Below are 115343 nucleotides of genomic sequence, written 5' to 3'. Positions count from 1 at the left end.
TTTACGGAAAGCTGTGTTGTAATCATGCTCAAGGATATATGTTAAATTTCCATTAGCATCCGCAGGGAAAAGATTCATTAATGAAGTATAGCCGTCTTCATTGGCTTTTGTTTTTTTCATTAATTCGTCACCTCCTTTTGGCCCGATTTTAATCATTGGAACCATGGTCCAGCTTGGTGTATCCGTATTGACGGATAAAAACCATTGATTAGCCGTCAGATATTTTCCGTCAGTTCCTTTGAACTCATCTTTTTTGTATAATTTTCTTAAAACATCTAAGGCTTCAGTATTGATAGGAACAATTCTTCCCTCAATATTCTGAACCAAAAGATAGCCGAATTTATCTGCGTGTTCTTTACTGATCTTATTTCTTGCAATGATCTCGTCTGCAGAAACCATTTTCATTTTTTTGAATGGCTGTGCACCTTGTGGCTGAACCGCTTCAGATGTAGGAGTGTGATTATGATTTTCTCCTTCTACGTGCATATGTTCTCTGCTTCCGTCTGTTGTACCGTGAGTTTCAATTTTCTGAGCATTGAAACCTAAGCTTAAAAATAACAACAATACCGCTGCAGTTCTTTTCTTATTAACATCCTTCAGCATCTTATTAAGTTTCCAGAAATGGGTTCCTTTCCAGAAGAAAATAAAGAACATACCTCCAAATAATAAAGCATAACCGATATAAGAGATCAGAGTTCCCCAATAATCGTGGTTTACAGAAAGTACAGTTCCCATTCTGTCCGGATCGAAACTTGACTGGAAAAAACGGTAACCTTTATGGTTAAGAACGTGGTTCATATATATTTTATAAGGAGTTTCTTTCCCTTCATCAATGATTTTTACATGACTTTCATATGCACTTGGAGATGAACTTCCAGGGTAAGTTTCCATTACGAAATCATCTAATTTCAGTGCAAAAGGTGTATTGTAGATCTTTGGTCCGAATCCAACCATGATGTTTAATCCATCCATTGTCACCTGTTTGTAAGCATTTGGATTTCCTTTTTCAACAGATAAATCTACTAATTGTTTTGTTTTAGGGCCCTGAAGTTCAACGGTAAGCATATCCGGAACATTCTGGTCCTTTTTTCTGTCTCCTTCAATAGCCATTAGTGTTCCTTTCTTCAATCCTTCAGGAACAACTAATTTTAATTCATTGATGGTGTATAAGCTTCTTAAAGCAAGAGGCTGAAACTGATCTTTTACAGTATTTCCTGTAGCTTTAGTCGCCATGGTCATATATGCTGCATCTACAGGAGTTTTAATGAATAATTGTCCATTTTCATTTTTAAATTCAACCGCTCCTTCAATAGGTCTGTTGAAAGTTACCAATGTTCCGTTGATTGATTTTGTTTCTCCCGGTTTGATGTAGATATTTTGTCTTCCGGTGTTCCCTGTTGAAACCAAATGTAGATATTCTGCTCCATTTGCATCAGCCAATAAACTGTCTTTCTTTCTCTGAACATACTTTTTTGCGATCACTTTCACTTCTTTTCCGTGAAAGTCATAAGTAGCTTCAAGATCTTTGTGCAGAGGAGACATTAAATAAGGAATATCCTGATAATTAAGAACGTCACCTTTTTCTTCAATCTGAATTTTAAGGAAGTTTTTGTCGGTCACAATTTCGTTGGAAGTTTCTCCTTCTCTGATGTGCATTGTTCCTTCAAAACTGATGTATCTTGTGATAGCCCCTCCGATAAAAATAAAGATGAAGGCTAAGTGAAAAACCAGTACCGGCCATTTCTCTTTTTTCCAAAGTCTGTATCTTCCGATATTTCCGATGAAGTTTAAAATAAGCAGAAGCATGATGAATTCAAACCATTTTGCTTCGTAGATGAGTGCTTTTGCTGTAGGTGTTCCATAGTCGTTTTCTAAGAACGTTGCATAAGCCATGGCAAATGCATAAACCAGCAGCAATACAGCCATTGTCCTGGTTGAAATAAGAATATCCTGGATCTTCTTCATGATGTTATATACTTGACATGCAAAAATAAGGATGATTAATGAAAAGGTTGATAAAAAAAACTGTCATTTGTCAGTTCAAAGCCCTTAAAACATTATTTTGACTCATTCTTAATAATATGAAAAACATTGAGAAAAATTTAAATATTAATATCCTATTGATAGTAATTAATAAAAGCTATGAGACTTATTGTAACTGTCTATATGTCTAAGAATAAAAACTATTCAAATTTCAATTAAAAAAGCACATCTTTTTAATAAAATACTATTAAATTAGAATCTAAAATTTAGAAATCAAAATTATCTTTTAATGTCTAAAAAACATTAAATTTGCCCACATTGATATTATGAATAAGACGCAAACAAAAACACAGGAATCGCCTGATAAAGGCAAAATATTATCGAAGCCGCGTATATTCTTCGGGCTTGTATTTATACTTTTCTCCATTATCCTTACGTTTTCGTTCATCTCCTATCTGATGAATTGGAAATCAGACCAGAGTCAGGCAGGAACCATGCTTGATAAAACCATAAAATCATCTAATCTTTTTGGAAAAGTTGGAGATTGGCTAGGCAATATTTTTATTTTTGAAAGTATCGGGATTGCTTCTTTTATCATCGCATTTCTGGTATTTGTTTTTGGAACTCTTATTTTGAAAAAGAATTATTTCAAGCCTTGGAAAACAATTGGACATTCTTTGTTTTTCATTTGCTGGCTTCCTATTTTCTTTGGCGCTGCATTTACAAAACATCAGGGAGGAGTATTAAGCGGAGTTTATGGATATCAGATCATGGATTCTTTGAATGCCCTTATTGGAGATGTTGGAATGTGGTTGGTACTGGCGGCAAGTATTGCTTTATATTTTATTTTGGAATTCAATCTGCGTCCGAGTGCTGTAAAAGCGAAATTGGATGAAATTAATGAAAATACTATCGGAAGAGTAAAATCTATGATGCCAAGTTCTGATGATAACTTTGAAGCGGATGAGGAATTGGAGGATGAAATTGAAGAAAATAATACGATCACCGTTACTGAAATGGTAAGTCCGAAACTTCCTGAAGAACCTGTAGATCTGGCAAAAGATTTTACAGAAATCCCTTCTTCTCCTGTTATTGAAACGATTTCTACTCCCAATAAAACTTCATTTGAAAATGATAAAGAAATTGCTCAGTCTATCAATTTAAATCTTAATACAAAGCCTTCAACTCCTGTTGCAAGTCCGTCGGAAGCTTTTGATATTACTCCTTCAAAACCTTTAGCTCAAAGTCATGAGAACATTAAATTTAATGTAGAAGTTGCTCCGGTTATTGATGTATTGGACGAGTCGGATAAAAAGTCGCAGGAACTTGTAGAAAAACATGGGCTATATGATCATAAACTGGATCTTGTTAATTTCCAGATGCCACCTGTAGATCTTTTAAAGGATTACGGAAATGAGGAGATTTCTATCAATAAGGAAGAATTAGAAGAAAACAAAAATAAAATTGTAGGCCTTCTTAAAAACTTTAATGTAGGAATTGCTGAAATTAAAGCTACGATTGGCCCTACAGTTACTTTATACGAAATTGTACCTGAAGCAGGGATCAGAGTTGCGGCTATTAAAAAACTTCAGGATGATATTGCATTGAACTTATCTGCTTTAGGAATCAGAATTATAGCTCCGATGCCGGGGAAAGGAACGATTGGAATTGAAGTTCCTAGAAAAAATCCTACGATGGTTTCCATGCGTTCGGTGATTGCTTCCCAGAAATTCCAGAATACGGATATGGATCTTCCTGTGGTTTTTGGGAAAACGATTTCTAATGAAATTTTCATGGCCGATTTATCTAAAATGCCCCACTTGCTAATGGCGGGTGCAACAGGTCAGGGAAAATCGGTAGGGATCAACGCTATTTTGACTTCCCTACTCTACAAAAAGCATCCAAGCGAATTGAAATTCGTCATGGTAGATCCTAAAAAAGTAGAACTTTCTTTATATTCAAAAATTGAAAGACATTATTTAGCTAAACTTCCGGATGCAGAAGAAGCTATCATTACAGATACCAATAAGGTAATTAATACCTTGAATTCTCTTTGTATAGAGATGGATACCAGATATGATCTTCTTAAAAATGCGTTCTGTAAAAACTTAAAAGAATATAATAAGAAATTCTCTGAAAGAAAGCTTAATCCGGAAAACGGACACCGATATTTACCGTATATTGTTTTGGTAGTAGATGAGTTTGCTGATTTGATTATGACTGCCGGAAAAGAAGTGGAATTGCCGATTGCGAGATTGGCACAGCTTGCAAGAGCGGTTGGTATTCACTTAATTGTTGCTACACAAAGACCTTCTGTAAACGTTATTACAGGGATGATTAAAGCTAACTTCCCTGCAAGAGCAGCATTCAGGGTAATTTCGAGTGTAGATTCCAGAACGATTCTGGATTCTCCGGGTGCAGACCAGCTGATTGGTAAAGGAGATATGCTTTATTTTAACGGAAATGAAATTTTAAGACTTCAGTGTGCTTTTGTAGATACTCCTGAAGTGGAAAGACTGGCAGAATTTATTGGAGAACAAAAAGGCTATGCTTCTGCGCTTATGCTTCCTGAATATGTTTCTGAAGATTCAACAAGTACAGTCGGAGCTTTTGATCCGAACGAAAAAGATGCTTTATTTGAAGAGGCTGCAAGAATTATCGTTTCTACGCAACAAGGTTCTACTTCTATGCTCCAAAGGCAGTTAAAATTAGGATATAACAGAGCTGGGAGAATTATGGACCAATTGGAGGCAAGCGGTATTGTTGGAGGGTTTAATGGGGCCAAAGCAAGAGAAGTAATCATCGGTGATCTTCATTCTTTGGAACAGTTTTTGGAAGACCTGCGTAAGTAAGGGGAAAAATAATTGTTTAACCTTTATAAGTCTAAAATATCTATATTATTAAATAAAAAAAATGAAAAATATTATTTCAAAAATTATACTGAGTGGTTTAGTTGTGGGAACAGTAGGATTGGCAAGTGCGCAAAAAATTGATGCAAAGGCTAAAAAAATACTCGATGATGTTACTGCGAATTATAATTCTAAGAAAAATTCTTATTTCAAATTCTCTTTTGGTAGCGGAGTAAATGGACAGATTTCCAAAACAGAACCGGGAATCTATTATGTGGCCGGAGATAAATATAAATTGAAAATCATGGAAACGGAACAGATTTTCGACGGAAATAAGATCTACAATATCAATACAGAAGATATGGAGGTTACTATTGCTAAGCCTAATGGTAGCAGTGCTATGTTCTCCCCTATTAATTATCTGACCACGTACAGAAAGGATTATAATGTAACCTATAATGGGAAAAAAACTGTAGACGGAGTAAGTGCTGATTTTATAAAACTGACTCCTGTAAAGAACAATGGACTGGAAGCGGTTTACATTTTCGTAAATTCTGCTAAGAAACAGATGTTAAAATTAGAACAGCACGGAAACAATAAAGATATTGCCATTATTTCGATCAAAGAATATAAAGAAAATCAAACTCTGGATCCTAACATGTTTGTTTTTGATAAAAATAAGTTCAAAAATTATATCATCACAGAATTATAATCTTAATATATAGAAAATATATAAAGTCGCAAAGAACAACTTTGTGGCTTTTTTTTTAATTTTGGCAAATGTTTAAAATATTAGACCGCTATATCATAAAAACCTTTTTTGGTCCCTTTTTCTTTATTTTCAGTGTATTGTTTTTCATATTCATTGTCAATATCATCTGGGTACAATTGGGGCAGTTTATGGGAAAAGGGCTTACAACTTTTCAAATTGTTAAGCTTCTGTTTTATCTTGGAGTAAGTGTTATCAGTATGGTATTACCGCTTACCATACTTTTGGCGAGTATCATGTCTTTTGGAGAATTTGGAGAACGTTATGAGCTTGCAGCGATGAAAGCAGCAGGAATTTCGTTAACCAGAGTAATGACACCGCTTTTAGGGGTTGCTACGGTACTCGCAATCATGCTCTATTTTTTTTCCAATGATATTATCCCCGATTTTCAGAGAAAGGCAAAAAATATGCTTTTCAATATTGCCCAGACTAAGCCGGCACTGAATTTCACTCCCGGTCAATTTATTGATCAGCTTCCGGGATACATGGTGAAGTTCGATAAAATTTACGGAGAAGACGGAAAAGATATAGAGGGCGTTTTTGTTCACAGAAAGGCAAGTACTTTCGAAAATCAACAGACAATTGTTGCTAAAAAAGGAAAATTTGTTACTCCTGCCAATAAAAACTTTCTGAAGCTTGAGTTGTATGATGGTTATGTAACTGAAGATAATTTTGCCGGTAAAGGAGAAAATGTAAGACTTAAACAGCCGGATCAGGTTATTAAGTTTGATACTTTGGTTTCTCATTTTGATGTCAGTGAGCTTATTAATAAAGCGATTGAGGAAGAACAGATCACGGATGACTACCGTTTTCAGACCTACAGTGAGCTTAATAAAACAATTCAGAAAAGTAAAAAAGATAATTCGTCTTATTTTAATACGGTGAATGGAGATGTTCTGAATCAGGTGAATTCTATGGTTACCTATATGGATAAAAGCAAGTCTAAGGTGGCCGCAAAACAACAGATCAAACTGGATACTGTAAAAAGTGAGAAAAAGCTGGAAATGATTTCTAATGCTTATAACAGAATGGATAACTTAAAAGCTACTTTGGAAACTAAAAACAGTGAAATAAACCCGAGTATCAAGTACTTTAGTAAAGTAGTTATGTATCAGCAGAGAATTGTAACCTACTCTTTTACGTGTGTCATATTCTTTTTGATTGGAGCAAGTTTAGGCTCTATTATCAGAAAAGGTGGAATGGGATTACCGGTAATTATAGCCATTGTTATTTTTATCATTTTCTATATCATTAATGTTGGAATGGAAAACTTAGCCTGGGCAGGAAAAATGAATCCTTATCTGGCTTCCTGGCTTCCCAATATGGTATTGTTTCCTTTTGGAGTCTGGATGACTTATAAAGCGCTTACCGATTCCCAGCTTTTTGATGCTGAAAAATATAAATCTCTTCTGAAACCTATTACGAAAAGATTCTCAAAAAGTAAAGAACACAAAAGATATCAATAGTTTAAAATCCGGGTTTTCCCGGATTTTTTGTTTGTGAACAATTGAATATATTTTAGATTTGTAAAAACTAAAACCAGCAGATGAATTACACAGGTAAAGTTTTACTTTTTATCGTTTTATTTTTTACTTCTATATATGTTTTTGCTCAACAAGAACATTCCCTAATTTTTGATTTTAAAAACCTGTATTGTGTTGATGAAACATATGATGAAAATTATGACGGAGCTCCGGGGTTATTTATCTTTATGGTTCTTATGTTTATTTTCATTCTGATTTGTGTTGGAATCGGAATTGTAATCGCTGTATTGCTGTTTTTGTTATTGTTTGGGATCATAGCAATAGGATTAGTCTCCAGTTCCATATTAGTTGGACTTTATAATAAATCATTTCTGAAAGGGTTTAGAATCCTCATTATTGGTGGATCTACTATTGACTGTGCTATTTTAGGAATTGGAAGTTTTATTATTTATAATAAAATTGTCCATTATTGGCCTTTACAGACATCAATTTTTGTGGGAACTCTTAGTGGTAGTATTGCAGGTTTCCTATTAGGAATTATTATTTTTTATGCAATTCGAAGGTTGACAGGATTCTTTTATTCTAAATTAAAAGCTACCAAACGAATTTGATTATAGCAAATCAGATATAAATAAAAAACCTGCTTAAAAGCAGGTTTTTTATTTATAAAGTAAATTTTAATGTCCGGATTTTGCATCTGCATCATGTTGAACATGACTTAAATATTTAGTACAGTACGCACCAAAGATTAAAATCACCAGATAACAGAATACAGGAATGATAAAAGAGTGCTGTACTCCAAAATGATCAGCAAGATATCCCTGGAAAATAGGAACAATCGCTCCGCCTAAAATTGCCATCACGACTAGCGAAGAACCCTGACTGGTATATTTTCCTAATCCTGAAATTGCCAGTGTATAGATATTCGAAAACATAATAGAGTTGAAAATACCAATTCCTAAAATGCTGTACATTGCCATTTCTCCGTGATTTACCATTGCAGAAATTAGCAGGATTACATTAATGGCTGCAAAGATCGATAGCGTTCTTGCCGGTGCTGCTTTTCCAATAAAGAAAGCAATAAAATTAAGAACGATGAATACTAAAAAGAAACTTATTTGTGCAAACGTTAAATTTACAATACTGAAAATAACAAGGAAAACCAACGTGGCTGCTGCCAACATGTAAATTGCTTTCTTTGCCTGACTAATGGATTGATTCAAAGAGATTGCTCCTAAGAATCGACCGATCATTGCTCCACCCCAATAAAGGGAAAGATAGTTTTTACTTACCACCTCATTAAGATTCATCACCTGAGGCTGTTCCAAAAAGCTGATAATAAAACTTCCTACGGCAACTTCCCCACCAACATAACAAAACATGGCAAACACTCCGAATTTCAGGTGAGTGAACTGGAAAGCTCCAAAACCTTTTTCAATTTCTTCCTCTGAAGTCTGAAAAGATGGAAGCTTCACTCTTGAAATCAATAAAGCCACCAAAAGTAAAATTGCTGCAAAAATTAAATAGGGAATTCTCGTTGCAACCGCACTGAAAGATCCGTCTGCAGCTGAGAAAAATTCAAAAATCAAATGTCCTCCCAAAACAGGGGCAATAGTGGTACCGAATGCATTGAAAGCCTGTGTCATATTCAGTCTGCTGGATGCAGATTCTTCTGAACCTAAAAGAGAAACGTAGGCGTTTGCCGTAATCTGCAAAACGGTGAATCCTAATCCTAATACGAACAATGCTCCTAAAAACAATCCGTAAGAAGAAAAAGTAGCTGCCGGATAAAATAAAATACATCCTAAAGCCGCCAGGAAAATACCAAAAAGAATTCCTTTTTTATATCCTACTTTATTGATGGGATCTCCGCTCGAGGTGGAGATCAGGAAATAAATTAATGAGCCTATAAAATAAGCTCCGAAGAAACAAAACTGTACCAACATAGATTCAAAAAAAGTCAGTTTGAAAAGCTGTTTCAGATAAGGAATCAGGATGTCATTCATACAAGTAATGAAACCCCACATAAAAAATAAAAGTGTAATGGTAATAAGAGGAACAGTGTAATTCCTGCTTTTGGTTTTTACTTCATTCGTCATAATCATTCATTTAAAATAAAAAGAGGCTAAAGGTAGTGCCTTTTTATTTGATTTTATGCTTTTAAATCCTAAACTTTTTATTAAATGTTTATGTAATTCGTGAGAAAAAAATAAATTTCACTAAACTATGAAGTAGAATTAGAATGATCTCGGAAATTAAATCTTAACTTTGTGCTTCAGATTATACCAGTATTTTAGTATGGACTCTAAACAACAATTTTTAGATAAGTCTTCAGAAGCAAAAGAAATATTCCTGCCCCATTTATCGACAGATCCCGTGATCTTCGGGTTCGATAATAATGAACTGAAAGTTCTGCTTCTTAAAATGAACTACAGAAAGCAGTGGATGCTTCCCGGAGGTTATATTCGTAAAGATGAAGATTTGGATGAAGGAATTGTAAGACTTTTGAAAGAAAGAGCTGGGGTAACGGTATCTTATCTTGAAGAATTTGGTGTTTTTGGAAAAAAAAACCGAAGCGAATTTTATTTTGAAGATTTTGATGAAACATTGTTTCAAAAGCAGAGATTCATTACCATTGGCTTTTATGCGCTTTATAATGCTACTGAGCTTCATCCTGTAGCTGATGAAATGAGTGAAACCTGTGAATGGATTTATCTAAGTGAGCTTCCCGGGATAGAATTGGCAATGGATCATCGTGAAATTATTGAAAAGGCTTTACTTACTTTAAGGGAAAAAATCTCTATTAAGCCTATCGGATATAATCTTCTACCCGAAAAATTTACTTTGCCTGAACTGCAAAAATTATATGAAGCTATCTTAGGAAAAGAACTGAACAGGGGAAATTTCTACCGAAAAATTAAAAATCTAGGCATCCTGAGAAAACTGGATGAACAGCGTCGTGGAGGAGCTTATAAATCTCCGGATTTGTATAGTTTTGATGCAGAAAATTATAAAAAAGCCTTAGAAAACGGACTTAATAGCTGGTAAACAGAACTTATATTTGGGAATAAACTAAAATTTAAGCGGTAAAACATTAAAAAACAATTAAAAATTTAATGTAATGGAGCATTTTTAGAAAGTTCTTTCTTAAATTTGTAGTAATACAAATTGAAACACAAATAGATGAAATTTTTACGTAGAATGTTCCCTTCTAAGTACGAAAACATTGTTACCCATGAAGATTTTTGGGATTGGTTTTTGGCTCACCATAAAACATTCTGGAAAGCAGTACACGACGGAGAAAAGCTGGAAGAAGTTTTTTTCGATACCATGATGTCGAAATTAAATCAGATTAAAGACGGTATTTATTTTCTTACAGGAATGTATGACGGCCAAACTGTAGAACTGATTTTAACTGCCGATACAAATATTAAAAATATCGTGTTTGTAGAAGATCTGATAAAATCGGCTCCTGATATTGCCAATTGGAAATTTACCGCTCTAAAACCTGAGGTTGATATTTCCAAGTTCCAGATAAAAATGGAAAATCATACTTTTACCACAGAGAATCTGTTTTTTTATGCAACTCAGGATGATAATTATCCCGACGAAATAGATCTTACGATAGTATACGATAAATTCAACGAGGCAGAAAAAAATATAATTATAAACGGGGTTTATATCTATCTTAATAATCTTTTGGGCGAATTATCTTCCGCAACCATGATTGATCATTTACAGATAAAAGGAAATGATCAGGAGAATGAAGAGCTTATTCCTATTGCCAAGCTGAAAGATTATCTTGTATGGAGAGAAAGTGAATTCGAACAAAAATACCAACATAAGAGGTATTCTGCTCAAAAAGATAGTTGGGGAAGTTTTGAAGCAGCTCTCAGTAATGGAAAACCTTATTTTGCGATTGCCAATACCACTGTTCTGGAATGGAATCACAAAGCCTCACATCCCTGGGTTTTAAAGATCGAAATCCGTTATGAAGGAAAAGAGAATAACGGGTTGCCAAATCCAGAAGATATGCATGCAATGAATGCTTTTGAAGAAGAGCTGAATAATGTTCTTATCGATACTGAAGGCTATTTAAATATAGGCAGAGAAACTGCAGATAATCTCAGAGAAATTTTCTTTGCGTGCAGAGAATTTAGAGATTCATCCAGGATTACCCACGAAATGATAACCAAATATTCAGATCAATTAAACATTGAATATCACATTTATAAAGATAAATACTGGCAGACTTTCGACAGGTTTAAATATAGCTAAAACAAAAAGAGGTTTTCAATTGAAAACCTCTTTTTGTTTTATATGTTTCATAAAAGTTATACTTTCATGATGTCTGCTTCTTTTACTTTCAAATGTTCATCACAAAGTTTAACATATTTGTCGGTAAGCACCTGAATTTCTGCTTCCACTCCTTTTACAACATCTTCAGAAACACCATCAAGCTTTTTAAGTTCCTTTAAACCGTCCTGTCTTGCATTTCTTATCACAATTTTAGTTTGTTCAGCTTCACTTTTAGCCTGTTTTGCCAAATCTCTTCTTCTTTCCTCTGTTAAAGGTGGTACATTAAGGATAATATTGATTCCGTTATTGGAAGGTGCAAAACCTAAATTTGAATTGATGATAGCTTTTTCAATATCATTAATTGCCTTTGCATCCCAAGGTTGAATAGAAATTGTCATCGCATCCGGAATAGAAACGTTTGCAACCTGGTTGATAGGAGTCATTGCTCCGTAATATTCTACCATTACATCCTGAACCATAGTTGTAGAAGCACGTCCTGCTCTAATTCTTTGAAACGCATGATCCAAATGCTTTACTGCTGCATCCATGTCCTGTTTTACAGATTCTAATATAAGATCTAATTCTTCCATTATATAATAAAAATTTGATAAATTACACATTATAATGAGGTTTAAGTTAAAAGAAATAAGTAAAAAGTTTAGTTACTTACAAACCTTATAACCTCTATTCTACTTGGCCTTTTCTACTTTTTACCTGGCTCTTTATTTACAAATCCACTAAAGTACCAACATTCTCTCCATCAACAATTCTTTCTAAATTACCATCTTTATTCATATCGAATACGATAATTGGCAATTTATTTTCGTGGCTTAAAGTAAATGCAGTCATGTCCATTACTTTAAGATTCTTAGCATAAACTTCGTCGAAAGATAATGAATTATATTTTACGGCGTTTTCATTTTTTTCAGGATCGCTGTCGTAAATTCCGTCCACTCTTGTTCCTTTTAAAATTACATCAGCACCAATTTCGATAGCTCTTAAAGTGGCTGCCGTGTCAGTAGTAAAATATGGGTTACCTGTTCCCGCCCCAAAAATAACTACTCTGCCTTTTTCAAGATGTCTTACCGCTCTTCTTTTGATGAAAGGTTCAGCTACTTTATCCATTTCTATAGCAGACTGAAGTCTTGTTTTAATTCCTGCATCCTCCAATGCACCTTGTAGAGCCATTCCGTTGATTACAGTTGCCAACATTCCCATATAGTCGCCCTGTACTCTATCCATTCCTTTCGCAGCTCCGGCTACTCCACGGAAAATATTTCCTCCTCCAATTACGATAGCGATTTCACACCCTTTATCCACCACTTTTTTGATCTCCGAAGCATACTCCTGCAGCCTTTCATTATCAATACCGTATTGTCTGTTTCCCATTAAGGCTTCACCGCTAAGTTTTAGAAGGATTCTTTTATATTTCATCTTTTATTTTTAAGAGTTTATTTTAGAACCAAATTCTTTTAAATTTGATGGTGCAAATATAATCATTAAAAATATTGCAAAAAGAAAAATATTTAGGTGTAAATAATGTTCTAAATATTTTGATACGTACGAAAAAGAATTATTTTTGCATTAATTATAAATTGAATTGAAGAAAATTATCATTTTTTCATTATTTCTGTCAGGAATTGTTTCTTATGCACAAACAGGAACAAATGTTTATCCATTCTTAAATATTCCTGTATCTGCCAGACAAGCAGCTTTGGGAGGAGATGCAATTACGATAAGAGATTATGATGTTTCCTTTGCAATAGCAAATCCGGCATTACTCAATAAAGATTCAGATCAACAACTTTCCGTGAACGGAGCAGCTTATCTTGCTGATTCAAAATATGGAACCATTGCCTACGCCAAAGATTTTGAGAATGGTCATATGGCTACTATCAATGCCCGTTATATGAGTTATGGCAATATTCCCAGAACAGATGAAAGCGGTTTTGAAAATGGTGAGTTTTCAGCTTCAGATATAGCAATTGGAGCAGGATATGCTTATCAGTTTGAAGAAGACTGGACGATTGGAGGTGGGCTAAATTTTATCACTTCAAAAATTGATAATTATACCTCTTCTGCCATTTCAGGAACGGCAGGAATTACGTATCACAATAAAAAAAGCAAAGAAACCGTATCTGCGGTGGCGAGAAATTTCGGATATCAGTTCAAATCATTTAATGGAACAAGAGAAAATCTCCCTTTCAGAATAGATTTAGGATATACAAGGATTTTAAAAACGATTCCTTTAGCAGTTACGATTACGGCTCATGACATCCAGCAGTTTGATATCTCTTCTCAATATAATGTAGACGGCCAGGAAGTAAATATCGGAAGAAAGATTGCCGATCACTTTTCTATCGGAGCTGAACTTTTCCCGGAAAAAAGCTTCAATATAAGATTAGGATATAATGTAAAAAGAGGGAACGAATTGGCCGTTGCTGATCAGAGAAACTTTTCCGGTCTTTCAGGTGGTTTCGGAATTAAGCTTTCAAGATTCAGGATTGATTACGCTCATGTGAGATACCACAACTCATCTAATGTCAATCAGATAGGAATTTCTGTAGACCTTACAAGCCATGCCGGATACTAATCCAAACTAAAGACTATAACGTTAAATAATATAAAACCTTAAGAAATTTCTTAAGGTTTCTTCCTTTTTTAAGAAAATTTCTTGAAATTTGCGGTATGAAAAAACCTGTAATCGCAATTGATGGGTACTCATCTACCGGAAAAAGTTCAATATCTAAAGTTATAGCTGAACGACTTGGACTGATTCACTTAGATACGGGAGCTCTTTACAGAGGAGTGACCTGGTTTGCTCTTCAGAATTGCCTTAATGAAGATGGAACAATCAATTTGAACGAGCTCTTTTCTTCGTTTGATCAGATTGAATTGGAATTTAAAAATGTAGGAACTGAACTTGTTCTTTTTCTTAATCATATTGATATTTCCAAACCGATTAGAACCAATGAAGTCTCAGATAATGTAAGCTTGGTGGCAAAACAGAAAGAAGTCAGAGATTTTCTGTTACAATCTCAACGTTCTTTAGCTGAAAAAGGGGGAATTATTATGGACGGAAGAGATATAGGAACGGTGGTTCTTCCCAATGCGGATTACAAATTTTTTCTTACAGCAAGTATAGAAGAAAGAACTAAAAGAAGATATCAGGAACTGATAGGTTTAGGAATACAGGCTGAAGAGCAGCAGGTAAAAGACAACCTGATTGAACGTGACAGAATAGACAGTGAAAGAGAAATTGCGCCATTAAGGCAGGCCGATGATGCCATTGTCATAGACAACAGTCTTCTTACTAAAGAACAGACCATAGAAAGTATACTGGCTTATATTCAGAAGATTTAACAATTTTTAATAGCCTATTTCCTTCCTTTGGTATGTTAATTGTAATTATTTTTATCGTAAAAACTAATTTATTAACTATTAAAAAAACAAGAAATGTCTAGAAAAGGAAACAATACAGCTGGAATTTTAGCAGGACTTCTTGCAGGAGCTGCTGCAGGAGTTATTTTAGGAATGCTTTATGCTCCGGAAGAAGGTAAAGAAACAAGAAAGAAGATTAAAAATAAAGCAAATGATCTGAAAGATCAGGCTAAAAATAAGTACGGAGAAGTTTCTGAAAAGGTAAAAGATCAGTATAGCAGTATCTCGTCTACTTTTAAAGAAACAGCAAATAGTGTGGCTCATACTGTAAAGGATGGCTATGATAAATATAAAGATCAGATAGTTGCTAAAACTACAGATGTGGTAAAAGATGTAGAAGCGGAATTGAATGATCTGAAATCATAAATAATTTATTTTTTGAGTAAATTATAAGAAGGAACTTTGTGAACTAAAGTTCCTTTTTTTGTAACTTTAAACAAAAACAATGATAGAAACTATTAAAGAATATGCATCGAAAAGGATAGATCTGCTGAAACTGGAAGCTACGGAGAAGTCTTCACTTTCTGCGGGTATTATTACTTATCTTGTCATCATGCTGGTTGCTTTTGCATTTTTCATTATTCTTTTTAATTTTGGAATAGCATTTCTTATAGGAAAAGCACTGGACAATACTTCTTACGGTTTTTTAATTGTTGCTGCATTTTATTTTGTTATTATGATCTTCATTGCAGTTTTCAAACAAAAAATAGTATATTCTGTAGCAGATAAGGTAATAAAATTTTTAAATCATTAGACCATGAGTGCAAAATATGAGAGCATACAGGAGTTAAGAATCAAGAAAAAATTATTAAAAAACGAAATTAATGATTTGGAAGGACTATTAACTTTTAAAAATACAAAAGAAAGTTTAAGTGCATTTACGAACGGACTTACGGATCAGTATCTGCAGGAGAAAGTAGATGAAGATGGAGATGAGAAAATCGTTTTAAGAAAAGATGTAATTGCCAAGCAACTTGCTACTGAAGTGAAAGATGTATTTATGAATAAGAATACAGCTTTAGGAATTGCTACTTCTGCATTTAAGGGAAATGCTTTGGATAGTGTGGTAAAACTGGGAGTAACCGCTCTTGTAGGAAACTACGCAAAAAAGAATATGGGAAGTTCCAATTGGAAGAAAAAATTAATAGGTGCGGCTTTAATCTATATTGCTCCTATTGCATTAAAAATGGTAAGAAAAAAACTGGAAGAATACCAGAAAAATAAAAGTGTTTCAAGTCTGGAACAGTTGATTTAAAAAAGAGGTCAGAAATGCTATTTTCTGACCTCTTTTTTATTTTGAGAATAATTGACCTAAAATAATTCCTGCAGCCATAGAGACATTCAGACTTTCCGTAGACTGAGATTTTCCGAATCTTGGAATAGTGATGTTTTTTTGAAGTAATTTTTCGGTTTCCGGGCGCATCCCGTTTCCTTCATTTCCTAAAATTAAATTTAAATGTTCAGGTTTTTCAAAAGTATAAAGGTTCTCTCCTATCATATCTGTTCCTACGTTGATGTTTTTGGTATTGGAAAGGTATGGTGTAAGAGCGGTATAAACAACATTCACTCTCGTAAATGAGCCCATTGTAGCCTGGATTACTTTAGGATTATAAAAATCTACCGTATCCTCACTGCAAATGATCTGTTCTATCCCAAACCAATCTGCTAAACGGATAATGGTTCCTAAATTGCCTGGATCCTGAATACCATCTAAAACCAGCTGAATTTTTTTGTCTTCTATTTCAGTTTGCTCTTCATTCAGATAACAAACAGCTACAGAATCTTTAGGATTCATAAGAAAACTTATTTTTTTCAATTCATTTTCAGAGATATGAGTAACAGGGACATTGCTGTGGTCTAATTTTTGCGGATCGGTAGAGAATATTTCTTTAATTTTAAAGTTGGAATTGAAGAGTTCTCGAATGGTTTTATTACCTTCAACCAAAAACAAATTGTATTTTTGTCTGAACTTCTTTTTATCTAAAGACTGTAAAATTTTTATTGTATGAGCTGTAAGCATTTTATGAATTCTCCTCAAAAATATTATAAAATTATATCATTTGCAACATTTGTGGGGTTGCTTTATGCTTGTAGTACCACCAAAAAAGTTCCGGATGGAGAATATTTGCTTACTAAAAATTCATTTGAGTTTGAAGACGAAAAACAACCTTTTGATAGTGAATTAAAAGGATATGTGCAGCAAAAGCCTAATAAAAAGCAGTTTCTTTTCATGCCGCTGAGTTTATGGCTGTATAATGCTGCTGATCCAAAATATGACGAGTTTTTTAATGAATACATGAGTTATCCCAATGAAATGAGAAATCAAAAACTCAGAGATTCTCTTTTCTTGAAATATGATATGAAAAGCAGTGTCGGGAAAAGCTTATTTTGGGATAGATTATATCATAAATGGGGATCTGCGCCTGTAATTTTAGATCCTACAAAAACGGAAAAAGGAGCGGAATCCATTGAAAACAGAATGGGATACAGAGGATATTGGGATGCAAAAGTGAACTTTAAAAATGTAACTGACTCCACTTCCAAAAAGGCTCAGACAATCTATTATATTAAGCATAATGATCCTACATTCATTAAAGAATATTACTATAACATTCCTGATCCGGGAATAAAAGCAAATTATCAGCTGAATGTAAATAAAAGCCTTATCAGATCAGGGCAAATTCTTGACCAGACCATATTGGAAAAGGAAGTCAATAGGATTAATGATCTAATGAGAAGTCAGGGATATTATAAATTTAATGTTTCGGGAGAGGAAGTCAGCTTTGTAGCAGACTCTTTGAAGAGCACTAAAAATGTACCTTTAACCTTGGAAATTCATAAAGATTCTGCAAACACACCTTATAAAATTGCAACTATAGGAAATGTAGATGTAGCTATCGTAGACAGAATGAGCGATTTTCCCAAGAACACAAAAAAAGACAGTTTACGGAGAATAAGATTTCATAAAATAAATGATCAATATAAAACCCCTGCATTATGGAGATCAATTATTGTAGCCCCGAAGTCTATTTATGATCAGAAACAGCTTGATGTTACAAAAAGGAATATCCTGTCAATGAACAACTTCAGTATTCTGAAAGCAAAGGACTCCTTAAGACGTGGTGGCGGAACTGCTCCGAATGATAGTATAGTTGATGTTCTGTATGTTTTAAAACCACTTGACAAATATGATATAAAAGTAGCTACAGACGTTAATTATTCACCGATTTTGAATTTTGGGGTTGCTCCATCTGTAGATTTAACAACCCGGAATGTTTTTGGAGGAGCAGAAAACTTATCGACCAGTGTGGCAGGAACTTTCGGTTCTGTTAAAAACCCTAAAAATTTAGATAAGAGAATTTTAGCTTATGAATTGACAGCCCAGGTTGCTCTTAATTTCCCCAGATTATTACTTCCTTTCAATTATTACAAGCTGATTCCTAAACGTTACACTCCTACTACTTCTATTCTTTTAGGATCATCTATTCAGAATAATATTGGATTGGGTAGAATCAACTTTAATACAGGGCTTAATTATGCAGCCAATGTGAATGACAGGGTTACCCATAAACTGACATTATTTAATCTGCAATTGAGTTTAACCAAGAATAAAAGTGCTTATTACGATTACTTCGTAAATGATGCCATAATCAGAGACGAAGTATTTAAGGATTACTTTTTATTTGACCCCGATACTAAACAAAAGTATGATAATGGCTTACTTTCAGGGGATGAAGTTTCGGGAATGATCATTAATAATAACGACTATAAAAACAGTCTTGGTGCAGAGCAGGCAAATAATCTGAACAGCTTCCATCAGTCTTTGATCAATAAAGACAGACAGACACAGGATGTGATCATTTCTTCAATGATTTATAATTTTATTTATAATGAAATTGCAAAAAAAGACTATGAGAATCCATTCTATTTTAATGGGAAGGTAGAATTGGCAGGTAACATTCCTAGTATTTTTAACCAGAAAAGAGAAGAAAGTGTTGTGGCATCCAACCCTCAACGCACCATATTTGGAGTACCTTATTCTCAATTTGTAAAATTTGATTTTGATATAAGAAAATATTTCAAGTTTGGAGAGCAAACATTGGTACTAAGACAATTTGTAGGGATAGGAATTCCTTATGGAAACTCTTCTTCAATGCCGGTGATTCGTTCATATATTAACGGAGGTCCGAATGATATCAGAGCCTGGACTGTTTTCGGAGGTTTAGGACCTGCAGATTCTCAGGTGGATGAAAAAGTACGTACTTACGTTATGGATAACCTGAAGCTGACTACCAATATAGAATACCGGATTCCTTTTAATGACATGTATGAAGGAGCTGTTTTTACCGATATCGGTAATATCTGGAGCCTAAGAGATAACGGATTTAATGATCAGTTTAAGTTCAATAAATTTTTGGGACAGGTGGGTGTAGGTAGCGGTGTCGGGATAAGGCTAAATATTGCTTATATCAAACTTAGATTTGACTTTGCCTACAAAATTTATGATCCGAATAAACCTCAGGGAGAAAAATGGAGATTTAAGGAATTTAACCCTTTGAAGCCTACATTTAATATTGGTTTCGGGTATCCTTTCTAATCCGGAGAGATTCCTAAAATATAATATACTACAGCAGCCGTTCGAGCGAAAACCTCTCTGAACTGGTTTCTGTAGTAGCTTTCCGGCTTATTTACATCCTGAGCATCAAATCCCAGTGCATTCATATTATTATTTCTTGCAAAAAATAAAGCACGAAGGTTATGAAAGCCCTGTGACACAATGATTACATGTTTGCCTTTATAAACATTTTTACAGCGTAAAATACTTTTGTAAGTGTTGAATCCTTTAGGGTCTTCGAGAATAATTTCTTCAGGAACCCCCTCTTCGTATACCAGATAATTTTTCATAGCACCAGGTTCATTGTATCCTTTACTTTTTTCCCCACTTACGATTATTTTCTTTATTTTACCGTGATGGTAAAGCAGAGCCGCTGCATCCATTCTTTTCGTAAAATACGGATTGGAAACTCCTGATCTCATCTTAGGTGAAGTTCCCAATACCAGAGCGATTTCCCTTGGTGGTATTTTGGAAATTTTGGTGTACGTTCTTCCGTTGGTAAGAGCAAAAACCCAGGCATTCGCTAAAATAATCAATAAAACACCAAGTTCTATTGACGCAACAAAAAGTTTATATATGTTTTTTAAAATTCTCAACTAAAATCAAAGTTAAGCTTTATTTTTTTACTTTTAGCAATAGACATACAGGCTAAAATATGCCCTTTTTCTTCTTCCTTTTCCGTTAAATATTCGTTCTCAAGCAGTTCAACCTCTCCTTCTTCCAAAATACATTCGCAGCTTCCACAGATTCCCGATTTACAGGAATAAGGTACAGGGAATTTCTGAATAAGCAACTGCTGCAGAATCTTTTCTTTATTGGTCGGAAGTTCAGTTTCATATTTTTGTCCTAATATTTTGAATTCCATTTCTACATTTTCGATAAGCGGAAACTCTTTTTCTACAGGATAAATATCGTCATTAAACTCTTCGAAAAGTTCAAAATGAATATTTTTTTTCGGAATTCCGTGATGATAACAGGCATTGGCTAAGGTTTTAATCATCTCTCCCTTTCCACAGATCAAAACATCATCTACGGCATCCCAAATCGTTGATTCTTCATCTGTATCATCCAAATGTAGAATTTGATTAATAATTAAGGCTAATTTCTTTTCATCCAGTCTTCCATAAAAGAAGCTATTAGAAGTTTTTTCCTGTGAGAAAAAATAGAAAATCTGTAGCCTGTCACCACAAGTTCTGGCCAGACTGTCCAATTGTTCCCTGTAAATTAAATCTTCCGAACTTTTATTTCCAAAAAATAAAAATAACCTTGTTCTGGGCTCATTATGAAGAATATTCTTGAAATGACTTAAAATTGGGGTAATCCCTATTCCGGCAGCAAAACCGACAATTGTTCTGAACTCACTGGGTTTAGAAACCAATGTAAATCTTCCACTTGGTTCGCTTACCAGCAATTCATCACCTGCATTATAGTTTTGGAATAATTGAGAAGTTGCCCCATTGGGAGAATTTACTTTTATTCCTAAAGATATTTTTTCCTCATAAGGTGCAGAAGTCATTGAATAATCATTAATAACATCCTCGCCATGAGACTGAAATTTTAAGCTCACAAACTGACCTGCTTCAAACTTAAAATTTGCTTTTAAATTCTCGGGAATTTCAAACTCCAGAGAGAAAGTATTTTTGGTAAGTTCTACCTTTTTCGCTATTTTTAACCAATGAAACTGCGTCAGTTTCCCCTTATAGATTTGTTGTTCCATACTTCAATATCAAAAATAGATAAAAAATAATTTATGAAGAAGATAATTTTATCCACGCTTGTTGTATTTGCTTTGGCAAGCTGCAAAAAGGAAAGTCAGAAAAATGATGAAACTGCTATGGTAACAGATTCTATTTCAGCTCCAGAATCAGCTTCTGCTGTTGCTCCATTGAAAATGCTTACACTGGATAAAGTTTCAGAATATTTAAACAAAAAAAATGATACATTATATGTAACCAATTTTTTTGCCACTTGGTGCGGACCTTGTGTGAAAGAAATACCACATTTTAAAAATAAGATCGACGAATTAAAAGGAAAACCAATAAAAATTACCTTTATAAGCTTAGACCAGAAAGAAGCATGGAATACAGAAGTTCCCCGTTTTGTAGCTGAACAAGGAATTCAGGATCATACAGTGATTGTGGATGGACAGCTTATGGATGGAAATTTCTTCAAAAATAATTTCAAGCAGTGGACTGGAAATGCTATCCCTTTTACATTCATGAGAAAAGGTGATAAAACTGATGAAACATTAGGAATGATCAGTGAAGAACAATTAAATGAAAAGATCAATTCTTTATTAAAATAAAACTTTAGACTTTTATAATGTCCAATAAGTTTAAAATCCTGTGTTTAATTTTAATAGTCGCAATTGTATTAACCGCGATAATTAATCTCAACACAGGATTTTTAAGTTTACATCTTCAGGATTTTTTTCAGGATTCGGCCAATAGCCAAATTGCAGAAATTCGAATCAATCGGGTATTGGTAATGCTTTTGGCTGGAATTTCAATTCCTACTTCAGGTTTTCTTATGCAGGAATACTTTCAGAACCCTTTAGCAGGACCGGATATTTTGGGAATCACTTCTGTTGCGAGTTTATCCGTTGCTTTTTACATCTTCTTTTCGCATGATATTCTTATTCCTGAATTTTTGCAAAACAGTTTTTTAAGCTTGGCTGCAATTGGAGGAAGTTTATTATTGATGCTGATCTTATTATCAATGTCTAATAAATTTCAGGATAAATCATATCTCATTATATTTGGGTTTCTGATTTCGGCTTTTGCAGGAGCGATAGTTTCTCTGCTTCAGTTTTATGCTGAAAATCAAAGTTTAAAAAACTATATTTTATGGTCTTTCGGAGCTAATAATATGGTTACAAGAAATCAGATCTATGTGTTATCTGTTTTAGTATTGTTTGGCTTATTTGTATGTTTTAAAAGCATAAAACCCTTAATTGGGAATTCATTAGGCAGTTCATATGCACAAAGTTTAGGAGTCAATTTGAATCAGTTGAAAATATTCATCATTGTTGCTTCTTCATTGCTTTCGGCATCAGTCACAGCTTTTTTAGGTCCTATTTTATTTATAGGAATTATTGTTCCCCATTTTTGTAGATTAATTTATAATCCTGCTAAACTTTGGCAACAATGGATTTTAAATATGTTTTTAGGAATGCTGATTATGTTGTTCTTTTCGATTATTGCAGAAAAAACACAGATTCCTTTAAATGTAATAAGCTCCGTTTTCGGAATTCCTGTAATTTTGATGATGCTTTTGAAGCAGGATAAAATATAAAATCTAGGAAATGAGGTTTAAAGTCACACAGAAACAATTAATTATTGCAAACATAATTTTGTTTGTGCTTAGTTTCTGTTTTCTTGAATTTTCGAAGCTTTTTAGAATGAACGAAGATAAACATTGGGTTTATTCATGGGGGCATAACTGGTGGTTTTTGGTGGGGATTCCTTCAGCTTTTTTTGGATCCTTGATTTTAGGTGTTTTTAGTTTATTAGAAGTCAAAAAAAATAAATTTTTAAACTTCATTTTTAGTTTAATACCTCTTATTTTATTTATTATTCTTTTTTATATCTAAAAAATATGCACCTACAAATCAATCAAGCAAATATAGGCTACAACAAAACCTTAATTTCAAATGCAAACGCTCATTTGAGTTTGGGAGAAGTATGTTTATTGATTGGTAATAATGGTGTAGGAAAAACTACTTTAATCAAATCTATTTTACATCAGATTTCACTTTTAAACGGAGAGATTTCTATCAATAATAAAAATGTAAAAAGTCTTTCTGTTAAAGAAATTGCTGAAAATATAGCAGTTGTTTTTTCGAAGTCTATTGTTCCACAGAATTATACGGTTGAAGATTTGATCTCTTTAGGAAAATATATTTATTATCCGTTTTATTTTGAGCTCAGTAAAAAAGACCGGGAAGAAGTTTTCCATATTATCGAAAAGCTTGATCTGGTACAGTATAAAAACACTTTACTTAAGAACCTTTCAGACGGTAATCTTCAGAAAGCTTTTATTGGAAGAGCTTTAACGCAGAATTCTTCGGTCATTATTCTGGATGAGCCTACAACACATTTAGACGAAAAAAATAAGATTATTATTCTCAAAACGCTTCGGAAATTAGCCCAGGAACAGAATAAATTAATTCTCTTCTCTTCTCACGATTGGCGTTTGGCGAAGGAGTTTGCAGACAAAATCTGGTATGTTAAAGATCATCATTTATATTCAGGAATTGTTGAAGATATTTTGCTGCAACATGAAGAATTGACGAATGCTTCCCTATTTCAAATTAACGATCAGTTTGTAGCTCCGAAAATCATTGCTCCTGATTTTTATAAAGAAATGTTGTATTCTTTACTTCAAAAAAACTTTCAAAAAGATCTTTCGGCTCTGAATTTTGAATTTCAAAACAACTTTTGGTTGATTTCTGGTAACTCATTACAATGTCAATGCGAATCTTTCCAGGAAATCGTTAATTTCGTGAAAACCATTTACTAATCTCCCTTTTTCTTTATAAAATCCATATGTTATGCATGCATAGTATTATGCTTGTCATACAATTTAACCCTTTTATTTTCAGTGTATTAACAAATTTTAACGTTAATAAATATTATGCATGCATAATATTTGCTAAATTTGGGTAAAACCATTACAAAAAAATATTGATGGATAATAAGGATAAAATAGAAAATGTAGACTTAATTTTAAAACAGACTTGGTTAGCTGTTTCTAAAATGTACACAGAATTGGCCCAGGAGCATGATTCTACGGCTGTACAAGCCCTTACTCTTCTTAAAATAGATCCTAAAGAAGGAACAAGAAGCACGAATCTGGGGCCTAAAATGGCTATTGAACCCACTTCTCTTACAAGAATTATCAAACTTTTGGAAGACAACGGATATATCTATAAGGAAAAAACAACTACTGATAAGCGTGAAGTTATTATTAAACTTACAGATAAAGGTCTTAATTCCAGAAATATATCTAAAGAGGTTGTTGTAAACTTTAATAAAAGAGTAATGGAAAAGATTTCGCCGGAAAAAATGGAAACATTTAAAGAAGTAATGTGTGAAATCATGAAAATAGCCACGGACTTAAACAACAGGAAATAAATTTTACGTCATGTCATTCAGATGAAGGAAGAATTTTTCAGAATGCCAAAAGAATTAAAACAATTACAAATAATAAATCAAATGAAAAGAAGAATCAAACACGTTACAGTTCTTGGTTCAGGAATTATGGGAAGCGGTATTGCGGCGCACTTCGCCAATATTGGCGTAGAAGTTTCGCTCCTGGATATCGTTCCTTTTGAACTCACTGAAGCAGAACAGAAAAAAGGTTTGACCAAAGAGGATAAAGCGGTAAGGAACAGAATCGCTTCTGAAAACTTTGAAAAACTGAAAAAAGCCAGTCCGGCTCTACTCTATTCACCCAAATTTGCGGATAGAATAAAGGTTGGAAACTTTGATGACGATTTACCAAAAATAAAAAATACAGACTGGATTATTGAAGTTGTGGTTGAAAGACTTGACATCAAAAAGTCCGTTTACGAAAAAATCGAACAGTTCAGAAAACCGGGAACATTGATTTCTTCCAATACATCAGGAATTCCTATTCATCTTTTGACGGAAGGAAGAAGCGATGATTTTAAACACTATTTTGCAGGAACACACTTCTTTAATCCTGTAAGATATCTTCCTCTTTTAGAGATTATCCCAACTAACGATACGCTTCCGGAAGTTATAGACTTCTATATGAATTACGGAGCAAAATTCTTAGGAAAAACAACCGTTTTGGCAAAAGATACTCCTGCATTTATCGCTAACAGAATCGGAGTTTTCTCCATGATGGATTTGCTTCATAACGTTCAGAAATTAGGTTTGACGGTTTCTGAGGTTGATAAATTGACAGGTCCTGTTATCGGTCGTCCAAAATCTGCAACATTCAGAACTGCTGATGTTGTTGGTCTGGATACTTTGGTGATGGTGGCAAACGGCGTTCGCCAAAGTGGTGCCGAAGCAAATGATTTCAATGATGTTTTTGCGCTTCCTGACTATATCCAAAAGATGGTTGATAATAAATGGTTAGGTTCAAAAACAGAGCAAGGTTTCTACAAAAAAGTGAAAAATTCGGAAGGAAAATCTGAAATTCATGGGCTGAATCTTGATACTTTAGAATACGAACTTCAGGGAAAATCTTCTTTCCCAACTTTAGAATTAACTAAAAATATCGACAAACCAATTGACAGATTTAAAGTATTGATTGGCGGAAAAGATAAGGCCGGAGAACTGTACAGAAAATCTTTGGGAGCATTATTCGCTTATGTTTCTCATAAAGTTCCTGAAATTTCTGATGAAGTTTACAAAATCGACGATGCCATGAGAGCTGGTTTCGGTTGGGAAAACGGCCCGTTTGAAATTTGGGATGCTGTTGGAGTTCAAAAAGGTATTGAATTAGCAACAGAAGCAGGTTACCAGGTGTCAGACTGGGTGAAAAATGTAGAGACTTTCTATAAAGTTAATGAGGAAGGACAAAGCATTTATGTTGATAAAAATTCAGGAGAATACAATACAATTCCTGGACAGGATGCTTTCATTATTTTAGATAATATCAGAAAAAATAAAACGCTTTGGAGTAATTCAGGGGCTGCAATCGAAGATTTAGGCGACGGAATTATCAACTTTGAGATTCGTTCTAAAATGAATTCTTTGGGAGGCGAAGTGTTGGATGGCTTGAACAGAGCGATTGATTTGGCTGAAAAAGAATATGACGGTTTAGTGATTGGAAATCAGGGAACAAATTTCTCTGTGGGAGCCAATTTAGCAATGATTTTAATGATGGCTATCGAACAGGATTGGGATGATTTGAATATGGCAATCGCCTATTTCCAAAAATCAATGATGAGAGTTCGCTACTCTTCTATTCCGGTTGTTGTTGCGCCTCATGGAATGACACTTGGTGGCGGATGCGAAATGACGATGCACGCCGACAGAGTGGTTGCAGCAGCAGAAACTTACATCGGATTGGTAGAAACTGGAGTTGGAGTAATTCCTGGCGGTGGTGGAACGAAAGAATTGACGTTAAGAACTTCAAGAGAATTCCACAGCGATGACGTGAAAAATAACAGACTTCGTGAAGCTTTCATGAATATTGCTATGGGTAAAGTGGCAACATCCGCTTATGAAGCTTATGATATGGGAATTCTTGAAAAAGGAAAAGATATCGTTTCTGTAAGCAAGAACAGACAGATTGCTGAAGCTAAAAAAGTAGCAAAATTATTGGCTGAACAAGGTTATACTCAACCTATCGAGCAGAAAGTAAAAGTTTTGGGTAAAGATGCATTAGGAATGTTCTATGTTGGAACCGACCAGATGTTAACGGGAAACTATATTTCTGAACATGATAAGAAAATTGCAGACAAATTAGCTAATGTAATGGTGGGAGGAAATCTTTCTGAACCAACCGTTGTTACTGAACAATATTTATTGAATTTAGAAAGAGAAACTTTCTTACAGCTTTGTGGGGAAAGAAAGACGTTGGAGAGAATTCAGTACATGTTACAGAATGGTAAACCGCTTAGAAATTAATTTGTATAATGTCGGAAGTAAAATGTAAAAAGTATTGGCATGCACAATTTTAGAGAGTTGGAAGTTTGGAAAAAATCAATTTTGCTTTGTAAGCACTATTATATTATTTCTAAAAATTTCCCTAAAGATGAATTGTTTGGATTGACATCACAGTCAAGAAGAAGTCTTTATTCTATTCCGTCTAATATTGCTGAGGGCGCAGGAAGAGATACCAATCCTCAATTTTGCCAATTCCTAAATATAGCATTAGGTTCTTCTTTTGAATTTGAAACTCAAATTATAATTGCTAATGATTTGGAATTCATTAAAAAAGATGATTTTGATTTACTAATATCCGAAATCAGACATATTCAAAATATGATAATTAAATTAAAGCAAAATTATTCTAAATAATATAAACTGTACATTTTACATTGTACATAATACATTTTACAAAAATGAAAACAGCATATATAGTAAAGGGTTTCAGAACTGCCGTTGGAAAAGCTCCAAAAGGAAGTTTAAGATTTACAAGACCCGATGTAATGGCGGCAACCGTGATTGAAAGATTAATGGCTGAACTTCCGCAATTGGATAAAAACAGAATTGACGACCTTATCGTAGGAAACGCAATGCCGGAAGCCGAACAAGGCTTAAATGTAGCACGTTTGATTTCCCTGATGGGTTTAAATACAGATAAAGTTCCCGGAGTTACGGTAAACAGATACTGTGCATCAGGAAGTGAGGCGCTTGCGATCGCTTCTGCAAAAATTCAGGCAGGAATGGCGGACTGTATTATTGCTGGAGGTACGGAATCCATGTCTTACATTCCGATGGGTGGTTACAAACCGGTTCCTGAAACAGATATTGCCAAAACAAACCCTGATTATTATTGGGGAATGGGTTATACCGCGGAAGAAGTTGCCAAACAATACAAAATTACAAGGGAAGAACAAGATCAGTTTGCTTTTGAATCTCACATGAAAGCTTTAAAAGCGAATCAGGAAGGTAGATTTGCGAGCCAGATTGTTCCGATTCCTGTTGAATATAACTTCCTGGATGAAAATCAGAAAATGCAGACGAAAAAGTTTGATTTCTCTGTTGATGAAGGTCCGAGAGCAGATACTTCTTTGGCTGGTTTATCTAAATTAAGACCGGTTTTCGCAAATGGAGGAAGTGTAACTGCCGGAAATTCATCGCAAATGAGTGACGGAGCAGCTTTTGTGATGGTAATGAGCGAAGAAATGGTAAAAGAATTAGGTCTTGAACCAGAAGCAAGATTAGTTGCTTACGCAGCTGCAGGACTTGAACCAAGAATCATGGGAATGGGACCGATTTATGCGATTCCAAAAGCATTGAAACAGGCTGGTTTAGAACTAAAAGATATTGAGCTGATAGAATTAAATGAAGCCTTTGCCTCTCAATCGGTTGCTATTAAAAAAGAATTAGGTTTAAACCCGGATATTCTAAATGTAAACGGAGGTGCAATCGCTTTGGGGCACCCGCTTGGATGTACCGGAACAAAATTAACCGTTCAGCTTCTTGACGAAATGAGAAAACGCGGAAACAAATACGGAATGGTTTCTATGTGTGTCGGAACAGGACAGGGAGCGGCTTCAATTTTTGAATTACTATAACAAAAAAAATACAAAATATAATGACTACACTTAATAAAACACTGAAAGGAGGTGAGTTTTTAATAAAAGAAATTCAGGCTAATGACATCTTCTCTTTGGAAGAACTTTCTGAAGAACAAAAAATGCTTCGTGATTCGGCGAAAGAATTTATAGACAGAGAGGTGGTACCTCAAAAAGAGCGTTTCGAGAAAAAAGATTATGCATTTACGGAAGAAACAATGCGCAAACTTGGAGAAATGGGACTTTTGGGAATTGCTGTTCCTGAAAATTACGGAGGTCTTGGAATGGGATTCGTGACAACGATGCTAGCTTGCGACTATATTTCCGGTGTTACAGGATCATTGGCAACAGCTTATGGGGCGCATACAGGAATCGGTACTTTGCCGATCGTTCTTTACGGAACGGAAGCTCAAAAACAAAAATATCTTCCGGACCTGGCAACAGGAACAAAATTCGGAGCGTATTGCTTGACTGAACCGGATGCAGGTTCTGATGCGAACTCAGGAAAAACCAGAGCAAAATTGTCTGAAGACGGGAAGCATTATATCATCAACGGGCAGAAAATGTGGATTTCCAATGCAGGATTTGCAGATACATTCACTTTATTTGCAAAAATTGATGACGATAAAAACATCACAGGTTTTGTAATCAACCGTTCGGAACTGGAAAATCCTGGAAGCTTGACTTTTGGTGAGGAAGAACACAAACTAGGTATTCGTGCCTCTTCAACCCGCCAGGTTTTCTTCAACGATATGAAAATCCCTGTTGAAAACCTTTTAGGAGAAAGAAATAACGGATTTAAAATTGCTTTAAATGCATTGAACGTTGGTCGTATCAAATTGGCAGCGGCTTGTCTGGATGCTCAGAGAAGAATTTTAAACCACTCTATTCAATATTCCAACGAGAGAAAACAGTTTGGGGTTTCTATCTCGACTTTCGGAGCGATCAGAAAGAAAATTGCTGAAATGGCGACCGGAGTTTTCGTAAGTGAGGCTGGTTCTTACAGAGCAGCAAAAAATATTGAAGACAAAATCGAAGAACTGGTTGCTGGAGGGCTTGATCATCAGGCAGCAGAATTAAAAGGTGTTGAAGAATTTGCTGTTGAATGTTCAATTCTTAAAGTTTTCGTTTCAGATTTGGCTCAGCATACAGCTGATGAAGGAATTCAGGTATACGGAGGAATGGGATTCTCTGAAGATACGCCAATGGAAGCGGCTTGGAGAGATTCAAGGATTTCAAGAATTTATGAAGGAACTAACGAAATCAACAGATTATTAGCAGTTGGAATGTTGATCAAGAGAGCGATGAAGGGAGAGTTAGACTTATTATCTCCGGCAATGGCCATCAGCAAAGAACTGATGGGAATTCCGTCATTTGAAGTTCCTGATTATTCTGCATTCATGAGTGAAGAAAAAGCAATCATTGCCAATCTTAAGAAGGTGTTCTTAATGGTTTCAGGAGCTGCTCTTCAAAAATATATGATGGATATTGAAAAACAGCAACATTTATTGTTGAATGCTTCTGAAATCCTTAACCAGATCTACATGGCGGAGTCTGCAGTATTGAGAGCTGAAAAACACTTCTCTCCTGATTCTGTGGAAGCTGCAATGGCTCAATTGAACCTTTATAAAGCAGTTGAAAAAATCATCGTAGCGGCAAAAGAAGGAATTATCTCTTTTGCGGAAGGCGACGAGCAGAGAATGATGCTTTCAGGATTGAGAAGATTCACGAAGTATACAAATCATCCGAATGTAGTGGCATTAACAGAAAAAATAGCTGCTCATTATATTGAGAAAGGAGCTTACTAGTCTTTAATATATAAATTTGATTTCTTAAACGTCCCAGAAATGGGACGTTTTCTATTGTTAAAAATTAGTTCTTGAATGTAATAAATGGATTGTGTGAGTTGTCATATATAAAAACTGCTGAATTATAAAAAATATAATTCAAAAACTTATTTAAAACATAACTCATGAAATTATTGTTGATTCCCATTATATTTATTTCTGTTTCGTCATCAGCTCAGAATACTGAGAAAAAAGTTCCTTCTCTTAAACTGAAGAAAGATACTTTAGATATGAAGGTTGCTGATCTTAACACAGTGAAAAAAGCCAAGCAAAAAGATTTGTATAAAATACTTGTTCTAAAGCCGAAAAATCCTGAGATGTATGCTTGTCTGAAAGATAAGAGAAAGGATACGACAGAATATAAAATTTTAAATTCTACACCGCCTGAAAAAATAAAACTTCTTTCAAAAAAGAAATAATTTTCAATTGTAAATAAAGAACCGGAAGATTACAGAAAGCCTTGAATTAATCCTTTTTTAATAAGCTCTTTACTATTTTTGCTTTTGGTCTTTTTGAGAATATTTTTGTGATGGGTACGAACCGTATGATAGGAAACCACTATGGTTTCTGCTATTTCTTTATCGCTGTACCCTTTTATTAATAAAACAAAAACTTCCAGTTCTCTTTTGGTAAGCCGGTCGGTTATATTTAAAGCAAACCATTCCGGACGCAAGGTTTTCTGATAGAAATCGTGTCTTGTTCCAATGCCGGAAACGGTTACAACATAATTATTTTCATGGGAAAGATGCTGAATGTTCGTATGAATATTTATGGTCTGTAATAGTTTCCCGTTTTTGTCTTTTAAGGTATGAATCGCTTGATGATGAAACAGTTCGTATGTATTTTCTTTTGTTTTCATCCGGAAGCAATACCCGGATTTTAAACTCATTTGATATTCAAAACCGATTTCCTTATACATTTCCAAGGTCCAGGCTTCGGCTTCCATTACAAAAGCGAGATCATCCGGATGGATTAGATCTATAATATCTTTTAAATGTTGAGGATATTTATTCAGGCTGTGCATAGGTAAAATACTCTCGCTGAAATTGCTCAGGGTGCTGTTTTCTACATGCAAGGTATAGTAGTAAAATGGCCCTAAAGTAAATAGTTCGGCAATAATTCGCTCTATTTCAGGAATAGTTTCTACCACATGCTGATTAGATAAAACTTCCGGATACTTATCCCAAATATCGTTCAGGATATGTTTTACAGGCTCCATAAGCTAAGTTTTATATAAAAATAATTAAAATTTACATATAAAACTAAAATTAACATATTTCATTTAATAAATTGTTTTTAAGAATACGAATTTGTTAATTATTACGATTGGTATTTTATGGGAAGATGAATATATTTTCTGCTTTAATCTACATAAGCAATTTTGAAATTTTCACATTAAATATAAACTGAAAAATTTATTATAAAAATTGTAGGAAAACCGAGAAAAAAATTAAACATAAATGTTTCGACATGTTAAAGCATTTTTTATTTTTGTACTCTATTTCATCGAAATGACAAAAGAAGAACTGCTTCATAAAGCAATTAAAATAGCGACTAAAGCACATAAAGGACAAACCGATAAATACCACGCTCCCTACATAGCTCACGTAATGCGTGTAATGGAATATGGTAAAACAACCGACGAAAAAATAGTGGGTGTTTTGCATGATGTTGTCGAAGATCATCCATCAGAATTCAGTCTGGATTATTTAAGGAATGAAGGCTTTCCTGAATACATAATTTTTGCAATAAGCTGCCTGACAAAATATGATCCGGAAGAAGATTACGATGAATTTATTAAAAGAACCGAAAGATCTCCTTTGGCTGTAGCTGTAAAAATAAATGATCTCCGGGACAATATGGATCTGAGAAGAGTGAACAGAGAGCTTACTCCAAAAGATATTAAGAGATTTAATAAATATCTGAAAGCTTATCGCTATCTTACTGACAAGTATTAACCTTTTTTGATAAAAAAGAGTTTAAATTATAAAGGCATTAAGAAAATCACTTCTTAATGCCTTCATAATTATATTGTAAAATTTTGGACAATTAGTCTGCTCCAGGGTAATCAAACGTTTTTACAGGGTGATTGGTGCCATCTATATTGATATTTAAAGCAAGGTAAAGAAAATGTAAGTTCTTATTTCCTTTTGCTTCAAATTCACGTTGCCAAAGGTATCCTGCTGCGACTCCCAAATTATTGTCGATCTGGTAACCGAATCCTCCGTAAACCCTGTTTCTTGCAAATGTAGGTTTCATAGGTGTTACAAAAAATACTTCATCATATGCGTTGGCAAATACAGTTCCTTTTTTCACCTCTTTAGCATTTAAAGGAACACTTACATTCAAACGGTAACGGTAACGCATTCTTTGTGAGCTTTTATCGGTCTGGGGTTCATAAAACCAGCTTTTCTCTGCACGAAAACGGTTTTCAAATTTTACAATTCCTTTTTTAATGTCAATAACGTCCTGTAACCAAACTCTGAATTCTTCTTTGTTGATCGCATGATCAGTGTATGTTGCATATCTTCCTAAACCAATGAAAGGCTTGTGATTTTTAGTAAGATTATATCCTACTCCTCCTTTTATTTCGTAATAATCAGGGTAAGTGAATTCATTAATACTTCTCACCTGACCTTCTGCATAAAGAAAAAATTTCGGATGAAACTTGTAGGTTAATGTCAGTGCACCAAATCCGGAAATGTGTTCCTGGGCTTTAATAAAAGTAAGACTTAAAAATAAACTAAGACTTAGAAAAAGTTTCATCTTGAAAAAATTTTTGCAAATGTAACTGAATTAACAATTTCGTAATATTAACTTTAATTCATCATGAATTAACATTTACTTAATATTGATATTGTAGGTAAATCCCAGATGAAACCATCTTTTTGGCATTTTCACTCCAAAAGTTTCAGTATATTCTGTATTAGTTATATTATTGATTAAAACGTACACAGAAAAGTCTTTTTTAGCGAAACTTATTTTTTCGTCTAATAGATTGTAACTTCCATTGTTTAATCTCTCATTGTATCTGTAAACAAGCTCATTGGTGAAATTTTTCAGGAATTTGGTTTCCAGCTTTCCGATAAACTGATGTTTAAGGTTATCTAAAGTATATCTTGAAACAAGATCTTTAGGCTGTTTAAAATCATTATCCAGATAAGTATATCCTGCTGAATATTTCAACCAGTTTAATATCTGATGATTTACTTCAACTTCTATTCCTCTTATTTCCATATCTCCCACATTTTGAGCATTCCAAACAAGTTCATTTAAAGAGATTTTTGTCCAGTCAATAGAATTGCTGGAATTCCTTAGAAAGCCACTTACTTTGGCTAAAATATCCTTTGTCTGATACTGGTATCCTATTTCTGCATATAAAGCGCTTTCCGGCTGCAAATTAGGGTTTCCGCGCTCTGTTTTACTCACATAATACAAATCGGTAAAAGTCGGAACTCTATGAACTTTTGAAATGTTTCCGTAGATTTTATTATTGCTGTTGAAGTTATATCCTACGTCTAAGCCGGGATAAAAAAAGTTGCCGGCATTAGAATAATTAGCCCATGAAATCCCGGGAGAAATATTCAGCTTTTTATCGAAGAATAAGAAATAATGCTCAAAGAAAACCTGGGATACAAATCGTTCTCTGTTTCCCAGATTATTGCTTGCCAGAAATTCCTTTCTTAATTCCACTCCGATACCGGTTGTTCCCAATCCCCAATCGTAGCTGGAATTTACTTCCCCACCTACATTATTGCCAATGTGCATATTTCTATAGATTTCAGGTTTCTGACGGTTAAATAGATACATATCCTGCCCTCTTCTCCAATATACATTAGAATTCAGTTTAAACTTTCCAAAACTCTGTCTGTGTGCTAAACTTATAATAGAAGATTGAAGTTCTTCATATTGCTCTGTCGCCAATGGGGATGAATAAAATCCGTTAGCTCCAAATTTTTTCTCTGAAAAACCTGCCTGCAATCGTATATCTCCGTCTTTTATTTTTAATTGACTCTGATAAAAAATATTCCGGATATCATAATCCGTATTATGCATATATCCCTGAGAAGAATTTGAACTCATATTTAATGAATTTGAGAACTTTTCCCCTCCTGAATGGGCACTAAGTCCTAATCCATACGTTTCAAAATCTCCTGCCTCGGCATTAATCTTTACTTTTTTGCCGGGATTAATTTTTGTAATAATATTAATGGCTCCTGCATAGGCATTTTGTCCGAATCTTCTCGCAGCAGGTCCCTTGATCACTTCAATTCTTTCTACATCTGCCAAATCCACCGGAATATTCAGGGAGTTGTGACCGGTTTGAGAATCATTCATTCGGATCCCGTTGATAAGAAGAAGAACCTGTTCAAAAGAGCTTCCTCTGAAAGAAACATCACTCTGTACTCCGTTTGCTCCTCTCCTTCTGATATCCATTCCGGCAACCTGCTGCAGGACTTCATCAATGCTTTTTGCGGGTGAATTTGTAATTTCTTCTTTCGTAATGACAGTAATATTCTGATTGGCTGATTTATAAGGTGTAGAAATGAATTTCCCCTGAATTTCAATCGTTTCAATATCAGAAGTTTTTTCCTGAGCTTTTACAAAAAACACAGATCCAATAAGGAAAAGACTGCCTATTTTCTTAATCATAACGGTATTTACTTTTAGTTTTTGGTCATTTTTAAAAGTTCCCAAAAGTAGCGGAGTTTACTTACACCACAAAATGATTGTTGTCATACGGCTTTAAAACCAATTAAAATTAAACTATTTAAGCTATAGAAATCTTAAAATTGAAACAAAAAATAGATCCGCTTTGTGGTTACGATATTCCCGTAAAAATTCGTAATTTTGTTAGTCTTAATTTTACTATGGCTTCAACTACAGATATAGATATTAAAAAACAGATTTTTGTTAAGAATGCACACCTTAATAATCTGAAACACATAGATGTAATCATCCCTAAAAATAAATTAATTGTCATCACAGGAGTTTCCGGAAGCGGAAAATCTTCGCTGGCTTTTGATACCATTTATGCAGAAGGACAGAGACGCTATGTTGAGAGTTTAAGCTCTTATGCACGTCAGTTTTTGGGAAAACTTGAAAAACCGAAAGTTGATGACATTAAAGGGTTGGCTCCTTCCATTGCCATTCAGCAGAAGGTAATTTCTTCAAACCCCCGTTCAACGGTCGGAACTTCAACGGAGATTTACGATTATATGAAGCTTCTCTTTGCAAGAATCGGTAAAACATTTTCTCCTGTTTCCGGTGAAGAAGTGAAAAAAGATTCGGTTTCTGATGTAGTGGATTTTATTAAAGCTTCTAAGAAAGATACTTCTTTTTTACTAACGGCTCCCTATGAATATGACATTGCAAATTTTGGAGAAAACTTAAATGTTTTAAAACTGGCTGGATTCACAAGACTGGAAATCAACGGGAATGTTGCCGGAATTGAAGATTTGGAAAGTTTTGGCTTTACCCCTGAAAAAGGAATGGAGATCAATCTCGTAATCGACCGTTTTTCTTACGAAGAAGATGAAAGTTTTCTTCAGCGATTAGCAGATTCCATCCAGATGGCATTCTATGAAGGTCGAGGCTATTGTGCTCTAAAGAATATTGAGACCGGAAAAATTAAAGAATTTTCAAATAAGTTTGAGCTTGACGGAATCGAATTTTTAGAACCGAATGTCCATTTCTTTAGTTTTAATAATCCATACGGAGCCTGTCCTACCTGTGAAGGTTATGGAAAAGTAATCGGGATAGATGAAGATTTAGTCATTCCGAATAAGACATTATCCATTTTTGAAGATGCCGTTGCTTCCTGGAAAGGAGAAAGTATGAGCGAATGGAAAAAAGATTTTATAAAAAAAGCGAAAGATTTTCCTATCCATAAACCTTATCATCAACTTACTAAAGAGCAGAGAACTTATCTTTGGAAAGGTGACGGAAACAAAACATTTCCATCAGTAAACAACTTCTTCCAAATGCTGGAGGAAAATTTATATAAAATCCAGTATCGTGTAATGCTTTCCAGATATCGTGGTAAAACACTTTGCCCGACTTGTGAAGGGTTAAGATTACGTGAAGAAACAAGCTGGGTGAAAATCGACGGGCACAATATCCAGTCGATGATTGAGCTTCCTTTAGATGAGCTTTTTCCGTTAATAAAAGACTTAAAGCTATCTGATCACGATCAGGAGGTGGCGAAAAGACTCTTATATGAAATCACTACCCGACTTGAATTTTTATTAAAAGTGGGGTTAGGATATTTAACGTTGAACAGAACCTCCAATACCCTTTCGGGAGGAGAAAGCCAGAGAATCAACCTGGCTACAAGCTTGGGAAGCTCTTTGGTAGGATCAATTTATATTCTGGATGAACCTTCAATCGGTTTGCACTCCAGAGATACGGAGAATCTGATTGAAGTATTGCAGAATCTTCGTGATCTCGGAAATACAGTAATTGTAGTAGAACACGATGAAGATGTGATGAGAGCAGCCGATTATATCATTGATATTGGTCCGGAAGCGGGGTATTTGGGAGGTGAACTTGTTTTTGCTGGTGATTATAAAGAACTGAAAGATGCGGACACTTTAACCTCAAAATATCTGACGGGCAGACTGGAGATTGAGATACCTGCGAAACGTAGAAAAGCTAAAGAATGGATCCATATTAAAGGGGCGCGTCAGAATAACCTTAAAAATATTGATGTAGATGTTCCGTTAGAAAGTCTTGTTGTAATTTCGGGAGTTTCGGGAAGCGGTAAATCTACTTTAATGAAAGAAATTCTTACCAACGATATCCAGATCCAGTTAGGAATGGGCGGTAAAAAAGGAGATTATGATTCAGTAGAATTTCCTAAAAAACTCATCAAACATATTGAACTGATCGATCAGAACCCTATCGGGAAATCTTCAAGATCCAACCCTGTAACCTATCTGAAAGCGTATGATGATATCAGAGATTTGTTTGCTAAGCAAAAAGTAGCAAAAATGATGGGGTATAAACCTAAACATTTTTCGTTTAACGTAGACGGCGGAAGATGTGATGAATGTAAAGGAGAAGGTGTTATTAATGTTTCCATGCAGTTCATGGCTGATATTGAGCTGGAATGTGAGGTTTGTAAAGGAACCCGTTTTAAAAATGAAATTCTTGAAGTGAAATACGACGAGAAGAACATTTCGGATATTCTTCACATGACGGTTGATGAAGCTTTGGAATTTTTTAAAGATAATCATGAAGATAAAATCGTTACTAAATTAAGACCTTTACAGGATGTCGGTTTAGGGTATTTACAGTTGGGACAGAGCTCTTCTACCCTTTCCGGTGGTGAGGCACAACGTGTAAAGTTGGCTTCATTCCTTGTAAAAGGAGTTACTACAGACAAAACATTATTTATTTTCGATGAACCTTCTACAGGGCTTCATTTCCATGATGTTCAGAAATTACTAAAATCCTTACAGGCATTAATTGATTTAGGCCATTCAGTGATCGTTATTGAGCATCAGCCGGATATCATTAAATGTGCAGATTACATCATTGATATTGGCCCGGAAGCAGGAAAATACGGTGGTGAAGTTGTCTTTGCGGGAACCCCGGAAGATTTGGCAAAAAATAAAAAATCTCATACAGCAAAATACATTAAGGAAAAGCTGGAAAACTAAAATAGAACAGAGAGTAAAATTACTCTCTGTTTTTTATTGGAACTATTAAGGAAATTAAATTACTGAGTTTCATTAAGATCTTTTGACTTTAAAGCTTAATATTCTTAGCTTCTTAAAAACCTTAATGGTTCAGAAATTAAATAGTATACAAAAACGGGCTTTGCTTAATAAAAGTCTTATCATCAATCTGAGAAACCAAAAATTTTCCTAAATCCGTTGCAGAAATGTTTTCTCCTTTACAATCTTCCAAAGATGTTTCTGTTCTGAAACTCTCATCTGTCAAATTAATTAAAGGAAGTCTCACTAAAGTCCAGTCCAGATTACTTTCTGCGAGAAGTTCATATTCTTTTTGTTTGTCCGAAGTTGTTTCCTGATAATGTTGATACATCCATTCGGTGGCCATTTTCACCTTTTCATTTTTGCGGTCAAAAGGTGTATTGACGTTCAGTCCAGTTGTGACGATATATCTTTTAATTCCGTGAAATTGCATTGCCTTAATGATGTTTTTCGTAGCATCACTGAAGATTGATTCTTCTCCGGCAGGCTGTCCTAAAGTGCTGATTACGGCATCACAACCTTTAATTACATTCAGAATGGAATTGTAATCTCTCGCATCCCCTTTTACGACTTCTATCAAATAGTTTTGAAGCGTAAAATTCTCAGGATTTCTTAATAATAGTTTAAGGTGATAATTATTTTTTAAAAGTTGTTGAACAAGATATTTTCCTGATTTTCCTGTTGCGCCGATTACGGCGATCGTATCTTTTTTCATAGTATTTCTTTAAAATTGTTGATTGACAAAACCTAAGAAAAACCCATATGGTTAATCTTGTTGTTTTGCTATAAAATAAAAGATTATAGGATCCAAAGAATTTGAACCTTAAGTTTTCAGACCATGCAAATTGTTCTGATATTTGGGATACTATTTATAAAGAGATTTTAATGAAATAAAGATATAAAAATTTCAACTTAAAATTATTTTTTTAGTGCCTATAATTTCATTGTAGTAATTTACCCTGAAAAATGCTTGGGAAAAGAAGAGAAACTTATCCACAATAAATTGTTAGTTATTTGTTAATTTTAACATTAAATTAATGTTTCGTATTAAAATTATCACTACATTTACTATGTAATACTACCAAAGTGGAAACATATTTTGCTTTTTTCAGTTTTGAAATTGCAATTAAATTTATAAAAATTTAAGCACAGCATTGTCGGCTGTGCTTTTTTATTGTTGTCTAATTAAAAAAATGAGATGTATTTATCTACTGAATCCGTTCCTAAAGAGCGGATTCTTTTATAACTAGTTGAATGACTGTTTATAACTCAGAGGTGTTACATTCATTTTCTTTTTAAACAGCTTATTAAAAGACTGAGAATGCTCAAATCCCAATTGGTATGCTACTTCAGAAACTGAAAAATTAGTTGTAGTAAGATATTCCTTTGCTTTCTCGATCAGTTTTTCATGGATATGTTGCTGAGTGTTTTGCCCTGTCAGATTTCGAAGCATATCGCTTAAATAATGGGTAGATAAATTTAACTCTGAGGCCAGGAATTCTACTGTAGGAAGCCCTTTTGTTAGCGTTTCCTGCTTATTGAAATAACTTTCCAGAACATCTTCCATTTTAGAGAGCAGATCATGGTTCACGACTTTTCGGGTAATGAACTGTCTTTTATAAAATCGGTTGCTGTAGTTCAATAGAACTTCCAGGTAAGAAATAATAACGTCCTGACTGATTTCGTCAATAGCCGTATTCAATTCCTCATTGATATTATCCAGTATCCCAACAATTAGAGTCTTTTCTTTTTCGGATAAATGCAGAGCTTCATTCGTATCATAAGAAAAGAAACCATATTTTTTGATGCTTTTCGCCAAAGGATAATTTCTTAAAAAATCCGGATGAATGAATAAGGTATAGCCAAAATATTCAGCATTTTCATCCGTTGCCAGAACCTGGTTGGGCGCAGTAAACATCATTCCTCCTTCATTAAAATCATAATATCCCTGTCCATATCCCATCTTTCCGTTTTCTGAAAATTTGTAAGAAATCTTATAAAAACTCAGTGTGAAACTTCGGTCAAGATAATATTTATCGACACTCATCTTCGTATTGTCTACTAAACTTATTAGCGGATGAAGTGGTTTAGGAACATTCAGTATCTGATGAAGTTCCGAGATTGATGAGATTTTTAAAGGAGAATTATCTTTCTTTTCCATAATTAAAGGTATTAAAAAGAAATTAGTTTGAGTATATCAGGCTTTGAATGATATACTCAAACTGTAAAAAATTAAATAAACTGCTTGCCGAATTGTTCTCTGAATGCTTCTGCTCCCATTTCCAGACGCTGCGCATATAATGCTTTGGCATCTTCTCCCGCTACATATCTTAACTGTTTTTTACCGTCTGTAGCGGCTTCGTACACGACTTCAGCTATGAGTTCAGGTTCGGAAGCTCCTTCCATCGTCGCTTCTGTATTAGAGAACATCGTATCTACCATGGTTTGATATTCAGGTTTTGTACCCATATCCAAAGAACGGCTGATGAAATCAGTTTTGATTCCTCCGGGAGAGACTGTTTTTATATCGATTCCGAATGTGTTTAATTCATACGCCAAACTTTCGCTCCATCCTTCCAGTGCCCATTTTGTGGCATGATACGTAGAACCTAATGGGAAAGCAATTAATCCTCCGATGGATGTGGTTGTAATGAACATTCCGCTTTTTCTTTCTCTGAAATAAGGAATGAATTCTTTGGTAACACGAATAACCCCTAATAAATTAGTATCTAATTGTTTTAAGATCTGATCATCATGTAAAGCTTCTAAAGGTCCGATTAGTCCATATCCTGCATTATTGAATACCAAATCAATATCACTCAATTCCAATGCTTTTTTTACTGTGGTCTGAATTTGTTCTAAATTGGTAACATCCAGTGGAAGAAGCGTAACGTTTTCCAATTGATTCAATTCTGTTTCCGCTTCCGGATTTCTCATGGTTGCAATCACGTTCCATCCTCTGCTCTGAAATAATTTTGCTGTTGTTTTTCCTAGTCCTGTTGAGGCACCAGTTATGAAAATTGTTTTCATTTTTTTATTGTTTAAAAATTACATGACAAAATTCCGGACTTATAAAAAGATTAAAGTTGCCAAAACGGATATTGATGTAGCCAAAATGAAATTGGTCTGAAAATTTCATTCTTTATTAAATGCTCACACTAAATCTACATCATATGAAAACAAAACAAATCTGGGCGAACCTGCCTGTTTCCAATCTTGAAAGAACTACAAAATTTTATGAGCAATTAGGTTTTACATCAAATGGTTCTGTAAAATCTGATGAACTGATAAGTTTTTCTTTTGGAGAAAATAGCTTTATCATCAATTTTTTCCTGAAAGATATTCTTGAAACGAATACTAAAATGAAGTTTTCGGATGCAAAATCCGGAAATGAAATCATTTTCAGTCTTTCTGCGGCAAGTAAAGAAGAAGTTGATGAATGGGTAAAGATGGCTGAGAAAGCTGGTGGTACTATCTCTACTGGACCTTATACAATAGAAGAGGGATATACATTTGGTTTTTCGGACCCCGACGGACATGCATTCAATGTGCTGTATTGGCCGGGAATGTAATCATAAAAATACCGAAGATCCATAAGAACCTTCGGTAAAAATTTGCTAAATATGATTATTGTGAATTACGATTTCAAGGTCCAGATTGAACCATTCTTTGTCGTAAATTTTTCAAGAGTTCCTTTAGCGGCAAGGTCATTTAAAAGTCTCTCGCTTTCAACTCTTGGTGTTCCTGATAATTCTGAAAATTCTTTCGCGGTAAGAGAAGGATACTTTGCGAATAAGCTCTCCCAGTTTTTAGAATATTCAGATTTTTTTGTATCCGAATTTATTTTTAAGATGGCAGTTTCATAGAATGCATATGGTTTTGAACAGTATACTGTTTCTCTGTTTCCGTTTCCGTTGGTAAAGAACATCGTAGGGAAACCACGAACGCCCAATTCTCGGGCTAATTTCAGATCTTCCTGAAAAAGGTCTTTTGCTTTCCCTTCAAAATCTGCTTTTAGTTTATTGGTATCTAATCCAACTTTTTCAGCTGCCACAGCAATATGTTCCCATTTTGCGATATTTTTTTTCTTTAAAAATACCATTTCACGAAGCTCTCTCATAAAATCCAATGCTTTCGATTTATCCTGAAGCTGTGCTGCTTTAAAGGCAATGGAAGGTGGGTAAGAAGAATCCAACGGATCTTTTAGCCATACATCTCCGTCAATGGGCATATCGTAATATCCGCTTACCTCATCCCAATGTTGGGCAACATCTGAAGGCTTGCTGATTCCTCCGCTGTTGTAACTCCAGTCCGGAAGAAGACCTCCCATTCTGTATTCTATTTCTACGCTGTTTCCGTATTCTAACTTTAATTTTCTCAATTGAGGTTCGATCCCCCAGCAAGAAGAGCAGATAGGATCGGTAAAATAAATAACTTTCACTGGCTTTTCATTGGTTTTAGCATGCCCATTGTTCTTTTTTTCTCCTGGTGTTTCACAGATCCCTGTTGCAGGATCACATAATAATGGGTTAGTAGTTTTGTTTTCCATTTTTTTACTTTTATCGTTCTGTCCTTTGCAACTGCCTAAAGTCATAGTAAGGAACAAGAATGTTAGTATTTTGTAGTTTATCATTTTTTTAATCATGATAATATTTTATACAGATTTACTATTGAGTGCAAAGCTAACATTTAATCATTACATTTTCACAATAAATTTCATTTTGGAAACTAGTTTCCTCTAGGAAACTACCTGATTATTTTTATACATTTACAACTTCTAATCTTTTAATAGGATTTTTAATAAACTTAAGGAATGAAAAAAGTAGCCAATCTAAATACTACATTAGTTTGCAAAAACAGAATGAATGCCATTAAAGATGCGATGGAAATTCTATCAGGCAAGTGGAAATTTCATATTTTAGGAACCTTACTGCAGGGAGGGAATATGCGTTTTATGGACCTCTTGAGGGAAATTGACGGTATTGCTGCCAAAATGCTTTCCAAAGAGCTTCAGGACATGGAGATCAATCATCTCATCAAACGTACTGTACTGGATACAAAACCTGTAACGGTAGAATATGAAGTTACCGAATACGGCAGAACTATTGAGCCTATTATTGATGAAATTGCTAAGTGGGGCCTTGAATATCGAAGATCCCTTTATCAGAAATAAATAAAAACCGACAAATAGGATGTCGGTTCAAAAAACAAAAATTGATATGGATATGAATTAGATATGTGTTTTAGACTTTTTTGTTGATACAAATTTATATTTATTTAGAATTAATAAAAATAAAAACATCCTGACATTTGTCAGGATTACTAAAGTTTGAATCTAAATTATAATTAAAATAATGTTATTGAGTGAAGAACTCCCCGAAATGCCATAATATACCGCAAGGATCATGAACAAAACATTCTTTTCCCCAGTTCATGGTCCGGATCGGAGTTAATTTCACTCCTTCATACTTTTCAAGATTTAATTGCTGAAGATTTTCCCAAAACTCTTCAACATTCCCTACTTCTATAAAAAGCATGGTATTATCTATCCAGTCTTTTACATAGGCGTCCTGTAAATAAAATCCTATGTCATCCCATTTGAAGAGGGACAATTTAGGTTCTAAAATAATTTCTTCAAATCCCAGATCTCGGTAAAAACTACGGCTGATCTCAAAGTTTTCGGATCCTATAAACGGACGTATTGATTTGATTTCCTGTTTCATAATTAATAGTATTACATTAAAATAAAAAGGACAAACTGTATTATTCAACAAATTTGTCCTCTTTTTCTGACCGTAGATTATTTTTTATCTACTACAATTCTTTCTTTTCTGTTGGCCAGTTCCCAGGCTGTTGCAAAGACAAGCTGTGTTCTTTTTGCCAGTAAGTTGTAATCAATTTTTTCAACATCATCCGTTGGTTTATGGTAATCTTCATGAATTCCATCAAAGAAAAACGCTACCGGAATATTATTTTTAGCAAAATTATAATGATCAGACCTGTAATACAACCTTTGAGGATCATTCGGATCATCGTATTTATAGTTGAGTTCCAAATTATTTGTTGTCTTATTGGCGGCTTCATTAATGACCTTTAACTGTGAGCTTAACATATCTGAACCGATTACATAAACGTATTGTTTCCCTCTGTTTTCAGGGTCATCACGTCCGATCATATCGATATTTAAATCTACCACTGTATTGTCCAAAGGAAACACCGGATTATCCGTATAATATTCTGAGCCAAACAATCCATGTTCTTCTCCGGTCACATGAAGGAATAAAATAGATCTTTTAGGTCCTTTTCCTGCTTTTTTAGCACTCTGAAAAGCCTTTGCAATTTCCATTACGGCTACAGTTCCGCTTCCGTCATCATCCGCACCATTATATACGATTCCATTTCTTGTTCCTACATGATCATAATGTCCGGAGATCACAACAATCTCCTCCGGTTTTTCACTTCCTTCAATAAAAGCCAGGATATTTTCAGAATCAGGAAGGTTTCCTCCTCCTCTCTGTTTCATAAAATCAGCCGGAACTTTCTGATAATATGACCCTAAAGCTTTTGGATAAGAAATCCCTAAGTTTTTATAATAATTTATCATGTATTCACCCGCTTTTTTCTGTCCGGGACTTCCGGTATCTCTTCCCTCCATTTCATCGGAAGCGATTACATATAAGTTTTTCTTTAGATCTTCTGCCTTAATCTCTTTATAAGCAGTTTGAAAGGCTTTATTATATGTTTTTGGGGAAACAACAGATGAACCGGATGTTTCCGTAGAAACTTTAGAAGCTCCGCAACTTGCAAGGAAAACTGCAGCTAGTACCGGAATGATTAACTTTTTCATGTAAAATAATTTTCTTAAAAATAGCAAAATATATTTATTCTTTGCTGAAATGTAAAATTTATTATATTTGATTTAAATGGAAACTGAATGGTAGAAATTTACGGATTTAATCATTATTCTTTTTTTACAGAAATGTCCGAGCTTTCCAGAAAGCACGGAAGCTTCGACTTGTCTTTAGGGTTACCTGATTTTGAAATAGACGGCAGGTTACGATACTATCTTAAAGAATCTGCAGACCGCATCAGTCACAGTTACGAATCGCTTGAAGGAAATGCCTTGCTGATCGATAATATCATTAAGTTCAATGCCAAAAGAAAGAATAGCTTTATGGTAAAAAGAGAAGAAGTAAATATTGTCCCCTGTTCAACTTTTGCTTTATATACTTCTTTGAAATCTATTCTTAACCAGGGAGATGAAGTTATTGTAATACAGCCCTCTTATTACACCTATGCTCCTTCAATTGTTCTTAATGGGGGCATTCCTATCTATTATGATCTGGAATGTGATTTTACCATTAACTGGGAAAATCTTAAGAGCTGTATTTCAGAAAAAACAAAAGCGATTATCGTAAATTCCCCTCAAAATCCTACCGGAAAAATTTGGACTCAAAATGATTGGGATCAATTGTATGATTTAATCAAAGACCAGGAAATTTATCTGATTTCAGAAGAGATCTATGATATTTACTGTTACGATGATATTGAACATTATAGTTCATTTCTTCATCCGGAATTAAGAAAAAGGACCTTTTGTATATTTTCTTTCGGAAAAATGTTTCATGCAACCGGCTGGAAAGTAAGTTACCTGCTTGCAGCGGAAGATTTGCTAAAAAACTTCAGAAACTATCAACAGTACATTTCTTTTAGTACTAATGCTCCTGCTCAGTATGCAGTTGCCAAATATCTTGAGATATTTGATCCTGAAGAAAACCGAAAAGCAATGGAAAATAAAAGAAATATTTTTAATGAGCTTATTCAGCACACGCCATTGAAGGTTGAGCAAAAAGCACAGGGAAGTTTCTTTCAGATCGTTAATTTCAGAGATATTTCCAAATCAATGACAGATGTGGAATTCTCAAAATGGCTGACTGTAGAGAAAAAAGTATCCTGTTTGCCGGTTTCAGCGTTTTACAATTCCAAAACGAATTCTGATTATATAAGATTCAGTTTTGCCAAAAAAGATGATCTGATCATTGATGCTTTAGAGCATTTGAGAAAAAAACTATAAAAATATTCTCAGGAGTTTCATATAAAAAAGCACCGCAATTGCAGTGCTTAATAATTTTACTATAGTTTAATTATAAAGAGAGAACCCTTACATCAATTCTTCTGTTTTTTGCTTTACACTCATCGGTATCGTTAGCTGCGCAAACCGGATGTTGAGAACCGTATCCTTCCGCTTCTACTCTATCTGCAGCAATTCCCAATTCCAATAATTTCAGTTTTGCCGTTTGAGCTCTTAAATTGGATAGCTTTTGATTACTTTCATCATTTCCTGAATTATCCGTATATCCTCCCAGTTTTATTTTTAAATCCGGATAAGCGGTCATAATTTCAACCAAATTTAATAATTGAGCTTCTGAGCCCGGTTTTAAATCACTTGAACCTGTTTCAAAATAAAGGTTTTCGATGGTGTGCCAATTATTGGGATCTAAAACCTTCTGATCTTTTTGTTTTACGGAATTGTACAACTGATATAATTGGCTTCCTTCTCCTATTGAAATTTTCTTTCCTCCTTTCAATTCAATTTCTTTGATATTTCCTGTATCATATACAAAATCACCATTTTCATTGACGTAGCCTTTAATTTCTTTTGGGGCTAATGCAACTGCACTATTATGAGTATCGATTGAAGAAACTAGGCCTGAAATGCCTGTTAAAGCTTCAATTTTTGCTTTTCGATTCGCTTCGATTTTATCTTTATGTAAAGAGGCTAAAGTTGGGGCAATAACCAGTGAAACGATGGACATCAATTTAATAAGAATATTCATGGATGGTCCCGAAGTATCTTTGAACGGATCTCCTACGGTATCTCCGGTAACCGAAGCTTTATGAGGTTCTGATCCTTTATAATACGTTTGTCCGTTGATGTTGACCCCTTTTTCAAATGACTTTTTAGCATTATCCCATGCTCCGCCTGCATTATTCTGGAACATTCCCATTAAAACACCACTTACTGTTGCTCCCGCTAAAAAGCCTCCTAATACTTCAGGCCCGAAGATAAATCCGATTAATAGGGGCGAAATAATAGCGATTGCTCCCGGAAGCATCATTTTCCTGATGGAGGCATCCGTGGAGATGGCAACACATTTTTCATATTCTGGCTGTGCTTTTCCTTCCAAAATCCCCGGAATCTCACGAAACTGTCTGCGGACTTCTTCTACCATTGCCATTGCAGCCTGTCCTACCGCTGTAATAGCTAAGGAAGAAAATATAAATGGAATCATACCTCCTACAAACAATCCGGCCAAAACATCGGCTCTGTAAATGTCAATCCCATCGATACCTGCGATCCCTACAAAAGCTGCAAATAAAGCTAAAGCAGTCAATGCTGCAGAAGCAATAGCAAACCCTTTCCCTGTTGCTGCCGTGGTATTTCCGACAGCATCTAAAATATCTGTTTTTTCGCGAACTTCTTTTGGCAGTTCACTCATTTCAGCGATTCCACCTGCGTTGTCCGCAATAGGACCGAAAGCGTCAATGGCCAATTGCATTGCTGTTGTTGCCATCATACCTGCCGCAGCAATAGCAACACCATATAATCCTGCACATAGATAAGAGCCATAAATTCCACCTGCTAAAACAATAATTGGAAGTAAGGTTGATTCCATCCCCACTGAAAGTCCGCCGATAATGTTGGTGGCGTGACCTGTTGAAGATTGTCTTACAATACTGGAAACCGGTCTTTTCCCCATTGCGGTATAATATTCCGTGATGATACTCATTAATGTACCAACAACTAATCCAACCATAATTGCTCCGAAAACGCCCATTTTAGAGAATTCCTGACCTCTAAGAACCATTTTCTCAGGCAAGATATAAGTCACCAAAAAATAAGAAGCTATAGCGGTAATAACGATACTTCCCCAGTTTCCCAGATTGAGTGCATTTTGTACGCTTGAAGTAGATGAACCTTCGTTATCATTAATTCTGACAAATAAAGTTCCAATAATTGAAAATATAATTCCGGTTCCTGCAATCAGCATCGGTAGAAGAATGGGGGCAAAACCTCCAAAAGAATCTTCAGAGATGGTTTCTCTTCCTAAAACCATGGTTGCTAAAACCGTAGCAACATAAGATCCGAATAAATCGGCTCCCATACCTGCAACGTCCCCTACATTGTCTCCTACGTTGTCTGCAATTGTTGCCGGATTTCGGGGATCATCTTCTGGAATTCCAGCTTCTACCTTTCCTACCAAATCAGCTCCCACATCAGCAGCTTTAGTATAAATTCCGCCTCCTACTCTTGCAAAAAGAGCAATGGATTCTGCTCCCAAAGAAAACCCAGTCAAGATCTCGATGGTTCTTTCCATTTCATGAGAATCTACGGGCGCATCTGCTGCAAAAATCTGTTTAATAATTAAAAATAGAGCACCTAGTCCTAAAACGGCTAATCCGGCAACGCCCATTCCCATTACAGAACCTCCTGTAAAAGAAACTTTAAGAGCTTTTGAAAGCGAAGTTCTCGCCGCTTCTGCTGTTCTTACATTGGCTTTCGTTGCGATTTTCATCCCGATAAAGCCTGCAGATGCTGAAAATATAGCTCCAACAACAAAAGCAATCCCGATACTCCAATGAGAGTTGGCATTGCTCATTCCCATCACCGCTAATAGAATAGCTACAATTACTACGAAATAAGTTAAAATCTTGTACTCAGCTTTTAGAAAAGCCATTGCACCGTCAGCGATATGCCCGCTGATAACTTTCATTTTGTCATTTCCGGCATCCTGCTTACTCACCCAATTGCTTTGAATAAAGGTATAGAGCAAAGCAATGACACCAAAAATTGGTACTAACACAAATAAGTCCATAGTTTAATATTTTTTTGGTAATAGAGAATTAAATATAATAAATAATTCCTAAGGATTTTAAGAAAATAATGTTACCGAATGAAAATATTAATCCACTACCTTGCGGGACCTCAATAAAAAAGGATAAATGAATTTTCATTTATCCTTAAATTTATAATTAAACAAGAGAAATTTTTATCCTCCGTATTTATTGGCATAATCCTCCTGAGAAGCTTTAATCACTTTTTTCGCATGATCTGCTCCATAAACTTCCTGAATTCTGCATTTTGCAGGCTCATCCGGTAAGTTTTTATACGTTAAGAAATAGTGCATTAATCTTTTTACTTCAGCTTCAGGCAATTCAGAAATATCTCTGTAGTGTCCGAAAGCGTGATCTCCAATCATTACTGCAACAATCTTGTCATCCGCTTCTCCTCCGTCAATCATTTTGAATCCACCAATTGGAATAGCTTCCATCAATAAACCTCCTGAATGAATATTGTGAGAACTCAAAACACAGATATCAAGCGGATCATGATCTCCCATGGTAACATCGTCTGCTCCTCTTTCAATCGCTAAATTCATTACAGCCTGGTCACAGTAAGTCCTAGGAACAAAACCATACAATGCAGGAATAATATTTGAGAATTTTTGAGGCCTGTCAACCTTTAAAAATCCGGTTTCTTTATCTACTTCATATTTAATAGTATCTGAAGGAACGATCTCCACGAAAACATTTACAACATTTGGCGCATCTTCTCCCGCAGAAATCCCATGCCATGGATGTGCTTTAAAATTTGGAATCATTTATTAAAATTTTTATTTTAGTTAAGCTATTATTAGAATCTCTCTTCTTAAATCTTCAATGGTTATTGAAATATAGTCTTCATTTTCCATATAATTCATGATAAAAATGGTCTTAAATTCTTCAAGATTAGTATTTCCATTCAATCCGGCATATGTTTTATGAAGCAAATCTATTACAGCATTTTTAGAATTAACAATGTTTTGCCATGAATTTTTTGTAATATATAATTGTTGAGAAGAATTATATTCGAATTCTTCGTTGATTGTTTTTTCTGTAAGGAAAATAAACTCATGACTTGCCAAGTCTTTATTAAACCTCTGAACAAGGTTTGAAGGCTTTATTCTCTCTAAAAATAAGGTCATCCTTTCATAGGCCTGAGTTTTATTTTCAGAATTTGATTTTACAGAAAGTAGTTTGATTTCCTGTTCTTTAAGTCTGATATAAGTAAATACAAACTGTCTTAGTAAAACCAAGAAAGGAATTGCAATAATTAATGCAAATGCATAAGGCAGATATCCTGAAAAATTTGTCATAATTTGAGGTAGCAAAATTACTAATATTTTCTGAATTTATCTCTGAAAAACACAGGATTGTGCAGTAAGAACAAAGACATTTTATTTTTATAAAAATTTCTTCAGTATTTTACTCTGAATAAAGCTGTAATCATGAAGCTCTGCGCCAAAACTTTTAAAGAAAATTTCAATTCCCCGGATATTGCTTCCCATAAAATTAAAACTTTTCTCATGAATATAATGACTAAGAATTTTATCTATTAAAAAAGAGGCCCCGTCTTCTTTTTTATAAGCTTCATCATTAATCAAAGCTAATAATGAAAATTCATCTTTTTCTGAAACTAAAACGGCAATATTTATTAATTGTTGATCCAGATACGCTGCACAGAGCTTCAGTGAATTGTTAGTGTCAAGAAAGTTGAGATAATCTTTAAATTTTTTGATATCACTTCTCTTCGAAAGTCCTTTAAAATTTTTTTCAATAAATGAAATATGAGCAGCATTTAGTTCTATTTCATGGTAAATAAGATGTTGTGCACATTTAACTGTAGACTTCCTCCCTTTGAAATATTTTTTCCTTCTTAAAATCTCATAATCGGAAATCGGGATGATATAATTTTTTCTTTTTTCAGTGTCAGAAGAGAATAAGTTGTACTGATTGAAAGAATAATATAATATTTTATAATTTTTCTTTAAAGCTTTTAAAAACTGATCATTGATCTCCGGATTATCACTTGAAGAAAAAACTCCCAGCTGCTGGCAAAAAAGCGGCATAATAACAAGTCTGATTCCCATTTTTTTTACTAATGGAACAGGGAGAACAGCTTCATAATCCTTATAGATCAGAATTTCCCACTTCCCTGAAAGTTCGTCCAGGATTTCTTTTTTAGCATACCAGTTTTTTTGCGCAGAATGCTCTAAACATTGAGTATATTTATCAAAATCGATATTTTCATACTTTAATTTTCTAATCATAGTAATCCCTCGTCTGAAAAACTTAAATATGAATTTTGCGTGATAATTAAATGATCCAGTAACTGAATACTTAACATATTTCCAGCTTCTTTTATTTTTTGTGTGATATCAAGATCATCTGTGCTGGGTTTTAAGTTTCCTGAAGGATGATTATGAGCAATGATTATTCCAGTGGAATAATGATCGAGAGCCGTTCTGAATAAAATTCTTATATCTACGATAGACTGGTTTATTCCTCCTTGTGTCAACTGTGTAAGATGAATAACTTTATTGCTTTGATTCAGAAATATGGCCCAAAATTCTTCAGTTCTCAGATCTGATAAGTGATTTTTTAAAATAAGATATGCATCGTTACTTCCTGAAATTATACGTTTTTCAGGAAGCTGCTGTTCGGCTCGTCGTCTTCCGATCTCCAACGCGGTTACTATAGAAATGGCTTTAACTTCTCCAATTCCTTTAAATTTCATTAAATCTTTTAAAGAAAGTAAACTTAGCTGATGCCAGTTATTATTAACGGATGCTAATATTTTTCTGGCTAATTCAACTGCTGTTTCATCTTTATTTCCACTTCCCATAATAATGGCTAATAATTCCGAATCAGAAAGTGAGTTCTTACCTTTTGATAAAAACTTTTCACGCGGTCTGTCGTCCTCAGCAAGAAATTTAATAGACATTTGAGAATTAAATTATATATGAATTATAAAATTAGTAAAAAGCATACAAAATAATCGGTTGTTCTGACTGATCGATGTATGTGGCAGTTTTATTAAACGCATTTTTTGAAAGCATCGGACAGCCAAAACTTAAACAGGCAGGGTTGTTAGATTCATGATCCGGAATGCAGTAGTAAGAATGAAGAACAATGGCTCTTGATCTTGCATTACTGTTAGTTTCATCCAATCCGTCCAAGCGGTAAGCTTTACCAAATTTTCCTATATAACTTTCTTTTATTTCGTATTTTCCTAAAGATGACTGATGAGAACCATCTGTATTGCTAAATTGAAGGTTTTGTGAGTTTTTAATAACCGAACCGTCACCATGAGCAACGATTGCTTTTTGCAGTATCTTATCGTTCTTCAGATCATAAACGAAATACCTGTACTTTCCTGAGTGAATTTTGAAATTGATAAAAACAGCTAAATCCTGATTGTAATCCTTATCTTTAATATAGTTCTTAATTTCCAGAATTCTTGATTTTGGCAAATAATCAATAGCGTGATTAGCCTGAGACTCAAATTTTGAACAGGAAATAATAAGAAAAAATAAAAAAATAAAGGGTTTCATCATTTGCTGGAAAGTTTATTCGATAATCATTCCGTCTTTCATCACTAATTTTCTGTCGGTAATTTCGGCAAGACCTGGATTATGGGTTACAATCACGAAAGTCTGGTTATATTTATCTCTTAAATCAAAAAAAAGACGGTGAAGATCATCCGCATTTTTTGAATCTAAATTCCCTGTAGGTTCATCCGCAAAAATAATTTTCGGGGAATTGATTAAAGCCCTTGCTACAGCCACTCTCTGTGCTTCACCTCCGGATAATTGATTGGGTTTATGATGTAACCTCTGCTCTATTTTCAGATCTTCAAATAAAGCATAGGCTTTCTCTATCGCTTCTTTTTCACTGGCGCCTGCAATTTTTGTAGGAAGCAATACATTTTCCAAAGCCGTAAATTCAGGAAGCAATTGGTGAAACTGAAAAACAAAACCAATATTTTGGTTTCTGAATTTGGAAAGCTGCTTATCATTCATATTAATAAAAGACTCTCCTGCAATCGTTATTTCCGTATCAAAACCTTTTGAATTGGTAGGAAGATCCAAAGTTCCTAAAATCTGCAAAAGTGTAGATTTTCCGGCTCCCGATTCTCCAACAATAGAAACAACTTCTCCAACTTTTATATGGATGTCAACTCCCTTTAATACTTCTAAATTTCCATATGATTTATGGATATTTCTTGCTTTAATCATGATTCAAAAATAGTAAATTGATTTGAGATATAAGATACTTTTAAAGCGAATTATAATATGATAAATTCTTATTCACATCGTTAAATTGAGTGTCTTTGAGATGCTTTGTATTCGTTCAGCATGACAGTAATTCTCTAAGAATAGTAAAATGATTACTCTGAATATTTGCAATGTCATGTTGAGCCTTGTCAAAAGCATTCTTATCTAAACTATGATATTATAAGAAACGCTTCTCAATTTGAGAAGCGTTTCTTATTTATACCTTTAGAAAATTACAGTAACAAAGTTAATGGATTCTCTAAATACGTTTTTAAGGTTTGTAAGAACTGAGCACCAGTAGCACCGTCTACCACTCTGTGATCACAAGCTAATGAAAGCTTCATAATGTTTCCAACTACAATCTGACCGTTTTTCACAACAGGCTTCTCGATGATTGCACCTACTGAAAGGATAGCAGAGTTTGGCTGGTTGATGATACTTGTGAAAGTTTCAATTCCGAACATACCCAAGTTTGAAATTGAGAATGTAGAACCTTCCATTTCGTTAGCTTTAAGACCTTTAGATTTTGCTCTGGAAGCCATATCTTTCACCGCAGCAGAAATTTGAGTATAGTTCATCTGATCTGTATTTTTAAGTACAGGAACTACCAATCCGTCAGGAATTGCAACGGCTACACCAATATTGATGTTTCCTCTGTGAATGATCTTATCACCTGCCCAGCTTGAATTTACCTGAGGATGTTTTCTTAAAGCAACAGCTGTTGCCTTAATAATCATATCATTGAAAGAAATTTTAGTATCCGGTAAAGAGTTGATTTCTTTTCTAGCCTCAATTGCTTTATCCATATTGATTTCTACCATCAGGTAGTAGTGAGGTGCAGAGAACTTACTTTCAGAAAGACGTTTTGCGATAACGTTTCTTACTTGTGAATTCGGAGTTTCTGTATCTTCACCCTGAACAAAACTTAATGCAACCTGTACTGCAGGACTTGCGGACGGAGCCGAAGCTACTGGTTTTGCAGAAGGCTGATAATTTTCAATATCTTTTTTAACGATTCTTCCGTTTTCACCTGAACCCTGGATGCTGTTGATGTCAACACCTTTATCCTGAGCCATTTTCTTCGCTAATGGAGAAATTGCAACTCTGTCTGTAGATGAAGAACTTACAGCTGGAGCAGCTTTTTCTTCTGCTTTAGCCTCGGTTTTTTGTTCAGCAGGCTTTTCTGATGATGAAGCCGCAGGTTTTGCAGCACCCACTCCTGAAACATCTGTTCCAGCAGGACCAATAATAGCTAAAACACTATCAACCGGAGCCGCGCCTCCTTCTTCTACACCTTGTTTCAATAATACTCCGTTGAATTCAGATTCAAAATCCTGAACCGCTTTATCTGTTTCGATCTCAGCAAGAAGGTCTCCTTCTTTCACTGTATCTCCTACATTTTTATGCCATTTAGCCACTTTACCTTCCGTCATTGTATCAGAAAGTCTAGGCATTGTAATCACCTCCACTCCTGCAGGAACTTCAGCAGATGCTTGTTCCGGAGCTGCAGGTGTTTCAGCTTTAGGCTCTTCTTTTTTCTCTTCAGCAGTTGCGGCAGGAGCAGCAGCCCCACCTGTTAATCCTGAAATATCTTCTCCTTCATTACCGATAATTGCCAAAACAGAGTCTACAGCTGCTGCACTACCTTCTTCTACACCTATATATAAAAGAGTACCTTCTACTTCAGATTCGAAATCCTGAACTGCTTTGTCTGTTTCAATTTCGGCTAAAATATCACCTTCCTTTACTTTATCTCCTACTTTTTTATGCCATTTAGCCACTTTTCCTTCCGTCATTGTATCAGAAAGACGTGGCATTGTAATCACTTCTGCCATAATATATATTGATTTGATATTCGAGATTCGAGATTTGAGATTAGGGAAACTCAAATTCAAATGTCAAATTAATTATTAATTTTAGTTTTCTAATTTATCTAAGAATGGATAATCTTCCTGAGCATAAACGTACTCGTAGATTTTTTCTGCATCTGGATATGGAGAATTTTCCATGAATTCCACACACTCTTCAACGAAGTCTCTGGATTTGTTATCCATAGCATCCAATTCTTCTTCTGTAGCCCATCCGTTTGATAAAATTCTTTGTTTTACCAATTCTATAGGATCATCATTTTTGTGAATCGCTACTTCCTCTTTAGATCTGTATGGTTCTGCATCAGACATTGAATGCCCTCTGAAACGGTATGTTCTAGCTTCGATGAAAGTTGGCCCGTCTCCTCTTCTTGCTCTTTCAATAGCTTCATAAGCAGCTTCAGCCACTTTTTCAGGATCCATGGCATCTACAGCAAGACAAGGCATTTCGTACCCTAATCCTAATTTGTAGATATCTTCGTGATTAGCTGTTCTCTTAACAGAAGTACCCATTGCATACTGATTGTTTTCAACAACAAAAATTACAGGTAATTTCCAGTTCATAGCCATGTTAAACGTTTCATGTAATGACCCTTGTCTGGCAGCTCCGTCTCCGAAGAAACAGATGTTTACCGCTTTTCTGTCAAAGTATTTATCTGCGAAAGCAATACCAGCTCCCAAAGGAATTTGTCCTCCTACAATACCGTGACCTCCGTAAAATCTGTGCTCTTTGCTGAAAATGTGCATAGATCCACCCATACCTCCTGACGTACCCGTAGCTTTACCACAAAGTTCTGCCATGATTCTTTTAGGATCCACTCCCATCGCCATTGGATGGATGTGGCATCTGTAAGCAGTGATCATACTATCTTTAGTTAAATCCATTGCATGCGTAAAACCTGCAGGGATAGCTTCCTGACCGTTATACAAATGTAAAAAACCTCTGATTTTTTGTTTTAGATAAAGAGAACGGCATTTGTCTTCAAACCTTCTCCACATAGTCATATCTTCATACCACTTCAGGTATACCTCTTTAGAAAATTCTTTCATGTGTTGAGCTCTTGCTTATTTATTATGAAATAGTTGAGCAAAATTATAAAAAAAACTTTGTTTTTATTGTATACATACCAATTGTTTTTTTACTTATAATATTATATTTACATTATCAAACTGAAATATGGAAGAAAAACAGCCTTCAATTATCCTTAAAGCATCAAAAATAATCTCAGATTTCTTTAATCCCTTACTTTCTTTATTTATATTCTTTCTATATATGAGCATAAAGAATTATTCACTGAAAGATTCTTTATATTACTTTTTGCCAATACTGTTGATCATAATGATCCCTGTCATTGTTTGGCTGGTCTGGAATGTAAAAACCGGCAGATATACCAATATGGATGTTTCTAACCGGGTGCAGAGAAAGACTCTCTATATATTTATTGCGACTTGTATTATTAGTTATATTGTTTTTAATTATGTGAAAAACGGATACCTTGATTTTGTCATGCTATTTATTCTGATTCTTCTTTTTGCCTTGCAGATCAGCAATTTTTTCATTAAAAGCTCTATGCATACTGCCTTCAATATATTTGTTGCAGCTTTGTTTTTTGCGATCAATCCCGTTGCTGGACTTATATGGCTCGGAATTGCAGCTCTAGTCGGGATTACTAGAGTTATTTTAAAAAGACATAGCCCTAAAGAAGTATTCATGGGAGCGCTTATCGCTTTTATCGTGTCTTTTATTTACCTATATTGCAATATACAATTTCAACATTAAGACTCTACTATGAAAATAAATCATCTTACCGCTGCAGAAGAAAACTTAATGAAGCTATTCTGGAAGCTGGAATCTTTTTATTTAAAAGATGTTATGGAACAGCATCCGGAACCCAAACCGCATCAGAATACGGTTTCTACTTACCTGAAAATATTAGTTGAAAAAGGTTACCTATCTACAGAAAAGGAAGGAAGAATTTTTAAATATACTGTTCTTGTTCCATTGGAAGAATACAGGAAATTTTTGTTGAGAGAACTTTCCCGTAATTTCTTTAATAATTCAGGAAAAGAAGTGTTGGACTTTTTATTTAATGAGAATCTGATCTCTCAAAATGATCTGAAAGGGTATTTTGATCTGAAAATAGAACTGAAGCCGGCAAAAGTAAAAGAGCCTAAATTAGAATATGCAGAAGAAATTCTGAATCCTAAAAAAGATAAGAAGGGCAAGGAAAAGAAAAAGAAGAAGAAAAAAGATTAATTCTGAAAGTAAGACATAAAAAAAGCGGCTCCGAAAAGCCGCTTATATTTTTTACCAACGGTTTCCACCGCCGTTACCTCCTCTATTGTTTCCGTAACCGCCACCGTTACCTCCACGGTTGTTTCCATAACCTCCACTTCTGTTGTTATCGAAACTTCTTCTTGGTTTTTCTTCTCTAGGCTTAGCTTCAGATACATTAAGGACTTTCCCGTTAAGTTCTTTTTGGTTAAGAGCTTCAATAGCTTGAGCTCCTTCTTCGTCACCCATTTCGATGAAACCGAAACCTCTAGAACGGCCAGTTTCTCTGTCTGTTACAATCTTAGCAGATGTTACATCGCCAAATTCAGCGAATAAGTCATGCAACTCATATTCTTTAGTTGCGTAATTGATGTTTGAAACAAAAATGTTCATTTTAAATAAAATTAAAAAATTAATAAAAATTTGGCATATAAAAGAAAAACAACATAAATTTAATGAACAAATATTGATTCCAAATATAAACGATTGCAAGTTACAATTAAAAATTACAAATCAAAGCTTTTTTATAATTAATTCTCACTTAATATTGAATTTGTTAAATCTAATCCTTATAAAATAATATTTATCAGGCTTTTATTAGTAATTGAGAAAACAAATTATTGTTTTTTGATAACTATATGTTAATTGGCTGTAAATACAAGTTTTTAGCCGTAAATTTGTGCTGTAAATTATTAAAAATATGAACTACCATACGAGAAAATGGGTAAAACCCGAAGATTTAAATCCTAACCAGTCACTTTTTGGAGGAAGATTATTGCAGTGGATTGATGAAGAAGCCGCATTGTATGCTGTGATTCAGCTGGAAAATAAAAAAGTAGTTACAAAATTCATATCAGAAATCAACTTTGTGAGCTCAGCAAAACAAGGCGATATTATAGAAATCGGTATTGAAGTTTCAGCTTTCGGCTCTACCTCTCTTACCTTAAGATGCGAGGTGCGAAATAAAATGACGCATCAAACCATTATTACTGTTGACAGAATTGTAATGGTAAATTTAGACGAGGAAGGAAATCCTGCTCCACACGGAAAAACAAAAGTTGAATTCGTAAAAGACAGATTGCTAAACAATCAGGATCAGCAATGAAGATTTTCATAAAAAATATGGTTTGTGGCAGGTGTATTTCTGCGGTTACCAGTATTTTCAATGAAGTTCAGGTGAAAATTAAGTCCATTAATCTTGGTGAAGTGGAGACAGCATCTGATGTTTCGGAACAGGATCTTGATAATATAGAAAAAAAACTTTCAGAAACAGGTTTTGAAAGAATAAAAGACTCTGCTCATCAGCTTATTGAAAAGATTAAAAACCTGATCATCACAAAAATCAGTGAGCTCGATATTGATGAAAATTTCCTCCTTTCTGAGTTTTTAATATCAAAAATCCATAAGGATTACAGCTCTCTTTCAAAAACTTTTTCTCAAAATGAGAATGTTACATTAGAGCAGTTCTTTATTCTTCAAAAGATTGAAAAAGTGAAGGAATTGCTTTTATATAATGAATTCACATTGACAGAAATAGCTGGAAAACTCGGCTATAAAAGTGTGCAACACCTGTCATCACAATTCAGAAACAGTTCAGGTTTCACTCCTACTGAATTCAAAAAACTGAAAGTTCACAACCGAAAACCGCTGGATCTTATCTGAAAATAAAATACATTAGAGTTTTGAAATTTATTTATAATCAAAACTCTAATTTTCTCTTCCAAATTCTATAAACATTATCCTTAAATTTATAACAACCTTTCTGATGCATGTTGGAAATTTGTACTATAAATAAAGGATCATGGAAAAACAATATAAAATACTCGGAATGACCTGCTCCGGTTGCCAGAAAAAGATTTCTGAAAAACTGAACAGTATTGAAGATGTAAAAGCTGACGTTAACTTAGAAACGAATACGGTTACCATCACTTCCGGAAAAGATATTGAATTAAATACCTTAAATAAGGCATTGGAAGAAATAGGAAATTACAAATTAGAGGATTCGGATAATCCCGAAAAGGCTTTTATCAAACCGCAAGACAGAGTTTCTCCCTCATCAGTTTATTATTGTCCCATGGAATGTGAAGGGGATAAAGTTTATTTCCAGCAGGGGAAAAGATGTCCGGTCTGCAATATGTACCTGGTTCCTATTGAAGAAAAGTTAGCAAAAGATCCCAATCATAAGCCGACCTACTCTTCTATCCATTTACCCGAAAATTTTAAAGATAATATCGGAAAATATTACTGTCCTATGTTTTGTGAAGGAGATAAGATGTACAATGAGAAAGGCGATTGTCCTGTTTGTCATATGCATTTGGAAGAAATTACAGATGATTTGGTAAAAAATGCAGGAACTCATTCGCATCACCATACTCATGATCATCATCATGAAGCTCCGAAGGTTACAGATGAAATGGCAGGTAAATATTACTGTCCGATGTACTGTGAAGGAGATAAAGTATACGATACTAATGTAGGCTGTCCGGTCTGTGGTATGGATTTGGTGAAATATCCCGAAAAAAAAACGGCAAAATATACCTGTCCGATGCATCCCGAAGTCATAAGAGATGAACCCGGAAGCTGCCCTATTTGCGGAATGGATTTAGTAAGAATGCCAGATACAAATGACGATGAGGAAGATGAAACATATACCATTCTGAAAAGAAAATTCATTATTTCTTTGGCTTTTACTCTTCCTGTTTTTATACTTTCGATGGGCGGAATGTTCATTGATTTCCCATTTTCACATCAGGTTCAGGGTGTTATTGAGCTTATTTTAACCCTTCCTGTCCTGTTTTATTCAGGTTGGTTTTTGATGAAAAGAGGCTGGGTTTCTTTTAAAACCTGGAATTTGAATATGTTCAGCTTAATTGCTTTGGGAGTTGCTGCAGCATTTATTTTCAGTATTGTCGCTTTGGCCTTTCCAAATATGATTCCTCATGAAATTCGTGGTCACAACCATGGAGTACCCTTATATTTTGAAGCGGTCTGTGTTATTTTAACATTGGTGATCTTAGGACAACTTATGGAAGCCGCTGCTCATAAAAAAACAGGAAACGCCATTCGTGAATTGATGAATCTTTCACCAGATGAAGCTAATCTAATCGTAAACGGAGAGGAAAAGAAAGTATTGCTTTCGCAGGTGAAAATCGGAGATTTATTAAAAGTAAAACCTGGTGAAAAAATTCCTGTCGACGGAAAAATAACTGAAGGAAGTTCTTATGTTGATGAAAGTATGATCACGGGAGAGCCTATTCCCGTTGAAAAAAACATTAATGATAAAGTATCTTCAGGAACCATCAACGGCAACCAGGTTTTCATTATGAAAGCTGAAAAAGTGGGCGATGAAACTCTCCTTTCACAGATCATTAAAATGGTGAATGAAGCCAGCCGAAGTAAAGCTCCTATTCAAAAACTGACGGATAAAGTTTCAAAAGTTTTTGTTCCTGCAGTTATTTTGATTGCGTTTTTAACATTCATTCTATGGCAATTTTTCGGACCGGAAGGTAAAAGAAGTCTATTTGCTTTTGTGAATGCTGTAGCTGTTTTAATTGTTGCCTGTCCTTGTGCATTAGGTTTGGCTACCCCTATGTCTTTAATGGTAGGAATCGGGAAAGGGGCTAAAAATGGAATCCTTATAAAAAATGCAGAAGCACTTGAAGAAATGAATAAGATAAATGTTTTAATTACTGATAAAACAGGCACTTTAACAGAAGGAAAACCATCTGTAGAATATGTTGAAACACTTAATGAAGATAAAAATTCAATCCTGAAACTGGCGTATTCATTAAACCAGAATTCCGAACATCCTCTGTCAAATGCGGTAATCAAAAAAGCAAAAGGTGAAAGTATTTCTCCTGAAAAAGTTGAGAAATTTGAAAATATTTCAGGAAAAGGGGTGAAAGGAATTATTAACGGGAAAACTGTTTATCTTGGAAACGAAAGTTTATTAACTTCCAGTCAAATATCAATTTCAGAAAACTTAAAGCAAAAAGCTATTGAGGTACAGTCAAAAGCTCATACCATCTCTTATATTGCTCAGGAAAATCAGGCTTTAGGATTTATTAGTTTTACAGATAAAATTAAAGAAAGTTCTAAAAAAGCAGTTCAGCAGTTATTAAGCGAGGGTGTAGATGTAATGATGATGACCGGAGATAACGAACATACTGCAAAAGCGGTTGCTGAAGAGCTAGGCATTAAGCATTTTAAAGCCAACTGTCATCCTGAAGACAAATTGAATGAAGTCAAAAAACTTCAGCAGCAAGGTAAAATCGTTGCCATGACCGGTGACGGTATCAATGACTCTCCTGCTCTGGCTCAAGCTAATATCGGAATTGCGATGGGGACAGGAACCGATGTCGCTATCGAAAGTGCAGAAATAACCTTATTAAAAGGCGATATCTTAGGAGTTGCCAAAGCAAAATTACTCAGTGAAAAATTATTGAGAAACATTAAGGAGAATTTGTTTTTTGCTTTTATTTATAATGTTTTAGGAGTTCCAATTGCGGCAGGATTATTGTATCCTTTTTTTGGAATTCTTTTATCTCCAATGATTGCAGCCGCAGCGATGAGCTTCAGTTCGCTATCGGTGATTTTGAATTCACTCCGGTTGAATTCAGTTGATTTAGACATTAAATAAACATGAAGAAAGAAAGTCTTTATATCGGTTGCTCAGGCTTTTACAATAATGATTGGAAAGGATCATTATACCCTGAAGATGCAAAAAGTAAAGACTTTCTTTCTTTATATTCCCAAAAATTCAACTGTGTAGAAATCAATTCAACATTTTACAGGAATCCAACAGCTAAAACCCTTCTGAAATGGAGTGATGAAACTCCTGAAGATTTTAAGTTTTTTATTAAAATTCCGAAAACAATTTCTCACGAAAAACGCCTGAAAGACTGTAAAGAGGATATTACAGCATTTTGTACTCATATTCAGGATCACTTAAAAGAAAAGCTTTCCGGCTTTCTCTACCAATTCCCTCCTTCTTTCAAAAATACACAGGAAAATATTGATCTCATCCTTAACAATATCAATCCTGTCTGTTTGAATGTTATTGAATTCCGTCATGAGTCTTGGTGGAACAATGAGATTTTTAATATTCTAAAAGATCATAATATCATTTTTTCCGGAGTAAGTTTCCCGGGAAATCTACCTGAAGAGATTATCATTAATCATCCTGAAATTTTATATTACAGACTTCATGGGAAACCTGTCCTTTACAAATCCGAATATAGTTTAGAATTCCTTAAAGATCTTGCTGAAAACATTGTAAATATGAAAAGGAAAACTTTTATCTTTTTCAATAATACATGGGGAACAGCGGCCATTAATAACGCTTTATATTTAAAAGAATTACTTAAGTAAAATTCAGTTATTAAATATCCTTAAAAAACAGAATTTAATCAAAACTCGGCACATAATTTGTTAAGAATAATTTTGAAAAATTAACTCTTTTTAACAATTTAAATTCCTTTTTGATTTTATGAAAAAAACTTTTGCGGAAAAGTCTAGAAACAAGACTTTTCTTGGGATGTTTGCATTGGTGAGTGCAACTTCAATTTTATTCCACGGTTGCAGCCGTAAAAACGACAAGAAAGAATCAGAAAAACTGATTCCACAGGAACATCCCGTCGCAAAAACAGTTCCTAAAATTGATGATGAAGACGTAGCCTCCGACAAAAGAGTGATCTATCTTACATTTGATGATGGTCCGAATCAAGGAACAAAAAATCTTCTGAAAATCCTGAACAAAAGAAATGTTTGCGCAACCGCTTTTATAGTCGGAAAACATGTTTATGGAAGCAAGACACAGATAAATGATTTTGAGCTCCTAAAAAAAGACCCGCTGATAGAGCTTGCAAATCACAGCTTTACACATGCCAATAATAAATACACCGATTTTTATAAAAATCCGTCAGGTGTTGTACATGATTTTGATACAGCTAAAGACAGCTTGAAATTATACGATAAAATAGCCAGAACACCAGGAAGAAATATATGGAGACTTAATCATACGAATGTAACCGATCTTAAAAGTTCTACGGAAGCGGCCAATAAACTTAAAGAAGCCGGCTATAAAGTAATTGGTTGGGATCTGGAATGGAAACCCGGTCAGAAAATGGCGCTGAAAGGCAATCATGAAGCTATGCTGAAAAAAGTGGATAGTATTTTTTTTAATGACTTAGAAAAAACTTCAAGACATCTTGTTTTTCTTACTCATGATCAGTATCTAACAGATGCTGATTCTATCAATGAGCTTGATCTGTTTATTGAAAAGCTCCAGAAAAGCAATCGATTTGTTTTCAGAAAAATTTCGGAATATCCTAAGATTAATGAAGTTTTGAATTAATATAAATATTCTTGGTTGTCTGCCATTCTGACGAAGGAAGGATCTCAGCTTTATTCAAAATAGATTCTTCATTGCTCTTAGTTTCGTTCAGAATGACAGACAATCATTTTTTTGGCTTTTTTATTCGTAAAACTGATTCTAAAATTTATAAATTAATTCGTTTTTTGCTTTTAAAATTCAGAAATTTGCAATCATGAGCATTCAGGAAAATTATAATACAATAAAAAGCCAGCTTCCGGCACATGTACAGTTGGTTGCTGTATCCAAAACACATCCGGTTTCAGCAATTCAGGAAGTCTACGATTTAGGTCAAAGAGTCTTTGGTGAGAATAAAGTTCAGGAAGTAATGGAAAAATATCCGCTTCTTCCTAAAGATATTCAATGGCATCTGATCGGGCATCTGCAAACCAATAAGGTAAAATATATTGCCGAGTTTATAGATACGATCCAAAGTGTTGATTCTGAAAAATTAATGTTAGAAATCAACAAAGAGGCAGCAAAGTACGATAGAAAAATTAAAGTTTTACTTCAGGTAAAAATTGCTGAAGAAGAAAGTAAATTCGGACTAGAAACTAATGAAGCCAGAGCTTTATTCCAAAAATATACAGACGGAGCATTTTCAAATATAGAAGTTACAGGATTGATGGGAATGGCAACATTCACCGAAGATGAACAGCAGATCAGAAAAGAATTTTCAATATTAAAAAGTCTTTTTGATGAGCTGAATAAGCAAAAATCTTTACAAACATTGTCAATGGGAATGAGTGATGACTTCCCTGTTGCGATAGAATGTGGTGCCAATTCCATAAGAGTCGGTTCTGCTATTTTCGGAAGAAGAGATTATACGAAATAGATCATTTAGGTATGGTTTTTGCTAATAATTCAATCAAAAATTTCTAAATTTGCAACTATGCAAAAAATCCTTATCGTAGAAGACGAAAAAGCAATATCGGGAGTTCTTCACAGTATTCTCTCAGATGAACTTACTGATTATGAATTTGTAATCGCTGAAGATGGCCTTGAAGGCTATAAACAGGTAGAGAAAGAAGACTTTGCATTGGTAATTTCTGACATCAAAATGCCCAAACTTTCGGGAACTGAGCTTTTAAAGCAAAGTTTAGCACTAAAACCTGAAACTACTTTTATTATGATTTCAGGGCACGCAGATATTGATTCTGCAGTTTCCTGTTTAAAGGAAGGTGCTTATGATTTTATTTCGAAGCCTATAGACATCAACAGACTGATTACAAGCGTTAAAAATGCTTTAACAAAAGAGTCTCTGAAGAAAGAAAATAAAAACCTTCAAACCGAAAATAAAACGCTTAAGAAAAAAGTAAGCAAAAAATATCAAATGATCGGTCAGTCTGCAGAATTGCAGAAGATTCAGGATATGATTGATAAAGTTGCTGTTTCTGATGCCAGAGTTTTAATTACAGGTCCCAACGGCGCCGGAAAAGAGCTTGTAGCGCATGCTATTCACAATCAAAGTGAGAGAGCAAAAGGCCCGATGATTGAAGTAAACTGTGCTGCCATTCCTTCTGAACTTATAGAGTCTGAGCTTTTTGGTCACGTAAAAGGATCTTTTACAGGGGCTATCAAGGATAAACAAGGAAAATTTGAACAGGCTAACGGAGGTACTATTTTCCTGGATGAAATTGGTGATATGAGCCTTATTGCTCAGGCAAAAGTGTTGAGAGCACTACAGGAAAGTAAAGTTTCTCCTGTAGGAAGCGACAAAGAAATAAAAGTTGATGTAAGAGTATTGGCAGCAACCAATAAAAATATGCAGAAGGAAATAGAAGCAGGAAGATTCAGAGAAGACCTTTACCACAGACTTTCTGTGATCGAAATTTATGTACCGCCATTGGATGAAAGAAAAGAAGACATCAAATTACTGGTTGAACATTTCTCAGGAATGATCGCCGATGAGCACGGTACCGCAACAAAAAAATTCGATGATAAAGCGATTGAAGCCCTAAAAGCGCTTTCATGGACAGGAAACATCAGAGAATTAAGAAATGTTGTAGAAAGGTTAATTATTTTAGGTGGAAGCACTGTGTCTGCCGAAGACGTTGCAAGTTTTGTAAGGAAATAATGTAGATTATTACTTAATATAAATTATAAAAATTGCAGTATCATTTGTTACTGCAATTTTTTTTTGAACTCAAACTACAAACTATATGAATTTTAAATTATGAGCTTTTTAAATAAAAAATATACGAAAGAAACTTTAGCACTTGCCTTACCGGTCATGTTGACCCAGGTAGGACAGGTCTCGGTCAATTTATTTGACAACATCATTGTAGGAAAACTATTGGGAGCAGATGCATTAGCTTCCGTATCTTTAGGAAATGCGGTTTTTTTCTCCATGTTTGTTCTGGCATTGGGGTTTTCATTTGCAATTCCTCCATTGGTTTCCGAAGCCCATTCACAGCATGATCATAAGACTATCAATTCGGTTTTCAGCCATGGCTTTGTTATTAATATGTCTGTGGGGATTATTTTAATGGGAATTTTGTTTTTGGGAATGCCACTACTCTATCATTCTGGGCAACCTGCTAAAATTATTCCTGATACAGTAGATTTCTTAACGATTATGGCGATCAGTATTGTTCCGTTTATGGCGTTTCAGACGTTAAGAGAGGTCTCTGAAGGTTTATCCTATACCATCGGAGTAACAAAGGCTACTATTATTGCCAATGTCATTAATATTGTTCTTAATTACGTTTTTATCAAAGGGCTTTGGATATTTCCGGAGATGGGAGTAAAAGGATCTGCACTGGCAAGTTTAATTGCCCGTATTTTTATGGTGGTATTTCTTTATATTGTCTTGTTGAAAGAACCTAAAACAAAGCAGTATATTAAAGCCTTTTCTTTAAAAGTTGAAGTTTTTTCAAAGAAAATGTTTGATAAAATGGTGAGATTGGGGCTTCCTACTGCACTTCAGATGTTTTTTGAAGTTACTGCTTTTGCAGGAGCAGCCTTTATATGCGGATTGATTTCGGCACATGATATTGCTTCTCATCAGATTGCTTTGAGCATGGCTTCATTTACTTTTAACTTATGTGTAGGGTTTAGTGTTGCCTCCACGGTAATGATCGGGAGAAAGCTGGGTGAACAGAACTATGTAGAGCTAAGAAAAGTCGGGATCAACAACCTGAAAATAGCTTTTATTTTCATGTGTATTTGTGGAATTGTCTTTATCTTAGGCAGAAATATTCTTCCTACTTTTTTTACTAAAAAGGAAGAAATTGAAGTGATTACTCTCGCTTCGAAACTTATGATTATTGCAGCATTATTTCAATTGTCAGATGGAATTCAGGTAACTGCATTAGGAACACTGAGAGGGTTACAGGATGTAAAAATACCTTCTATATACACATTTATTGCATATTGGCTGATTACAATTCCTTTAGGGTATTTTCTTTGTGTGACCTTAAAAATGGGAGCATTCGGAATGTGGATCGCTTTAGGATTAGGACTTACTATTTCAGCATTGTTTCTCGTAAAACGATTCCTGAATATGTCTGCAAAAAAAATAAAATTAAATCCATAAAATAATAAACGGTCCTTTTAAGGATCGTTTTTTTTATAATTCTATTCCTTATTGAGTGAAATGAATAAGAGATATTGTATTTTTGCTTCCTGTAAAATAAAAACATTATATAATTCAATGAAGAAAATTCTTTTTCTACTGGGTATTTGCACAGTGTCTTTCTATCAATCACAAACCAATAGGTTTATCTATGAACTGCAACTCAGGAATGATAATACACAGGAATATAGAAAGGCATTAATGAATCTCGATATCAGTGCTAAATCTGTTAAATTTTATGATAAAAATTTTGCCGACTACGATTCTATCAATAAGAGTTCTCAAATGGGAAATTCCCATCACAGTACAAAAACAGATCAGGTAGTGGAAAGGCAGCCTAATTCTTTTAAAAACAACTGGTACAGAGATTTTTTTGAATATTTTGTCGTGAAAACCAATGATGAGATGAAATGGAAGCTTTTATCAGATACCCAAACATACAATGGTTATACTTTACAAAAAGCCACCACTGATTTTGGAGGCAGACAATGGACAGCCTGGTTTTCTAAAGAAATCGATATTCAAGAAGGTCCTTATAAATTCAGAGGGCTTCCCGGATTAATTTTCATTGTTGAAGATGATAAAAAGGATTTCATCTATAAACTTGTTAAGAATATAAAACTTCAGGAAACCTATATAACAAAAGATTTTGTTGAAACCCATTACGGAAAAGCCCCATTGCCTATTTCTATTGAAAAATTCAACAAATATATTGAAGACACCTATGCTGATCCTATAAGAATGTTCTCAGACGGAGTGAAAAATGGAGGGTCTACCTTTGGAAAAGAAACGGTAGAATCTTTAGATGAGCTGAATAAAAAGAAAATAATGCTGCAGAAAGGAATTAAAAGCCGATATATTTATATTGAAAAAGATAAAGAACCTAAGTTCAATTAATGAAAGAACTCGCTATTCAGCGAGTTTTTATTTTATCCAATTCTCTTTCCTAAAATCACCAAAGTTCTTTCTACTCCATCCAATACAGCTACATTAGGAAGTGTTCCCCAATCTTCAAAGCCAAAATGTCGGAATAATTTTAAACTCGGCTCATTATGCAGGAAAATAAAGCCTAACAAAGTTTTAACTCCCAATTTTCCGGCATTATCAATACAATGTTGAAGAACTTTCTTACCAAAGCCTTTTCCTCTGCTGCTTTCATCCATATAAATGCTTATTTCCACAGTTCCGTTGTAAGCAGGTCTTCCATAAAATGAAGAAAAGCTTACCCAGCCCACCACATTATTGTTATCATCTTCAATCATCCATAGAGGCCTTTTTTCAGGAGTATGTTCATAAAACCACTTATAACGGCTTTCTACAGAAATCTCTTCCGTATCTGCAGTCACCATTCTGGATGCAATCGTTGAATTATAGATTTCTACGATTCTTGGTAAATCTTCAATGGCTGCATTTCTGAACGTTAATTCTTCCATTCTACGATCTTTTTTTGCAAAGATACGCGAAGATTTGAGTTCTATTGCAGCCAATTATTCATCGCGTTCTTTCTCCTTTAATTCTTTAAAAGCCCTGTTTAAACTTCTTACAGTAATTCCCAGATAAGCCGCCATATCCTCTTTTGAAATTTTCATTTCTTTGGACTTTACTTCGAGAAGTTGGGACAGAGTATGTTCTGTAGTATGCAACTGCTGGTAAGAAGCTCTGCTTGATGTATTGAAGATGCGGTCTGCAAAAACATCAAGTAATAAATTATTCAGCGTCAGATCATTTTTAATTAAAGACTGGAAATATGGGATTGTCATGGAGTAAACAGTAACTTCTGTAATGGCTTCAATACTGCAAAGACAGGGAACATTTTTTATGACTTCTATTTCACCAATAATTTCTCCTTTCCCCAAAAATTCTACAATGTATTCTTTATCGTTTTCTTCAACAAAAAAACATTTCGTAATTCCACTTTTGATAAGCATTATTTTAGTGGAAACTTCATTTTGTGTTAAGATCTTTTCTCCTTTTTCAAAAGATTTCAACACAATCTTGTCTTTATGATCCTGATTTTCATAAAGCTTTTCTAAATAATCTAAAAAGGGTTGGTTGGTACGTAACATATTTTACCGGGACAAATGTCCTTTTCTGTTTTGTTTTTTATACTGATTTTTGTGAGCGAAAATTACAAAAACTAAAGTAAACTAAATATGAATAATAATATAACTGTTATTGCTTTTGATGCAGATGATACTCTTTGGATCAATGAGCCCTATTTTCAGGAGGCTGAAAAGGAATTTTGCATCTTATTGGAAGACTATCTTCCACAACATTCCGTTTCCCAGGAATTATTCAAAACGGAAATAAATAATCTTCATTTATACGGATATGGGGTAAAAGGATTTATGCTGTGCATGATTGAAACGGTAAGCAAAGTTTCCAATGGTACAGCTCCTTTATCACTGATTAATAAAACGATTGAGATCGGTCACGAATTGCTTCAAAAACCCGTTGAACTTTTAGATGGAGTTACTGAAACTTTAGAACATTTAAAAGAAAAATACAGATTAGTTGTTGCCACAAAAGGTGATTTACTGGATCAGGAACGCAAGTTAAAGAAATCAGGATTGCAGGAATATTTTCATCATATTGAAATTATGAGCGATAAAAAAGAAAGTGATTATCAAAAACTTTTAAAGCATCTCGATTGTAAACCTGAAAACTTTTTAATGCTCGGGAATTCTATTAAATCTGATATTTTGCCCGTCTTAGAAATTGGCGGATCTGCCGCTCATATTCCATATCATGTAACCTGGGTGCATGAACAGCATGATCTTAATATAGAATATTCCAATTTTATGGAACTGGAAAAGCTTAATGATATTTTGGATTATTTATAGAAGATTTATTATAGATTTATTTTGAACAAAATTCCATATACTGTTTTATCATTTCTGAATTATATTTTTCATCAAAGTAAATCAACTTTTGAAAATAGGGAATTTTTCTATCTGTGTAAAAGCTGTATTCTGCTACTATTTCCACTAAATGCTTTGGAGATGACTTATCATTGAGAATAGCATATTCGAATTGCACTAATAAAGAATCAATCTCTTTTTCCTTCCACACGGGTTGCTGTTTTTCGTATATTTCATCAATTACTTTTCCACCGGATTTAATTATGCTATCTTGATGTTTTTCTCGCCATTTCATGTTATCAATATCCATTTTTTCTCTAAATGCATATTTGTATAATTCATCTGCCAAGAATGAATCACTCCCTATACAACCTTCGAGAATAGATACAGAATCATTGTTTTTTAAATAATAATCAAACAAATTATCTAGAGATTTAAGTTTTCTTCTAAAAATACTTTTCGAAGCATAGGTTTTTACAACAGGATTTCCATTGTACGCCATATATTCCAATTCCTTATCTGTTGCAATATCACTAATATCTAAAAAACATCTGTAAACCGGACTTTCTCCAAAAAAATCTCCGACTTGTTGTGATTCGACTTTATCACTTTCTGATAATCTTTGATACAGTTTATTTACTTTGGGTGAAAGTTGTCCAAAATGGAATATGGGGATACATATTAAAAAAGAAAGTATTTTCATTTAATGGTTATAGTTTTAGAACAAAAATAAAAAACTCGTTCAAAAAGAACGAGTTTTTTATTATGATTTATTATTTCTTCAGACATTTTTCCAAGAATTGATCCTGTTCCCAAAGCAAATGTAAAATATTTTCTTTGGCAGCATATCCGTGAGCTTCTTTTGGAAGGAGAACCATCTTTACAGGAGCTCCCAAATTTTTCAGTGCCTGGAAATATCTTTCCGTTTGCAAAGTAAAAGTTCCGGGATTGTTATCTGCATCCCCATGAACCAACAATAATGGCGTTTTCATTTTATCGGCATTCATAAATGGAGACATGGCATTGTATATTTCAGGAATATCCCAGTAATTTCTCTGCTCGCTTTGGAATCCAAATGGAGTGAGTGTTCTGTTATAGGCTCCACTTCTTGCGATTCCGCAGGCATAATCTTTAGAATGGGTCAAAAGATTGGCTGTCATAAATGCACCATAAGAATGACCACCTACTGCCACTTTATTTCGGTCAATATATCCTAGTTTATCTACTGCGTCTATTGCGGCCCTTCCATTCGCTACCAATTGAGGAATAAAGGTGTCATTCGGCTCTGTTTTACCTTCTCCGATAATCGGAAAAGCGGCATCATCCAACACGGCATATCCTTTTGTGGTCCAATACACAAACGAACCGTAATATGGAAAAGTAAAGTCATTTGGGTTTTGCGTGCTTTGTCCTGCTGTGTTTTTGTCTTTATACTCTGTAGGATATGCCCAAATCAATAAAGGAAGTTTTTCTTTCTTAGCTTTTCTGTCATAATTTGCTGGCAAATAAAGCGTTCCTGAAAGGGTCACACCGTCATTTCTCTTATAGGTAATCACCTCTTTATATACATCCTTTATACTTTCAAAAGGATTGGCAAAGCTGGTTACCGATTCTGTTTTGTTAGATTTGATATTTCGTTTAAAATAATTCGGATATTGGCTTGCTGATTGTTGTATCGTAAGAATTTCACCTTTGAAAGGATTTAAGATATCAACTATTTCTTCTTTTTCATTCTTCAGATTGGAAGTATATAATCTTTTTTTCTTCAAAGTTTTAATGTCCATTTCATCAATGAAAGGATGCTGTCCGTCTTTTGTAAATCCAGCTCCGATTAAATAGGCCTTACCTCCTTTTAAGTCCAGAACTGTTCTTCCAAATTGATTTTTAGTGGTGTTAAAATTCCCCGGATCACTGTAAACATCCTGATAATTTCGGTCATCAATCACTTTAGATTCATTGGTATTGAGATCTACTAAGAACGATTTTGTATTTCTGGTATCATACCACGATTCATGAACAATCGCATAATGATCATTGGTCCAGCTTATATCTTCATATCGTTGTTTTGTTTTGAAGAAAGACTTAGGAGCAGAAGTAAACGGAGCCTCCCAAGTGAAAATTTCATCTCTGTATTCCGCAGTTTTTGATTGATCTCCTCCATCTAAAGCTTCTGTATATACCAAAGTTGCAGGCATATCGCTTCTCCATCCCATATCTCTTTTTCCTGTTCTTACTGAAGAAAATCCTTTCGGCATAATTTCGTTCAACGGAGTTTCATTAACTATTTTCACCACATTTCCATTGCTATCATAAACCGTTGTAGTCATTGGAAACCTGCTTAAAGGAACGATATAAGAGAATGGTTTTTTAATAGTCGTTGTCATTAAGTAGTTCCCGTCCGGTGAAAAGCTCAATCCGGCATACATATCTTTTTCTTTTATTTTATTCAGGTTTCCATTAAGGTCAACTTTGTAAATATCTGAAGAAGTGAGAATTTCAAAATTCTTTTCATCCTGAGGGTTTTTCAGAAGGTCCTGATAGGTTCTGTTCTGAGAAACTTTTCCATCTGAAGTGGAAACAATGGGACCGGTCGGCAGATCTTTACTGGAGTCAATTAAAGTTCCCCTATTCTGTGACAATGTTTTGATCAGTAGATTCTGAGAATCTTTATGCCAAACATATGGTGAACCCAAATTAGCATTCAGGTTATCTGCAGTGACTTTTTTGGCAGTAGCAGTTTCCAGGTCGACAATCCAAAGCTCTACTCCTTTACCGGTTGTATTGGTGAAAGCAAATTTCTTTTCATCCGGCGAGAAAGAGGTATAGGCAATCTTCGCATTCGAAGGAAGGTTCTTTACCTGGATTTCATTCTTCTCAGCCGTTTTTCTTACTTTAAGGTTATTCAGATAGGTAATACTGCTTGAAATATTGGTAACAGGATTAATTCTCAGTCCTCCCAGTTTCATCTCCTGCTGGCTTAAATCTTCAAGGGTTTTATACGTCGGACGGTAGGTAAAAACAATCCAGTCTTTTTTGCTGTTCATTAAAACACTTGGTGGTCTTTCATAATCAGCCAGTTTTAAAATTTCCGGTGAAGGTTTTTGATAGGTAATATTTTCCTGCGCATTATAAAAATTAAGAAACGCAAGAAGACAGATTGTTAGTTTTATCTTCATTATAATTTCATTTTTTACGAATTTAACGAAATTAATGACATAAAAAAAGCAGGAAATATTTCCTGCTTCTTGTTATTTTTATACTAAAGATTACCAATCTGAAGACCTTTTTCTTTTTTCGATCATATAATCTACGGAGATTTTACCGGCTCCAAAAGAAATAATCAATAAATAGACAGAAAGATATAATAAGCTTAATTCTCTTTTTTCAAATAAATCTGCTCCGTGTACAACAAAAGCTGCAATGGCCATTGTAAAAATTAAAAATCCGGTAGCAAATCTTGTAAAAAGTCCTAAAATTATAAGAATGGAACAAACAAACTCTGCAAATACGGTTAAAATTAACGAAATTTTAGGTCCAAGTCCTATGAAGTCAAAAAACTTTATTTCGCCACCTTCCAACAATTGCTGAAGTTTTGGGAAACCATGAGATAGCATTGCAAAACCAATAAATATTCTTACAACTAATAAAACTAAGTCTACATAGATAGGAGTAGTTTTCGAGTTTGAGTAGCTCATTCAATATTAATTTAATTTAAAGATAATAAAAATCTTCTAATATAACGATGAATATTGAATTTTTAGTCTATCTGTATCCGAAGTTTTTAAGATCCCTGTCGTTTTTTCGCCAATCCTTTTTCACTTTTACAAAAAGATTCAGGTGGATTTTTTTGGCAAAGAACTTTTCAAGATCCAGTCTGGCTTCCGTTCCCACTTTTTTTATAGCTTCCCCTTTATGACCGATGATAATCCCTTTCTGAGTATCCCTTTCCACATATATAATCGAATCAATGAAAATAATGCCTTCTTTTTCCTTGAACATTTCTGTGACCACTTCTACAGAGTATGGAATCTCTTTTTCATAATTCAAAAGAATTTTCTCTCTGATGGCTTCGTTTACAAAGAAACGCTCCGGTTTGTCTGTGTACATATCTTTATCATAATACGCAGGGTTTTCCGGCAGCATTGATTTTAATTTCGGAAGAATAACATCTGTATTAAAGGCATTCAATGCAGAAATAGGTAAGATTTCGGCTTTAGGAATTCTTTCATGCCATTCTGAAACCAGTTTTTCCAATCCTTCCTGATTGGTCTGGTCTACTTTATTTAATAATAATAAAACAGGAACGGGAATTTTATTCAGCTTATCAATTAAGAATTCTGAAGGTTCTGCTTTATCGGTTACATCGACAATAAAAAGAAAAACGTCGGCATCCTGTAAAGAATCTTTCACAAAATCCATCATTTTTTCCTGTAAGCCATATTTAGGATCCAGAACTCCGGGAGTATCTGAAAATACGATCTGAAGGTCTTCTTCGTTATAAATTCCAAAAATTCTGTGACGTGTTGTCTGAGCCTTTTGGGTAACAATTGCCAGCTTCTCTCCCATCAACTGGTTGAGCAGTGTAGATTTTCCGGCATTGGGCTTTCCAACTATATTTACAAATCCTGCTTTGTGCATAAAAATTATATTACGGACTGCAAAGTTACTAAAACAAAACCGTCTTTCCCGATTAATAGAAAACTTCTCTGTAAAAACTGTTAAATACTTATTCTATTTCACCGAATCTTTATGAATGAGCTTGGCTTTGAAGGTGACTCTTTCACTATTTTTTTTATAACAGGTGATTTCATCATCAATCAGTTTTATGATTGTTTTTGCCATATCTTTTAATGGTTGTTTAACGTAAGTAAGCTCAATCGGGAAAAGCTCATAGGCTTCTGCTTCATCAAAGGTAATCATCGAAAGATCTTCAGGCACTTTAATGTGATGTTTAATAAAATAGCTCATTCCAGCAATTCCAAGCTTATTACTTGTAAAGTAAACGGCTGTTCGCTTAGAAAGATCGAGCTGTTTTTCAAGAGCATTATGTATTTCCTCTTTTCTGTTTTCCATTCCTACCAACACCTTTTTGTAGCTGATTCCGCTTTCCGGAAAATGTTTTTCAAAGCCGTATTGTCTGTCCAGAAGATGGGGAACCTCAGTATTATATCCTACATAAAGGATTTCTTCAAAATTTTTAGCTTTCAGAAAATCAAAAACCTGCTCAGAGACTTCAAAATTATTCACCAGAACACCCGGCAAGTGAATATCCTTAAGATAACGGTCAATGGTAACCACAGGATATTCATCTTTAATGAGCTTTTTCAGAGTATCATTAGAATCTATAATTGGAGCTACAATCATTCCGTCAACCTGGTGCTCAGCAAAAAGTTCGGTTAATTGTTTGAATTTTTCAGGGTTTTCATCGGAACTTCCGATAAGAAGAGTATATCCCAGTTTTATGGCTTCATCTTCAATACAACGAGCCATTGTAGAATAAAATCCATTTGAAATATCGGCTAAAATTAGTCCTATCAGTTTGCTTCGGCTCATTTTTAAGCTTTTAGCAATTTTATTAGGAACATAATTGATAGAATCTGCAATTTCTAAGATTTTTTCTTTAGTTTGTTGGCTTATTCTACTACCTTCTTTTTTATTAAGGACATAAGAAACTGTTGCAACAGAAACACCTGCGATTCTAGCGATATCTTTTATGGAAGCTCTTTTCATTATATAGTTTAAGGAAAAACAAAAATATTCTATTAAATTATTAATAAACAACAGGTATTTTCTTTGAGTATTTAATAAATAATTGTACTTTCGCAAATTTTAAAAACCTCTCCTTCCGCACAATTAAATACTTAATAAACACCTATTTACAAATATAATAAAAAATCATTATTTTGATAATAAGCTAGAAAGCGACATCCGTATTTTTAAAATGTCTAATTTACCTTAAACGTTTATCTTCAATTATTGTAAATATTTTTTTTAATTCTTTTTAAAAACTAATATTTTTGATGATATTGAAGTCCTTATTATGAATATTGATGAAATCATAAACCGCATCTATCCTCTTCCCGATTCTTCCCGGGAAAACTTAAAAAAACATATTACAGAAGTTTCCCATTCAAAAGGAACCTGCTTAATGGAAGCGCAAAAAATCGTTCCTTATATTTATTTTGTTAAAAAGGGAATTGTACGCGCCTATGCATCTACTGAAGATAATAATGATATTACTTTTTGGTTTGGAAGTGAAGGAGAAACTGTTATTTCGATGAAAAGCTACGTGGAAGATAAGCCGGGATATGAAAATATAGAATCATTGGAGGATTGCGATTTATATAAGCTGGAAACCATTCATTTAAAAGAGCTGTTTAACCAGGATATTCATATTGCCAACTGGGGAAGAAAATTTGCAGAAAAAGAATTAGTAAAAACTGAGGAGTTAATTATTTCCAGACAATTTAAAACGGCATTAGAACGCTATAAAGATCTTATGAGGTACAAATCCCATCTTTTAAAACGTGTTCAACTTGGTTATATTGCTTCTTATCTCGGAATCACCCAGGTCAGTCTGAGCCGGATCCGGGCTGAAATCAAATAGGATTTTTAATAAAATGTAGCTTAAATTTATTTTGTTTTTTAACAAATGTAAAATGTAAACTCTGATAAAATTCTGAACTTTGCAGCAGAAAACAATGAAAAATGAATTGGATTATCTTAATTATCGCAGGATTATTTGAAGTTGCATTTGCCTCATGTTTAGGTAAAGTAAAAGAAACAACGGGCACTCCCATGTATGTTTGGTTTACCGGATTTCTGATCACGATGACCATCAGTATGGTGTTGTTGATCAAAGCTACACAAACCTTACCGATAGGAACCGCATACGCTGTATGGACCGGAATTGGAGCTGTAGGAACCGCATTAATGGGGATTTTCTTTTTTAAAGACCCGGTAAGCTTCTGGAGGATTTTCTTTATTGTTACCTTAATCGGCTCTGTAATTGGACTGAAAGCGGTTTCTCATTAAATTGAAAGATGATTTTCCATAATTAAAGTAAAAATACGACCGTTTTCAGTCTATTAAAGCGGTTTTTATTGATCAGATGCATTTTTTATTTTAAATTTGGTAAAATTATTAGCCATGAAAAAAACTTTATTCCTTTTATTTTGCAGTATATTTTTATCTGCTCAAAACTCGGAGCTTTTTACTAATGATTGGTATATTTCACAGATTGTAACCAATGGACAGACGGTAACGACTCCTTCCATGGCAAATGCCCTTTCTCCATCTACATTTATTCAAAATAACTCTAATTATTACTTTGCATCTAGATATTTTAATACCGCACAAACAAATATTACATTCTCCACTTCAGTAAATAACTTTACTAAAATCGGCGGAGGCTGTACATTAGCCGATTATTGGGGAGTAAATATGACAGCTGTTCAGGAATATGACCAAAAAAATTGCGATTTTTATATAAGTTATGCTCTACCAGGAACAATTTATACTTATCAGATTTTAACTAACGGAACATCAAAAACTCTTATTGTCACAAACCCTTCAGGAACTCAGGTATTTTATAACAACTCCTTATTTTTAGGAATAAAAGAAAATACTCTTAAGAAAACATTTACCATCTATCCCAATCCTGTGGACGATTTTTTAATCATTGAAAATTTAGAAAAAAATTTAAAGGTTAAAATTTATGATATGTCTGGAAAGCTTCTGTTTGAGACGTTATCTCCTGATAAAGCCTTAAAGGTAAATACAACCGATTTTCAAAAGGGACATTATATTTTAAGTGTGGAGAATTCCAAACCTGAATTGTTTATCAAGAAATAGATTTTCAGCTTCAGTCAATAAAAAACGGCTTCAAATTTTGAAGCCGTTTTTTATTTTTTAGAAACTACAGGTAAGATTTCATTATGTCTTAACCCGTATTTTTTAATTTCTTCTTCTGAGAATTTCTGAGAGTAAAAATTAGGTTCTACATCAAAACCAGCTTTTTGCAAGCGATCAAAATAGTCCATCCCGTACCAACGAACATGATCATATTGTCCGAAATGTTTCTGACGTTCTCTAGGATCTTTTATGGAGAAATCTTCATAGGTTTTTTCTAAAGAATTCTTCATCGGAACCTGTAAAATTCCCCATCCTCCCGGTCTTAAAACCCGGTATAATTCACTCATCGCTTTTGCATCATCTTCAATATGTTCCAGAACATGGTTACAAAAAATAATATCAAAGCTTTCATCAGCAAAAGGAAGGTCTAAAATGTCTGCCTTTACATCTACAATCGGAGAAAATAAATCTGCAGAAATATAATCCAGATTAGTCATTCTCTTGAACTTTCTTAAAAATTCCTGTTCAGGAGCAATATGCAAAACTTTGTAGTTCTTAGTAAAGAAATCTGTTTCGTTCTGAAGATACAGCCACATCTGACGGTGTCTTTCTAAACTTAAAGTTCCCGGAGACAATGCATTTTCACGCTGTTTTCCATATCCGTAAGGAAGAAACTTACGGTAGGATTTGCCATCAATAGGATCATAAAAATTGTTTCCTTTAAAAAACTGATAAATAAGCGGACGTGCCCAAATACTCATTTTTATAAGTAAGGGACGCGGAATTTTATTTAATAAAAGCTTCGTTACTTTTTTCATTAAAAATCCAATTGGAATGGCTTTTCTTCATCACTTACAATACCTAAAGCATCATAAATATACTGGAACGTGGAAAGCAATACAGGTTTTCCGTTGATGACCGCCACATCATGCTCAAAATGAGCAGAAGGCTGATTATCCAACGTTGTTACTGTCCAGCCATCATTATGGAATTTTACTTTTTCTGTTCCAAGATTGATCATGGGCTCAATAGCAATGGTTAAGCCATCTTTGATTACTTTTCCGCTTCCCTGTCTTCCATAGTTCGGAACCTGTGGATCTTCATGCATTTTTCTTCCTACACCATGGCCAACAAGTTCTCTTACCACGCCGTATCCTTCTTTTTCACAATGAGCCTGAATCGCATGAGAAATATCCCCGATTCTTTTTCCTCTTATGCATTGCTCAATTCCTTTATAAAGGGATTCTTTAGCTACTTTAAGTAATTTTTTCGTTTCAGGTTTTACTTCACCGATCTCGAAAGTATAAGCGTGATCTCCTACGAAACCATTTAAAATAGCTCCACAGTCAACAGAAAGTACATCTCCTTCCTTAATTTCTTCTTTGCTAGGAAAACCATGAACAACCTGCTCATTTGGTGAAATACATAATGAATAAGGGAAACCTCCATACCCTAAGAATGCAGGTTCTGCACCGTGATCTTTAATAAAATCGTGCGCTAATTTATCTAAATACAAAGTGGTAATTCCCGGTTTGATTTCTTTGGCCAACATTCCTAATGTTCTTGAAACCAACTGAGCACTCTGCTTCATAAGACGTAGTTCGTCTATTGTTTTTAATTGAATCATTTTTATTTTAGCTGTTAGAGATTAGAAGTCAGAAGTTCGTTTTGTTCTAAACTTCCAATTCTAAAATTATATTCGGATCAAATCATATTAGGCTAAACATTAAAAACTGATTTCTAATATATAGCTTCTAACTTTTATAATTCTACCAGAATAATCCTTTTTTCTTTTCCTTTTTTAGTTTTGAATAAGCCAAAACCTCTTTGCCTTCTACACGGAACTCTATTCTTTCCTGAATGATGTTATAGATCTCTCCCCATCCCGGAAAACCACCTATATTTCTGTCATCGATGAACCAATCTGCATCTAGTTTTCTGGATTGTGTTTCCTGATCAAAAACCTCTCCTTCAAAACTGGAATTAACGGCGTAAAATTCGATTCCGTTTTTTCTGCAAAATTCTACAGCCTCGTCCAAAGTCTTTCCGTGTCTGTAGGTCCACAAAATAAGTCTGTACCCTTCAGCCTGAAGTTTTTTTAACGTTTCAAAAGCAAAAATTTTCGGTTTTCCAATCGCCGGATACGCATCATCTACAATCGTTCCGTCAAAATCAACCGCAATTTTTTTATTATTCATCATTTCGATTATGATTTAGATTTGCAAAGATAAGAAATAAAAAGAGTGCTAAAAAATACTTAGCACTCCTAACTTTATAATTAAATGAATATGGAACTAACTTTTCACCCAATTGAACTGGAATTGTAAGTCAGGTGTTGAAATTCTGTCTGTAATTTTCTGAAGTCTTGCAGGAAGTTTCATTAAGTATTCCTGGGCTTTTTCTGCTTTTTCATTAAGACCTTTTACATGTTCAATCTTCCATTCATCCAACAAATCTTTTAATATATTGATATAATCCTGTCCTGTGTACACCATGCATCTTTGGGCAGCATCTGAGAAATGTCCCCAAAGCTCTCCTGCTTTCTGACCAGACTGTCTCATCATGTGAGCAGGCATAACGATTTTTTTACGCATCATATCTTCAAATGCCAAAATCATTTCAGAAGGATCAATCTCCAAAATTTTTGCAACGAAATGCTTATAAGCTTTTGCGTGTCTTGCTTCATCGGCTGCAATTACTCCACACATTTTAGCTAATTTTCCGTTCCCGGACTGTTTTGCCAATGTACCTACCCTTCTGTGAGAAATATTGGTTGCTGTTTCCTGAAAACTGGTATATACAAAATTTCTATACGGATCCATGCTTGTTCCTAAATCGAAGCCGTCATTAATAAGATATTGAGTGGTAATTTCTACTTCTCTCATATTCACTCTTCCGCACAAATACAGGTATTTTCCCAAAAGATCTCCATGTCTGTTCTCTTCAGCAGTCCATGCTCTTACCCAATTTGCCCATCCGATTTCTTTTTCTTCCTGATCAATTCCGTCTACTCCCATTAACCAAGATTCGTATGAAGGTAAAGCTTCTTCAGTGATACAGTCTCCAATTAATGTTACGAACAGATCGTAAGGCATTTCACGGGCAAACGTCTGGATTTCTTCTAAATCGTGTTTAAAATCTTCACTTGAAGGATCCGGAAGATAGTCTGAGGGTTGCCATATTTTTTCAATCGGCGTTAAAAATTTATCAAGAAAAGAACTTACTTCTTTTCCCAAAATTCCCATGACTTCTTTCCTTACAAGCGTTTGATACATTATATGAATTTAAATTTAATTTACAAAGATATGATATTATTTATTATTTAAGACATAATATTATGTTAACTCTTTCTGATATTAATCATAAAAAATGCCATTATTAAAGCAATAACGGCATTTTTTTGATAATATTATTATTCTTAGCTTACTAAAATATCTCCCGTCATAGTTTCCGGAGCATCTATTCCCATTACTTTTAAAATAGTCGGGGCCACATCTCCTAATTTTCCGGGTTTCAGATTCCAGGTATGGTCTTTATCCATTATGATAAATGGAACAAGGTTAGTAGAATGCTGTGTATTTGGAGTTCCATCCGGGTTAATCATTACATCAGAGTTCCCGTGGTCAGCCAAAATAAAAACGGCATAACCATTTTCATAAGCCGCTGTAGCTACTTTTTCGATACAAGAATCTACAACTTCCGCTGCTTTTACTGCTGCCGAAAAAACTCCGGTATGACCTACCATATCTGTGTTTGCAAAATTTAAGCATACAAAATCGGCAGTTCCGTTTTCCAGTTCAGGAACGATAGCATTGGTAATATCATAAGCAGACATTTCCGGTTTTAGATCATAAGTAGGAACATCTTTCGGACTCGGACAAAGTAATCTTCTTTCTCCTACAAACTCTTCTTCACGCCCTCCTGAGAAAAAGAAGGTAACGTGAGGATATTTTTCAGTTTCAGCGATTCTGATCTGTGTTTTATGATTTCTTTCCAAAACTTCTCCCATAGTGTCATGTAAAACCTCTTCATCGAAAACAACGTGTACATTCTGGAAAGTCTTATCGTAATTCGTTAATGTAATATAATAAAGATTAAGTTTTCTCATGAAATATTCCGGGAAATCCTTTTGAGAAAGCACTTCTGTAATTTCACGACCTCTGTCTGTACGGAAATTGAAACAGATTACCACATCATTATCAATAATTTTAGCAACCGGAACTACATTTCCTGTTTCCGTTGTATTGACCAGAATAATAGGTTTAATAAACTCATCCGTTACATTATTATCATACGATTTCTGAATCGAAGCCAAAGCATCTGTAGATTGTTCTCCAACTCCTTCTACCAATGCATCATAAGCCAGTTTTACACGCTCCCATCTTTTATCTCTGTCCATGGCGTAATATCTTCCGACAACGGTTGCAAGTTTTCCTGTAGTAGACTCCATATGATGCTGAAGTTCTTCAATAAAACCTTTTCCGGAATGCGGATCACAGTCACGTCCGTCTGTAAAAGCATGCACAAAAACATTTTCATTCAATCCGGATTCATGAGCTGCTGTTAAAAGACCTTTAAGGTGATTGATATGTGAATGTACTCCTCCATTGGAAACTAATCCGATAAAGTGTACTTTTTTATTCTCTTTTTTAGCATATTCAAAGGCATCCTGAATAACTTTTTCCTGTCCCAGAGTTCCATTTTCAACCGCCATGTTCAGTTTTACCAGGTTTTGATAAACGACTCTTCCTGCTCCCAGATTCATGTGACCCACTTCAGAGTTCCCCATTTGCCCCGCCGGCAAACCTACCGCTAAACCACTCGCTTCAAGCGTTGTATGAGGGTAATTTTTAAGACAGTTATCTATAAATGGTGTGTTTGCTTTATCAATTGCTGAAACGTCAGGATTCATTCCCAATCCCCATCCGTCAAGGATTGCCAATATTGCTTTTTTCGACATTATGTAAACTTTTGTAGTACAAATTTATTTATTTTGAAATGAATGGAAGCATTGACTGCCTTAAATTTTATTTAAAAAGATAATCTTTCTTTTGTCTTGCGACAAAAGAACAAAAATTCAAGATTTGAAAATTCCACTTACAAATTGAAAGACAATTCTCAAAAATCATTAATTTTGTTTCATGGATTTAAGAGATCAATTAAAGAACCTTTTTCCTGATCATGATGAGCAGGATTTTGAGATGCCTGAAGAGCAGTTCAAGCAGAAAGAACCCTTGGTGTGCAAGTTTGAGAAAAAAGGCAGAAACGGTAAGCCTGTAACGATTGTTGAAGGTTGGGAAGGAAGTGAGGAAGAGCTTAAGAAAATCTCAAAAAAGATAAAAACCACTCTTGGAATAGGTGGTTCTGAAAAGGACGGAACGATTATTATTCAAGGAGATAATCGTGATAAAATAATGAATATTCTTAAGGAAATGGGATATAAAACTAAAAGAGTCGGCGGGTAAATTTTAGAAATAAATTTGGGTTTCCGGCATCATGGCTTTTAGTTTTTCAATGGTTGATTTCTCCATTGGATTGCCCGTTAAGATTAGCGTTTTAAGATTTTTCAGGTGAGAAAACTCAGCAGGAAGATCTTTTAAATCGTTATTGGCCAGATTCATACTGACCACTTTTTTCAAACCCTTTACTTTAGGTGAAATTTCTTTGATCTTATTCTGACTTACATTTAAAAATTCCAGATTTTTTGATTGAAACAAGTCTTCAGGAAGTTTTGATATGGAGTTTTGCTGTAATTCCAGATATTTTAACTGTTGCGGAAATTCTAAGTTTCCTAAGTCTTTGATTTGATTTGTGGCTAAGTTTAATGATTTTAAATTTTTAATTTCATCCAGATCTTGAGCAATAAAACTGATTTGATTTCCCTGCAAATTAATTTCTTCAAGACTCGGAATTTTTAGTAACGCTTCAGGAAATACGTTCAGGTTATTGGCATCCAGATGAATCACTTTTAATTTCTGAAGTTTCGCCAGATTTGGATTAATGTTTGTCAGTTCATTTAAATTGATCGAAAAGCTCTCCAATTTCTGAAGTCCTGCAATTTCATCAGGAATGAATTTAATACTATTTTCGTTCAGATTTAGAATCATTAATTCTTTTAATGCAAAAATTGACTCATCCATTTTCTCGAACTTATTTTCCATTAAATTCAGAAAGAAAATTGACTGTAACTGCTGAATTTCGGGCGGAAGGTTAAACATTGCTTTCCCTCTGAAGCTCATACTGTAAATAGTTTGGTCACTTTTTAAGGCATCTTCCAAGTTGGTATAAGTCGGATATTTTACAGGATCAATCTGTGCTTTTGCTTGTGAAAGAACAAATATAAAAACAGAAAAAAAGATTTTTTTCATAGATAAAAAAGCCACCGGTAATTCATGTACCGGCAGCTCAGATTATTAAGATTATTTTTTCAATAGTTTTAGTGTTTTCTGGAATCCTCCATCCGCTTCAATATTTAAAATCAAAACTCTTGAAGATTCAAGCTGCTTCGTAAAGTCTAAATTTAAAGCATTGTTTGTTCCTGAGAATTTCTGAGTGAACACAATTTTACCATCCATACTGTAAGCTGTTACCGCCATGTTTTTCAATCCTTTTGGAGAATTGATCTTCACCATTCCTGAGGTCGGGTTTGGAGCAACGGTTACTTCAGTTTCTGTATGTATTTCACTGGTTCCTAAAGATCCGGCAGTTCCTAAATTATTTTTAAGAGCGACTACGATTGTTGCGGATTTTCCAATATAATTGATGGTGTTTCCTGTAGCATCAATATCTGTAGAGATCGTAGAATCCGGGTGCTGAATAGAGAAGAATCCGAATTTATGATCCGGTGTAAAGGTAAGACCGGTTGGTTCTGAACCTGCAGGCATAGACGCGAATAATCTTACTTTTGGATTGGCCTGAGTATGATCCGGAGCAATTACCCAGATGTAATTTTTCCCACCATCCTGAAGTACCCAAAGGTTTCCAAGCTCATCAAATGTAAGGTTGTCGTTTCCGTCTCCCCATGCTTCCGTTTTTGTTCCCTGTGCCGTTGTAAATGAATAATTTGTTGTAAGACCTCCTACAAAAGTTTCAACATTTGAAGCTGTAGTTCCATTATCCTGTAATCTGTACACTTTATTCAATCCTTTTGCCGTAAAGTATATTTTGCCGTCAATCGGACTAATATCAACATCTTCGATTCCGTTGAAAGAAGTTCCTCCTAAAGATTGTGCTAAAGCCGTTGTATTATTCTGGTCTGCTTTTGTTTTATTAGGAACCTGAACCCATGTCGCTGTAGTTACAACAGGATCTCCATTACTTAATCCCTGATCTAGTTTTAAAACAAATAAATTTCCTGATGAAAGATTGTTTGGCGTATCCATTACATATTTATATACCATGTGAGTACCTCCGTCTTCCCCGTAATAAGCTGTTGTTCCTGCACTATTGATCACCACGTTTTCGTGATTCATGATTCCCATCTGCCAAAGTTTACCTTTAGAACCGTCAGCATTTTGAGACACTACCTGAGCGGTTGCAGGATCAATTTCTACCAACCATCCGTAATCTTTCATTCCATCTCCGTTTACATCACTTGAAGTGGTTTGCTCTTCAGCTGTAACGACTGTTCCCCAAGGTGTAATACCTCCTGAACAGTTTCTGATCGTCTGAACGAGACTTGAAGCAGAAAAACTTACGGCTCTGGATCTTGTTAGCTGCCAAAGCTTGGTAGAAGTATTATAATTAAGTTCAGCCATAGTCACCCCTCCCGGATTTGTTTCGTGATTTACAGAAAGATATCCGTCTGTAGAGCTTCCGTTTTTCGGAACATAAGCCGTAAAGTCATTTTGTCCTCCTACTAATCCTCCTCCTTCTGTATAGTTATCACCTTCTTTTAAAATCAGCTGATAGTTATGTTCTACCGGAATAATCAATTTGTTGGTCTGAGTTGTAGGAACAATAGAAGTAAAGCAACTGATATGATTCGCATTGCATGGTACCGGAGTTGTTGATACAACAGTTTTCAGGTAAGCATCTATTCTTAAATCAGAACTCGTTGCGCCTCTGTTATGCAATTCAATAGAGATTCTGTTGTTTCCGTTTACAAATTTAGATTTTGGGATAGAAAATACATTGTATACACTTTCTGCTGCTCCGTCAATGGTTGTACTGGATAAAGTACTGAATGCAATTGTTCCGGTCGGCATATTATCTCTTACGACTTCCTGGCCATTCAGATAGACAACGATTCCGTCATCTCTCATCACTCCCAGTTCCATTGTATCGGAAAGATCACTCAGATTTACTGTAAAATCTTTAGCAAAATAAGCTGTAATAAGACTGTTATTAATTGTTGTAGTTACCGGATCCCCATATCCAAGAGGTCCATTCCCCTGTGACCAGGTAGAAATATCAAAATTGGTATCTTTCCACTGATCTGCCAATGCTGTATTAGCATCATTGTACTTCCAAGCGGAATTTTTGTTAAAGACAAAAGTCTGTGCATGAAACACAGTACCCGTCATCAATGCAAGAACTGCAACTGTTAGTAATTTTCTTTTCATTTTTAAATTTCGATTTTTTAGACACTGCAAAGCTATTTTATTGCTTCGAAGCCCTTATTAATAAGACTTTAAATCAGCATCACCTAATATTAATTAATCGAAAACCTAATGTTAATCAAATTAACGGAGTGTTAATTAAATCTAAACGTTGTGAATTTTAAAATAAAACAATCTGCATTTAGAATTAAATACAGGCTGTTTACTATAATAAAAACTGATAATTGACTTTATTTTTTGCTTACATCCGTTAAAGAATTCAGAAAAGCAATGATCTGTTTTATTTCTGTAGGTGTTAAATTCAGTTTATCTGGAGCTAATGTTTGATTCTTTACTTCTAGTCCAAGCCCTTCTCCTCCACCTTCGTTATAAAAATCTAGAACTTCTTCCAGTGTGTTAAAAGCACCGTTATGGAAATAGGGTTTTGTTAAGGCAATATTTCTTACTGTAACTGTCTTAAAAGAGTTTTCGTAAATCCATGAATTTTCCTTTTTTACAGGGCTGTTTATTCTTCCTTTATCTGTATCCAGTTCCAAAGGTTTTTGACTGATTGGCTTTTTGGTGATTCCTAACACTTCAGACTCATTTTCATTAAAAAATGGCGGAACTAATCCTGAAAAATTAGGTGCAAAATGACACGTAGCGCAATTGGCTTTTCCCATAAACAGATTGAATCCTTTTTGGGCATCTGAAGAAATTCCCTTTTCATTTCTCATAAATTGATCAAAATCGCTCTCATAAGAATATAATGATGCCACATAAGAGCTTAACGCTTTGGAAAAGTTTTCTTTACTCACGTCTCCGTTTTTAAAAGCTGCTTTAAAAGCTTTTTTGTATTCCTTTTTTGTTTTTAATTTTTGAATGATGCTTTCATAGTTTGTATTGAATTCATCTTCATTATAAATCACATGCTCTGCCTGCTGTTCAAGGTAAAAAGCTCTTAAATCATAAAAAAATCTTTTTGCAAAAACCGCATTATATAAAGAAGGTGAATTTCTCAACACAGTCTTTCCTTCAACATTGCTCTGAGATTTCGCTTTTAAATCCGTGAATGCGTTTTCAGGTAAATGGCAGGTTGCACAACTCATTTTCCCATTGCTGCTTAAGTTTTGATCATAGAAAATCTCTTTTCCCAGCTTTCTCAGATCAGCATTATCTTCTTCCTTTTTCAGCAGCGTATAAAAGTAAGGATCTAAAAAATCGCTGCTAAAAATGTTTTTATTATTAACATTCCATCCTGAAAACTCTTTAAGATCGTCACTTCTTCCATCCCATTTTCCAAATTCCTCATATAAAGGCTGGATGTATTTTTTGTAAAATTCTATCCTGTCAAAGGTTTCAAAGTTATTATTCTTAGAAAGATATTCTATACCTTCTGCAAGAATTGAATTTGCCTTTTGAATCGTATAGTTTTTAAAATAAGCATCATCATTGATGTATTTTTTCATTCCTAAAAAAGCATGACTGGCTTCTTCAGAGACATTAAGTGAACCCGGAGTATCAAATCCGGTAACACCCAAACTATAAATCCTGATGAGCTCAATTCTTAAGGGGAATGTTCTGTTATTACCTTTACTTAGTCCATTTTTAACTGAGTTTAAGTAAAAACCTGCAAAGCTGTTGTATAAAAAATTGGTAATCGTCTTTATCTCTTCTTTTTGTTCTCCCGCTTCATCAGAGAATATGAGTTCATCCAAGACCTGCAATCCTTCAGGAGGAAGTGTATATGATTTTGTTCCTGCTGCTTCAATGTGAAATAAAGGAGCTGCGTTAAGTTTGGACTTTGTAAATTCAGGATAATGATAAGCAACATAAAATTCAATTTCTTTGAAAGAGTTTCTTGTCGCTCTTAATGATTTTTGAAGGTCTTCCAATGAAATTTTATCCTCAGAAAACTGATCTGCATCTGACTTCAGCTGTTCAAGTTTGGTTCTAAAATCAGCTAACCCTTTATTGATCATGGTGTTTTCAGTTTCAATTCCTTTGTATTCGGGATTGAATGACATGATGGCAAAACCGATTAAAAGAATCACAATAAGCAGCGGATAAGATCTCATGAATTTTTAGCTGTAAAGCTATTGACTGCAGATTACAACAATTTTAATTTTGGGTTAACTAATATTTATATTTTAGATAAGTATTTAGATTTTAAATAGTCTTTCTGTAAAAGAATTTTTATTAATTTTAAACCCCGAAATCAAATTCATTATACGTGAGCGGTCGATTTCTCTATCGACACCGGTTTTAAAATAATGATGAAGGATATTTGGGGACGGATTTTAAAATTGATTGAATCAAATTACAGTTTAAACTATAAAAAAACAGTTGTATGCTAAATAAACTTGCGGCTTCAGAGCTGGTTCTGAACGACGATGGAAGTGTTTATCACTTAAATCTTTTACCTGAAGATATTGCTGAAAAGATCATCCTTGTTGGAGATCCGGATCGTGTAGCAAAGGTTTCAAAATATTTTGACAAGGTAGAAATTAAGAAAAATAAAAGAGAATTTTATACTCATACAGGAACTTTAAGAGGTGAAAGAATCACGGTAATGTCAACCGGAATCGGAACTGAAAACATTGATATCGTGATGAACGAGCTTGATGCTTTGGTGAATATTGATCTTAAAAACAAAGAGTTTAAAACAGAACATTCCGCGCTTCAGTTATTCAGGATGGGAACCTGTGGAAGTGTAAATCCTGATGTGCAGGTCGATAATATGCTGGTTACCCAAAATGTTGTTGGCTTGGACGGGTTAATGCATTTTTACCAGGATTATGAGTTTGAAAATGAGTTTTCTAAGAATTTCCTGGAGCAGTTTCCATATCCTAAAATTAAACCGATGCTTTATTTTGCCGATTGGGCTGAAGAATTGGGAGAACTGTATAAGGATGCAAAATATCACGGAAATACCGCTACTTTTCCTGGCTTCTATGCACCACAGGGAAGACAGCTTCGTTTAAAAGCGGTTGATGACAAGTTTTTGGAAACCTTAAATGATCTTGGAGTGACCAATTTTGAAATGGAAACTTCTGCTATCTATGCACTGTCTAAACTTTTAGGACATAAAGCTATTACCGTAAACAATGTAATAGCCAACAGAAGGCGTGGAGAATTCTCAGCAGACCATCATGCTTCTGAAAAGAACCTGATTGAATGGGTGTTGGAGAGAATTATTAAATAAGCTAAAGAGTTTGAAAGTTTGAGAGTTAGCAGATTACTTATTTTAATAAACTCTCAAACTCAATTTTTCATTATTTCAGTTTATATGATTGAATTAAAAGTCTATCAAAAGGACAAAAGATGGTGGAAAAACGTAAGTTTTCCAACTTATTCCCTACTTATTTTGATCTTCATTTTCTCAGTATTTCAGCTTTTCAAAATTGATTCTCATTATCTTTTAATTCCTCTCATTTTATATATTATTGGTTTAGTAATCTACAACTCTTATGAATTCGAACCACTATCAGGAAAAGTAATCGGAAAACTATATTTAAAAGATAAAGCTATATCTATTTTAAATAGGGAAATTCATTTTTCTGAAATTAAATATATTAATATTGATGCCAGTTATTACCGCGGTTTTAATAAAGACAAAGCGTCTTATGATAATACAGGAAGAAAATATCATTCAGGAAATAATAATTATTACAGAATTATTCTAAAAAACAATGAGGAAATAAAAGGTGAATTTATTATAGAAAGAGAAAGTCAATTTTTAGAAGTAAATGAATATTATAAAAATTTAAAAAAGATTTTTACAAGTAAAACTAGTTAAAAAAGGATTGCTTTTAGCAATCCTTTTTTATTTAATTTAATAAGGGCAATTTTTTTCATATTCTCTTATAATACCACCATAAAATTCTAAATATGCCTGAAGCATATATTCCCCAATTAAATCCTGAGTTCCGTTATATCCTAAATTAGATTTTTTTCCATCTTCATAGGCTTTTTTTCTGATTCCTTTAAACTTTGCGGTAATTTCTTTTTTGAATTCTTTATCTTCAAGTTTTGCTTTGAAGCTATCCATATATTTTTGAAATTCGGGGCAGTTTCTGCCGGCATATTTAAAAGCTTCTATCATTTTGTCATATAAGGAACCTACGTTAAAAAGACTCAATTTGTCGTAGTCTACTGGCATTACGGCAAAATCATCCTTCGCGTTTTTAATATAAAATTTAGAATAAACATAATTACAGGCAGCACCACTACAAACCTTCAAGTTTGAACCGAAAATCTGTATTTTGCCATCATAGAGCAGCGGTTGGAATGATCTCTTTTTTTTATCGGTAACCTCCCCGTTTTTATCTACATATTTCATATCAAGCCTTTCTATTGCATTGGTAACATCATCATAATCATCAAATATTTTTACTGATTTAACCTCATTTGCACCAAACTTTTCATCTTCTGAACTTTTTGTCTTTTTATAAACAAAATTATAGATATCATCTTTGTCAAAAAAACCGGGATAAGTTCCGTTAGGATAGGTATATCCCACGAAAAAGCCATTCACTTTTGAGCCATCTGCCAAGAGAAACTCAACTTTAGGAAGATTTTTTGCCTCATTTTTTCCATAGTATTGCTGACAAAAGAATTTTGTGCTGGTCATGCACATGAATAGAAGAAGAATTCTAAGTTTCATAGTTATTTGTTGATTTAAAATTTAATGCTTTACATTTGTTTTTTGATTACAATTCAAACATAAAGAAAATTTATGAATTTTCAACTTTTAACATATTATTCTAATGAAACAGTTTATTATGTTATTCATTTTTCATTTGATAAGTAATTTAAAAACGTAACAATTTAAAGTAAGAAAATATTCATTTATCTTTTTCTCAAATAACAGTCTTCCACATGATCATTCACCATTCCTGTCGCCTGCATATGTGCATAAACCACAGTAGAACCCATAAATTTAAATCCTCTTTTTTTAAGATCTTTGGATAAGATATCTGAAATCTCTGTTGTAGCGGGAACGTCTTTCAGTGTTTTAGGATTATTATCAATTGGCTTCCTGTCTACAAAACCCCAGATATAATTTGAAAAACTTCCAAACTCTTGTTGAATTTCCTGAAACTTCTGTGCATTGGTAATAGTAGCCAACACTTTTAGTCTGTTTCTTATAATACCCGGATTCTGCATCAATTCTTCTACTTTTTCATCAGAATAACCAGCAATTTTTTTATAATCGAAATTATCAAAAGCTTTTCTGAAGTTTTCTCTTTTTGTAAGAATTGTATACCAGCTCAACCCTGCCTGGAAGCTTTCCAGAACTAAAAACTCAAAAATTGTTTCGTCATCAAAGATTGGCTTTCCCCATTCTTCATCATGATATTTTCTATATAAATCATCTTTTTCGCACCATCCGCAACGTATTTTTTTCATAATTGTTTATTTTATTAACTTAAAGATAAGTTTGTTGGTAAAAAGATAACAAAAGTTTATGAAAAATTTAACATCATGCTCTAGTTTTAGGAATGGTTATTGTTTATTTCATAACAACAAACACTATAAATATTAATATTATGAACAATTCAGAGTATAACAAAGCTGAAAATGCAGTAAACAACACTGAAAATTCTTTAAAGAATGCGGCAGATAATGTAAAATGGAAAGTCGAAGAATTGGCAGACAGGGCAAAAGATTATATTAATGAAAAAAGAGCCAATGATGAGGAAGCACAGCAGGAAGACTGGCTTGACAGAGTGAAGAATAATGTTTCCGATGCATGGGATGATATTAAAGACAAAGCCAATGATGCGTGGGAAAAAACCAAAGATGCGGCAGAGGATGTAAAAGCAGAATGGAATAAGAAAACAAACTAAAATTTCAGTTATATAAATATTTTCAAAAAAACGGAGTCTTTTTTACAGAAGGCTTCGTTTTTATTATGCTCTAAACACAAATTATTGCTACATTTGTAGGTAAATAAACATTAAAAAATTATGTCATACGGTTTACTTAAAGGCAAAAAGGGAATTATTTTTGGAGCCCTTAATGAACAATCAATCGCATGGAAAGTTGCAGAAAGATGTCATGAAGAAGGTGCTGAGTTTATCTTGTCTAATGCTCCTATCGCTTTGAGAATGGGCGAACTTAACGGTTTAGCAGAAAAAACCGGGTCTGAAGTAATTGGTGCAGATGCCACTTCTGTTGAAGATCTTGAAAAACTTTTTGACGCTGCAATAGCAAAATTTGGTAAAATCGATTTTATCCTTCACTCTATCGGAATGTCTATTAACGTGAGAAAAGGAAAACATTATACAGAAATGAACTACGACTGGTTGGAAAAAGGCTGGGATATTTCCGCTGTTTCTTTCCATAAAGTGATGAGAGTGGCTTGGGAAAAAGACTGTATGAATGAATGGGGAAGTATCTTAGCGCTTACTTATATTGCAGCTCAGAGAACATTCCCGGATTATAACGATATGTCTGATAATAAAGCTTATCTTGAAAGTATTGCCAGAACTTTCGGAAATTACTGGGGTGAAAGAAAAGTACGTGTAAATACGGTTTCTCAATCTCCAACAATGACTACTGCAGGAAGCGGAGTAAAAGGTTTCGGAGGATTTTTGGGATATGCTGAAGATATGTCTCCACTAGGAAACGCTACAGCTCTTGAATGTGCAGATTACTGCGTTACACTTTTCTCAGATCTTACTAAAAAAGTAACGATGCAGAATCTTTTCCATGATGGTGGATTCAGCAGCTCAGGAGTTACTCAGAAAGTAATCAGTAAATATGATTCTGAAAATTTTTAATATACTGCAATAGTATGCAATAGTATTAATATAATAAACCCATGTTTTCAGCATGGGTTTTCTTTTTTTTAATTCTTTATTGATTCCAACCGGAAAATTCACCTTCCACATATCCTCCCTCCACATATCTGGAAGTATCGTTTGTATGCCAAGCATATACTCCGGCAATCATAATACCAAGATCCTGTATATAATTATAGACTTCGTTTTGATACTCACCGAATGGAGGAAGATGTTCCTGCAGGATTAAGAATTCCTTCAGATATTCATCATGAATTTCCATGGCTTTGTTATAAGCATCAATTAAAGATAAATTGTTTTCCTTTTGTAATACCTTTACAATATTCATTGTATCTCCTTCTCTTTGAAGCTCTTTGGGTAGAGAAATAATATCATTGTGTATCCCGATCAATAATGAGCAAAGACTATAAATACGTTTTATATGTGGATGGTCAAAAACTTCATCAGGAAGATTACGGTATTCTTTCTGTAATACTACGTAATCACAGTATGGCTGTACTCCGCTTGTCGCTTCCCTACTAATGAGATACACAGCCAAGGGAGGGACCAGATTTTTCCTGTAATATACTTTTTCTTCGGAATACCCCATAAAAACATACCTGATTGACTTTACAAATCTTGCATATATTTTTTCCGGAATTTCACATTTAACAGCATCCTGTCTTAAAACCCAAAACAAGTGGAAAATTCCGTTTTCTTTAGGCTCCTGAGCATCCTCACCGGATAATAATGCAATAATCTTGTTCGTTATCTGATACATTTCATCGCGTGAACAACGATCAAAATAATCGTCCATCATGGCTCCGTTTGCTGTATAATTTGCCAAAGGTCTCAATTCAGCAATATCTTTTAAAAATGGACATCCTCTTGCAGCAATATCTGTAAGGTGATGTCTTTTATGCTTTTCCTTAGCTTCTGCACTGTGGAATGCATACTCTTTGTCGATCCAATCGTAATATTCTTCCCGCTGTTTTTGCATATCGGGATGGGTAAAATCGGGAAAAGGATATTGGGGTTTGGGAAGATGCTGTAAACCAGCAATAAACTCGTCGTTTGTGCTTGATGTTTTCATAATTATTTTGCGTTAATTTTGGGTTGATTAAAATTAATATTAAATCAGATACCACAAGATTTTTTTTAACAATTATAAATTAAACCAAAAGTTTAGAATTTATGGTTTTTTAAGCTTATCTATAAATTGTTTCGGCGGAGCCAAAGGCTCCGCCGAAACTTATTAAAAATGTTAATATGAAGTATTTATAAAATTACGGTCTGTATAGAATGTGCAGGTGCGCTCAGCTTTGCAGACATTCCTTCAATCCACAGATTAGCATCAATATCATTATCTGTATCATTCATGATAACAGTAACCAACTGTCCGTTTTCATTCATAAAAGTAGTTGAAATAAGAGCTACTCTATTGGACGAACTCCCGATTCGTTGTGCATCAGGTTTAATGAATTTTGAAATGTGTCCTACGTAATAATATTCATAGGTATAATGAACTTCTCCTGTTTTAGTATTGGCAATAATAGGAGCAAAACAGAAATTCCCGACATGATTAGGACCTCCGGTTTCATCCAAAAGTACGTTCCAGTCTGTCCATAAAGCTGTTCCTTTATTAAAATCATTAATCATATTTCTACCATATAATTCTCCCAGTTTTACATCATAGATTTTAGAAAGATCAAACTGTTCTTTACAACCTTCAGTAAAGGCTAAAAACTTATCCGGAAAAGCTCTTTGCGTTTCTGCCAAATTGTCGAAGAGCTGTGTTTTATTATTCCACGTTTCGTACCAGTGATAACCGATTCCGTGAGCATATTTTGAAGTTTCAGGATCGCTTAAAGTTGTGGTTGCTCTCTGATAGATTAAATCGCGGTTATGATCCCAGATCATCACTTTCTTACCTTTATATCCATTTTTCCAGAGGGTCGGTCCTAAATTATTCTTTAGAAACTCCCCTTCTTCTTCAGCAGTATAAATGCAAGATTCCCAACTTTGTGTTGCCATGGGCTCATTCTGAACAGTCAGTCCCCAAATATTAATTCCCCGTTTTTCGTATTCTTTGATGAATTTGACATAATAATCTGCCCAAGTCTGGTAATATTGGTTTTCTAACCTTCCTCCTTTATACAGGCTCTTATTAGATTTCATCCAGGCCGGTGGACTCCAGGGTGAAAAATAAAAGGTAAAATCTTTCCCGATTGCTTTCTGAGCCTCCTTAATCATTGGAATTTTATATTTCTCATCATGCGCTACATTGAATGTTTTTAAAGAAGTATCATTATCCTGAACATAGGTATAGGAATCGCTTGAAAAATCGCAAGAGTTCATATTGGTACGGACAACCGTATATCCCAGTCCGTTTTTGCCATAGTAAGCCTCAAGAATTTCTTTCTGCTTTTCCTTTGGCATTTTATAAAAGGTTTCGGCGGCTGCATCTGTAATTGCCCCTCCTATTCCTATCAGCTTTTGATATTTAAAATCCGGATCAACGAAAATACAGGCATCCGTTTCTTTTGGCTGTCCGAATTTCTCAAACTTCACCACTCCTTTATCAACCATTTTCTCATTGGTTTTAGAATTGGTAAGGTAAACTTTTGCTGTTTTGCCTGCATTCTTTTTCCAGTACTGTTGTGCGTTTGCATTGAAAGCTATTCCAATTACAAGGCAACTTACAATTAATCTCTTCATTATATCTTTTCTTATTTTATATATTAAAATCACCCCGGCAAAAATTCTTCCGAATTTTCGCTACCCCTCCATAGGATGGAAATTTTAATCTTAATTATTTTTATAGACTCTTACATAATCTATGTAATATTTCTGAGGAAAAATGGTATCATCAATTCCCTCTTTTCCGCCCCACATTCCGCCGATCGCCAGATTTAAAATGATAAAATAGGGCTTATCAAATGGCCAGGTTTCATAGGTTTTGGCTTCATTCTCATAAGAGAAAAACTTTTTGTCATCAATATAAAAATCAATCTTTTCGGGAGTCCAATCTGCCTTATAGATATGAAATTTTTCACTGGCATCCTCTACTTTTAAGGTATCTGTTTTTTGTGTTGCCATTAAGTGATTATAATTTTTTGTATGAATTGAGGCATGGATAAAACCCTGATGATACCCTACATGTTCCATAATATCTATTTCTCCGTCGTTAGGCCATTTCTTAAGATCTTCGCTCAACATCCAGATTGCTGGCCATGTTCCGCGACCTTTGGGAAGCTTTGCCCTTACTTCGATGGTTCCATATTTAAATGCAAATTTTCCTCTGGTAAGAAGTCTTGCCGAAGTATATTTACTTCCTTCCCAGTTTTCTTTCCGTGCTTCTATCACTAAGTTTCCTTTTTCCACTCTTGCATTTTCCAGCCGGTCTTTTGTATAGAACTGAGATTCCTCATTTCCAAAGCCATGACCACCGACGTCGTAATTCCATTTGGAAGAATCAGGTAATCCCTTATAATTAAATTCATCGCTCCAAATTAATTTCTTTTTTGAATCAGGTTTATTGGAAGCACAATTCAATGACGAAAAAACTAAGGTTCCGCCAATGAATAAATGGAATATATGTTGAAGTTTTATTTTCAATGTTTTGAATTTATGATGATTATTTTCAACGTTTGTCATTCTGACGAAGGAAGAATCTCTAACAATGGTTGAGATTCTTCAATCCGCTTCGCTTCTTTCAGAATGACAAAACTAAAACGTTAAGCCTTCTACCGCCAAAAGCGGGTTTCATCCCGCTCTTAGTCATTAAAATTCTATTATTTTGACCAATTAATTCTTTTTGTCTGAACATTCTGAGAATCGGTTCCTATCATAATATCGAATTCTCCGCCTTCCCAATCATAATTCAGCTCATCATCATAAAACTTTAAATTTTCCGGAGTTAAAGTAAAATTAAGAGTTTTGTTTTCTCCTTTTTTAATAAAAACTTTCTGGAAGCCCTTCAGTTCCTTCACGGGTCTTACAACCTTTCCAAACAAATCCCTGATATACAGTTGAACCACTTCTTCGCCATCATATTTTCCCGTATTAGCAACATTAACACTGATATTTAAAGTCTGATTGCCTTTAAGATTAGTTGAGCTCAGATTCATATCAGAATATTTAAATTGAGTATAGCTTAAACCAAATCCAAACGGAAATTTCGGATCATTGTCCAAATCGATGTATGCTGAAACATAATTCCTGTCCGTATTGTTTTTTGCAGGTCTTCCCGTGTTATAATGATTATAATAAACAGGAATTTGTCCTTCCGTTCTTGGGAATGTCATCGGAAGTTTTCCTCCCGGATTTACCGTCCCGAAAAGAACATCTGCAATTGAATTTCCTGCTTCCGTTCCCAGCCACCAAGTGTATAAGATCGCCGGAATATTGTCTGCAGCCCAGTTAAAAACCAACGGTCTTCCCGCGTTGATCATCAGTACAATTGGCTTTCCAGTTTTTGCGATTTCCTTTAACAGATCTTCCTGAACACCTGAAAAATGGATATTGCTTCTACTTTTCGCCTCACCGCTCATAGCGTGACCTTCCCCTAAAGTCATGATGATGACATCTGCTTTTTTTGCCGTTTCCACAGCTTCTGCAAACATTGACTTGTCCTGATCATCAACATTAGCGCCTTTTGCATACAATAATGTTGAGTTTTTATCCAGTTGATTTTTAATTCCGTCAAACTGAGTAATAATTCTTTGGTTATCATCTTTAAAAGCAATTGACCAAAATCCGTGATTAGCAGAGGTTTCTTTTCCGAAAGGGCCGATTAGGGCAACCGTTTTTGTTGATCTTGAAAGTGGGAGAATGTTGTTTTGATTTTTAAGCAATACGATACTTTTTGAACCAAACTCTCTTCCGAATTTTCTGTTTTCCTGATTGTTTAGCTGCTCTTTTTGTCTTTTTTCATTACTGAATCTGTAAGGATCATCAAATAATCCCATTTCAAATTTTTTAATCAAAATTCTTCTCGCTGCATCATCAATAAACTTCGGATTAACCTTACCTTCCTGAACCAATTTTGGTAGTTCGGCCATATAAGCACGGCTTTCCATATCCATATCGCTTCCTGCAAGAATTGCTTTTTCCGCAGCTTCTTTATTATCTTTTGCATATCCATGAGGAACCATTTCTCCGATACTTCCCCAGTCTGAAACCACAAAGCCTTTATAATTCCATTTTCCTTTTAATAAGTCTCTGAGAATATATTTGTTTGCCGTTGCCGGAATTCCGTTAATATCGTTAAAGGAATTCATAAAAGTAGCAACTCCCGCTTCTGCAGCCGCTTTGAAAGGTGGAAGATAAGTTTCGTTCAATTGTCTTAAACTCATATCGACGGAATTATAATCTCTTCCGCCAACTGCCGCTCCGTATGCAGCGAAATGTTTTGCACAAGCCATAATTGCATCAAGATTTCCTAAACCTTTTCCTTGAAAGCCTCTTACTCTTGCTAAACCAATCTGCGTCCCTAAATACGTATCTTCACCCGAACCTTCCATTACTCTTCCCCATCTCGGATCTCTCGCAATGTCGACCATTGGTGCAAAAGTCCAGTGAATTCCATAAGCAGAAGCTTCGGTCGCGGCAATTCTTTCTGATTTTTCTATTAATCCTAAATCCCAGCTTGCAGCCTGACTAATATTTACCGGAAATGTTGTTCTGTATCCGTGAATCACGTCCTGCCCGAATAATAAAGGAATTCTTAATCTGGATTTTAAAGCTAATTCCTGAAATTTTCTGGTCTCTTCCGCTCCTGCTACATTAAGCATGGAACCTACTTTCCCTTGTTTTATTTCGTTTAAAACATTTGCAGAATTCGAATTCTGAGGACCTGTTGCATACTCAAACCCGCTGTATTGAACTAACTGTCCAACCTTTTCTTCCAATGTCATTTTCGACAACAGTTCGGAGACTTTCTGATCGATGGTCTTTTGCCCAAACAGATTTAATCCGAACGCTGTAAATGCTAATAAGAAATAAATTCTTTTCATTAGTTAATATTTTAATTCTCCTAAAAACACCTTAACGCAAAGTTCGTAAAGTTTTTGTAACCACTAAATGTTTTTAAGTCTACAAAAAGCGTTTCCCTTAGTAAGAACTCAATTTTTAATGCTAAAAAATATAGGTAGCTACTGAATTTGCTGTAATGTTTACCGGAGCCGTTTTATTTTTAAATTTAATATTAAAATTTTCAGTATTATTACTGTAATTCTGAACAATCAACACTGTTTTACTTTCCGGAGTTCTAAAAGCTACCGTTGAAAGGTGTTCTGTCTGTGTTGATGAAATTCTCTGAGAATTGGCAGGAACAAATTTTGAAGCATGAGCAATGATATAGTATCCTACATTTCTTGTGAAATTTTCTCTATCCGAAACGGTAATTGCCCCTTTACATTCTGTACAACCTCCCGGAGTATGTGGTTTAAATTGTGTATCGTTGGCAAGATTCCATTCTAAAGCGATTTTACTCCAGTTTCTCATTGAACCAATGATAACGTTTTTCGCATGCCAGTTTAAATCTTCATTAAATGTTCCTTTTGAGCCTGTCCATTGCTCTGTAAAATATAAGTTTTTATCAGGATGCGCATTGTGAACAGTTGACAAAGCTGAAATATCTCCTTCATATAAGTGAAAAGCCGATCCGTTGATGTATTGAGCCGCTTCAGGATCGTTTAAAATATTGATTGCATATTCCGGTTTGTTGCAGTTGTGATCGTAAACAACAATTTTGGTTTTGATGTTATTTGATTTAAAAATCGGACCTAAACTTTGCTTGATAAAATCTCTCTGTTGATCTGAAACCATCAGCAAACTTGGATTGTTTCCCGGATGTAATGGTTCGTTTTGCGGGGTTATCGCATCAATTGTAATTCCCTCTTTCTGCATTCCTTGGATATATTTCACAAAATAATTTGCATAAGTATCGTAGAATTCAGGTTTTAAACTTCCTCCAATTGATTTTCCATTATCTTTCATCCAAACAGGAGGCGACCAAGGTGCTGCAATAATTTTAATTTTTGGATTGATGGTTAAGATTTCTTTCAACATTGCAATTAAATCTTTATCTCTCGTCAAACTGAATTTTGATAAAGTGGGATCAGTCTGACCTTGAGGCAAATCATTGTAAGAAAAAACCTCTCCATCTAAATCTGATGCTCCAATACTTAATCTTAGATAACTTATTGAAATCGAATTCTCATCTTTTCCGAAAAGTTCCTGCAATAAAGCCTTTCTTTTTGAAGAAGTAAGACGGTTGAGTACTTCAACACTCCCACCCGTTAATGTATAACCAAAACCATCAACATTTTGAAACCTTTGAGAATCATCAATTTCAATATTCTGAAGATCATTTGGTTGATTAGTAAAAACAATTGGTTTTTGTTGTTGCAGTTTTACACTTTCATCACCTTTCGTTAGCCAAACTTGTACTCGATTTTCTGCATATGTAACTGATTGACATGATGATAAAGGCAAAAGCACCGCACCGCTAAATAGCAGTGCAGTACTTTTTAAAAAGAAACTATATAAACTGTGAAGTTTCATATTAATAACCCGGATTTTGATGCATTGCTGTATTTGGCAATTCATTAAAAGGTATGGGTAAAATTTCATTCTTACCGCTTTTAAATCCTTTAGAAGCTAATTTTGAAGGTGCATCTCCCCATCGTACCAAATCAAACCATCTGTGTCCTTCTCCCGCTAATTCTCTTCTTCTTTCATCTTTAATTGCCTGCATGGAAACCGGAACAGAAGCCAATCCTACCCTTGTTCTTACAGCATCTAATAAAGCCTGTGCTCTTGCTCCATTACCTCCTAATGCTTCTGCTTCCATCAAATAGGTATCTGCTAATCTTATAGCAATATAATTCTGTCTAAAATTTAACTCTGGTGGACCAGGTAATGAACTTTTTAAATCATTGGTTGGTAAATATTTATTTAAGAAATATCCTGTATCCGCATAAGCCGGGCTATAAGAGATTTTGCCATCAACTACCAATTGTTTTGCATTGAAGATTGTAACATTTAATCTTGGATCTCCCTGCATAAAATTGAATAAATCATTGGTAACCGTATTAAATGCCCATCCTGAATATACATCCGGCGCATTATTATTAGGCACATTTTTTAAAGAATAAGATCTTGGGCCGACCATCACATTGATAGAATTACCCTCGTCTTTACCTTGTCCCCAGAAACCCCAATCTGAATTCCCTTTATTAGTATGCATCACTTCTAAAATTGATTCTGTTGAAAATTTATATGGATCGGAGGTTTCAGGTCCTACTTTGAATAAATCGGCGTAATTAGCAACAAGTTTATATCCATACTGACTAGTTCCACCAGGAGTTCCATTAACTTCAGCAAATTGTGCTGCAGCTTGAGGCATTTTTTTATCATAAAGATAGATTTTACCCAATATTGCTCTGGCTGTACCTTGAGTTATTCTGCCTCTGTCATTACCAGATGAGGTTAGCATTAAATCAGGAATAGCAGCAACGATATCACTTTCTATCTGTGCATATACGTCACTCGGTTTTGCTTGGGGAATGTTCCAATAGTCATCTGTAGCCTTAATTGTATTAAGAATTAATGGTATATTTCCGAACATTCTTACTAATTCAAAATAATAAAGTGACCTTAAAACTTTTGCCTCTGCAGTAAATCTTTTTTTCAAATCATCACTCATACTAGCTCCCGGCACCCTCTCTATCACTAAATTAGCACGTGCTATGCCTTGATAATAATCTCTCCAATAACTTGCAGGCATTGTATTGGCATTAATTGTATAGTTATTTAAACCTTGAATCCCAGCTCCATCAGCTGAATTTCCTCCACCTGAAAAAAAGTCATCAGATCCGGCATTAAAGAATGTCACCATATTTTCAAAACCACCCGAATATTTTCTTAACACATCATAAACCGATACCAGTGCACTAAAAGATTGCTGCTCATTTTTAAAATATAAATCGGTATTAAATGAACCTGAATTTTGTACATCGTCCAGATAAGCATCATTACAACTAATACTGCTAAAACTTAAACCTGTTAGAAATGCAATGGCAACGCCTTTATATAAATATTTTTTAGTTTTCATTTTGTTAACTTTTAAAATTGAATGTTAGCTCCTATTAAGAATGTTCTAGCTTGTGGATAATAAGCTCTATCTACCCCAATAATATCCTGTTCAGAATTATTTCTACCAGCAATTTCAGGATCATAACCTGTATATTTGGTAAAAGTAAAGACATTTTCACCAGTAATATAAAGTCTGACTTTGCTCATCCCAAAACGTGTTGTAACATCCTGAGGAATAGTATATCCTAGCTGAATAATTTTCAATCGAACATAATCTCCTTTTTGAAGATAATAACTAGACATCCATGAATAGTTATGATTAGGATCATCCCTTGTCACTCTTGGATTATCATTTGTAGATCCCTCACCTGTCCAACGATCTAAGATTTTTGTCTGATAATTGGCATTAAGTACATCTAATCTCCTTAAACCCTGGAAGATTTTGTTTCCTGCCTGTCCTTGAGCAAACATCATAAAATCAAAGTTTTTATAGTTCAGATTAACAGTCAATCCAAAAGTATATTTTGGTATAGAACTTCCTAAGTTTACTTTATCATTGTCATCAATTTTACCATCACCATTATTATCCTGCCAGATAAAATCTCCAGGCTTCGCATTTGGTAATAGTAGTTGACCATTAGCATTTGTGTAAGCATTAATTTGAGCCTGGTTTTGGAAAATACCACTATAAGTTTGTCCGTAGAATGAGCCATAAGGCTGTCCTACTGCTACTCTAGAAACCGCTCCCATAGTTTGGAAAGAAGCAAGATTGAAATATTCAATATCATCTTCTAGTCGCAAAACTTTGTTTTTTATTGTTGCAAAATTTCCATTTACTGAAATACCAAAATCTCCAAAATTCTTTTTATAACCTAATTCAAGTTCCAAACCTGAGTTTTGCATGTCTCCTACATTTGACCAAGGTAAATTAGGAACACCAATATAACCAGGGATATTAACTTGACGTAGAATATCAGTCGTCTTCTTTTTGTACCAATCTGCAGTAAAGGTGAAATTATTGAATAATTTAAAATCTGCAGCAATATTCAATTGACTGGTTTCTTCCCATTTCAGGTTAGGATTTTCTAATGTACTTGGTGCATAACCAATAATAATATTGTTTCCTGAATTAGTGTAATTACTTCCTGAAACCATAAAACTTGCAAATCTGAAGTTTTCCATTTCATCATTACCTAAGACTCCATAACCTCCCCTAAGCTTTAAAGTATTAATAACTTTATTTTCCGGCCAGAAATTCTCTTTATTCACATTCCATCCTAGAGACATTGAAGGAAATGTTCCCCAATGCTGATTGGTAGCAAATTTTGAAGAACCATCCCTACGAATTGTTCCTGTAAACAAATATTTATCGGCATAATCGTAAATAATTCTACCAAAATAAGAAGCTTTGCGAGTTTGAATACCGTCCCACCCAGTTGCAGTAATATCGTCCTGAGGAATATTAAAGTTAAAAGATGCGTCCTGCCAGTTATCAATCGGTAAATTACTATATGTTAAACTTGTTCCTCCTGAAATATTATATCTGTAAACTCCTTGTCCAACTAATACATTCAAATTATGATCGCCGAATTTACTTTGATAGGTTAAAGTATTTTCCATACTCCATTCAAACTTGTTTTCATCAACTTTATTTAAGCTATTAAAGCTTGTATTACTGTAATTTGGACTTAAATAATATTTTGGTGAAAAAGAACGACTTCCCCAATAAGACTTCTTACCATTTAAACTTGTCTTAAATGTAAAGCTTTTAAGAAATTTAAGCTCTGCAAAAACATTTCCAACAAAATCATCTGACCAATTATGATTTCCTTGTTGAATATAACGGAATGCAAGAGGATTTGTCATTTCATTATTTACATATTGAGAAATACCATACGGATTACCATTTGGATCACGAATTATATATGGATTTGTATACCCACTAGGATCTACCATTGACCAATCTGTTACTACGGCAGGAGTTGTCGGATCTAAGTTTACAGCTGAAGCTAATGGTCCTCCAAATTCTTCGTTAGCACTAATTCCTTGAGACTTTACGTGGGTATAGGCAAAAGTTTGTCCTAATGTTAAATAATCTGTTACCTTATGTGTTGAGTTGAATCTGGCATTTATTCTTTTGTAGTTAGATATATCACTCATCACAATACCTGTTTGGTCAAAATATCCAAAAGATGTGTAATAAGTCGATTTATCATTCCCTCCTGTGATACTTACTTCATGGGAAGTTTTTTCTCCTGTTCCAAAAATAGTGTCTTGCCAATCTGTCCCCTTACCGAATGATTCGGGATTAGCATATCTAGGTGTTCCTCCATCATTTATAAAGCCTTCATTGATAATTTTGGCATATTGTGTAGCATCTAAAAGGTCTAGTTTTTTAGACGCATGTGAAAAACCGTAAAAGCCGTTATATGAAAGAGTCAATCTTCCTTTTTTACCTTTTTTGGTCGTTACAAGAATAACTCCTTTTGCAGCAGAGACCCCATAAATAGCAGATGAGGCACCGTCTTTTAATACTTCAATACTTTCTATATCAGACTGATTAAGCCATCCGATATTGTCTACTACAATTCCGTCTACAACCCAAAGCGGACTGTTGCTTCCTGCTCCAAAACTTGTAATACCACGTACACGCACTGTTGCAGCAGCTCCTGGCTGTCCGGAATTTGTAACTACAGAAACTCCTGCTGCTCTACCTTGCAAAACTTGTTCAGGTTTACCAGCTGGAATATTTTCTATATCACTGGCTTTAATACTTGCAATCGCTCCCGTTACATTACTCTTCTTCTGAGTACCGTAACCGATCATTACCACTTCCTCAATTTTTTGCTCTTTGGGAAGAGTGTCTTTCTTGGTGTTTTGAGCACTGAAGTTGGCAGTAAAATAGAGTACTGCAACCAGCCCTAAACTTCTTGATATTTTTACATTCATATACAGTTAGTTTTTTAATTCTCAAATTGAGACAATAAAAATATATTTTTTTTTAAATAATTAACATTTTATTAATAACTATTTTAATATTTCGTTTATTTTTGGGACTTCAAAGGCATAATTTTTCTTAAAATAAACCTTGATTTTTTATAAAACAGAACAAAATAAATCCCTGAAATGACTACCAAGCTCTCGAAAATATCCCTTCCCCTCAAACTAACTTTCCTGATTTTTTCAATGGTTTTAAACTGTATGGGTATTGTAATTTTGCAGCTTTCTGAGGCAAAAATTACGTATGATAAATTGGGATTTTTAGAGTCCTTTAAAGATATTCCTGTCGCACTTATTTCACTTTTTGCGGTTAACTTTATCAGCAAATTCGGGACAAAAAAGTCATTGATTTTAGCATTGAGTATTGTAGGAATCTGCTCACTTATTTTGCCTTTTGTAGAGGTATTCTGGTTTTATAAGCTTTGGTTTGCCATTATCGGAACCTGTTTTGCGATTGGTAAAATATGTGTATTTGGAGTGATCCGTAATAATATTTCCGATGAAAAGTCCCTGGCAAAAACTATGAATAGCGTAGAAGCTTCGTTTATGATTGGTATTTTTGTGGTAAACACCGGATTTGGATGGCTCATCTCAAGCCAGTTCTCGCAATTTTGGAAGTTTGGGTTTATAATGATCTCCATTTTATCTGCAATCACTATTTTTTTATTCTCCAGACTTGAAATTGCAGAGCCCTTAAAAAAAGATAAGGAAAATCTTGTTAAAGAACTTTCAACGTTTGTTAGTCCTTTCATTCTCGTATTTTTATTCGTTCTGTTTTCAATCGTTTTTGTTGAACAGAGTTTTAATTCCTGGCTACCTTCATTTTATAAAAACCACCTGAAAGTCAATTCATTTTTTGCATTGCAGGCTTCATCCTTCCTGGCCCTTTTCTCTTATGTCGGAAGAATGATTACCTCCAACATTATCCATAGATTTGCTTTATCCAGATATTATATTGTATGTCTTATACTGATTGTTTCTGTATTGCTGGTTATCATTGGTATCCAATTTCTCGGCGCAGAAAACTCAAGGATATTGTTATTTTTATTTCCTATAATAGGGCTTTTCCTGTCACCGCTCTACCCTGTTATCAATTCAAAAATGATTACTCGTATTGATAAGGAAAAAGTAAATATTTTTACTTCCTTAGTGGTTATTTTTTCATCTTTAGGAAGCTCTGTGAGTTCTATTATGATGTCCATTTTATTTAACAACCAATTACTCAACTATTATTCAGTCTATATTTTATTCGCTGTACTGGTCTTATTTTCAATAAGTTTAGTGTATTTTAGTATGAGTAGAAAAACATTAGAAAAATAATTTTATTTTTACTGCCATGAAAATCAAAGACACAAAAAACAAACAAAACCTTCAGGAACTTATTGATACTAAAGACTTTGTAGCTCATGTATCTGTAGATTGCACCATATTTGGTTTTCATAATAATATCCTGAAAGTATTGCTTTTGAAGTACCACGATCTTAATCTGTGGTCACTTCCCGGCGGATTTGTATTTAATGATGAAGATCTCAGAGAAGCTGCTGCGCGTGTTTTATATGAAAGGACCCATTTGAAAGACCTGTTCCTTAAACAATTTCATACATTTGGAAGAATAGATCGAACGGAAAACAATGTACACCAGATCCTACTTCGGAACAAAGGCATTGAGGTTCCCAAAGATCACTGGATTTTTCAAAGGTTTATTACTGTAGGATATTGCAGTTTAATAGATTTTTCTCTTGCCAATACTTTTCCGGATGCTTTTAATGAAACCTGTGAATGGTTTGAAGTGAACAAGCTTCCTCAGATGGCATTTGACCATGACAGAATTATAGAAACAGGTCTTGAATATCTGAGAATGAACATCAATACCGAAGTTGCAGCAAGTAATTTACTTCCTGAAAAGTTTACGATGAAAGACTTACAGTCTCTCTATGAGACCATTTTAGGAGAAAAGTTCAGAAGAAATAATTTTCAGCGTAAAATACTGAGCCTTAACATTCTTGACAGGCTGGAAAAACTATATGATGGTTCTGCCAACAAAGCGCCTTATTTGTACAAATTCAAAAGCAAAATTCACAATTCGGCCAATCAGTATCCTATCTCAAATGATAAAGGAGAAGAAGAATAGTTCTATCCATTCTAATCCGAATTAAGTCAAAGAAACCAATTATGATAAGGCATTAAAAAAAATTTTTCTGGAATAGTGAAAAGTATTATTTTTAGAAAAATTAAATTACAATGTCATATTATCCTCTTACATCCATTCCCGATTATTACGGAATAGATGCTTTACTTACCGAAGAACACAAACTTATACGCCAATCGATAAGAGAATGGGTGGAAAGTTTTGTAATGCCACAGATCGATCAGGCTGCACAAAACCATACAGATATTCCCGGCCTAATGAGAGAATTGGGAAAAGCAGGAGCATTGGGTCCTTACATTCCGGTTGAGTATGGAGGTTCAGGTCTTGATCAGATTTCTTACGGTTTGATCATGCAGGAGCTGGAAAGAGGAGATTCTGCGGTGCGTTCTGCAGCTTCTGTACAGAGTTCTTTAGTTATGTTCCCCATCAATGAATTCGGCTCTGAAGAACAAAAAAGAAAATATTTACCAAAATTAGCTTCAGGAGAGATGATCGGTTCTTTTGGGCTGACTGAGCCAAACCACGGTTCAGATCCTGGTTCTATGGAAACTTATTTTAAAGATATGGGAGACCATTATCTTTTAAATGGAGCTAAAATGTGGATCACTAACTCTCCGCTTTGCGATATCGCCGTAGTCTGGGCTAAAAATGAAGAAGGAAAAGTTCAGGGATTGATCGTTGAAAGAGGAATGGAAGGCTTCACCACTCCAGAAACTCATAATAAATGGAGTTTAAGAGCTTCAAAAACTGGGGAACTGGTTTTCAATGATGTTAAGGTTCCGAAAGAAAATCTACTTCCCGGAGTTACAGGACTAAAAGGACCTTTATCTTGTTTAAACTCGGCCAGATACGGAATTTCCTGGGGAGTAATCGGTGCTGCTATTGACTGCTACTGTACGGCTGTTCAGTATTCAAAAGAAAGAAAACAGTTTGGAAAACCAATCGGTTCTTATCAGTTGCAACAGAAAAAATTAGCAGAATTTTTAACTGAAATTACAAAAGCTCAATTGCTTTGCCTGCAATTGGGAAATCTTAAAAATGCTCATAAAGCAAGTCCAGCTCAGATTTCAATGGCCAAAAGAAACAACGTGAAAATGGCTATTGATATCGCAAGAGAATCCCGTCAGATTCTTGGCGGAATGGGAATTATGGGAGAATTCCCGATGATGAGACACGCTGCAAACCTGGAGTCTGTAATTACTTATGAAGGAACACACGACGTTCACTTGCTTATTACTGGTTTAGATATTACCGGAATTAACGCATTCTAAGAATTTAGAAGAAACAACATAAAAGCCTGATAAATTAATTTTATCAGGCTTTTTATTTACTTTATATATAACTGTCATTCCGACAAAGGAGGAATCTCAGCAAAGATAGGATTCTTCACTACACTCCTTGCTTTCAAAATGACAAGCACACCTTGTTATAGTTATATAGTAGAAAATAAAAGGAAAAAATTAAATAGAATAAGTCTTAATCTCTTCAATAAAATTAATATCCGGATTCAGGATTTCCTCGATTAAACTTTTAATAGATTTCATGGCATCATCAATATCTCCTTTTTCAAACTGCAGGGAAACTACTCCTTTTTTGGCTTCGGCAAAACTCCAGATTCCTGTTTCAATAGGAAGTCCCCAAAACTCAGGAAGATTCTGAACTACATACTGATAAATACATAACTGCAACGCTTGTTTTCTGTCACTGTTATGGAAATATTCATCAACATTGTCCTGATCAATTTTAACGATCAGATTTTTTATTTTTGCTGTTTTATAATCGATAATTCTCAGCGTTCCGTTTAATCGGTCTATACGATCAATAAATCCGAAAAATGAGATTTTTTGTGATGCGTCGAGATAGAAATCTACATTTTCGAACCGTTTTTCAATATCAAGAATTTCAAGTTTATTTCCTTTTTTTACTAAATCAAGATCGTAGTTCAGAATGCTTTCTATCACTTTCTTGGCAATGGCCTTGTGAATAAAATTCATTCCTTTCTCGTAGAATTCCGGCTGATGTTTCAGCTTATCAATAGCAATATCAATATATTTATCTATTTGTTTAATTGAATCTTTTAAATCATTTTCTTTTAACACCTTACCTTTAATAACTTCATATACTTCTTGAAGCGTATAATGTACTAAATTTCCGTAATTTTTAACAGATAATTCTTCTTCTATTTCATCGTTTTCGGAAGTATTCAAAATCTTAGAAAGATAAAAATCAACAGGATTGTACAAATAGCTGGTAAGGTGAGAAGCGGAAACTTTTTCTTTCCATTTTTCGAGCCTTTCCAAAACAATAGGCGTTTTAGTAAATTCGATTGGTTCCGTAACAATAGGCTCCGATGAATTCTCAATAATTAAATGTTCAATGTTATGAGAACTTTCCATTTCGATCTGCGTAATAAACCTGCTCTTTTCCCCTGAATTCACTCCCGAGCTTAATGCATTAAACAGTAAATGCACATTCTGAGCGTCCTGAATCAGGCGATAGAAATGATACGCATAAATACTGTCATTCTCCAGGAAAGTATGAAGATCAAAAAACTTTCTGATATCAAACGGAATATAGGTGTTCTGAGAATTTCCGAGCGGCAGTTTTCCTTCATTAACAGAAAGAAGAATCACATTCTCAAAATTCAATAAACGGGTTTCCAGAAGCCCCATAATCTGAAGGCCTCTTAGCGGTTCTCCCTGAAAATCTATACTCTCGGAATTGATATGCTGATTGATCAGAATCTCCAGCGTTTCCATTGTAATTTCAAAATCATAGGGACTCAGCTGGTTTTTTATTATCCTAAAGGAGTTTTCGAAATGAGAGACGTTTTCATATTGAATATCATCTATTTCCAGCCATTTTACTTTTTTGCAAAAATCAATTAAGGAATCCAGATAAACATTGGTGGAATATGCCTTTTGAAGCAAGTTATAATAAGAAAGTTCTCCTAAAAGTCCCTGTAAAAGTTTTTTTGAAATATATACGATATTCCTCTCTTCTACTTTTGCTTTGAACTGATTGATAATCAATTCGTCTTCAGCTGATTTCGGAAGTTCTTCAAGAATAGGAAAAACATCGCGGTAGTAGTAAGAAGATTTATTTTTTTCTAATTGTTTCTGAAGGTAAAAAAGCTGCTTAACTGCATTGGAAAACGACAGATTTTTCAACGGAAACCCCATCGTAATATTCAGGTTCGGAACTCCATACATGACATCTAAGCTTGCAGGAAGCAAATTTTCGTCTAAAAGTACAACAGCCGTATTTGAATAGGTCTTATTTTCAATTTCCTTAAAAATCTCAGGTAAGATCTTGGTTTGGGTTATATTTCCTGAAACTTCGTATACTTTTATATTTTTGGGCTGGTTAAAATCATCTTCGATCCAGTTGAAAGCTCTATTTTCGTTGAACTCTTTCCAGGTTTTATGATTTCGTAAAAACTTACCCGCTTCCTGCCTTTCATCATCAAAATAATAATGATCTGCCTGAAAGAAACATTGCCCTTTATCCCATTGCAAAAGACTTCTTACCAATTTTTCTTCAACCGGAGTAAAAGCATTAAATCCGCAGAACACAAATTTTTCTTTGGTATTTTTGGCAAAAGAATCAATTTCAGCTTTTGCCGTTTCATGAATCATTCCTGAAGTAGCCCAGTTTCTCTCCTGTAATTTTTGTTTCAAAACCGGAAGAAAAACGTTCATATTCTTCCAAAAGTTCAGGAATTTCTTTCTCGGAACATCGTCATCTTCTCCTAAATTCTGCGCCCAGTCTTTAATTCTCTCTTCATCAAACATGTACTGCAAAACAGCCTGATCACTCTCTGAAAACTTCAAAATATCATCCCAGTCCTTCTGTAAGGTTGGAAACCATTTCAAAAAATCGGAAAAGCTGTCTCTTGGAATGAGATTAAGACTTTTATAGATATCAAAAGCGAAAAGCCACAAGGAAATCCCCTGAATAGGTTGCTTGTCGGCAATCTGGTTGATGAGCTCCTCTACCGTAAAAAAGTTGGGCAAAAAGCCAGAATAATTATTTTCCTCTAAAATCCTTCTGATAAAAACGATAGGACGTTTTCCGGGTAACACAATATTAAACTCGGAAAGGTCAGAACTTTGAGCTAATAATTCGTGAATGATTTTATTGAGGAACTTCAAAAGGTTCTAAAGTTTTTTAAATTTTCTAATTCTGAAGATATTAATTCGTTGTATTCCGCCTGTTTCTCTTTATTAATACCGTGTTCGGTAACTTTATCGTAATTAATCTGAAAGTTCTTATAATCGTTTGAAATCGTACTATAAATCCCTTTAAAATATTTGTCCCAATCTGAAGATGTCTTAATCTTTTCCTGGACCTCTTTTCTTAGCTTTCTGGCAAATATTTCTGCAATATCGAAATGTTTCTGCTCATGTAAAAGTACATAATCATTGATTCTTTTGGTATCTTTCCATGATTTATCTTCGTTAAATATGGTTTCTACATTAAAATCAATCGTTGCTTTCGGATTGCTGGATTTTACCACAGAATATTCCCATCCGCAATGGGTGTAAGCGACTACATCGGGATTGCTTTTCCGGTTAACCGGACTTTTAAAATTCTCCCATTTCAGCTTCAGATCTTCCTTCCAGATTATTTTCTGCCCAAATATCTGAACTGAAAGCGAAAAACAAATTAAAATAACAAATTTCAACATTGATCTACTCCACTACAATGGTTTTCGTGATCCATGTATTTCCTCCGTTCCAGAATTTAAAAGTATACGTTCCTGTCTGTTGCGGGCTGAAATTAATTTGGCTGGCAAACGTCTTTGTGGAAGGTTGGCAAGCTCCGTCTGTTCTATATTTATATGCAGTAACAGATCTTGTTACATTGTCATCATGAATATAATCATACCCATAAAAACCTTCACAGTTTGACTGATAAACCGAATACGTTTTAATGCTCTGAACTGTAAAAACGTCCATTGTATCATTGATAATCTTTACACTATCAATTTTTACCTTTTCTACTGCTTCTACAGTTTGATAGTCGTTATCATCATTACATGACGTCAAAATTAATCCTAACATTACCACAGAAACCCCAATATTTATAAAATTTTTCATAGCAATTTTATTAATTTTGATTTAGAACTATAAATTTATGAATTAAAATTACCTTTTGAAAGATAGACTACTTTTTTTGTATCAAAAAACTCTTCTTCAAAATAATTTTTAAGATTAAATATCTCACATCTCAATCCGGCAAGTTCTTCAGCAAGATCGCCACCTTTTAAATAAAGAACACCATTATGTTTTGCATTGAACTGCTCTTTTTCAAACTTTCCTTTCAGCCATCTTAAAAACTCGGGCATTTGGGTAACCGCTCTGCTTACTACAAAATGGAATTTCTCTTTCAGTTTTTCAGCTCTTCCATGAATAGCGGTCACATTTTTCAATCCAGCCCCTTCTGCAACAGCATTGACAACACTTATTTTTTTCCCGATCGAATCAATCAGCGTAAATTCTGATTCCGGAAATAATATTGCCAGGGGAATTCCTGGGAAACCACCTCCCGTTCCGATATCCAATACTTTTGTACCCGGCGCAAATTCCATCACCTTGGCAATTCCTAAAGAGTGTAAAATATGTTTTTCATATAATGATTCCATATCTTTTCTTGAAATTACATTGATTTTTTCGTTCCACTCATTATAGAGCGTTTCCAATTTGGAAAATTGCTCAATCTGTGTTTCAGTAAGATCAGGAAAATATTTTAATACTAACGATGCAGACATATCAATTATTATAATCTGCAAAAATAAGTTTTTATTGGCTTTGGTCAAATATTTAAATTTCACCTGATCCTATTTCATAGAAAAAGACCATCAACAGACGGGCTTTTTTATTTATTTTACTCTTTTTCAATCGGGTTATTGGTCCTGCGAAGCCTTTTGGCAATTTCATCGTCCGGGTTACCACTTTTCAATTCTTTAAGATCAAATTTTGCTACATATCCATCTTTAAACTGAATATTCATGGCTCCTATACTTTTATCAACACTCATAGCCTCTATATCATCGGCAAAATTAGGTATATAGGTCATTAAGGTTTTTCTGTAATCTTTCCAGCTCATTTCCTTACTATTCTTCGGAAAAAAGGCAAAAACTGTTTTAATTTTTTTGATCTGGATCAAATTAAAACTATGATCGCCTTCACTGTCTTTAAGACTTACAATCAATCCCGGAAGTCCCATAAATTTATAGGGACCGTCGTTGATAGTATATTCTTTGCTGAACCAGGCTTCCCAAACTCTCCCTTTGTAGTTTGTTGTTGCCTTTTGGCAATTGATATTGTTTATTTTTAAAAATTCTTTTTCAATATTCCATTTCTGGGGTTCATTCTCTAGTACTAAAAGGTTGGCCGTTTTATATTTATCATAAAACTTTATGTTTTTTTGACCATAACTTTTCTCAACGATATATCCCAGATTCTGATCATATTTTTTACCATTGTAGAGATCTGCACTGTTCTTTGTGATATTGTAGAGGGAATCTCTTTCATATTTCGCAGCATTATAGAAATAAGATCTTTTCCCATCAGAATCCAGATTCATATAATCCGTCACAAGAGAATCTATTTTACGGTCAGGTTTCATCTTATATTCATACACAAAACGATAGCTCTGGGCTGAACACAAAGAAGTCACAAGCAAAAATAAAATTTTATACATTTTTAATTATCTTTAATATATCCAAATCTAGTGATAAATATTTTAAAAACTTAATATTGGCTTATTTCTGTTTCCCGAGAGAATTTTATTATATATATTTGTTAAAATTCAAAAAAATTCATGAACAAACTTTCAGATAGAGTAAACAGATTAGGTTACTCACAGACTTTCGTAATGTCTAACAAGGCCAGAGAAATGAAAGCCAGCGGCATCAACGTTATCAGTTTAACATTAGGAGAACCGGATTTTGATGTTCCCGACAATATAAAACAGGCTGCATTTGATGCCATTAATGAAAACTATAGCCACTACTCTCCTGTTCCCGGATTCTTAGAACTTCGTGAAGCAATCGCCCACAAACTTAAAAGAGACAATAATTTAGAATACAAACCTACACAGATTTGTGTTTCCAATGGTGCAAAACAGTCAATTATCAATGTGTTGGCAGCACTTATTAATGACGGAGACGAAGTTATACTGCCTAATCCATACTGGGTAAGCTATGATGAAATGGTAAAAATGATGGGTGGAAATTCCGTAATGCTTCCGACATCTTATGTTACCGACTTTAAAATTACAGCTGAACAGCTTGAAGAAGCCATTACAGATAAAACAAAAGCAATTTTATTCAGCTCACCTTGTAATCCTTCCGGTGGATATTACACGTATGATGAACTGAAATCCTTGGCAAAAGTGATTGCCAAATATCCTCACGTTACGGTTATTTCTGATGAAATCTACGAATACATCAACTATGAAACCACCACTACTTCTATCGCACAGTTTCCTGAAGTATATGAACAAACAGCTGTTATCAACGGGATGTCTAAAGCTTTTGCAATGACGGGTTGGAGAA

105 protein-coding genes (2 of these 105 running past the window's edge) are annotated in these 115343 nt (G+C 34.5%); 50 read left to right on the top strand and 55 right to left on the bottom strand.

Annotation, left to right across the window (positions count from 1 at the left end; genetic code table 11):
* On the bottom strand, nucleotides 1-1965 hold the 5' portion of the coding sequence (gene ccsA, locus MKS83_RS02670) for a cytochrome c biogenesis protein CcsA (protein ID WP_240581855.1). 1281 nt of this gene lie to the left of the window's left edge; only the first 1965 of its 3246 coding nucleotides appear in the window; the start codon lies at nucleotides 1963-1965; its stop codon lies beyond the left edge, outside the window.
* A gap of 344 nt (nucleotides 1966-2309) precedes the next feature.
* Here ccsA and MKS83_RS02665 point away from each other — a divergent pair, with 344 nt between their 5' ends.
* From MKS83_RS02665 to MKS83_RS02650, 4 genes are all read left to right on the top strand, one after another.
* Nucleotides 2310-4835, top strand: a complete 2526-nt coding sequence (locus tag MKS83_RS02665; protein ID WP_240581854.1) for an FtsK/SpoIIIE family DNA translocase — start codon at nucleotides 2310-2312, stop codon at nucleotides 4833-4835.
* Between the two features lie 61 nt (nucleotides 4836-4896).
* The gene (locus MKS83_RS02660) at nucleotides 4897-5544 is read left to right on the top strand and encodes a LolA family protein (RefSeq protein ID WP_100375598.1); all 648 of its coding nucleotides are present in this window, start codon (nucleotides 4897-4899) and stop codon (nucleotides 5542-5544) included.
* A 68-nt stretch (nucleotides 5545-5612) separates the two neighbouring features.
* A complete protein-coding gene (locus tag MKS83_RS02655) occupies nucleotides 5613-7067 on the top strand; it encodes an LptF/LptG family permease (RefSeq protein WP_240581853.1) in 1455 nt (484 codons plus the stop codon).
* Between the two features lie 80 nt (nucleotides 7068-7147).
* Nucleotides 7148-7696, top strand: a complete 549-nt coding sequence (locus MKS83_RS02650) for a hypothetical protein (RefSeq protein ID WP_240581852.1) — start codon at nucleotides 7148-7150, stop codon at nucleotides 7694-7696.
* A 66-nt stretch (nucleotides 7697-7762) separates the two neighbouring features.
* Here the strand turns inward: MKS83_RS02650 and MKS83_RS02645 are convergent, their stop codons facing one another.
* Nucleotides 7763-9184, bottom strand: coding sequence for a sugar MFS transporter (locus MKS83_RS02645; RefSeq protein WP_228424222.1), 1422 nt, complete (start codon nucleotides 9182-9184; stop codon nucleotides 7763-7765).
* A gap of 199 nt (nucleotides 9185-9383) precedes the next feature.
* Here MKS83_RS02645 and MKS83_RS02640 point away from each other — a divergent pair, with 199 nt between their 5' ends.
* Both MKS83_RS02640 and MKS83_RS02635 read left to right on the top strand, forming a co-directional pair.
* Nucleotides 9384-10133, top strand: a complete 750-nt coding sequence (locus MKS83_RS02640) for an NUDIX hydrolase (RefSeq protein ID WP_240581851.1) — start codon at nucleotides 9384-9386, stop codon at nucleotides 10131-10133.
* A 135-nt stretch (nucleotides 10134-10268) separates the two neighbouring features.
* Entirely contained in the window at nucleotides 10269-11363 is a 1095-nt protein-coding gene (locus tag MKS83_RS02635; protein ID WP_240581850.1) for a DUF695 domain-containing protein, read from the top strand.
* A gap of 56 nt (nucleotides 11364-11419) precedes the next feature.
* Here MKS83_RS02635 and frr read toward each other — a convergent pair whose 3' ends face one another.
* Together frr and pyrH are read right to left on the bottom strand one after the other, a co-directional pair.
* Nucleotides 11420-11974 carry a ribosome recycling factor gene (gene frr / locus MKS83_RS02630; RefSeq protein WP_100375592.1) on the bottom strand — a complete coding sequence of 185 codons (555 nt, stop codon included), beginning with the start codon at nucleotides 11972-11974 and terminating at the stop codon, nucleotides 11420-11422.
* 136 nt (nucleotides 11975-12110) lie between these two features.
* Nucleotides 12111-12818: a UMP kinase gene (gene pyrH / locus MKS83_RS02625; RefSeq protein ID WP_100375591.1), complete on the bottom strand. Its 708-nt coding sequence runs from the start codon at nucleotides 12816-12818 to the stop codon at nucleotides 12111-12113.
* Nucleotides 12819-12984: 166 nt separating this feature from the next.
* On the opposite strand from pyrH, the gene porQ reads away from it, so the two are divergent.
* From porQ to MKS83_RS02600, 5 genes are all read left to right on the top strand, one after another.
* Nucleotides 12985-13977, top strand: coding sequence for a type IX secretion system protein PorQ (gene porQ / locus MKS83_RS02620; RefSeq protein WP_240581849.1), 993 nt, complete (start codon nucleotides 12985-12987; stop codon nucleotides 13975-13977).
* 95 nt (nucleotides 13978-14072) lie between these two features.
* Nucleotides 14073-14747: a (d)CMP kinase gene (gene cmk, locus MKS83_RS02615; RefSeq protein WP_240581848.1), complete on the top strand. Its 675-nt coding sequence runs from the start codon at nucleotides 14073-14075 to the stop codon at nucleotides 14745-14747.
* Nucleotides 14748-14840: 93 nt separating this feature from the next.
* Complete coding sequence (locus tag MKS83_RS02610) at nucleotides 14841-15191, top strand: YtxH domain-containing protein (protein ID WP_100375588.1); 351 nt, start codon at nucleotides 14841-14843, stop codon at nucleotides 15189-15191.
* Between the two features lie 79 nt (nucleotides 15192-15270).
* The gene (locus tag MKS83_RS02605; protein ID WP_100375587.1) at nucleotides 15271-15579 is read left to right on the top strand and encodes a phage holin family protein; all 309 of its coding nucleotides are present in this window, start codon (nucleotides 15271-15273) and stop codon (nucleotides 15577-15579) included.
* A gap of 3 nt (nucleotides 15580-15582) precedes the next feature.
* Nucleotides 15583-16080: a phosphoribosyl-ATP pyrophosphatase gene (locus MKS83_RS02600; RefSeq protein ID WP_100375586.1), complete on the top strand. Its 498-nt coding sequence runs from the start codon at nucleotides 15583-15585 to the stop codon at nucleotides 16078-16080.
* Between the two features lie 36 nt (nucleotides 16081-16116).
* On the opposite strand, the gene MKS83_RS02595 is transcribed toward MKS83_RS02600, so the two are convergent.
* Nucleotides 16117-16845, bottom strand: coding sequence for a TrmH family RNA methyltransferase (locus tag MKS83_RS02595; protein WP_240581847.1), 729 nt, complete (start codon nucleotides 16843-16845; stop codon nucleotides 16117-16119).
* On the opposite strand from MKS83_RS02595, the gene MKS83_RS02590 reads away from it, so the two are divergent.
* Nucleotides 16831-19422 carry a BamA/TamA family outer membrane protein gene (locus MKS83_RS02590; protein WP_240581846.1) on the top strand — a complete coding sequence of 864 codons (2592 nt, stop codon included), beginning with the start codon at nucleotides 16831-16833 and terminating at the stop codon, nucleotides 19420-19422. The two genes, MKS83_RS02595 and MKS83_RS02590, sit on opposite strands and share 15 nt — an antisense overlap.
* On the opposite strand, the gene MKS83_RS02585 is transcribed toward MKS83_RS02590, so the two are convergent.
* Nucleotides 19419-20036 carry a vancomycin high temperature exclusion protein gene (locus MKS83_RS02585; protein WP_240581845.1) on the bottom strand — a complete coding sequence of 206 codons (618 nt, stop codon included), beginning with the start codon at nucleotides 20034-20036 and terminating at the stop codon, nucleotides 19419-19421. The genes MKS83_RS02590 and MKS83_RS02585 overlap by 4 nt on opposite strands.
* Nucleotides 20033-21157, bottom strand: coding sequence for a 2Fe-2S iron-sulfur cluster-binding protein (locus MKS83_RS02580; RefSeq protein WP_240581844.1), 1125 nt, complete (start codon nucleotides 21155-21157; stop codon nucleotides 20033-20035). The genes MKS83_RS02585 and MKS83_RS02580 overlap by 4 nt, the downstream gene beginning before the upstream one ends.
* Nucleotides 21158-21190: 33 nt before the next feature.
* On the opposite strand from MKS83_RS02580, the gene MKS83_RS02575 reads away from it, so the two are divergent.
* From MKS83_RS02575 to MKS83_RS02535, 9 genes are all read left to right on the top strand, one after another.
* Nucleotides 21191-21745 carry a TlpA family protein disulfide reductase gene (locus tag MKS83_RS02575; protein ID WP_240581843.1) on the top strand — a complete coding sequence of 185 codons (555 nt, stop codon included), beginning with the start codon at nucleotides 21191-21193 and terminating at the stop codon, nucleotides 21743-21745.
* A gap of 17 nt (nucleotides 21746-21762) precedes the next feature.
* Complete coding sequence (locus MKS83_RS02570; RefSeq protein WP_240581842.1) at nucleotides 21763-22734, top strand: iron ABC transporter permease; 972 nt, start codon at nucleotides 21763-21765, stop codon at nucleotides 22732-22734.
* Between the two features lie 303 nt (nucleotides 22735-23037).
* Nucleotides 23038-23961, top strand: a complete 924-nt coding sequence (locus tag MKS83_RS02565; protein WP_240581841.1) for an ABC transporter ATP-binding protein — start codon at nucleotides 23038-23040, stop codon at nucleotides 23959-23961.
* A 167-nt stretch (nucleotides 23962-24128) separates the two neighbouring features.
* The gene (locus tag MKS83_RS02560; protein WP_100375578.1) at nucleotides 24129-24575 is read left to right on the top strand and encodes a MarR family winged helix-turn-helix transcriptional regulator; all 447 of its coding nucleotides are present in this window, start codon (nucleotides 24129-24131) and stop codon (nucleotides 24573-24575) included.
* A gap of 81 nt (nucleotides 24576-24656) precedes the next feature.
* Nucleotides 24657-27050: a 3-hydroxyacyl-CoA dehydrogenase/enoyl-CoA hydratase family protein gene (locus MKS83_RS02555; protein WP_240581840.1), complete on the top strand. Its 2394-nt coding sequence runs from the start codon at nucleotides 24657-24659 to the stop codon at nucleotides 27048-27050.
* Between the two features lie 39 nt (nucleotides 27051-27089).
* Nucleotides 27090-27443, top strand: coding sequence for a four helix bundle protein (locus MKS83_RS02550; RefSeq protein WP_089743768.1), 354 nt, complete (start codon nucleotides 27090-27092; stop codon nucleotides 27441-27443).
* Nucleotides 27444-27487: 44 nt separating this feature from the next.
* Entirely contained in the window at nucleotides 27488-28666 is a 1179-nt protein-coding gene (locus MKS83_RS02545) for an acetyl-CoA C-acyltransferase (RefSeq protein ID WP_240581839.1), read from the top strand.
* Nucleotides 28667-28686: 20 nt separating this feature from the next.
* On the top strand, nucleotides 28687-30474 hold the full coding sequence (locus MKS83_RS02540; RefSeq protein WP_240581838.1) for an acyl-CoA dehydrogenase family protein: 1788 nt from the start codon (nucleotides 28687-28689) through the stop codon (nucleotides 30472-30474).
* 164 nt (nucleotides 30475-30638) lie between these two features.
* Nucleotides 30639-30932 (top strand): hypothetical protein, encoded by a 294-nt coding sequence (locus MKS83_RS02535; protein WP_240581837.1) that lies wholly within the window; start codon nucleotides 30639-30641, stop codon nucleotides 30930-30932.
* Nucleotides 30933-30961: 29 nt separating this feature from the next.
* Here MKS83_RS02535 and MKS83_RS02530 read toward each other — a convergent pair whose 3' ends face one another.
* Nucleotides 30962-31732 (bottom strand): response regulator transcription factor, encoded by a 771-nt coding sequence (locus MKS83_RS02530; protein WP_240581836.1) that lies wholly within the window; start codon nucleotides 31730-31732, stop codon nucleotides 30962-30964.
* A 292-nt stretch (nucleotides 31733-32024) separates the two neighbouring features.
* Here MKS83_RS02530 and MKS83_RS02525 point away from each other — a divergent pair, with 292 nt between their 5' ends.
* On the top strand, nucleotides 32025-32471 hold the full coding sequence (locus MKS83_RS02525) for a phosphohydrolase (RefSeq protein ID WP_240583226.1): 447 nt from the start codon (nucleotides 32025-32027) through the stop codon (nucleotides 32469-32471).
* A 91-nt stretch (nucleotides 32472-32562) separates the two neighbouring features.
* Here the strand turns inward: MKS83_RS02525 and MKS83_RS02520 are convergent, their stop codons facing one another.
* Together MKS83_RS02520 and MKS83_RS02515 are read right to left on the bottom strand one after the other, a co-directional pair.
* Nucleotides 32563-33279 (bottom strand): DUF2490 domain-containing protein, encoded by a 717-nt coding sequence (locus MKS83_RS02520; RefSeq protein WP_100375571.1) that lies wholly within the window; start codon nucleotides 33277-33279, stop codon nucleotides 32563-32565.
* Between the two features lie 75 nt (nucleotides 33280-33354).
* The gene (locus tag MKS83_RS02515; RefSeq protein ID WP_240581835.1) at nucleotides 33355-35166 is read right to left on the bottom strand and encodes a TonB-dependent receptor plug domain-containing protein; all 1812 of its coding nucleotides are present in this window, start codon (nucleotides 35164-35166) and stop codon (nucleotides 33355-33357) included.
* A 218-nt stretch (nucleotides 35167-35384) separates the two neighbouring features.
* On the opposite strand from MKS83_RS02515, the gene uvrA reads away from it, so the two are divergent.
* A complete protein-coding gene (gene uvrA / locus MKS83_RS02510; RefSeq protein WP_240583225.1) occupies nucleotides 35385-38177 on the top strand; it encodes an excinuclease ABC subunit UvrA in 2793 nt (930 codons plus the stop codon).
* A 136-nt stretch (nucleotides 38178-38313) separates the two neighbouring features.
* Here uvrA and MKS83_RS02505 read toward each other — a convergent pair whose 3' ends face one another.
* From MKS83_RS02505 to MKS83_RS02495, 3 genes are all read right to left on the bottom strand, one after another.
* On the bottom strand, nucleotides 38314-38949 hold the full coding sequence (locus MKS83_RS02505) for an NAD(P)-dependent oxidoreductase (RefSeq protein WP_240581834.1): 636 nt from the start codon (nucleotides 38947-38949) through the stop codon (nucleotides 38314-38316).
* 531 nt (nucleotides 38950-39480) lie between these two features.
* Complete coding sequence (locus MKS83_RS02500; protein ID WP_240581833.1) at nucleotides 39481-40395, bottom strand: helix-turn-helix domain-containing protein; 915 nt, start codon at nucleotides 40393-40395, stop codon at nucleotides 39481-39483.
* 71 nt (nucleotides 40396-40466) lie between these two features.
* A complete protein-coding gene (locus tag MKS83_RS02495; protein WP_240581832.1) occupies nucleotides 40467-41264 on the bottom strand; it encodes an SDR family oxidoreductase in 798 nt (265 codons plus the stop codon).
* Between the two features lie 143 nt (nucleotides 41265-41407).
* Between MKS83_RS02495 and MKS83_RS02490 the strand changes: the two genes are divergently transcribed.
* Nucleotides 41408-41806: a VOC family protein gene (locus tag MKS83_RS02490; protein ID WP_240581831.1), complete on the top strand. Its 399-nt coding sequence runs from the start codon at nucleotides 41408-41410 to the stop codon at nucleotides 41804-41806.
* Nucleotides 41807-41871: 65 nt separating this feature from the next.
* Here the strand turns inward: MKS83_RS02490 and MKS83_RS02485 are convergent, their stop codons facing one another.
* Nucleotides 41872-42783: a ClpXP adapter SpxH family protein gene (locus MKS83_RS02485; protein WP_240581830.1), complete on the bottom strand. Its 912-nt coding sequence runs from the start codon at nucleotides 42781-42783 to the stop codon at nucleotides 41872-41874.
* 264 nt (nucleotides 42784-43047) lie between these two features.
* Between MKS83_RS02485 and MKS83_RS02480 the strand changes: the two genes are divergently transcribed.
* Nucleotides 43048-43407, top strand: a complete 360-nt coding sequence (locus MKS83_RS02480; RefSeq protein WP_100375565.1) for a winged helix-turn-helix transcriptional regulator — start codon at nucleotides 43048-43050, stop codon at nucleotides 43405-43407.
* 184 nt (nucleotides 43408-43591) lie between these two features.
* On the opposite strand, the gene MKS83_RS02475 is transcribed toward MKS83_RS02480, so the two are convergent.
* On the bottom strand, nucleotides 43592-43957 hold the full coding sequence (locus tag MKS83_RS02475; RefSeq protein ID WP_240581829.1) for a glyoxalase: 366 nt from the start codon (nucleotides 43955-43957) through the stop codon (nucleotides 43592-43594).
* 77 nt (nucleotides 43958-44034) lie between these two features.
* The gene (locus MKS83_RS02470) at nucleotides 44035-45081 is read right to left on the bottom strand and encodes a M28 family metallopeptidase (protein ID WP_240581828.1); all 1047 of its coding nucleotides are present in this window, start codon (nucleotides 45079-45081) and stop codon (nucleotides 44035-44037) included.
* Nucleotides 45082-45168: 87 nt separating this feature from the next.
* Between MKS83_RS02470 and MKS83_RS02465 the strand changes: the two genes are divergently transcribed.
* Complete coding sequence (locus MKS83_RS02465) at nucleotides 45169-46308, top strand: aminotransferase class I/II-fold pyridoxal phosphate-dependent enzyme (protein WP_240581827.1); 1140 nt, start codon at nucleotides 45169-45171, stop codon at nucleotides 46306-46308.
* 70 nt (nucleotides 46309-46378) lie between these two features.
* Here the strand turns inward: MKS83_RS02465 and MKS83_RS02460 are convergent, their stop codons facing one another.
* The 9 genes from MKS83_RS02460 to pdhA all read right to left on the bottom strand — a co-directional run bounded on the left by MKS83_RS02460 (nucleotide 46379) and on the right by pdhA (nucleotide 56310).
* Nucleotides 46379-49111 (bottom strand): sodium-translocating pyrophosphatase, encoded by a 2733-nt coding sequence (locus MKS83_RS02460; protein WP_240581826.1) that lies wholly within the window; start codon nucleotides 49109-49111, stop codon nucleotides 46379-46381.
* Between the two features lie 174 nt (nucleotides 49112-49285).
* Nucleotides 49286-49897: an inorganic pyrophosphatase gene (locus tag MKS83_RS02455; RefSeq protein ID WP_240581825.1), complete on the bottom strand. Its 612-nt coding sequence runs from the start codon at nucleotides 49895-49897 to the stop codon at nucleotides 49286-49288.
* Nucleotides 49898-49918: 21 nt separating this feature from the next.
* Nucleotides 49919-50431, bottom strand: coding sequence for a hypothetical protein (locus MKS83_RS02450; protein WP_240581824.1), 513 nt, complete (start codon nucleotides 50429-50431; stop codon nucleotides 49919-49921).
* Between the two features lie 87 nt (nucleotides 50432-50518).
* A complete protein-coding gene (locus MKS83_RS02445) occupies nucleotides 50519-51385 on the bottom strand; it encodes a hypothetical protein (protein WP_240581823.1) in 867 nt (288 codons plus the stop codon).
* Nucleotides 51382-52059: a RadC family protein gene (gene radC, locus MKS83_RS02440; RefSeq protein WP_100375557.1), complete on the bottom strand. Its 678-nt coding sequence runs from the start codon at nucleotides 52057-52059 to the stop codon at nucleotides 51382-51384. The genes MKS83_RS02445 and radC overlap by 4 nt, the downstream gene beginning before the upstream one ends.
* Before the next feature lie 31 nt (nucleotides 52060-52090).
* The gene (locus MKS83_RS02435) at nucleotides 52091-52672 is read right to left on the bottom strand and encodes a murein L,D-transpeptidase catalytic domain-containing protein (protein ID WP_240581822.1); all 582 of its coding nucleotides are present in this window, start codon (nucleotides 52670-52672) and stop codon (nucleotides 52091-52093) included.
* 12 nt (nucleotides 52673-52684) lie between these two features.
* A complete protein-coding gene (locus MKS83_RS02430; RefSeq protein ID WP_100375555.1) occupies nucleotides 52685-53353 on the bottom strand; it encodes an ABC transporter ATP-binding protein in 669 nt (222 codons plus the stop codon).
* A 272-nt stretch (nucleotides 53354-53625) separates the two neighbouring features.
* Nucleotides 53626-55227: a pyruvate dehydrogenase complex dihydrolipoamide acetyltransferase gene (locus tag MKS83_RS02425; protein WP_240581821.1), complete on the bottom strand. Its 1602-nt coding sequence runs from the start codon at nucleotides 55225-55227 to the stop codon at nucleotides 53626-53628.
* A gap of 81 nt (nucleotides 55228-55308) precedes the next feature.
* Entirely contained in the window at nucleotides 55309-56310 is a 1002-nt protein-coding gene (gene pdhA, locus MKS83_RS02420) for a pyruvate dehydrogenase (acetyl-transferring) E1 component subunit alpha (RefSeq protein ID WP_100375553.1), read from the bottom strand.
* A 127-nt stretch (nucleotides 56311-56437) separates the two neighbouring features.
* On the opposite strand from pdhA, the gene MKS83_RS02415 reads away from it, so the two are divergent.
* Together MKS83_RS02415 and MKS83_RS02410 are read left to right on the top strand one after the other, a co-directional pair.
* On the top strand, nucleotides 56438-57040 hold the full coding sequence (locus MKS83_RS02415; RefSeq protein ID WP_240581820.1) for a phosphatase PAP2 family protein: 603 nt from the start codon (nucleotides 56438-56440) through the stop codon (nucleotides 57038-57040).
* A gap of 9 nt (nucleotides 57041-57049) precedes the next feature.
* Nucleotides 57050-57517 (top strand): BlaI/MecI/CopY family transcriptional regulator, encoded by a 468-nt coding sequence (locus MKS83_RS02410; protein ID WP_240581819.1) that lies wholly within the window; start codon nucleotides 57050-57052, stop codon nucleotides 57515-57517.
* Between the two features lie 51 nt (nucleotides 57518-57568).
* On the opposite strand, the gene MKS83_RS02405 is transcribed toward MKS83_RS02410, so the two are convergent.
* Nucleotides 57569-57928, bottom strand: a complete 360-nt coding sequence (locus tag MKS83_RS02405) for an RNA recognition motif domain-containing protein (RefSeq protein WP_100375550.1) — start codon at nucleotides 57926-57928, stop codon at nucleotides 57569-57571.
* Between the two features lie 307 nt (nucleotides 57929-58235).
* Between MKS83_RS02405 and MKS83_RS02400 the strand changes: the two genes are divergently transcribed.
* The 9 genes from MKS83_RS02400 (at nucleotide 58236) to MKS83_RS02360 (ending at nucleotide 68382) form a co-directional block, all read left to right on the top strand.
* Complete coding sequence (locus tag MKS83_RS02400) at nucleotides 58236-58640, top strand: acyl-CoA thioesterase (RefSeq protein ID WP_240581818.1); 405 nt, start codon at nucleotides 58236-58238, stop codon at nucleotides 58638-58640.
* Nucleotides 58637-59197 (top strand): helix-turn-helix domain-containing protein, encoded by a 561-nt coding sequence (locus MKS83_RS02395; protein ID WP_240581817.1) that lies wholly within the window; start codon nucleotides 58637-58639, stop codon nucleotides 59195-59197. Before MKS83_RS02400 ends, MKS83_RS02395 begins: the two co-directional genes overlap by 4 nt.
* A gap of 139 nt (nucleotides 59198-59336) precedes the next feature.
* Complete coding sequence (locus tag MKS83_RS02390) at nucleotides 59337-62174, top strand: heavy metal translocating P-type ATPase (protein ID WP_240581816.1); 2838 nt, start codon at nucleotides 59337-59339, stop codon at nucleotides 62172-62174.
* Between the two features lie 2 nt (nucleotides 62175-62176).
* A complete protein-coding gene (locus MKS83_RS02385) occupies nucleotides 62177-62905 on the top strand; it encodes a DUF72 domain-containing protein (protein WP_240581815.1) in 729 nt (242 codons plus the stop codon).
* 118 nt (nucleotides 62906-63023) lie between these two features.
* Nucleotides 63024-63890 (top strand): polysaccharide deacetylase family protein, encoded by an 867-nt coding sequence (locus tag MKS83_RS02380; RefSeq protein WP_240581814.1) that lies wholly within the window; start codon nucleotides 63024-63026, stop codon nucleotides 63888-63890.
* Nucleotides 63891-64083: 193 nt separating this feature from the next.
* A complete protein-coding gene (locus tag MKS83_RS02375; RefSeq protein ID WP_240581813.1) occupies nucleotides 64084-64743 on the top strand; it encodes a YggS family pyridoxal phosphate-dependent enzyme in 660 nt (219 codons plus the stop codon).
* Between the two features lie 57 nt (nucleotides 64744-64800).
* The gene (locus MKS83_RS02370) at nucleotides 64801-65985 is read left to right on the top strand and encodes a sigma-54-dependent transcriptional regulator (RefSeq protein WP_100375542.1); all 1185 of its coding nucleotides are present in this window, start codon (nucleotides 64801-64803) and stop codon (nucleotides 65983-65985) included.
* A gap of 99 nt (nucleotides 65986-66084) precedes the next feature.
* Nucleotides 66085-67446: an MATE family efflux transporter gene (locus tag MKS83_RS02365; RefSeq protein ID WP_240581812.1), complete on the top strand. Its 1362-nt coding sequence runs from the start codon at nucleotides 66085-66087 to the stop codon at nucleotides 67444-67446.
* Between the two features lie 117 nt (nucleotides 67447-67563).
* Nucleotides 67564-68382 (top strand): GLPGLI family protein, encoded by an 819-nt coding sequence (locus MKS83_RS02360; RefSeq protein ID WP_240581811.1) that lies wholly within the window; start codon nucleotides 67564-67566, stop codon nucleotides 68380-68382.
* A 32-nt stretch (nucleotides 68383-68414) separates the two neighbouring features.
* On the opposite strand, the gene MKS83_RS02355 is transcribed toward MKS83_RS02360, so the two are convergent.
* Nucleotides 68415-68918 carry a GNAT family N-acetyltransferase gene (locus MKS83_RS02355; RefSeq protein ID WP_240581810.1) on the bottom strand — a complete coding sequence of 168 codons (504 nt, stop codon included), beginning with the start codon at nucleotides 68916-68918 and terminating at the stop codon, nucleotides 68415-68417.
* Between the two features lie 54 nt (nucleotides 68919-68972).
* Nucleotides 68973-69551: a Crp/Fnr family transcriptional regulator gene (locus MKS83_RS02350; protein WP_100375538.1), complete on the bottom strand. Its 579-nt coding sequence runs from the start codon at nucleotides 69549-69551 to the stop codon at nucleotides 68973-68975.
* Nucleotides 69552-69638: 87 nt separating this feature from the next.
* On the opposite strand from MKS83_RS02350, the gene MKS83_RS02345 reads away from it, so the two are divergent.
* Nucleotides 69639-70328, top strand: coding sequence for an HAD family hydrolase (locus MKS83_RS02345; protein ID WP_240581809.1), 690 nt, complete (start codon nucleotides 69639-69641; stop codon nucleotides 70326-70328).
* Between the two features lie 16 nt (nucleotides 70329-70344).
* Here MKS83_RS02345 and MKS83_RS02340 read toward each other — a convergent pair whose 3' ends face one another.
* From MKS83_RS02340 to MKS83_RS02320, 5 genes are all read right to left on the bottom strand, one after another.
* Entirely contained in the window at nucleotides 70345-71049 is a 705-nt protein-coding gene (locus MKS83_RS02340; RefSeq protein ID WP_240581808.1) for a hypothetical protein, read from the bottom strand.
* Between the two features lie 70 nt (nucleotides 71050-71119).
* Nucleotides 71120-73522 carry an alpha/beta hydrolase family protein gene (locus tag MKS83_RS02335; RefSeq protein WP_240581807.1) on the bottom strand — a complete coding sequence of 801 codons (2403 nt, stop codon included), beginning with the start codon at nucleotides 73520-73522 and terminating at the stop codon, nucleotides 71120-71122.
* 90 nt (nucleotides 73523-73612) lie between these two features.
* On the bottom strand, nucleotides 73613-74041 hold the full coding sequence (locus MKS83_RS02330) for a DoxX family protein (protein WP_240581806.1): 429 nt from the start codon (nucleotides 74039-74041) through the stop codon (nucleotides 73613-73615).
* Nucleotides 74042-74108: 67 nt separating this feature from the next.
* Nucleotides 74109-74984: a GTPase Era gene (gene era, locus MKS83_RS02325; RefSeq protein WP_100375535.1), complete on the bottom strand. Its 876-nt coding sequence runs from the start codon at nucleotides 74982-74984 to the stop codon at nucleotides 74109-74111.
* Between the two features lie 93 nt (nucleotides 74985-75077).
* Nucleotides 75078-76076: a LacI family DNA-binding transcriptional regulator gene (locus MKS83_RS02320; RefSeq protein ID WP_100375534.1), complete on the bottom strand. Its 999-nt coding sequence runs from the start codon at nucleotides 76074-76076 to the stop codon at nucleotides 75078-75080.
* A 310-nt stretch (nucleotides 76077-76386) separates the two neighbouring features.
* On the opposite strand from MKS83_RS02320, the gene MKS83_RS02315 reads away from it, so the two are divergent.
* The 3 genes from MKS83_RS02315 to MKS83_RS02305 all read left to right on the top strand — a co-directional run bounded on the left by MKS83_RS02315 (nucleotide 76387) and on the right by MKS83_RS02305 (nucleotide 78200).
* Nucleotides 76387-76953 carry a Crp/Fnr family transcriptional regulator gene (locus MKS83_RS02315; protein ID WP_240581805.1) on the top strand — a complete coding sequence of 189 codons (567 nt, stop codon included), beginning with the start codon at nucleotides 76387-76389 and terminating at the stop codon, nucleotides 76951-76953.
* A gap of 101 nt (nucleotides 76954-77054) precedes the next feature.
* Nucleotides 77055-77381: a DMT family transporter gene (locus MKS83_RS02310; RefSeq protein ID WP_240581804.1), complete on the top strand. Its 327-nt coding sequence runs from the start codon at nucleotides 77055-77057 to the stop codon at nucleotides 77379-77381.
* A 114-nt stretch (nucleotides 77382-77495) separates the two neighbouring features.
* Nucleotides 77496-78200 (top strand): T9SS type A sorting domain-containing protein, encoded by a 705-nt coding sequence (locus tag MKS83_RS02305; RefSeq protein WP_240581803.1) that lies wholly within the window; start codon nucleotides 77496-77498, stop codon nucleotides 78198-78200.
* A 50-nt stretch (nucleotides 78201-78250) separates the two neighbouring features.
* Here MKS83_RS02305 and MKS83_RS02300 read toward each other — a convergent pair whose 3' ends face one another.
* The 5 genes from MKS83_RS02300 to gpmI form a co-directional block, all read right to left on the bottom strand.
* On the bottom strand, nucleotides 78251-79018 hold the full coding sequence (locus MKS83_RS02300; protein ID WP_240581802.1) for a class I SAM-dependent methyltransferase: 768 nt from the start codon (nucleotides 79016-79018) through the stop codon (nucleotides 78251-78253).
* Entirely contained in the window at nucleotides 79018-79827 is an 810-nt protein-coding gene (map, locus tag MKS83_RS02295; RefSeq protein WP_240581801.1) for a type I methionyl aminopeptidase, read from the bottom strand. The genes MKS83_RS02300 and map overlap by 1 nt, the downstream gene beginning before the upstream one ends.
* 142 nt (nucleotides 79828-79969) lie before the next feature.
* Nucleotides 79970-80401 carry a BT0820 family HAD-type phosphatase gene (locus MKS83_RS02290; RefSeq protein WP_100375528.1) on the bottom strand — a complete coding sequence of 144 codons (432 nt, stop codon included), beginning with the start codon at nucleotides 80399-80401 and terminating at the stop codon, nucleotides 79970-79972.
* A 93-nt stretch (nucleotides 80402-80494) separates the two neighbouring features.
* A complete protein-coding gene (locus MKS83_RS02285; RefSeq protein ID WP_100375527.1) occupies nucleotides 80495-81475 on the bottom strand; it encodes an acyl-ACP desaturase in 981 nt (326 codons plus the stop codon).
* A 143-nt stretch (nucleotides 81476-81618) separates the two neighbouring features.
* Complete coding sequence (gene gpmI / locus MKS83_RS02280) at nucleotides 81619-83160, bottom strand: 2,3-bisphosphoglycerate-independent phosphoglycerate mutase (protein WP_240581800.1); 1542 nt, start codon at nucleotides 83158-83160, stop codon at nucleotides 81619-81621.
* A 181-nt stretch (nucleotides 83161-83341) separates the two neighbouring features.
* Between gpmI and MKS83_RS02275 the strand changes: the two genes are divergently transcribed.
* Complete coding sequence (locus MKS83_RS02275; protein ID WP_240581799.1) at nucleotides 83342-83665, top strand: translation initiation factor; 324 nt, start codon at nucleotides 83342-83344, stop codon at nucleotides 83663-83665.
* A gap of 3 nt (nucleotides 83666-83668) precedes the next feature.
* Here MKS83_RS02275 and MKS83_RS02270 read toward each other — a convergent pair whose 3' ends face one another.
* From MKS83_RS02270 to MKS83_RS02260, 3 genes are all read right to left on the bottom strand, one after another.
* Nucleotides 83669-84568 (bottom strand): leucine-rich repeat domain-containing protein, encoded by a 900-nt coding sequence (locus tag MKS83_RS02270; RefSeq protein ID WP_240581798.1) that lies wholly within the window; start codon nucleotides 84566-84568, stop codon nucleotides 83669-83671.
* 51 nt (nucleotides 84569-84619) lie between these two features.
* The gene (locus tag MKS83_RS02265; RefSeq protein ID WP_240581797.1) at nucleotides 84620-86764 is read right to left on the bottom strand and encodes an alkaline phosphatase PhoX; all 2145 of its coding nucleotides are present in this window, start codon (nucleotides 86762-86764) and stop codon (nucleotides 84620-84622) included.
* Nucleotides 86765-86991: 227 nt separating this feature from the next.
* The gene (locus tag MKS83_RS02260; RefSeq protein ID WP_240581796.1) at nucleotides 86992-88818 is read right to left on the bottom strand and encodes a cytochrome-c peroxidase; all 1827 of its coding nucleotides are present in this window, start codon (nucleotides 88816-88818) and stop codon (nucleotides 86992-86994) included.
* 272 nt (nucleotides 88819-89090) lie between these two features.
* Between MKS83_RS02260 and MKS83_RS02255 the strand changes: the two genes are divergently transcribed.
* Complete coding sequence (locus tag MKS83_RS02255) at nucleotides 89091-89945, top strand: nucleoside phosphorylase (protein WP_240581795.1); 855 nt, start codon at nucleotides 89091-89093, stop codon at nucleotides 89943-89945.
* 84 nt (nucleotides 89946-90029) lie between these two features.
* Complete coding sequence (locus MKS83_RS02250) at nucleotides 90030-90539, top strand: hypothetical protein (protein ID WP_240581794.1); 510 nt, start codon at nucleotides 90030-90032, stop codon at nucleotides 90537-90539.
* Between the two features lie 36 nt (nucleotides 90540-90575).
* Here MKS83_RS02250 and MKS83_RS02245 read toward each other — a convergent pair whose 3' ends face one another.
* Both MKS83_RS02245 and MKS83_RS02240 read right to left on the bottom strand, forming a co-directional pair.
* Nucleotides 90576-91406 carry a hypothetical protein gene (locus MKS83_RS02245; RefSeq protein ID WP_240581793.1) on the bottom strand — a complete coding sequence of 277 codons (831 nt, stop codon included), beginning with the start codon at nucleotides 91404-91406 and terminating at the stop codon, nucleotides 90576-90578.
* A 185-nt stretch (nucleotides 91407-91591) separates the two neighbouring features.
* Nucleotides 91592-92152, bottom strand: a complete 561-nt coding sequence (locus tag MKS83_RS02240; RefSeq protein WP_240581792.1) for a DNA-3-methyladenine glycosylase I — start codon at nucleotides 92150-92152, stop codon at nucleotides 91592-91594.
* Between the two features lie 140 nt (nucleotides 92153-92292).
* Here MKS83_RS02240 and MKS83_RS02235 point away from each other — a divergent pair, with 140 nt between their 5' ends.
* Together MKS83_RS02235 and MKS83_RS02230 are read left to right on the top strand one after the other, a co-directional pair.
* Nucleotides 92293-92592 (top strand): hypothetical protein, encoded by a 300-nt coding sequence (locus tag MKS83_RS02235; protein WP_100375517.1) that lies wholly within the window; start codon nucleotides 92293-92295, stop codon nucleotides 92590-92592.
* Between the two features lie 120 nt (nucleotides 92593-92712).
* Nucleotides 92713-93528 (top strand): enoyl-ACP reductase, encoded by an 816-nt coding sequence (locus MKS83_RS02230; RefSeq protein ID WP_100375516.1) that lies wholly within the window; start codon nucleotides 92713-92715, stop codon nucleotides 93526-93528.
* 76 nt (nucleotides 93529-93604) lie between these two features.
* On the opposite strand, the gene MKS83_RS02225 is transcribed toward MKS83_RS02230, so the two are convergent.
* From MKS83_RS02225 to MKS83_RS02195, 7 genes are all read right to left on the bottom strand, one after another.
* Nucleotides 93605-94621, bottom strand: a complete 1017-nt coding sequence (locus MKS83_RS02225; protein WP_240581791.1) for a terpene synthase family protein — start codon at nucleotides 94619-94621, stop codon at nucleotides 93605-93607.
* Nucleotides 94622-94806: 185 nt separating this feature from the next.
* Entirely contained in the window at nucleotides 94807-96246 is a 1440-nt protein-coding gene (locus MKS83_RS02220) for a glycoside hydrolase family 30 protein (protein WP_240581790.1), read from the bottom strand.
* 90 nt (nucleotides 96247-96336) lie between these two features.
* Nucleotides 96337-97146, bottom strand: coding sequence for a family 16 glycosylhydrolase (locus tag MKS83_RS02215; RefSeq protein ID WP_240581789.1), 810 nt, complete (start codon nucleotides 97144-97146; stop codon nucleotides 96337-96339).
* A 176-nt stretch (nucleotides 97147-97322) separates the two neighbouring features.
* Nucleotides 97323-99545, bottom strand: a complete 2223-nt coding sequence (locus tag MKS83_RS02210) for a glycoside hydrolase family 3 N-terminal domain-containing protein (protein WP_240581788.1) — start codon at nucleotides 99543-99545, stop codon at nucleotides 97323-97325.
* 121 nt (nucleotides 99546-99666) lie between these two features.
* Nucleotides 99667-101097, bottom strand: a complete 1431-nt coding sequence (locus tag MKS83_RS02205) for a glycoside hydrolase family 30 protein (protein WP_240581787.1) — start codon at nucleotides 101095-101097, stop codon at nucleotides 99667-99669.
* 1 nt (nucleotide 101098) lies between these two features.
* On the bottom strand, nucleotides 101099-102649 hold the full coding sequence (locus tag MKS83_RS02200) for a RagB/SusD family nutrient uptake outer membrane protein (protein WP_240581786.1): 1551 nt from the start codon (nucleotides 102647-102649) through the stop codon (nucleotides 101099-101101).
* 11 nt (nucleotides 102650-102660) lie between these two features.
* Complete coding sequence (locus tag MKS83_RS02195) at nucleotides 102661-105579, bottom strand: SusC/RagA family TonB-linked outer membrane protein (RefSeq protein ID WP_240581785.1); 2919 nt, start codon at nucleotides 105577-105579, stop codon at nucleotides 102661-102663.
* A gap of 177 nt (nucleotides 105580-105756) precedes the next feature.
* Between MKS83_RS02195 and MKS83_RS02190 the strand changes: the two genes are divergently transcribed.
* From MKS83_RS02190 to MKS83_RS02180, 3 genes are all read left to right on the top strand, one after another.
* Nucleotides 105757-106950, top strand: coding sequence for an MFS transporter (locus tag MKS83_RS02190; RefSeq protein WP_410679239.1), 1194 nt, complete (start codon nucleotides 105757-105759; stop codon nucleotides 106948-106950).
* A 16-nt stretch (nucleotides 106951-106966) separates the two neighbouring features.
* On the top strand, nucleotides 106967-107761 hold the full coding sequence (locus MKS83_RS02185; RefSeq protein WP_240581783.1) for an NUDIX hydrolase: 795 nt from the start codon (nucleotides 106967-106969) through the stop codon (nucleotides 107759-107761).
* A 110-nt stretch (nucleotides 107762-107871) separates the two neighbouring features.
* Entirely contained in the window at nucleotides 107872-109050 is a 1179-nt protein-coding gene (locus tag MKS83_RS02180) for an acyl-CoA dehydrogenase family protein (RefSeq protein ID WP_240581782.1), read from the top strand.
* Between the two features lie 189 nt (nucleotides 109051-109239).
* Here MKS83_RS02180 and MKS83_RS02175 read toward each other — a convergent pair whose 3' ends face one another.
* The 5 genes from MKS83_RS02175 to MKS83_RS02155 all read right to left on the bottom strand — a co-directional run bounded on the left by MKS83_RS02175 (nucleotide 109240) and on the right by MKS83_RS02155 (nucleotide 114487).
* Nucleotides 109240-111933 carry a PD-(D/E)XK nuclease family protein gene (locus MKS83_RS02175; protein WP_240581781.1) on the bottom strand — a complete coding sequence of 898 codons (2694 nt, stop codon included), beginning with the start codon at nucleotides 111931-111933 and terminating at the stop codon, nucleotides 109240-109242.
* Complete coding sequence (locus MKS83_RS02170) at nucleotides 111930-112469, bottom strand: DUF922 domain-containing protein (RefSeq protein WP_240581780.1); 540 nt, start codon at nucleotides 112467-112469, stop codon at nucleotides 111930-111932. Before MKS83_RS02170 ends, MKS83_RS02175 begins: the two co-directional genes overlap by 4 nt.
* A 4-nt stretch (nucleotides 112470-112473) precedes the next feature.
* Nucleotides 112474-112881, bottom strand: a complete 408-nt coding sequence (locus tag MKS83_RS02165) for a hypothetical protein (protein ID WP_240581779.1) — start codon at nucleotides 112879-112881, stop codon at nucleotides 112474-112476.
* Nucleotides 112882-112916: 35 nt separating this feature from the next.
* Nucleotides 112917-113552 (bottom strand): 16S rRNA (guanine(527)-N(7))-methyltransferase RsmG, encoded by a 636-nt coding sequence (gene rsmG / locus MKS83_RS02160; RefSeq protein WP_240583224.1) that lies wholly within the window; start codon nucleotides 113550-113552, stop codon nucleotides 112917-112919.
* A gap of 116 nt (nucleotides 113553-113668) precedes the next feature.
* Entirely contained in the window at nucleotides 113669-114487 is an 819-nt protein-coding gene (locus tag MKS83_RS02155; protein ID WP_240581778.1) for a GLPGLI family protein, read from the bottom strand.
* 120 nt (nucleotides 114488-114607) lie between these two features.
* Here MKS83_RS02155 and MKS83_RS02150 point away from each other — a divergent pair, with 120 nt between their 5' ends.
* Nucleotides 114608-115343, top strand: the 5' portion of a protein-coding gene (locus tag MKS83_RS02150; protein WP_240581777.1) for a pyridoxal phosphate-dependent aminotransferase. 458 nt of this gene lie beyond the right edge of the window; only the first 736 of its 1194 coding nucleotides appear in the window; the start codon lies at nucleotides 114608-114610; its stop codon lies beyond the right edge, outside the window.

This window comes from Chryseobacterium sp. Y16C (assembly GCF_022488405.1).
Classification (GTDB): domain Bacteria; phylum Bacteroidota; class Bacteroidia; order Flavobacteriales; family Weeksellaceae; genus Chryseobacterium; species Chryseobacterium geocarposphaerae.
This window is presented reverse-complemented; position numbering and strand designations above follow the sequence as displayed.

Excerpts from the sequence above, each read along its gene's own strand:
- MKS83_RS02400 (WP_240581818.1), top strand. The coding sequence starts at position 58,236 with ATGAACTACCATACGAGAAAATGGGTAAAACCCGAAGATTTAAATCCT.
- MKS83_RS02395 (WP_240581817.1), top strand. The coding sequence starts at position 58,637 with ATGAAGATTTTCATAAAAAATATGGTTTGTGGCAGGTGTATTTCTGCG.
- MKS83_RS02565 (WP_240581841.1), top strand. The coding sequence starts at position 23,038 with ATGCACCTACAAATCAATCAAGCAAATATAGGCTACAACAAAACCTTA.
- cmk (WP_240581848.1), top strand. The coding sequence starts at position 14,073 with ATGAAAAAACCTGTAATCGCAATTGATGGGTACTCATCTACCGGAAAA.
- era (WP_100375535.1), bottom strand. The coding sequence starts at position 74,984 with ATGCACAAAGCAGGATTTGTAAATATAGTTGGAAAGCCCAATGCCGGA.
- MKS83_RS02635 (WP_240581850.1), top strand. The coding sequence starts at position 10,269 with ATGAAATTTTTACGTAGAATGTTCCCTTCTAAGTACGAAAACATTGTT.
- MKS83_RS02475 (WP_240581829.1), bottom strand. The coding sequence starts at position 43,957 with ATGAAACAGGAAATCAAATCAATACGTCCGTTTATAGGATCCGAAAAC.
- MKS83_RS02450 (WP_240581824.1), bottom strand. The coding sequence starts at position 50,431 with ATGACAAATTTTTCAGGATATCTGCCTTATGCATTTGCATTAATTATT.
- MKS83_RS02385 (WP_240581815.1), top strand. The coding sequence starts at position 62,177 with ATGAAGAAAGAAAGTCTTTATATCGGTTGCTCAGGCTTTTACAATAAT.
- MKS83_RS02330 (WP_240581806.1), bottom strand. The coding sequence starts at position 74,041 with ATGAGCTACTCAAACTCGAAAACTACTCCTATCTATGTAGACTTAGTT.
- MKS83_RS02465 (WP_240581827.1), top strand. The coding sequence starts at position 45,169 with ATGGTAGAAATTTACGGATTTAATCATTATTCTTTTTTTACAGAAATG.
- MKS83_RS02515 (WP_240581835.1), bottom strand. The coding sequence starts at position 35,166 with ATGATTAAGAAAATAGGCAGTCTTTTCCTTATTGGATCTGTGTTTTTT.
- MKS83_RS02245 (WP_240581793.1), bottom strand. The coding sequence starts at position 91,406 with ATGAAACTTAGAATTCTTCTTCTATTCATGTGCATGACCAGCACAAAA.
- MKS83_RS02470 (WP_240581828.1), bottom strand. The coding sequence starts at position 45,081 with ATGAAAAAGTTAATCATTCCGGTACTAGCTGCAGTTTTCCTTGCAAGT.
- MKS83_RS02535 (WP_240581837.1), top strand. The coding sequence starts at position 30,639 with ATGAAATTATTGTTGATTCCCATTATATTTATTTCTGTTTCGTCATCA.
- MKS83_RS02380 (WP_240581814.1), top strand. The coding sequence starts at position 63,024 with ATGAAAAAAACTTTTGCGGAAAAGTCTAGAAACAAGACTTTTCTTGGG.
- MKS83_RS02655 (WP_240581853.1), top strand. The coding sequence starts at position 5,613 with ATGTTTAAAATATTAGACCGCTATATCATAAAAACCTTTTTTGGTCCC.
- MKS83_RS02485 (WP_240581830.1), bottom strand. The coding sequence starts at position 42,783 with ATGGAAAACAAAACTACTAACCCATTATTATGTGATCCTGCAACAGGG.
- MKS83_RS02575 (WP_240581843.1), top strand. The coding sequence starts at position 21,191 with ATGAAGAAGATAATTTTATCCACGCTTGTTGTATTTGCTTTGGCAAGC.
- MKS83_RS02265 (WP_240581797.1), bottom strand. The coding sequence starts at position 86,764 with ATGAAAAGAAAATTACTAACAGTTGCAGTTCTTGCATTGATGACGGGT.
- MKS83_RS02555 (WP_240581840.1), top strand. The coding sequence starts at position 24,657 with ATGAAAAGAAGAATCAAACACGTTACAGTTCTTGGTTCAGGAATTATG.
- MKS83_RS02185 (WP_240581783.1), top strand. The coding sequence starts at position 106,967 with ATGAAAATCAAAGACACAAAAAACAAACAAAACCTTCAGGAACTTATT.
- MKS83_RS02335 (WP_240581807.1), bottom strand. The coding sequence starts at position 73,522 with ATGAAGATAAAACTAACAATCTGTCTTCTTGCGTTTCTTAATTTTTAT.
- MKS83_RS02170 (WP_240581780.1), bottom strand. The coding sequence starts at position 112,469 with ATGTTGAAATTTGTTATTTTAATTTGTTTTTCGCTTTCAGTTCAGATA.
- MKS83_RS02360 (WP_240581811.1), top strand. The coding sequence starts at position 67,564 with ATGAAGAAAATTCTTTTTCTACTGGGTATTTGCACAGTGTCTTTCTAT.
- map (WP_240581801.1), bottom strand. The coding sequence starts at position 79,827 with ATGATTCAATTAAAAACAATAGACGAACTACGTCTTATGAAGCAGAGT.
- MKS83_RS02305 (WP_240581803.1), top strand. The coding sequence starts at position 77,496 with ATGAAAAAAACTTTATTCCTTTTATTTTGCAGTATATTTTTATCTGCT.
- MKS83_RS02505 (WP_240581834.1), bottom strand. The coding sequence starts at position 38,949 with ATGAAAAAAGATACGATCGCCGTAATCGGCGCAACAGGAAAATCAGGA.
- MKS83_RS02545 (WP_240581839.1), top strand. The coding sequence starts at position 27,488 with ATGAAAACAGCATATATAGTAAAGGGTTTCAGAACTGCCGTTGGAAAA.
- MKS83_RS02250 (WP_240581794.1), top strand. The coding sequence starts at position 90,030 with ATGATTGAATTAAAAGTCTATCAAAAGGACAAAAGATGGTGGAAAAAC.
- gpmI (WP_240581800.1), bottom strand. The coding sequence starts at position 83,160 with ATGTCGAAAAAAGCAATATTGGCAATCCTTGACGGATGGGGATTGGGA.
- MKS83_RS02310 (WP_240581804.1), top strand. The coding sequence starts at position 77,055 with ATGAATTGGATTATCTTAATTATCGCAGGATTATTTGAAGTTGCATTT.
- MKS83_RS02525 (WP_240583226.1), top strand. The coding sequence starts at position 32,025 with ATGACAAAAGAAGAACTGCTTCATAAAGCAATTAAAATAGCGACTAAA.
- MKS83_RS02650 (WP_240581852.1), top strand. The coding sequence starts at position 7,148 with ATGAATTACACAGGTAAAGTTTTACTTTTTATCGTTTTATTTTTTACT.
- MKS83_RS02500 (WP_240581833.1), bottom strand. The coding sequence starts at position 40,395 with ATGGAAAAGAAAGATAATTCTCCTTTAAAAATCTCATCAATCTCGGAA.
- MKS83_RS02240 (WP_240581792.1), bottom strand. The coding sequence starts at position 92,152 with ATGAAAAAAATACGTTGCGGATGGTGCGAAAAAGATGATTTATATAGA.
- MKS83_RS02495 (WP_240581832.1), bottom strand. The coding sequence starts at position 41,264 with ATGAAAACAATTTTCATAACTGGTGCCTCAACAGGACTAGGAAAAACA.
- MKS83_RS02430 (WP_100375555.1), bottom strand. The coding sequence starts at position 53,353 with ATGATTAAAGCAAGAAATATCCATAAATCATATGGAAATTTAGAAGTA.
- MKS83_RS02605 (WP_100375587.1), top strand. The coding sequence starts at position 15,271 with ATGATAGAAACTATTAAAGAATATGCATCGAAAAGGATAGATCTGCTG.
- MKS83_RS02190 (WP_410679239.1), top strand. The coding sequence starts at position 105,757 with ATGACTACCAAGCTCTCGAAAATATCCCTTCCCCTCAAACTAACTTTC.
- MKS83_RS02285 (WP_100375527.1), bottom strand. The coding sequence starts at position 81,475 with ATGTATCAAACGCTTGTAAGGAAAGAAGTCATGGGAATTTTGGGAAAA.
- MKS83_RS02375 (WP_240581813.1), top strand. The coding sequence starts at position 64,084 with ATGAGCATTCAGGAAAATTATAATACAATAAAAAGCCAGCTTCCGGCA.
- MKS83_RS02445 (WP_240581823.1), bottom strand. The coding sequence starts at position 51,385 with ATGATTAGAAAATTAAAGTATGAAAATATCGATTTTGATAAATATACT.
- MKS83_RS02665 (WP_240581854.1), top strand. The coding sequence starts at position 2,310 with ATGAATAAGACGCAAACAAAAACACAGGAATCGCCTGATAAAGGCAAA.
- MKS83_RS02205 (WP_240581787.1), bottom strand. The coding sequence starts at position 101,097 with ATGAAACTTCACAGTTTATATAGTTTCTTTTTAAAAAGTACTGCACTG.
- MKS83_RS02570 (WP_240581842.1), top strand. The coding sequence starts at position 21,763 with ATGTCCAATAAGTTTAAAATCCTGTGTTTAATTTTAATAGTCGCAATT.
- MKS83_RS02595 (WP_240581847.1), bottom strand. The coding sequence starts at position 16,845 with ATGCTTACAGCTCATACAATAAAAATTTTACAGTCTTTAGATAAAAAG.
- MKS83_RS02580 (WP_240581844.1), bottom strand. The coding sequence starts at position 21,157 with ATGGAACAACAAATCTATAAGGGGAAACTGACGCAGTTTCATTGGTTA.
- MKS83_RS02230 (WP_100375516.1), top strand. The coding sequence starts at position 92,713 with ATGTCATACGGTTTACTTAAAGGCAAAAAGGGAATTATTTTTGGAGCC.
- MKS83_RS02645 (WP_228424222.1), bottom strand. The coding sequence starts at position 9,184 with ATGACGAATGAAGTAAAAACCAAAAGCAGGAATTACACTGTTCCTCTT.
- MKS83_RS02460 (WP_240581826.1), bottom strand. The coding sequence starts at position 49,111 with ATGGACTTATTTGTGTTAGTACCAATTTTTGGTGTCATTGCTTTGCTC.
- MKS83_RS02195 (WP_240581785.1), bottom strand. The coding sequence starts at position 105,579 with ATGAATGTAAAAATATCAAGAAGTTTAGGGCTGGTTGCAGTACTCTAT.
- MKS83_RS02550 (WP_089743768.1), top strand. The coding sequence starts at position 27,090 with ATGCACAATTTTAGAGAGTTGGAAGTTTGGAAAAAATCAATTTTGCTT.
- pyrH (WP_100375591.1), bottom strand. The coding sequence starts at position 12,818 with ATGAAATATAAAAGAATCCTTCTAAAACTTAGCGGTGAAGCCTTAATG.
- MKS83_RS02290 (WP_100375528.1), bottom strand. The coding sequence starts at position 80,401 with ATGATGAATAATAAAAAAATTGCGGTTGATTTTGACGGAACGATTGTA.
- MKS83_RS02355 (WP_240581810.1), bottom strand. The coding sequence starts at position 68,918 with ATGGAAGAATTAACGTTCAGAAATGCAGCCATTGAAGATTTACCAAGA.
- MKS83_RS02345 (WP_240581809.1), top strand. The coding sequence starts at position 69,639 with ATGAATAATAATATAACTGTTATTGCTTTTGATGCAGATGATACTCTT.
- MKS83_RS02425 (WP_240581821.1), bottom strand. The coding sequence starts at position 55,227 with ATGGCAGAAGTGATTACAATGCCACGTCTTTCTGATACAATGACGGAA.
- MKS83_RS02455 (WP_240581825.1), bottom strand. The coding sequence starts at position 49,897 with ATGATTCCAAATTTTAAAGCACATCCATGGCATGGGATTTCTGCGGGA.
- pdhA (WP_100375553.1), bottom strand. The coding sequence starts at position 56,310 with ATGAAAGAATTTTCTAAAGAGGTATACCTGAAGTGGTATGAAGATATG.
- MKS83_RS02275 (WP_240581799.1), top strand. The coding sequence starts at position 83,342 with ATGGATTTAAGAGATCAATTAAAGAACCTTTTTCCTGATCATGATGAG.
- MKS83_RS02260 (WP_240581796.1), bottom strand. The coding sequence starts at position 88,818 with ATGAGATCTTATCCGCTGCTTATTGTGATTCTTTTAATCGGTTTTGCC.
- MKS83_RS02410 (WP_240581819.1), top strand. The coding sequence starts at position 57,050 with ATGAAAATAAATCATCTTACCGCTGCAGAAGAAAACTTAATGAAGCTA.
- MKS83_RS02235 (WP_100375517.1), top strand. The coding sequence starts at position 92,293 with ATGAACAATTCAGAGTATAACAAAGCTGAAAATGCAGTAAACAACACT.
- MKS83_RS02340 (WP_240581808.1), bottom strand. The coding sequence starts at position 71,049 with ATGAAAATACTTTCTTTTTTAATATGTATCCCCATATTCCATTTTGGA.
- MKS83_RS02220 (WP_240581790.1), bottom strand. The coding sequence starts at position 96,246 with ATGAAGAGATTAATTGTAAGTTGCCTTGTAATTGGAATAGCTTTCAAT.
- MKS83_RS02415 (WP_240581820.1), top strand. The coding sequence starts at position 56,438 with ATGGAAGAAAAACAGCCTTCAATTATCCTTAAAGCATCAAAAATAATC.
- MKS83_RS02540 (WP_240581838.1), top strand. The coding sequence starts at position 28,687 with ATGACTACACTTAATAAAACACTGAAAGGAGGTGAGTTTTTAATAAAA.
- MKS83_RS02590 (WP_240581846.1), top strand. The coding sequence starts at position 16,831 with ATGAGCTGTAAGCATTTTATGAATTCTCCTCAAAAATATTATAAAATT.
- MKS83_RS02405 (WP_100375550.1), bottom strand. The coding sequence starts at position 57,928 with ATGAACATTTTTGTTTCAAACATCAATTACGCAACTAAAGAATATGAG.
- MKS83_RS02350 (WP_100375538.1), bottom strand. The coding sequence starts at position 69,551 with ATGTTACGTACCAACCAACCCTTTTTAGATTATTTAGAAAAGCTTTAT.
- MKS83_RS02490 (WP_240581831.1), top strand. The coding sequence starts at position 41,408 with ATGAAAACAAAACAAATCTGGGCGAACCTGCCTGTTTCCAATCTTGAA.
- MKS83_RS02300 (WP_240581802.1), bottom strand. The coding sequence starts at position 79,018 with ATGAAAAAAGTAACGAAGCTTTTATTAAATAAAATTCCGCGTCCCTTA.
- radC (WP_100375557.1), bottom strand. The coding sequence starts at position 52,059 with ATGTCTATTAAATTTCTTGCTGAGGACGACAGACCGCGTGAAAAGTTT.
- MKS83_RS02560 (WP_100375578.1), top strand. The coding sequence starts at position 24,129 with ATGGATAATAAGGATAAAATAGAAAATGTAGACTTAATTTTAAAACAG.
- MKS83_RS02610 (WP_100375588.1), top strand. The coding sequence starts at position 14,841 with ATGTCTAGAAAAGGAAACAATACAGCTGGAATTTTAGCAGGACTTCTT.
- MKS83_RS02225 (WP_240581791.1), bottom strand. The coding sequence starts at position 94,621 with ATGAAAACATCAAGCACAAACGACGAGTTTATTGCTGGTTTACAGCAT.
- MKS83_RS02320 (WP_100375534.1), bottom strand. The coding sequence starts at position 76,076 with ATGAAAAGAGCTTCCATAAAAGATATCGCTAGAATCGCAGGTGTTTCT.
- uvrA (WP_240583225.1), top strand. The coding sequence starts at position 35,385 with ATGGCTTCAACTACAGATATAGATATTAAAAAACAGATTTTTGTTAAG.
- MKS83_RS02210 (WP_240581788.1), bottom strand. The coding sequence starts at position 99,545 with ATGAAAAGAATTTATTTCTTATTAGCATTTACAGCGTTCGGATTAAAT.
- MKS83_RS02480 (WP_100375565.1), top strand. The coding sequence starts at position 43,048 with ATGAAAAAAGTAGCCAATCTAAATACTACATTAGTTTGCAAAAACAGA.
- MKS83_RS02200 (WP_240581786.1), bottom strand. The coding sequence starts at position 102,649 with ATGAAAACTAAAAAATATTTATATAAAGGCGTTGCCATTGCATTTCTA.
- frr (WP_100375592.1), bottom strand. The coding sequence starts at position 11,974 with ATGGAAGAATTAGATCTTATATTAGAATCTGTAAAACAGGACATGGAT.
- MKS83_RS02660 (WP_100375598.1), top strand. The coding sequence starts at position 4,897 with ATGAAAAATATTATTTCAAAAATTATACTGAGTGGTTTAGTTGTGGGA.
- MKS83_RS02155 (WP_240581778.1), bottom strand. The coding sequence starts at position 114,487 with ATGTATAAAATTTTATTTTTGCTTGTGACTTCTTTGTGTTCAGCCCAG.
- MKS83_RS02180 (WP_240581782.1), top strand. The coding sequence starts at position 107,872 with ATGTCATATTATCCTCTTACATCCATTCCCGATTATTACGGAATAGAT.
- MKS83_RS02255 (WP_240581795.1), top strand. The coding sequence starts at position 89,091 with ATGCTAAATAAACTTGCGGCTTCAGAGCTGGTTCTGAACGACGATGGA.
- MKS83_RS02390 (WP_240581816.1), top strand. The coding sequence starts at position 59,337 with ATGGAAAAACAATATAAAATACTCGGAATGACCTGCTCCGGTTGCCAG.
- MKS83_RS02520 (WP_100375571.1), bottom strand. The coding sequence starts at position 33,279 with ATGAAACTTTTTCTAAGTCTTAGTTTATTTTTAAGTCTTACTTTTATT.
- MKS83_RS02165 (WP_240581779.1), bottom strand. The coding sequence starts at position 112,881 with ATGAAAAATTTTATAAATATTGGGGTTTCTGTGGTAATGTTAGGATTA.
- MKS83_RS02270 (WP_240581798.1), bottom strand. The coding sequence starts at position 84,568 with ATGAAAAAAATCTTTTTTTCTGTTTTTATATTTGTTCTTTCACAAGCA.
- MKS83_RS02640 (WP_240581851.1), top strand. The coding sequence starts at position 9,384 with ATGGACTCTAAACAACAATTTTTAGATAAGTCTTCAGAAGCAAAAGAA.
- MKS83_RS02315 (WP_240581805.1), top strand. The coding sequence starts at position 76,387 with ATGAATATTGATGAAATCATAAACCGCATCTATCCTCTTCCCGATTCT.
- MKS83_RS02600 (WP_100375586.1), top strand. The coding sequence starts at position 15,583 with ATGAGTGCAAAATATGAGAGCATACAGGAGTTAAGAATCAAGAAAAAA.
- MKS83_RS02530 (WP_240581836.1), bottom strand. The coding sequence starts at position 31,732 with ATGGAGCCTGTAAAACATATCCTGAACGATATTTGGGATAAGTATCCG.
- MKS83_RS02365 (WP_240581812.1), top strand. The coding sequence starts at position 66,085 with ATGAGCTTTTTAAATAAAAAATATACGAAAGAAACTTTAGCACTTGCC.
- rsmG (WP_240583224.1), bottom strand. The coding sequence starts at position 113,552 with ATGTCTGCATCGTTAGTATTAAAATATTTTCCTGATCTTACTGAAACA.
- MKS83_RS02435 (WP_240581822.1), bottom strand. The coding sequence starts at position 52,672 with ATGATGAAACCCTTTATTTTTTTATTTTTTCTTATTATTTCCTGTTCA.
- MKS83_RS02370 (WP_100375542.1), top strand. The coding sequence starts at position 64,801 with ATGCAAAAAATCCTTATCGTAGAAGACGAAAAAGCAATATCGGGAGTT.